We start from the raw sequence: 115,343 nt of genomic DNA on the forward strand, positions 1-115,343 counted from the left end.
GATATCTGCAACCAGATCCCAGGCTGCGTCGGGGAGTTCATACCGCTTTGCCATCTTGGCCTCCTGGCTTTAATGGCGGTGTATTTTACAGAAAATCGTATTTCTTGAGTTTACGTACAGAGCCTAGCTTGCCGCAGTAAACGTAGCAGAGAAAAAACCAGCCATGAGACTCAAATGACATGCTTTTGACATGACTCAGGTTCTCGTTCGCTCTGGCACAGGGGTAGAATGCCCAAAACCAGGAAGAGCCAATGAGCGAAACACGCCTCACCGAAGCCCAATACGATGCCATCACCGAGGCCGCTGCTCAGTGGTGCATGCGCCTGCATGAGCCCGATTGTACGGATCGGGAGCGTGAGGCGTTTACGGTGTGGCTGAACGCCGACCCCCTGCACGCGTTTGAATATCAAGCGATGCAAGATATCTGGGAAGTCAGCGAACACCTGCCCAAGCCCGAGCCTGTTACCCTGCAAGTGATTGCACGGCCTCAACGCTCCCGCCAGCCAGCCTGGCGAAAGCTGGCTATCGCTGCGGCCATCACCTTGCTGGCAGTTCCGGTCGCGGCTTACAGCGGTTGGGAGTTGGGTTGGGTGCCCAATGCCTACGAGCGGGTGCAGGCGCACGCCCACCTGCAGACCGTGACCCTGCCGGACGGCAGTGAAGTCGAGCTCAACCTGGGCACGGAACTCACCTACGCCAACTACAAAGACCAGCGCCGGGTCACCCTGAGCAAAGGTGAAGCTTTCTTTAAGGTGAGTCACGATGTCACGCACCCGTTTGTGGTGCAGGCGGCGGAAGGCCGTGTGCGCGTCACCGGTACCCAGTTCAACGTCTGGATGTATCAAGATCAGGTCAAAGTGACATTGCTGGAAGGCTCGGTGCTGGTGACCAGCAATAAAAAGCTCAGCGGTGACGGGCTGCGCCTGGAGCCGGGCATGCAGGCACGCTACAAAGCGGGCGACTATGCCCCGCAAATCAGCCAGACCTACGCCAACTCGCCGGATCTGGCGTGGCGCAACGGCAAGTTGGTGCTGGACAACCTGACCCTGGCCGAAGCGCTGCCCCTGATCAACCGCTACCTGAGTACGCCGCTGGAACTGGCGGACAGTGCCACCGGCGCCCTGCGCGTGGGTGGCGTGTTCAACACCACAGAAATCAACAGCCTCGTGACTTCCCTTCCCAAAGTGTTACCGGTCTACCTGACCCTGAGTCAGGACGGTAAACCGGTGCTCAACGCCCTGCCGCGCGGTTAACGGCGCTGCCGGATCTCAACCCGCTGGTAGTTCGGATCGGCATTGATCTGCGCGTCGGTAAACGGCAAGGTTTGCCACTGTTTTTTCGAGAACGCTCGGGTCTGATCCGACGCGTGCCGGGACGCCGGGTCGCTTGAGAGCGAAAACGCCAGCATGCCTTGGGCCTGTGGGCCGTGTTCGTCAAACGTGACGGTTTGCACATAACTGGTGCCGCTGACGACCTCTTGCTTGCCACCCTCTCCCGGCACGCTCTGCATGGCGTTGTAAACGCCGAGTACCGCCGGGCCACCATGAATCGGCGTGCGCTGGCCACCCACGCTGACACCTTGAATCTCGCCCCACGTCACGTCCGCGCTCAACCCTGCTTGCGCCACCTGCGCGGCCGAGGCCGCGAGCGCCTCGTGCACCGCCTGGCGCACCGTCGGCTGCTCGATATTCAACCCGCGCGGCGTGTGCTGCGGGTCCGCCGGACTGAACGGCACCCGCCACACGTCAGGCACCGCGAACAACTGCGCCATGAGGTTCTGGAAATGCACCAGGCCGATACCGCTGTCCAGATTCGCTTGCTGATCCCATGCCTTGAGGCTCGCGCACACGGCAACCAGCGGCGCCTGCTGTTCTGCTTGGCAGACGTGAAGCAGATCGGGCATCACCTGCCCGGCCAGGTACACCCGGTTGTCCATCACCATCCCTTGCAGGTCCGAGACTCCGAGCGTTCCGGGCTGACTCAGGCGCTGCAAGGCAAAGCGCGCACGCGGCCCCAAGGGCTGACCGTCCTGACTGATCAGCGGCGAATAGCCCCGCAGAGGCGCCTGCGGGTTGGCCATCCAGGCTGAGTCGTTGGAATGCTGCACGTAATCCGTGCGCCGCAATTGCGGTAATTGGCGGGCCGGGTAAATCCCGGCCTGGGCCGCATGGGGGTCGACGGTCCATGCACACGTGCTGCGACTGCCATCGAGCAGGATCATCTCCAGCCCTGCCGCAGGGTCGCTACACGCCGCCAGTTTGGCCTGATCGACATACGGCACCACTGACAGGTTCATGTAGAGCGTCTGGCCCTGGTCATCCACCGCCAGCGTGTTGACCCACGGGATGCCTTGAAGGCGATTGACCGACGCTTGCAGGGCGTCGAGGCTGTGCGCCTGATTGATCGCGTACCACTGCTGCAACACGCGATCGTTATCAAGATTGGCGTCCCGCAGGCTGAACGCCACGTGATCGTCCCAGTCCAGCTTGCCCGGCCACTGCACGACCGGCCCGAATGCCGAACTGTAAATGACCCGTGATTGCGGCTTGACGCTGCCATCGGCCTGCTTGACCTCAACGCTGACGGTTTGCTCATGCAGCGGCAACGACTGGCCATCCAGCAGGTAACGCTTGGGGTCCTGCGGATCGAGGGCCAGCCGGTACAAGGTGAAGTGTTTAGAGGTGTCGACCGTATGGGTCCAGGCCATGTGCCGGTTGAAGCCGATATTGATCAATGGCAGGCCGGGCAAGGCAGCGCCCATTACATCGAGTTTGCCGGGGATGGTCAGGTGCATTTCATAAAAGCGCATGCCGCCGACCCATGGAAAATGCGGGTTGGCCAGCAACATCGCGCGGCCGGTATTTGAGCGTTCGCGGCCGATGGCCACGGCATTGCTGCCCCGGTCCAGGGCAAACCGCTGCATGCGCTCGGCAGCCAACGCGAAGGGCTGCGGGCGACTGGCCAGCCGGGCGCTGGCTTGAGGCGGCGTAGCCCCCACCAGCGCTTCGGCAAACTGCCCCACCCCGCCTTCCACCAACAGACGGCGGGTCAGCTTGACCAGATCCTGTGGCGTGAGCGGGCGCACCGAGGGGTTGTCGCACGCTGCCGGCAAAGGGTTGCGCTCGCTGAGCTGGCGGTTGTAACCGGCGACGTAGCCTTCAATCAGCGCTTGGACCTGCGGGGTTTGCGCCTGCCAGAACGCGTCCACGGCGTGCGGCGTGTTCAACCATTTGAAAAACACATCGCTGGACAAGTTGTCACGCTGCTCCAGGGTCTGCCCCTCAGGACCAAAGAATTTCGAGCGCTCGCCATTTACCGTGGTGACTTCATTGGCCAGCAAACACAGGTTGTCTTGCGCGTAGGCATACCCGATGCCGTAACCCAGGCCGCGCTCATCGGCGGCCTTGATGTGCGGCACGCCGAACGTGGTGCGCCGGATTTCGGCACTCACGTCCATTGAGGGTGTCTGAGCCTGGGCTGAAACACTTAGCCCCAGACACAGTCCTGCAAGACACGCTTTGCTTAATGGCCTGGAAATAATCACGCGGACTCCTGCTTTGTCTTAGAAATGCCCGGCGGCGCGCGCGATCACACGCGACTGCCCGGCCGATGCCTGCCCCACGTGGGGTTTCGTCGCGACTGCAATGAAACGGGGACAGACCCTAAAGACGAAGCCGGTGAAAAAAAATTAATCCGCCGCTGCAACCTCGTCTGCACGGGGGCTTTGACGCGCCTGCACTGGCGTGACGACAAAATTTCTACAACCCACTGTTCATGATTTTGGCTGCTCATTCGTCTAGTTACTAAAGAGCACTTTTTTGTTTTCCTGATCAGGCTCTGAAAAGGAGTTTTTTGCATGCACAACTCGCAACTGCCAACGGACGGTCATCAACAACGCAAATCAGCTTTTCAACCCGACAACGGGTTGCTGGAGGCCCCGGTGCAACTGCACGGCAATGAACGTATTCGACACTTACTGAAATTTTTCGGGCTGCGCACCAGCCTGGTGCGGCTCAAGGTGATCGACGCGCTGTTGACGGCCGCTGGCAATGATCGTCGGCTGGGGGTGCGCGGTATGCACAGCCACTTGCAGGCGCTGGATATTCCGCTGTCTTTTCTGAGTGTTCGCGAGGTGCTCAAGCGCCTGTGCAGCGAGGGGGTGGTGGTGCTTAACAGTGACAAGAGCTACAGCCTGCATCCACAGGCTGAAGCGGTGCTGACCGGTCAGATCGAGGCTTAAAGCTTGGTCTTGCGGCGCATGACGCCATTGATGACCACGACCACCACGGCCACGCCGATGGCGATGTACTGGAACATCTTCTCGGTGATCATGCCGGCGTTTTGCATGTACGAAAGACCAAACATGATCCCCAGCACAACCAGAGAGATCAGAATCGAGTATTTCAAGCGCTGCGAAGGAGTCATTACCTGTTCCTGAAAGTAAGGCGGAAAACACAGGCCGGAATTTAACAAATATGTCCGGCTCATGGAGATGAATTGAAACAATCCTGGTCTCATCTTACAGCCGGAGAAGCGTTTTCGCTTGAGCCGGCTTTCACCCTGAGGATTGATCCATGCTCCGTCGTACTGCACGCCCGCTTGCACTCTTGCTCATGTTGACCCTGAGCGGGTGCGTCTTTTATCCAGACCATGGAAGGCATCACGATCATCGGCACGACTCGCGATACGATCAGCGCTATGACCAGCAGCGCTATGACCACCGTTACGACGATGGCCGGCCGGGTTATAACCGCCGCTGAACCGCATTCCGGTTAACGCCTGAAACCACTGGTGGGCCTGGCGCACAGGTCCACCAACCAGTCGACAAACACCCGCACCCGTGGCGACAGTTGCCGATGCGGCGGGTACAACGCCGTCAGCGCCATCCGCGGCGGTGGGCAATCCGTCAAGACGGCCTGCAAGCGCCCTTCGCGCACCAGCTGTGTCACGTGGTAGTGCGGCGCCTGCACCAGCCCATAGCCCGCCACACACGCCGCCAAATACCCTTCTGCACTGTTGACCGATACCTGCTTGGGCAAATTGATCAACTGCACGTCCTCGCCATGCTGAAATTCGAGCCCGTAGCGCTTGCCTGACGCACCGGAGAAATACTCCACCATCTGATGCCCGCTCAACTGCGCGAGGGTCAGCGGCACCCCATGGGTCAGCAGATAGGCAGGGCTGGCGCAGGTCACCTGATCCATCTGCACCAGCGGCCGGGCCACCAGTGAGTCGTCCAGGGTGAGGCCACCGCGAATCACGCAGTCCACCCCCTCGCGAATCAAATCCACCGGGCGGTCATTCAGGCCGATTTCCAGGTCGATTTGCGGGTAGCGCCCGGTGAACTCCGGCAACGCCGGGAACACCACCAATCGCCCGACCGCCGCGGGCATCTCGACCCGCAGCGTGCCTTTGGGCTGACGGGTGCTGAACAGCCCCTCCGCTTCTTCCAGGTCAGCCAGCAGGCTGACGCAACGCTGGTAATAGGCCGCACCATCGAGGGTCGGGCTGACCTGACGGGTGGTGCGGTGCAGCAATTGCACGCCCAGATGGGCTTCAAGTTGTTTGATCAGCACCGTCACTGACGCACGGGGCATATGCAGGCTGTCAGCCGCCTTGGCAAAACCACCCAGCTCGACGATGCGGGTAAACACCCGCATCGCATTGAATCGGTCCATATCCGCTCCCGTCCCGGCCTGGATTATTCGGATTATCCGAACAGTGATAGTGTTTTTACCCGGTTTATCTTGCATGTGTCGAGGTTAAGAATAGGCCACCCACTCAGGAGGACTTCACATGCACACCCGCCCACTCGGAAAAAACGGCCCGCAAGTCAGCGCCATTGGCCTTGGCTGCATGGGCATGACTGACTTTTACACCACCGGCAGCGATACCCGCGAAGCCGTGGCCACCTTGCACCGCGCGCTGGAGTTGGGGGTCAATTTTCTCGACACCGCCGACATGTACGGCCCACACACCAACGAAACCCTGATCGGCCAAGCCCTTCGTGGCAAACGTGACCAAGTGTTTCTGGCCAGCAAGTTCGGCATCGTGCGCGACCCGGCCAACCCCAAGGGGCGGGCAGTGAACGGCCGTCCGGAGTACGTTCGTCAGTCCATCGACGGCAGCCTGAAACGCTTGGGCGTCGACACCCTCGACCTGTATTACCAACACCGCATGGACCCCGAGGTGCCGATTGAAGAGACCGTCGGCGCCATGGCCGATCTGGTCAAGGCGGGCAAAGTCCGCTACCTGGGCCTCAGCGAAGCATCTGTGGCCACGCTCGAACGTGCGCATCACGTGCACCCCATCAGCGCCCTGCAAAGCGAATACTCACTGTGGAGTCGCGATCAGGAAGACAACGGCTGCCTTGCGGCTTGCCAGCGTCTGGGCATTGCCTTTGTGCCCTACAGCCCCTTGGGGCGCGGTTTTCTGACCGGCGCACTGAAAAGCCCCGAGGACTTCGCGGCGGACGACTATCGCCGCTCCAATCCGCGGTTTCAGGACGATAACTTTGCGAAAAACCTGCAACTGGTGGATCAGGTTAAGCAACTCGCGGCCGACAAAGGCGTCACGGCCGGGCAACTGGCGCTGGCCTGGGTATTGGCGCAAGGGGATCACCTGATCCCGATTCCGGGGACCAAGCAACGTCATTACCTGGAAGAAAACATCGCGGCGCTAGACATCAGTTTGAGCGCTAACGAGTTGGACGCCCTGCAAGCCATCTTCCCTCCAGATGCCGTGGCCGGTTTGCGCTATGCCGAAGAAAACATGAAGCAGCTTAATCGGTGATTGCAGATCACCGCCTCACGCTGCCGGGCAGCGTGAGGCGGCGAAGGCTGACACACGGGCTAAAAGTCGCGCTTGTAGAAGATGTCCAGCGAGCTGGCAAAGCCGCTGGCCACTTCCACGTACACCCGTTTGCTCAACTTGTAACGCAAGGCAATGGTGCTCGCCGGCTCAAACACCCCGACGCCATACCCCACACTCAACCGCTCATTGATCTTGCCGCTGGCAACCACCGACGTGCTGTCACCGCTGCCTTCGGTGTCGAGTTCGAAGTCCTTGATGCCCAAGTGATTGGCCAGCCCCGAGGTAATCCCTGAGCTGCCCATCAAGCCAAGGCCCAGCGCAGCCTCCGCCAGCATGTTGTTGTCTTCGCCGGTGCCCGACAGCGGACGCCCCAGAATCAGGTAGGAAAGCGCCTGCTCCTGGCTCATGGCCGGTTCAGAGAAGATCTGCGTGGTCGGTTGTTCTGCGCTGCCGGTCAGGCGAATGCCCGCAATCACGTCATCCGTCTGGCGAATCGCCTCGATGTCGAGATACGGCTGCGCAATCGGCCCGGCGAACAGCAGGCGCGCCCGGCGTATGGTCAGGCGCTGGCCATAGGCACGGTAGCGGCCGTTGTTGAGGCGCAACTCGCCGCGGGTGTCCAGGTTGTTGCCAATGTGCACCTGGCCCACCAGATCGGCGTTCAAACCGAACCCCGAGAACGTCAGCAGCTCTTGCCCGACGATGACGTCGATGTCCATGTCGACCACCATCGGGGCGTCTGCATCGGAGGTTTGCTGGCCAACGATCACCGTGTCATCAGACACCTTGACCGTCGACGGCGGCAGTTCGCGCACGGTGATTTCGCCCTTGGGCACGTTCACGTTGCCCGCGATCAGCAAGGTGTTATCGGGGTTGAGCGAAATTCTCAGGTCCGGGGCCACATCCAGTTTGGCATAGGGCTCAACCGTCACGGGCAGGTGGCTGCCCTTGACCAGCACGTTGACGGCCATGGTGTTGCCCCACGCCACATTCCCGCTGATACTGCCCAGCCCCAACTGGCCGCTGGTCCAGCCGCCGTTGAGCAAAGCCGTTTCGCCCACAATGTTGGCGGTCAGTTGCAGGTTCTCGATAGTGGTTGGCAGTTGCGGCCCGGAAATCTGCCCGCCGGTCAGGGCCACTGTGCCGTTGATGCGCGGCGCCAGTAACCCGCCCGTGAACGTGCCCGTGCCATTCAATTGACCGGCGAGTGTTTCGACCATGGGCACAAACGGACGAATCACCGACACATCCAGCCCGCTCAAGCGAAAATCGCCAGTCACCGGCTTGCTCTTGGGCAGAGGGTTGATGCGCGCATTGAGCATCAGTTGCCCGAGTTTGCCGCCGTTGAAATCAAAGCGGGTGTCGACCCGGCTCGGCGTCAGTTGACTGGTCAAGCGCAACGTCTGGTACGGGAAGTCCAGCCACTGGCCTTTGTCCTTGATGCGCAACGTGCCGCCGCTGGCGTCCACCACCACTTGTCCTTTAGGCCCGCTGGCTGGCAAGTCGAGGGATAAGTCGGCATTGAGCTGACCTTGCCACCGGAAGTCGTCGGGCAGCCACTTGGCCAGGCTGTCGAGCGGGAACTGCTTGAGATGGAAACGCAGTTTGGGGTCCGGCATCAGCCGTTGTTCTTCGCTGCACAGACTGGCAGGCCCCGACATCCAGCACTGAGCCCCCAGGTTGATCCGGCCATCGGCCAGGCGCTCCAGACGCGCCGGTTTTTGCAAGGCCCAGTCCTGACCACCGGCCTTGACGTCCCCGCTGAGCAAACGCCCGCGCCACTGGTCTTTGTCCAGACCGCCATCGAGTGCCAGGGCGAGTTGCAGCATCGGCCCTTGCAGCGCAAGTTTCAGTTGCTGTCGCTTCAGATCCCCACTGCCGTTGACGGTCAGCACACCCAACTGCGTATCGCCACTCGTGATCCCGCTGCCCTTGAGGTCAATCCGCCCGTGCTGATTGCGATCGAGCGCGGCATCCAGGCTGAGGTGTTGCAAGCGGTTGTCGGCGAAAGCCAGTTGCTGGCCATTGAGTACCAGCTTGCCCTGCGGCGCCTTGAGGGTACCGCCGACATCGACCCGGCCTTTGAGCTGACCGCGCAGGTCTGGCCACAACTGCCCCAAGCGCGGCAGATTGAGGTCCAGTTGCGCCTTGAGTTGTTGCTGCACACGGGCCGTGCCATTGATGCGGTTGTCCCCCAGGCGAATGTCCAGCGCGCTGAGGTTCCAGTCCTCGCCCGCCCCTTGGGCCTTGGCCTGCAACACGGCGGGCAAGCCGCGCAAACGGCCTTTGAGGTCGAGGTTAGCGTTCAGCTCCAGACGTTCATCCTTGAATGAACCTGTGCTGCGCAGCGGCCCCCCGAGATTGCCCGGCAACTCGGCCACCCAATACGCCGGGTCGATTGCGCTGAGGTCCAGTGCGGTATCCCAGGCCACGCCGTCGGCAAACTGCACCTTGACGTGGCCTTGGGCCTTGCCCTGCCCCGCCACCAGTTCCAGTTGCGGCAGGTAGAGGTTGCCCAGATCACCGCTGAACGGGCTGGCCAGGCTAAACGCCCCGGCCGGGCCATCCAGGTTGGCCTTGAAGTTGCCCAGGTAGTTGCCATCGGTGTAAGACACTTCGCCGTTGAAAGTGCGCAGGTCCACCTCCGGCTTGGCGATGACCGGGTACAAGCGGTGCCAGGGAAACGCCAGCCAGTCGATCTTCGCGTCGGCCTTCACGCCTTCCTGCCAGTCCACTCGCCCGGACAGGTTCAGGTGCTGCTCGGGGCTGACGGTCAAATTCAGTGCCGACACCTGCGCGCCCGTGGCGTCTACCCGCCCCTTGAGCAGTACACGGACGGGGGCTTTTTCGGCGGGCAGGCTGGCGCTACCGTCCAGCACATAGCCGTCCTTGAGGTCGCCCTTGGCCGTCAGCACAAGCTGATTGACTTGCAGGGTGTCCGGCAGCTCGGGGCTGGCCTTGAACGCGTCAGCGGTGATAATGACCTGTGCTGGCAAGTGCTCGGCCAGCGGCTGCAATTGGCCTTTTAGCTGTGCGTTGAGGTAGCCGGTACTGTCAGCGATCAGATTCAGGGAAGTGCGTAAATGGCCGTCGACCTTGAGCGCCAGCGCCCAGGGTGTTTGATCAGACGAGGGCAGCCGGATAGTGCCTTGCAGGGTCAACGGCCAGTCACCATTGGGCTGCAACAGACCGGACAACTCGACGTTCACGTCCTCGCGATCCACGTGCACCGAATCGATCTGCAACCCTTTGGAGGTCCATTGAGCCGCCATCTGCATGCCCTTGAGCTGCTCGATACCGTTAAACAGCACATTGCCGACTTTGATCACACCCACTTCGATGGCCACCGGCAACGTCAATTCAGGCAGGCTGACCGGCCCGCTGCTGCTGTCTTCACTGGGCGGGAATTGCAGGCTGACACGCTCGGCCTGCAACTGATCGATGCACAGGGTCATGCGTGTCAGGCAGGACGGCGACCAGGCAAAAATCGGTTTATCCACTTCCACACGGCTGGTGCCCTGCTCCCACAGCAGATGGTCAGCACTCCATTGGCCGCCCAGGCGCCCGGCAAAATTGTCGATCTGCAAACCTGGCACCTGGCCCAACACCCAGCGACTGCCCGCTTGCGTACCCAGCACGATCCCCAGCGCCAATGCCACCAACACCACCAGGGCCAGCAACACCAGACCCGCTATTTTCAACCCACGAATCACAGTTCTGGCCCCATGGAAAAGTGCAAACGAACGCCGCCGTCATCATCCAGCGCGTGGGCCAGGTCGAGACGGATCGGACCGACCGGCGAGACCCAGCGGATCCCCACCCCGACCCCGGTTTTCAGGCTTGGAAAATCAAGGTTGTTGAAGGCGTTGCCTTTGTCGACAAAGGTTGCCCAGCGCCACTTATCCGCGAACTGGTATTGATACTCGACGCTGCCCGCAACCATGTAGCGGCCGCCGATCCGGTCACCGTCGGAGTTTTTCGGTGACAGGCTCTGGTAGTCATAGCCGCGTACGCTTTGATCACCACCGGCGAAGAAACGCAGCGACGGTGGCACTGATTTGTAGCCGTTGGTGGCACTGCCGCCGAACTGTATGCGGCCGAGGAAACGGTGTTTTTCCCACAGAGTTGTCAACGCCTTGAATTGCGCGTTGCCGTGCAACAGGTTGGTGTCCGACATCAGCCCTTCCTTGGCCACCTGCGCATCCAGCGACACGCTGTAACCATGGGACGGGTCGATGCGGTTGTCGCTGCGCAACACGGCATAGCTGACGCCCGGCATCAACAGGGTGCTGAGCCCCGAGTCGTCGCCCAACCGGTACTCTTCGTGCTGCCAGCGCAACGAGACAATCCGCGTCCAGCCGTTATCCAGCTTGCTGTGCCACTCGGGGCCGACGGTCAGCAATTTGCTCAAGGTGTCGGTGTTGGCGATTTCTTCGTACTGATACCCGGCCGCAAAACGCAGTTTGTCGGTCAGCGGCGGGTCGAGCGGAATGTCGTACCAGGCGCCAACGTTTTGCTTGGGTTGTGAAATTTCAGACTCAAAACCGTAACTGTCCCCACGGGCATTGTCCCAGTGACGCATCCAGCTGGCCTTGCCTCGCGGCCCGGTATCGGTCGAGTAGCCCAGGCCCAACGTCATGGTGCGCGGTTTGCGCGTATGCAGGTCGACATCCACCGGGATGACCTGCCCGACAGCCGTACTGGGCGCGGCATCGACCCGCACCACTTCAAAATAGCCGCTCGATTGCAGGTTCTGGTTCAGTTCGTTGACCAGTTCCGAATCGTAGGGCGTGTCCGGTTTGAACGGCACCATGCGCTGCAACAGCACGTCATCGAACGGCGTGTCACCCGTAAAGCTGACCTTGCCCAGCACGTAACGCGGCCCGCTTTCGTAGACAAGATTGATGTCTGCGTAGCCCCCCTTGGGGTCGACCAGCAGCTCGTGACGGGTGAATTTACCGTCAAAGAAACCGTAGCGCAGCGCCCGGTTCTGGATCATTTGCTTGGCGCTTTCGTAATTGCCCTGGTTAAGCACGGCCCCCGGCTTGAGGTCGTCAGCGGGCGGAATTTGAAACGCCTTGAGCGAAGCCGCCGGGCCTTCGACACGCACGTTGACGTTGCGCAGATGCACCGGCTCGCCGGGATCGATGCTCAACACCAGACGCGGCGGCGTGCCGGGCTGGACTTCACTTTCAATGATGGGGTTGTAGTACCCCAAGGCTTGCGACGCTTTGAGGGCCTGCTCGTGTGCGCCGCGTTTGAAGCGCAGCAAAGCCGCCTCGTCGCGGTCGCCGAGGCTGCCTATATAGCCTTCCACATTGGCCTTGAGGGCGTTATTGGCGGGCTTGACCCTGACCACCAGCTCGCTTTGCGCACAGACTGCAAAGCTGCTGAGCAGCAGGACCACACCGCTGGTAAATCTTCCTGGAAACGTCATAGGCGCGGATGCTAACACGGGCAAGGAGCGTCATAGAGCACACCTGGGGGAAGAAGTTCGTCCTCAACCCGTTGCTGTATGTAACACCTGAGGATTGGCGTGAAAGAAAACGTGCTCACGCACCGGCCCGATGGCGACTTCGCCAATTTCGACGTAACCCTGCTTCTTATAAAACTCCAGGTAACGCGGGTTGCCCGTATCCAGCACCACCCCTTCGGAGTGTTCGTCTTCGGCGCACCAGTTGTGCACGGCTTCGAGCAACTGCTCGCCATAATGCTGGCCCTGAAATTCAGGGTGAATGCCCAGCAGCGGCAGCATGTGCACGGCATCGCCCGGCACGCAGGCCAGCACCGCCTGATGGTACTCAAGGTAACGGCGAGTACAACGCAAACCGGTACTGAGCACCATGCGCAACTGCCAGGCCCAGCTTTCAGTGATGTCCAGACGCCGCATCGGCGGCGCGATCAGGGCCACCCCCACCAGCCGGTCATTGACCAGCAACCCCAGCCCCGGACGGTCCTGCAAAAAATGCTGTTTGACCAGTTCCCGCACCGTCGCCCTGACCCGCTGTTCGTAACCCCGGCGGTCAGCATCGAACAGAAAGCGGAACGTCGGTTCATGCCGATAAGCCTGATACAGCAACGACCGCGCCTCGCGTGAGTACCCCCCATCGAGCAACTGGATCTGGGCGGTGGCATTCGACGTTTGCGTCATGACGTTCAATCTCCGTGGCGGCGCTTGGATGGCGGCGCTTCTAGTGAGTACGAGCCCCCGAGTGCCACAACAGTTCCATCGTGGCGCATGCAACCTACGTTAGCAGTGCATTTGCCCTACCGCACGCTGGCCGCTGAGGCGTCAGTCCGCTAGCATCGCTGTTTTTGCTCAGGACTGCCCGCCCATGAAAATTGTGTCATTCAACATCAACGGCCTGCGCGCTCGGCCTCATCAGCTGGCAGCGCTGATCGAAAAACATCAGCCGGACGTGATCGGCCTGCAAGAAACCAAAGTCAGTGACGAACAGTTCCCTTTCGCTGACATTGAAGCGCTGGGGTATCACGTGCAGTTCCATGGCCAGAAAGGCCATTACGGCGTCGCGCTGCTGTCCCGTCAGGCGCCGCTGAGCATTAATAAAGGCTTTGCCACCGATGAAGAGGACGCCCAGCGCCGCTTCATCTGGGGCGAATTCGCGGACGAAAACGGTCAGCCGGTGACCATCATGAACGGGTATTTCCCACAAGGTGAAAGCCGCGATCACCCCACCAAGTTCCCTGCCAAGCAACGTTTCTACAGCGATTTGCAGCAGTTGCTTGAAAGCCGGTTCAGCAACGAACAGCCTTTGGTGGTCATGGGCGACATCAATATCTCGCCCCAGGATTGCGACATCGGTATCGGCGAGGTCAACGCCAAGCGCTGGCTGAAAACCGGCAAATGCAGCTTCTTGCCCGAAGAGCGCGAGTGGATGGAGCGCCTCAAGGGGTGGGGCCTGGTGGACAGCTTTCGCTACCTGCACCCGGACGTCACCGACCGCTTCAGTTGGTTCGACTACCGTAGCCGCGGCTTCGAAGACGAACCCAAGCGCGGCCTGCGCATCGACGTGATTCTGACCTCCCAAGGGTTGGTGCCGCGCATCAAGGACGCAGGCGTCGACTACGACCTGCGCGCCATGGAAAAACCATCAGACCATGCGCCGATCTGGCTGGAACTGAGCTGACAGCGCGCCTGTGCGCCGCTGCCGGGCCACGCCATCGCGCGGAGCACGTCAGCGGCACGCCGCACGATCCGGCTGTCATCGGCTTGCAACGTTTCTGACTTAAATTGCTGGCACTTTTATGGCCCCAGGAAGGTGCCGGATCATGCTGCGTTTAACGTCTTTCATCCTGCTGTGGGCCATGACGGCGTTGGCCTGGGCCGCACCGGTGGCTGACCTGAGGATTCAGGGTTCCAACACGATTGGCGCCAACCTTGGCCCGGCGCTGGTTGCCGCCATGCTTGCCGGGCAAGGCTTGCGCGACATCCACAGCGTGGCCGCGCCGCCTCCCAACGAACAGACCATCATCGGCACTGACGCCCACGGCCGACAGGTGCGGGTGGACGTCGCGGCCCACGGCTCAGGCACCGGATTCGCCGCCCTGAATGCCGGTCAGGCCGATGTGGTGGCGTCTTCACGCCCGATCAAGGACCGCGAGCTGGTGGACCTCGAACGCCTGGGCGACCTCAAAAGCCCGGACGCCGAACAGGTGATTGCCATTGACGGGCTGGCGATCATCCTCCACCCGCGCAACCCGCTCACAACGTTGAACACCGAGCAACTGGCACAGGTCTTCAGCGGCCAGATCCAGACGTGGGAAGCATTAGGCGGCATCGGTGGGGCGATTCATCTTTATGCGCGGGACGATCAGTCCGGCACCTGGGAAACCTTCAAGGAGTTGGTGCTTAATCGCAGCCCGCGGGGGTTGAGCCCGGACGCCAAGCGTTTCGAGTCCAGCGAGCAATTGTCCGATGCGGTCAGCCGGGACCCGCAAGCCATCGGGTTTATTGGCCTGGCCTATGTACGTCAGGCCAAGGCCGTGGCCATCGTTGACGGTGCCTCCCAACCGATGCTGCCGCTGGAGAGCCTGATTGCCAGCGAAGATTACCCGTTGTCGCGGCGCCTGTTCTTTTACCTGCCGCCCAACGCGAATAATCCTTGGGCCAAAGCCCTGATTACCTTCACCCAAAGCACCCAAGGCCAGGCCATCGTCGCGCGCAACGGCTTTGTGGCCCAAAGCATCGTGGCAGGCCACGTGACGCCCGGGCCGCACATGCCGGCCGAATACCGGACGCTCACGCAACAGGCGCAGCGCTTGTCGGTGAATTTTCGTTTTGAAGAAGGCAGCGCCTCGCTGGACAACAAGGCCCGGCAGGATGTGTTGCGTGTCGTGGACTATTTGCGGGCCCACGACAAACTCGGCAAACAGGCGACGCTGGTGGGCTTTGGCGATGTGAAGGACGACCCCGAGCGAGCGCAACTGTTGTCAAAACTGCGGGCAATGGCCGTGCGCCGGGAATTGGCGAAAAGCGGTGTCATCCTGCGCGAAATCCGCGGCTACGGCGCGCAAATGCCGGTGGCGGCCAACACCGAAGACGAAGGCCGCGTGAAGAATCGCCGGGTTGAGGTGTGGGTGTATTGAGACGGCTACCCGTTGCAGACGCGCAAAGCCGCTTCCCACGGCAACGGGTACACGCTCCGATTCAGCTCTACGACTTGGCGTACTTGTCCAGTTCACACTTGCCCACAGCGGCGCGGTGCACCTCATCCGGCCCGTCGGCCAGGCGCAAGGTGCGCTGCATGGCGTACATGTAGGCCAGCGGAAAATCCCCTGAAACCCCTGCACCGCCATGCATCTGGATGGCCCGGTCGATGACCCGCAGGGCCACATTCGGCGCGATCACCTTGATCTGCGCGATCTCGCTTTTCGCCACCTTGTTGCCCACGGTGTCCATCATGTACGCCGCTTTGAGGATCAGCAGGCGGGCCATGTCGATCTCCATTCGCGACTCGGCAATCGTGTCGAGATTGCCGCCCAGGCGTGCCAGCGGTTTGCCGAAAGCCGTGCGCTCCAACGAGCGCTTGCACATCAATTCCAGCGCCCGTTCGGCCATGCCGATGGACCGCATGCAGTGGTGAATCCGCCCCGGCCCCAGTCGCCCCTGAGCGATTTCAAAGCCCCGGCCTTCACCCAGCAACACGTTGTCATAGGGCACGCGGACGTTGTCGAACAGCACTTCAGCGTGGCCGTGGGGCGCATCGTCGTAACCAAACACCGGCAACGGCCGCACGATGTGAACCCCGGGCGTGTCCACGGGCACCAGGATCATCGAATGCTGCTGATGGCGCGGGTTCTGCGGGTTGCTCAGCCCCATGAAGATCATGATTTTGCAGCGCGGATCACACGCGCCCGAGGTCCACCACTTGCGTCCGTTGATCACCCACTCATCGCCTTGGCGTTCGGCGCGGGCCTGCATGTTGGTGGCATCCGACGAGGCCACGTCCGGCTCGGTCATGGCGAACGCCGAACGGATGTCCCCGCGCAGCAAAGGGGCCAACCATTGTGCTTTTTGGGCCTCGCTGGCGTACCGCACCAGCACCTCCATGTTGCCGGTGTCTGGCGCCGAACAGTTGAACGGCTCGGGCCCGAGCATCGAGCGCCCCATGATTTCGGCCAGCGGCGCGTACTCAAGGTTGGTCAGGCCCGCCCCCAGTTCAGACTCGGGCAAAAACAGATTCCACAACCCTTCGGCTTTGGCCTTGAGTTTGAGGGTTTCCATAATGGCCGTGGGTTGCCAGCGATCGCCTTGCGCCACCTGCTGATCAAAAATCGCTTCGGCCGGGTACACATGGGCGTCCATAAAAGCCGTGACCCGCTCGCGCAGCGCCTGAACGTTGGGGGAATAAGCGAAATCCATGGGTGGCTACCTTCTACCGGGAATGTGGGAACGTGTGACCGATGCTAGTTGAGCGCCCCATCATTTACCTTGTCTATTTACCGCGTGTATCACCATTCATAAGCAATATATGATTCACCACCAACCTCCCCTTCGCTAACACGAGTGGCGTGCCATGAACCTGAACAAGGTCGATCTCAATTTGTTTGTGGTGTTCGATGCGATCTACACCGAAGCCAACCTGACCCGCGCCGGGCAAATCATCGGCATCACTCAGCCTGCGGTGTCCAATGCGCTGGCCCGGCTGCGCGAAAGTTTCAACGACCCGCTGTTTGTGCGCACCGCCCAAGGCATGGTGCCGACTCCCATGGCGCAAAACATCATCAACCCGGTGCGCAGTGCGCTGGCTTTGTTGCGGGTCTCGGTACAAGAGAGCCGCACCTTCAACCCCTTGCAGGCCAACAAGACCTTTCGCATCAGCATGACCGACCTGACAGAAGCCGTGGTCTTGCCCCCGCTGTTTCAGCGTTTACGCAAGCAGGCTCCTTCTGTGGTGGTGGAAAGCTTGTTGTCCCATCGACGTGAGACCACCAGCGATCTGGCTGCGGGACGTCTGGACTTCGCCATTGATGCGCCACTGAACACCGACCCGCAAGTTCGCCACGTCAAGCTGATGGAAGACCGCTACGTGTGCGCGATGCGCCCCGCCCATCCGCTGGCGGGTCAGCCGTCGATTTCACTCGATGAGTATTTGGGGCTGACGCACATCCACATTTCGACGCGGCGTAACGGGCTGGGCCAGGTCGACCTGGCCCTGGGCAAAATGGGCCTGCAACGCAAAATCACTCTACGTTCGCAGCATTACCTGATGGCCTCCAACGTGTTGCAACACACCGACATGGTGATGACCGTGCCCGAGCGGTTTGCCCGGCGTCATGCGCTGCACTTTGTGGCGCTGCCGCTCAACGAGCTGCCCAACGTGGAAACCCATTTGTATTGGCACGAGAGTACCGAGCAAGACCCGGCCAACCGCTGGATGCGCGAACTGTTGATCGAGCTGTGCGAACAACAAGTGGCCCTTGAAACCAGGCAGCGGGCGCAGCCCTTGCTTGACGTAAACGTCAACCAGCCATTAGCTTAACCCCACGAACCTTCCAGAGCCCGCCCATGAGCAGCCAGACGTACAGTATTTCCGACCTTGCCCGCGAGCTGGACATCACCACCCGTGCGATCCGTTTTTATGAAGAACAAGGGTTGCTGGCCCCTGAACGGCGAGGCCAGGAGCGGGTGTATTCAGGCCGGGACAAGGTCAGCCTGAAGCTGATCCTGCGTGGCAAGCGCATCGGTTTTTCTCTGGCCGAGTGCCGCGAGCTGATCGAGTTGTACGACCCCACCAGCGGCAATCAGAAGCAACTGACCAGCATGCTGGCCAAAATCGCAGAACGCCGTCAGCAACTGGAGCAGCAACTGCTCGACATTCAGCAGATGCAACTGGAGCTGGACACCGCCGAAGAGCGTTGCACCCAAGCGCTGGAACACACCATCAAAAACCAGACGGCCTGAACCCGCCGCCCCCACTCAAACCGGTGACCCCATGACATTACCCACCCACGTGCGCCTGATCGAAGTCGGCCCCCGCGACGGCCTGCAAAACGAAGCCCGGCCGATCAGCGTGGCTGACAAGGTGCAATTGGTTGACGCCTTGACCGATGCCGGACTCGGGTACATCGAAGCGGGCAGTTTCGTTTCACCCAAATGGGTGCCGCAAATGGCGGGTTCGGCTGAGGTCTTCGCCCGCATCCAGCGTAAACCGGGCGTGGTGTACGGTGCGCTGGCGCCCAACCTGCGCGGGTTTGAAGACGCGGTGGCCGCCGGGGTCAAGGAAGTCGCGGTGTTTGCAGCCGCGTCTGAAGCCTTCTCGCAACGCAATATCAACTGCTCGATCAGCGAAAGCCTGGCGCGGTTCGTGCCACTGATTGAAGCCGCCCGGCAGCACGGCATTAGCGTGCGCGGTTATGTGTCCTGCGTGCTTGGCTGCCCGTATGAAGGCGATGTAGCGCCGCAGCAGGTGGCGGCCGTGGCCAGCGAGCTGTATGCCATGGGCTGTTATGAAGTGTCGCTGGGCGACACCATCGGCACCGGCACCCCCAGCGCCACTCGCACGCTGATTGAGACCGTGAGTGCTGCCGTGCCCAGGGAGAAACTGGCCGGGCATTTCCATGACACCTACGGTCAGGCGCTGGTGAATATTTACGCCAGCTTGCAAGAAGGCCTCGCCGTGTTCGACAGCTCCATTGCGGGGCTGGGTGGCTGCCCCTATGCCAAGGGCGCCAGCGGCAATGTCGCCACCGAGGATGTGCTGTACATGCTCAATGGCATGGGCATCGAAACCGGTGTCGACATGGACAAATTGTTGCTCGCCGGTGAACACATCAGTCGGGTATTGGGCCGGGTCACCGGTTCACGTGTTGCCCGCGCCCGACAGGGCTGAAAAGTGTGCCGCAGTGTTACCGCACGGTAACCCACACGAGTAACAAGGAAACAAACCGGCCCGTTCCAAGGCCGGTTTTTTAATACCTAAAAAAACAAACCGTTGATTTATAAGGGTTTTTAAAAGTTGGCACGGGTTCTGCTATCTCTATGGCATAACAAGAATAAAAACTGCAGCAACATAATAAAAACAATACGAAACGACTCTGACATAACAAAAACAACACGGCAGAGACGCAGCTAACAGATTTTTTTGGAGAAGGTTTACTTTTCCGGGGAGCCAAAAGCCACCTCGCAACCGGGCAGAGAACAATAAAACTACCTTCAGGTAGCACCCGTTCAGGTTGGATCGCAGGTTTCAAACCCTGTGATGAAAGTGGATCAGCGCTCAAAAAAATACGTTTGCTCTTGATCCCGGATGGGGATCGCCAAAAACAGCAGTAAAGGGCCACGGTCACAAAAACAACAACAGACCGCCCCTCAATAATAAAAAGAGCAGGCAACAACACATTAAAGGGGAGCTCAGGCTCCCCTTTGTGTTGCTCAGGATTTGCCCTGCCCTGACTGACCAAGCTCCTGAATGCTGACTTCGCGCATTTTGAATTTCTGGATTTTGCCGGTCACGGTCATCGGGAACGTGTCGACGAACTTGAAGTAGCGCGGGGTTTTGAAGTGCGCAATGCGGGCCTTGCACCAAGTCTGCAACTCCAGCTCGTTGGCAGTGTGGCCGGGGTGAAACTTGATCCAGGCGACAATTTCCTCACCGTACTTCTCGTCCGGAATGCCCACGATCTGCACGTCCGCCACGGCCGGGTGGGTGAAGAAAAACTCTTCCAGCTCACGCGGGTAAATGTTTTCGCCGCCACGAATAATCATGTCTTTGTTGCGCCCCACGATACGCACATACCCCTGCTCGTCCATTTGCGCCAGATCGCCGGTGTGCATCCAGCCTTCGCTGTCGATAGCCTCCAGCGTGGCGTGCGGGTTATTCCAGTAGCCCAGCATCACGCTGTAGCCGCGCGTGCACAGCTCACCGATCTCACCTCGCGCTACGATCTGCCCTTCAGCGTCGATCAGCTTGTTCTCCAGGTGCGGCTGAGTGCGCCCGACCGTGGTCACACGTAATTCCAGCTCGTCCGCAGGGCCCGTCTGAATGGACACGGGGCTGGTTTCGGTCATGCCATAAGCAATTTGTACCTCGCTCATGTGCATCTCGCTGATGACACGGCGCATCACTTCAATCGGGCACGTGGCGCCCGCCATAATCCCGGTGCGCAAGCTCGACAGGTCAAACCCGGCCCGCTGCGGGTGATCGAGCAGGGCAATAAACATGGTGGGCACACCGTAGAGCCCGGTGGCGCGTTCTTGTGCGATGGCTTGCAGGGTCAGGCCGGGATCGAAGGCTTCACTGGGGTAAATCATTGTGGTGCCGTGGGTGACGCACCCCAGGTTGCCCATGACCATGCCAAAGCAGTGGTACAACGGCACCGGAATCACCAGACGATCATTGGCCGTCAGCCCGAGGCTTTCGCCCACCATGAAACCGTTGTTGAGGATGTTGCGATGGCTCAGGGTCGCGCCCTTGGGAAAACCTGTGGTGCCTGAGGTGTACTGGATATTCACCGGGTGCTCGGGCATCACGGCCGCCTTGCGCGCCTGCAATTGCTCAACCTCGACCCCTGCCCCCAGCGTGGCCAGTTGCGCCCAGGGCAAAAAGCCGGGCGCCGGTGCCGCCGCGAGGCTGATTACGCCACGCAAATCCGGCAGGTGCGCACTGCACAGGTGGCCAGGCGAGTGAGCACTCAATTGCGGGACCAATTGCTCAACCATCGCGTGGTAGTCCGATGTTTTGAACGCCCCGGCGCACACCAGCCACTGACAGGCCGACTGCTTGAGCACGTAGTCCAGTTCAGAAAGCCGGTACGCCGGGTTGATGTTGACCAGAATCACGCCGATCTGGGCGCTGGCAAATTGGCAGATAAACCATTCAAGGCAATTGGGCGCCCAGATGCCCAGCCGGTCGCCGGCTTGCAGCCCCAGCGCCATGAAGCCACGGGCATGCAGGTCGACAGCACGGCTCAATTGCGACCAGCTCAGGCGCTGGTGTTGATGGCGCACAATCAGCGCCTCGTTCTCGGGGTAACGCGCGGCCGTACGCTCAAACGCCTGGCCGATGGTCAATGTCAGCAGGGCCTTGTCCTGCGCACCCTGGCTGTAACTGGGGGCTGATTGCGACGTCATGACAACTCCTCTTGTGATTATTGTTGGGAGTATGGGAAAGCGCGCACAAGCGCCCTCTCAATCAGAAGAATAGCAATCACTCTGGCTTAAGTTGACGTTAACGTAAAGGTCATTGACAGGCCCAGGTGCCAAGTTTACGTTTACGTAAAGCTTCCCCTGGCGACGCAGTAACCGCCTCATACAAGAACAATGAACAAGGTGCCCCATGAGCTACCCGACTTTGAACTTCGCCCTGGGCGAAACCATCGACATGCTGCGCGAACAGGTCCAGTCATTCGTCGCCGCTGAACTGGCGCCCCGCGCAGCGCAAATCGACAAGGACAACCTGTTCCCGGCAGACATGTGGCGCAAGTTTGGCGACATGGGCTTGCTGGGCATCACCGTTCCGGAAGCCTACGGCGGCACCGGCCTCAGCTATTTGGCCCATGTGGTGGCCATGGAAGAAATCAGCCGTGGTTCGGCGTCGGTTGCGCTGTCCTACGGTGCGCATTCGAACCTGTGCGTGAACCAGATCAACCGCAACGGCAGCGATGCTCAAAAACGTCACTACCTGCCCAAACTGATCAGCGGCGAACACATCGGCGCGCTCGCCATGAGCGAGCCCAACGCCGGCTCTGACGTGGTGTCCATGAAATTGCGCGCTGACAAGCGCGGCGACCATTTTGTGCTCAACGGCAGCAAAACCTGGATCACCAACGGCCCCGACGCCGACACCTATGTGATCTACGCCAAGACCGACATCGAAAAAAAGGCCCATGGCATCAGCGCCTTTATTGTCGAGCGCGACTGGAAAGGCTTCAGCCGCAGCAAGCATTTCGACAAGCTGGGCATGCGCGGCTCCAACACCGGCGAGCTGTTTTTCGACAACGTTGAGGTGCCTGAAGAAAACCTGCTGGGCCCCCTCAACGCCGGGGTCAAGGTGCTGATGAGCGGCCTCGATTACGAGCGCGTCGTACTGTCGGGCGGCCCGACCGGCATCATGCAAGCCTGCATGGACCTGGTGGTGCCCTACATCCATGACCGCAAACAGTTCGGCCAAAGCATCGGGGAGTTTCAGCTGATTCAGGGCAAAGTGGCCGATATGTACACCCAACTCAATGCCAGCCGTGCCTACCTGTATGCGGTCGCGGCCGCCTGTGAGCGGGGCGAAACCACCCGCAAGGACGCCGCTGGGGTGATCCTCTACAGCGCCGAACGCGCCACGCAAATGGCCCTCGACGCCATCCAGATCCTCGGCGGTAATGGCTACATCAATGAATTCCCGGCCGGACGTCTGCTGCGCGACGCGAAACTGTACGAAATCGGTGCGGGCACCAGCGAGATCCGCCGGATGCTGATTGGCCGCGAACTCTTTAACGAAACCCGCTAAGGAGTGGCCCATGTCTATCTTGCACAGCACCGTCAACCCGCGCTCCCCCGAGTTCGCCGCCAATCGCGACGCCATGCTCAAACAGGTGGACGCCCTGCACAGCGTACTCGCCCATGTGCAACAGGGCGGCGGCGCCCGCGCCCAGGAGCGCCACACCGCCCGGGGCAAGCTGCTGCCGCGTGAACGCATCGACCGGCTGCTGGACATTGGCTCGCCCTTCCTCGAACTGAGTCAGCTGGCGGCTTACGAGGTGTACGGCGAGGACGTCCCGGCTGCCGGCATCATTGCCGGGATCGGTCGGGTTGAAGGCGTGGAATGCATGATTGTGGCCAACGACGCCACAGTCAAAGGCGGCTCGTACTACCCGCTGACGGTCAAAAAGCACCTGCGGGCGCAGACCATTGCCGAGCAAAACCGGCTGCCTTGCATTTACCTGGTGGATTCGGGCGGCGCCAACTTGCCGCGTCAGGACGAAGTCTTCCCGGACCGCGAGCACTTTGGGCGCATCTTCTTCAATCAGGCCAACATGAGCGCCGCCGGGATTCCCCAAATCGCCGTGGTCATGGGCTCGTGCACCGCGGGCGGCGCATATGTGCCCGCGATGGCGGACGAAGCGATCATGGTGCGCCAGCAAGCCACCATTTTTCTCGCCGGGCCGCCGCTGGTCAAAGCCGCGACCGGAGAGGTGGTCAGCGCCGAAGACTTGGGCGGTGCCGATGTGCACTGCAAGATCTCCGGGGTGGCCGACCATTACGCCGAGAACGACGCGCATGCGCTGGCGCTGGCGCGGCGCAGTGTTGCCAACCTCAATTGGCAAAAGCTGGGGCAATTGACCCGACGCACACCGTTGGCGCCGCTGTATGCCAGCGACGAGCTGTACGGCATCGTCCCGGCCGAGGCCAAGCAGCCGTTTGATGTGCGTGAGGTGATCGCCCGGTTGGTGGACGGCTCGGTGTTCGATGAGTTCAAAGCGCTGTTCGGCACCACGCTGGTGTGCGGTTTTGCCCATTTGCACGGGTATCCGGTGGCGATTCTGGCCAACAACGGCATTTTGTTTGCTGAGGCGGCGCAAAAAGGCGCGCATTTCATTGAGCTGGCCTGTCAGCGCGCCATTCCGCTGGTGTTCCTGCAAAACATCACCGGTTTTATGGTGGGGCAGAAATACGAAGCCGGCGGCATTGCCAAGCATGGTGCCAAACTGGTGACCGCCGTGGCGTGCGCCAAGGTGCCGAAATTCACGGTGATCATCGGTGGCAGTTTTGGCGCGGGCAACTACGGGATGTGCGGGCGTGCCTATGACCCGCGCTTTTTGTGGATGTGGCCCAACGCCCGCATCGGCGTGATGGGGGCGGAACAGGCGGCGGGCGTGTTGGTGCAGGTCAAGCGTGAACAGGCGCAACGTACCGGCGAGGCCTTTACCCCTCAGGACGAAGCCGACATCAAGCAGCCGATCCTCGACCAGTACGAACATCAGGGCCACCCCTACTACTCCAGCGCCCGGCTGTGGGATGACGGCGTGATCGACCCGGCGCAAACCCGTGACGTGCTGGCGTTGGGCTTGTCCGCTGCCTTGAGCGCGCCGATCGACACCACGCGCTTTGGCGTGTTCCGCATGTAAACCCGTACCGGGGCGGGCATGGGCGGGCGCAACACCTACCCGCCGCGCCACTGCCGCCCCCCCCCCCTGCGCACTCATCTACACGTACAGCCATCCAAGGACTGACGGACATGATCGATTTCAACACCCTTGAACTCCAGACCGACCCCCGGGGTTTCGCCACCCTGTGGTTGAGTCGCGAAGAAAAAAACAATGCTTTCAATGCCGAGATGATCCGCGAACTGATCCTCGCGCTGGACGCTGTGCAAAGCGACGCCAGCCTGCGGTTTCTGGTCCTGCGCGGGCGCGGCAAGCACTTTAGCGCTGGCGCCGACCTGGCCTGGATGCAGCAATCGGCTGAACTGGATTACAACACCAACCTCGACGACGCCCGGCACTTGGCCGAGCTGATGTACAACTTGGCCAAGCTGAAAATGCCGACGCTGGCCGTGGTGCAAGGCGCGGCCTACGGCGGCGCGCTGGGCCTGATCAGCGCCTGCGACATGGCCATCGGCACGGACGACGCGCAGTTCTGCCTCTCTGAAGTACGCATTGGCATCGCGCCTGCGGTCATCAGCCCGTTTGTGGTGCAAGCGATTGGCGAACGTGCCGCGCGCCGCTACGCGCTGACCGCCGAACGTTTCAGTGGCGAACGGGCGCGTGAGCTGGGGCTGTTGTCCGAAAGTTACCCGGCCGCCGAACTCGATCAGCAGGTCGCACGCTGGATCGACACGTTGCTGCTCAACAGCCCCTTCGCCATGCGCGCCTGCAAAGACCTGCTGCGCGAAGTCAGCCATGGCGCACCGACGCCAGCCATTCGCCGCTACTGTGAAAACGCTATTGCGCGCATTCGCGTCAGCCCCGAAGGCCAGGAGGGCCTGCGCGCATTTCTGCAAAAGCGCGCGCCCAGTTGGCAGATCGACTCAACGCAACAGGAGCCGCGCCCATGAACGCCCCGACCCTTACCACCGTGTTGGTGGCCAACCGTGGTGAAATTGCCTGCCGGGTGATGCGCACTGCCAAGGCCCTGGGCCTGACCAGCGTCGCCGTGCACAGCGACACCGACCGCGACGCACGCCACTGCCGAGAAGCCGACCAGTGCGTGAACCTGGGGGGCAGCAAGGCGGCCGACAGCTACCTGCAAATCGACAAGATCATTGCTGCGGCCAAGGCCAGCGGCGCGCAGGCGATCCACCCCGGCTATGGCTTTTTGTCTGAAAACGCCGGGTTTGCCAGGGCGATTGAACAGGCAGGCCTGATCTTCCTAGGCCCGCCCGCCTCGGCCATTGATGCCATGGGCAGTAAATCCGCCGCCAAGGCCTTGATGGAAGTGGCCGGGGTGCCTCTGGTGCCGGGTTATCACGGCGAGGCGCAAGATCTGCAAACCTTTCGCGCCGCGGCTGAGAACATCGGCTACCCGGTCTTGCTTAAAGCCACCGCCGGGGGTGGCGGCAAGGGCATGAAAGTGGTGGACGACGAAAGCCAACTGGCCGAAGCACTGGCTTCGGCTCAGCGTGAAGCGCTGTCGTCGTTTGGCGATGCACGCATGCTGGTTGAAAAATACGTGCTCAAGCCCAGGCATGTGGAGATTCAGGTGTTTGCCGATCAGCACGGCCATTGCCTTTACCTCAACGAACGGGACTGCTCCATTCAGCGCCGTCACCAAAAAGTGGTCGAAGAAGCCCCTGCGCCGGGGCTCAGCCCCGAGCTGCGGCGCGCCATGGGCGAATCGGCCGTGCGGGCGGCCCAGGCCATTGGTTACGTGGGCGCCGGTACGGTGGAATTTTTGCTGGATGCGCGGGGGGATTTCTTCTTTATGGAGATGAACACCCGGCTGCAGGTGGAACACCCGGTGACGGAAGCCATCACCGGGCTGGATCTGGTGGCCTGGCAGATCCGCGTTGCGCGCGGCGAAGCGTTGCCCATCACCCAGGCGGATGTACCACTGCGCGGGCATGCCATCGAAGTGCGCCTGTACGCCGAAGACCCGAGCCATGATTTCTTGCCCCAGACCGGCCGTCTGGCCGTGTACCGCGAGTCGGCCGAGGGTGCAGGACGCCGGGTCGACAGCGGGGTCAGCGAAGGCGATGAGGTGTCGCCGTTTTATGACCCGATGCTGGGCAAGCTGATCGCGTGGGGCGAAGACCGCGAGCAGGCGCGTTTGCGCTTGTTGGCCATGCTCGATGAGTTCGCTATCGGCGGCCTGAAAACCAACCTGAGTTTCTTGCGCCGAATCATCGCTCACCCTGCGTTTGCCGCGGCCGAGCTGGACACGGGGTTTATCCCGCGCCATGAGGCGCAATTACTGCCAAAGGCGCAACCTTTGCCTGACGCGTTTTGGTCAGTGGCAGCACCCGCATTCGTGCAGACCCTGCCACTTGATCGTCGCGACGACGAGGCCACTTCACCGTGGTCGCAGCGCAACGGATGGCGCATCGGTTTGCCCGCGCAAACCCTGTTGGCCCTGAGCTGTAAGGGTGAGCACAAGGTCATTGCCCTGACCGGGCAGCAGCCCACGGTGCAGGATCAGCATCTGGTGATCGAACGACACGGCGTGCGCACCCGGCATCTGGCTGTGCGGCGCGGCGACACGCTGTATGTGCAGTGGGACGGCGAGCTGCAGGCCGTGAGCGCTTGTGATCCGTTGGCCGCGGCCGGTGCCCGGCAGGCACACGAAGGCGGACTGAGTGCGCCCATGAACGGCAGCATCGTGCGCGTCATGGTGGCGGTCGGACAGAACGTGGCGGCAGGGGCGCAACTGGTCGTGCTTGAGGCCATGAAGATGGAACACAGCCTGCGTGCGCCACGCGACGGGGTGGTCAAAGCCGTATTCGGCCAGGAAGGTGACATGGTGGGAGAAGGCGCGGTACTGGTCGAACTCGAATAAAGCAACGGGCATGAAAAAGGCGGCTACCGGTTTCGGTAGCCGCCTTTTTAGTGGATGTCTGGAAACTGCGCCTCAGAACTTGGTCGTCGCCTGCACCACGACGCCAAGAACGCGGCAGCCTTCATCAAACAGGACTTTGGGATAGGTCGGGTTGAGCGGCTTGAGATAACGCTGGCCACTGTCCTCGATCAACTGACGGAACATGGCGCTTTCGGCGCCCGGTGTGCGCACGACCACCATTTTGCCGGGCTCCACCTCGATATCGGGGTCCACCAGGATCAGCATGCCCTGGGGAATGCTGAGGCCCATGGGCGCCGTCATCGCATCACCGGTCACTTGCAGCCAGAAAGCATCGCCCTTGGCGTAGTGATCACTCATTTCAAAGGCTGTGGCCGCGGGATAGCCGTCGAGCGTGGCCTCGTTGATCTCGCCCACCTTCTCCCAATCCCGCACGGGGTATCGGAAGGCTGAGGTAATGACGTACGTGTTTTCTTCAGGGTTGAGGTCGTCGTTACTGGCCTTGCGTTCACGCACCACCAACGCTACCTCAAGGTGCCCAAGCCCGAGGGCATGCAGCACTTTGTTCATGGTTTCGAGGTCGGGTTGACGACGTTTATTAAGCCAATGACCAACGCCGCCCTGGGAAGCCCCCACGCGTTCGGCGAGTTTTTCTTGCGTGAGTTTGAGCTCGCGCAATTTCGTTCTGACTAAAGCGATCCATTTATCCATTTGCCGAACAATACGGATTGCCCGTCACGCAACAATACACATATTGTATTATTTATTTTGTTAATCATAAATACCTTACGTACTAATCTGACCTCTGCTGATTCGATTAACCTCACAAACGCAGGCAGATCATGACTCCAATAACAAAAATCCCTCTCAAGATTGAGGCCGATGCCGAGCTTGAAGCCCTCAAAGACAGCGCCGCAACCCAACGCGCGCTCGACTATTATTTGAAACCATCTGTAACTCAGCGCTGCAACGAGCAAAAAGTGTTCAACGTCAGCGACGATGTCGGCTACGAAGAAGCCTTGTTGCACGCGTCGGAGTTAATGCGTTTTGCATTGACTTACGCTCATGGAGGCGCGGCGAGTGTGCAAGGCCCTCATCTGGACCTCATCAGGGGCATGGCGCACTTCGTTGAAATGGCCAAAGACCTGGTCGACAAGACCATCGATAAGCAAAAAGCACCTGCACGCTGAGGTGGGTCGTCGCTCCAAGGCAATGAAGCTGCATGCGAGGGCATAACGTCACACCGCGGGCGATGGCTGCTCCCTTGCGCAGCCTCGCCCCCGGCGGCAACCCCATTGGCTGCCTGCGGTGTTGCGTTACATCAGGCGTTGAGGCGTTCGTGGGCAAGGCTGTCGGCAATCAGCGTGGTGTTACGATCTTCAGCCTTCGCTCGCTCAAAAATCTGACGCAATGTTTCGCCAATGCCTTCAACGTGCTGACGCACTTGCTCAGGCGTCCCGCCGTTGTACTCGTAGGACACATCGATAATGCCCCCGGCATTGATCGCGTAATCGGGTGCATGCAGGCAGCCCCGGCGCCACAACACGTCGCCGTGCTCGGGACGGGCCAGTTGATTGTTGGCTGCACCGGCAATCACCGGGGCACGCAGCAATTGCAGGGTTTCGTCGTTGATGACCGCCCCCATGGCGCAGGGTGAGAACACATCCACGTCCAAGCCGTAGATGTCCTGCCCACTGACCGCATGGGCGCCCAACTCGTCCACGGCGCGGCGAACGTTGGCTTCCTGAATATCATGCACCCATAACTGGGCACCGGCCGCGCTGAGCTGTTGGGCCAGGTTGAAGCCGACTTGCCCCAGGCCTTGAATGGCCACGCGCAGCCCGCTCAGGTCGGATCGCCCCAGACGCTGGCGAACGGCCTCGCGGAGGCCGATGTACACCCCCAGTGCCGTGGCAGGCGACGGATCGCCGCTGCGCGTACCGCCACCCAACTGCTCACGTGTACCGGCCCCCACGACGTGACGGGTGCGTTGGCCCATTTGCGCCATCTCCGTCACCCCGGTGCCCGAGTCAGCGGCGGTGATGTAGCGACCGCCCAGGCTTTCGACAAAGTCGCCCATGGCCTGGAACAGCGCCTCGGTTTTGTCCTTGCGCGGATCGCCAATGATCACGGCCTTGCCACCGCCCAACGGCAACCCGGCCAGGGCCGATTTGTAGGTCATGCCCCGTGACAGGCGCAACACATCATTGACCGCCTGTTGCTCATCGGCGTATGGCCACATCCGGCAACCGCCCAGTGCAGGGCCCAGACGCGTGTTGTGCACCGCGATAATGGCGTTGAGGCCGCTGGCCTTGTCGTGGCAGAACATGACCTGTTCGTGTTGATCAAACTCGGGATGAGCAAATATCGGCATTTCAGTTCTCTCTTGTTGTTAGCGCACAGGGACGTAAGACCAAAAGGTCAGTTTTCGACCCGTTCAGGGGCTGCGAAGGCCGCCTTAAGAGCGTGAAGGGTTACAAGAGGATTTTTCTTTCTAATTCTTAGGAAATGCAGTGCTACGCTGCATGAATCATTCAACAAAAATAAGAAATCTGATCAATTCATGCCGATTAAATTAAGCCCCATCGACCGTAAGATATTGCGCCTGCTGCAACATGACGCCGACCTGTCCGCCGCCGAGGTGGCCGAGCGCGTGGAATTATCCCAATCCCCCTGTTGGCGACGGATTCATCGCTTGCAGGAAGAAGGCTTGATAGAGCGCAAAGTTGCCCTGCTCAGCCCGAAGAAACTGGGACTCAACGTCGTGGTATTCGTCAATGTGCGGTTATCGGGGCACGGACGTCGTCACCTGACCGAATTCGAAGAAGCCATCACTCATTATCCGGAAGTCATCGAGTGCTACACCATGGCGGGCGATATGGATTACCTGCTGAAAGTGGTCACGCACGACATCGACAGTTACGAGCGTTTTTTACGCGACCATCTTTTGCAGAAGCCACACGTGCAGGAAGCTCACTCCAACATCGCCATGAGCGAAGTCAAACGCACCACTGAGTTGTTGCTGGATTAGCGAGATAGAGCCTTGGGGCGGGGGAAGGGGAAAAAATTTCCGAGAAGCACAGAAAAAACGCTTGCTTTGCAAATGATAATGATTACTATTGCATACAGCTGGTCGCGAGATCAGCCGATCATTCAAGGGACCTTAGGTCGGTGCTTTGAATAATCTCCTCATCAGGCTAATCACGGTTATTTGACCCGGCTTATGGCCGGGTCTTTTTTTTGTGGCCAGTTATCTGGCTCAGCTTGCTTCAGGCTAATGAAGTCGGGTGTGCGACCGGTTTTTTTCGGTGGCCGCTACAATGCCGGCGATGATAGCAAAAGAACATCGACCGAAGAAAGCCTGAAGTCTAGGACTATAGGCGTAATGGCAATTTAGCACTTGAGAATCACTCGCAAAAACACTAGAATTGCGCCGCATCACGGATGACGCCCCCCCGACGTTTTTCTCCCCCATTCTCTCTGTAAATGCCTGCATTTTCGTATTGGCCCCACGCCATGGCGAGGTACAGTAACGCCCACAATTCTCAGACTCAGGGATCTGGACGATGACTGTGGCGCCCTCTTCACTTCACATCAGCAGTGACTTCGACAGCGGCAATATTCAAGTGCTGGATGCCAGCGATCCGTTGGACGTGAAACTGGCGATCAAACCCGACACCAAAAGCCCGCACTTCCAGTGGTTTCATTTCAAGGCCAGCGGCCTCACGCCCGGGCAGCACCATCACTTTCATCTGACCAACGCCAGCCAGTCGTCCTACAACAAAGCGTGGGACGGCTACCGTGCGGTGGCGTCTTACGATCAGGAACACTGGTTCCGCGTGCCTACCGACTTTGATGGGACTTCGCTCAACTTCAGTCTTGAACCTCAACACAGCAGCGTCTGGTTTGCCTACTTCGAACCCTACAGCCGCGCACGCCACGAGGTGTTGATCAGCGACGCGCAGCAATGGTCCGGTTGCCAAGTGCTGGCGGTGGGCAAAAGTGCCGAAGGGCGTGACATTCACTTGTTGCGCAAAGGAAATGGCGCACCCCGCAAACACAAAATCTGGATCATTGCGCAGCAGCACCCCGGCGAACACATGGCCGAGTGGTTCATGGAGGGCATTTTCAAGCGCCTGGAACAAGGCAGCGACCCGCAACTGCGCAAATTGCTCGATTACGCCGAGCTGTACCTGATCCCCAACATGAACCCCGACGGCGCCTTTCACGGGCATCTGCGCACCAATGCCAACGGCCAGGACTTGAACCGCGCCTGGCAAAACACCAGCCCTGAGGTCAGCCCTGAGGTGTTCTTGGCACTGGAACAGATGCACACCTACGGCGTCGACCTGTTTCTGGACATTCACGGCGACGAAGAAATCCCCTACGTCTTCACCGCAGGCTGCGAGGGCAACCCGGGCTATAACGAGCGGATTGCCACGCTCGAAGAACGTTTTCGTTCGCACCTGAGCCAGCAGACGAAAGACTTCCAGACAACCCACGGTTACACCCGTGACGAACCCGGCCAGGCCAATATGACCCTGGCCTGCAACAGCGTGGGCCAACGCTTCGACTGCTTGTCCCTGACACTGGAAATGCCGTTCAAGGACAACAACGACGCACCCGACCCGGTCACCGGCTGGGATGGTAAACGCTCGATGCAACTGGGCCATACGGTGCTGACCACCCTTTCGGATATGGTCAACACGCTGCGTTAACCCCCACGCCTTAATTGCCTGAAACCCGCGCACGATTAATCGTTATCATGCGCGGCACTTTCACTGATCGATACGAGTGCACATCGCCTGCTTATGGATACCCTCGCTAAACTGCGCGCCGGTCAACTGACGGGGCTCAAACGTCTGGATTTGTCCTGTGGGCTGACCGAGTTCCCTGAGGAAATCTTTCAACTGGCGGATTCGCTGGAAATCCTCAATTTGAGCGGCAACGCCCTGTGCTCCCTGCCCCACGACCTGCATCGCCTGACGCATTTACGGGTACTGTTCTGCTCGGACAACCTGTTCACCACCCTGCCCGAATGCCTGGGTCAGTGCGCCCAACTGAGCATGGTTGGCTTCAAGGCCAACCGGATCACCGACGTGCCGGGCGCCGCGTTGCCGCCGCAACTGCGCTGGTTGATCCTCACTGACAACTACATCAGTCAGTTGCCGGATGAGTTGGGCCGCCGCCCCTTGCTACAAAAATTGATGCTGGCCGGTAACCGTCTTCAGGCGTTGCCGCGCAGCCTGGCCGGTTGCGAGCGTCTGGAGCTGATTCGCCTGGCCTCCAACCAACTGCGCGAACTGCCGGACTGGTTACTGGCGATGCCCGGCCTGAGCTGGCTGGCGTACTCGGGCAATCCGTTGGCGGACGAACTGAATGCCGAGCACGCGCCTGACTGCACGCCAAACATCGACTGGACAGAACTGGAACTGGCGCAGCCGCTGGGCGAAGGCGCATCCGGGGTGATTTACCAGGCCATCTGGCGGGCACCGGGTCAGGCGCAACGTGCGGTGGCAGTCAAACTGTACAAAGGCGCGATCACCAGTGATGGCTCACCGCTTGACGAGATGCACGCCTGCATTGCTGCGGGCCAGCACCCGAACCTGATCAACGTGTTAGGGCGCGTGGTAGGCCATCCGCAGCACCAGGCGGCATTGGTGATGGAGCTGGTTGCGCCCTCTTTCCGCAATCTGGCCGGGCTGCCGAGCCTTGAGAGCTGCAGCCGCGACGTCTATGCCAATAGCACGCGTTTCAATGCCGACAGCGCGTTGCGCCTGGCACGTGGCATCGCGTCAGCCGCAGCGCATCTGCACGCGCAGGGCATCTGCCACGGTGACCTGTATGGGCACAATATTTTGTTCAATGATCAAGGCGAGTGTTTGCTGGGCGACTTCGGGGCCGCGTGCTTGCACGCCACCGATGACACCCCGCACACCCGCGCCTTGCAGCGTATCGAGGTGCGTGCGTTCGGCATTCTGCTGGGGGAGTTGCTGCAGCGAATCGATTCAGGATTGAGCGATCAACAGTGCGCAGCGTTGCAACACTTACAAACGCGCTGCATGCAGCCTGAGGTACTCGCCCGGCCGGACTTCGTTGAAATCTGCCGCGCCCTGGGCTGAGGGCTGCCCGACCACCGCCCCGCGCCTGGTCAGCGACATACAGAGCGGCAGTCGTTGACGAGGCGACGAAGCAAGGCCCGGCGACACACTCGTCGTGAACGGGCCTCTTAAGGGACGGGCTCGTCTTCAGGCGCAAGCGCTACAAACATGTCCTGCACATCGTCCTGCTCTTCCAGCTTCGCCAGAAATTCCTCGACTTCGGCCATTTGCTCGTCAGTCAGGCCCGTTACCGGGTTTTTAGCCATGTAGCCCAACTTGGCCGACAACACGGTAAAGCCTTGTTCAGGCAACGCCTTTTGCACGGCATCCAGGTCCGTGGTCTCGGTGATGAACAAGGTCGTGCCTTCTTCTTCGCCCTTTTCGAGATCCTGAGCGCCTGCTTCAATTGCTGCCATTTCTGGATCAGCATCCGGGGTGTCAGGCTTGGCTTCGATCAGGCCAACATGGTTAAAGTCCCAGGCCACGGAGCCCGACGCACCCAACTGCCCCTTGCGGAACGCCACGCGGATTTCAGCCACGGTGCGGTTGACGTTATCGGTCAGGCACTCAACGATCAGCGGCACCTGATGCGGGGCGAAACCTTCGTAGGTCACGCGGGTGTATTGCACCGCTTCAGTGCCGATACCGGCACCCTTGTTGATCGCCCGCTTGATGGTGTCAGCCGGCATGGACGCCTTTTTGGCCTGTTCGTACACCAGGCGCAGGTGCGAGTTCATGTCCGGGTCGGCGCCGTTACGGGCTGCAACGGTCAGCTCTTTGGCCAGCTTGCCGAAAATCTTGCCGCGGCTATTGGCGGCTTCCGCTTTGTGTTTAACCTTCCACTGTGCGCCCATTTCTCACTCTCTCAATCGTGTGTGTCGCGGCACGCTGGCCGTCGAATGGGCGCAAGTTTATACGCCCAGAACGCCTCAATCGACCAAAAAATCCAATCACGCCCAGCTCAACCTTTATCCACACCGCCCCTCACCGACGGCACGCGGCGGCTGACCGAGGCGATAACCCTCACGCTGGGTACGATGGCGCCAGTTCCATGAACGCCTTGATCAGTCGCAGTTGGGCGCGACGTTCCATGCAGCCGAGCAGGTGCCGGTTGGTCAGGCCCTGCCCGTTAATGGGTACAGCGTGTACCCGTGGGTCCTGACTAACCTCCGCCGACGAGACAATGCCCACCCCAAGCTGGGCCGCCACCGCTTCGGTCACCGCCTCGCGGCTGTCCAGCTCCAGCAACACACGCGGGCTGACCCCTGCCTGCTCGCAGGCCAGGTCAAACGTGCGGCGGGTCGTGGACGCGGGTTCGCGCAAGACCATGATGACCTGATCCAACTGCGCCATCTCAACCCCGCCCGAGAGCGCCTGCCAAGGGTGACCGGACGGCACCAACGCGCAGATACGCGATGCCTTGAGAGGCCGCAGCATCAAGCCTTTACGCGGCTCGACCTCTGTCAGCACGGCCACGTCTGCATGTTCTGAGAGCAAAGCGGCCAGGGTGTCCTGCGCATTGCCCAAGCGTAAATTCACGGTGATGCCGGGATAGCGCTCACGCAGGCTCGCCAGCATGGGCATTACCAGGTGCGGGCCGTCCGCCGCCACTTCGAGGCGCCCGGTGAGCAGTTGGCGATTGGCTTCGAGCATGACTTGCGCCTCATCCACCAAACCAAACATGGCGCGGGTGATGGCCGCCAGTTTGATGCCCTCTTCGGTCAACTCCACACGCCGGGCCGTGCGGCGCAATAAGGTGATTTGGTAATGCTCTTCAAGGGTTTTGATATGCCCGGTGACCGCCGGCTGGCTGATAAACAAGCGTGCGGCCGCCCGGGTGAAGCTGCCTTCGCGTGCCACCGCGTCGAAGGCCCGGAGCTGGAACAGATTCATAAATAATCCTCGCTGATGGCTGTCATCACAACAAACAATTTGAATGATGGTAACTCAAACTGCAATTTAGCCGGTGTATCCAGTCGCTATCCCATTGCTTGCGAGGAACCCCCGAATGCACACTGCCGCGCCAATCCTGCTGACTCCCGGCCCCCTGACCACCTCGGCGCGAACCCGTCAGGCCATGATGGTCGACTGGGGCTCATGGGATGAACGCTTCAACCAATTGACGGCCAGCCTGTGCGAACAACTGCTGGCCATCATCAACGGCGCCAGCAGCCACCATTGTGTACCGTTGCAAGGCAGCGGCACCTTCGCTGTAGAGGCCGCTATCGGCACCCTGGTCCCGCGTGACGGCAAAGTGCTGGTGTTGATCAACGGCGCCTACGGCAAGCGTGTGGCGAAAATCTGTGAGGTGCTGGGGCGCCGCTTCAGCACGTTTGAAACCGCCGAAGATCAACCCACCACAGCCGCTGACGTAGAACGCCTGCTCAAGGCTGATCCCGGTATCACCCACGTGGCGTTGATCCATTGCGAAACCAGTACCGGGATACTCAATCCGCTGCCAGAAATTGCCGAGGTCATTGCCCGACAGGGCAAGCGTCTGATCATCGATGCCATGAGTTCTTTCGGCGCACTGCCGGTGGACGCACAAAAAGTACCGTTCGATGCGCTGATCGCCGCCTCCGGCAAATGCCTCGAAGGGGTGCCGGGCATGGGCTTCGTGTTCGCCCATAAAGCCTCCCTGGCCCAGGCAGCGGGCAATGCCCACTCACTGGCGATGGACTTGCAGGATCAGCACGCCTACATGGCAAAAACCGGCCAGTGGCGCTTCACCCCACCCACCCATGTGGTCGCCGCCCTGCACGAAGCGTTACTGCAATACCACGAAGAAGGCGGCCTGCCCGCTCGCCATCAGCGCTACGCCAACAACTGCCAGACACTGCTCGCCGGCATGGCCACGCTGGGGATTCGCAGTTTCCTGCCCGAAGCCATTCAGGCACCGATCATCGTCACCTTCCACGCCCCGAATGACCCGCGTTATCAGTTCAAGGAATTCTACGAACGGGTCAAGGCCAAGGGTTTCATTCTCTACCCAGGCAAATTGACCCAAGTTGAAACATTCCGCGTGGGCTGCATTGGCCACGTCACCCACGTCGATATGCAGGCGGCGGTCGATGCCGTGGCGCAGGTGCTGCAAGACATGAAAGTGCTGGACATCTGACGGCACAAACGCTGGTTGAACGTAAATTTCTCCGTGCGGTTACGACCGCTCACACAGGATCCAACGACATGAACTACACCAACCCCCACACGCTTCAAGCCGCCATCTTCGACTGGGCGGGCACCGTGGTCGACTTCGGTTCATTCGCCCCTACGCAGATTTTTGTCGAAGCGTTTGGCGAGTTCGATGTACACGTTTCCATCGAGGAAGCACGCGGCCCCATGGGTATGGGCAAGTGGGACCACATTCGCACCCTGTGCAATCAGCCGCAGATTGCCGAGCGCTACAAAAAGGTCTTTGGCCGCACCCCGACCGATGATGACGTGACGGCCCTTTATGAGCGCTTCATGCCGCTGCAAATCGAGAAAATCGCCGCGCACTCGGCGTTGATCCCCGGTGCGCTTGAGACCATTGCCCAATTGCGCGCCCAAGGCTTAAAAATCGGCTCTTGCTCGGGCTACCCCGCACAGGTCATGGCCAAAGTCGTCGAACTGGCGGCCTCCAACGGTTACGTCGCCGACCATGTGGTGGCAACCGACGACGTACCCAACGGGCGTCCATGGCCTGCTCAGGCGCTGGCCAACGTGATCGCGCTGGGCATTGAGGACGTGGGCGCTTGCGTGAAGATTGACGACACCATGCCGGGCATTCTTGAAGGTCGCCGCGCGGGCATGTGGACAGTGGCGTTGGTGTGTTCGGGCAACGCCCTGGGCCTGACATGGGAGCAATTCAACGCGCTGGACGCGCAGACACTGGCCAGCGAGCGCACGCGCATTCACGCGCTGTTCGAGGGCTCACGCCCGCACTACATGATCGACACCATCATGGACTTGCCGCCCGTGATTGCAGACATCAATACGCGTCTGAAAAACGGCGAAATGCCACAAAGTAGCTGACCCGATTCAACGGAGGACAGCGGCCAATGGCGCCGCTGTCTTCACCGCATTCAGGCTGGCGTGTTCAGCTCAACCCACTGCACATACGCATCAATAAAGGCTTGCAGGAAGGGACGGGTTTTTTCCGAGAGTGCGCCGGACTCATCAAAAGCCGCGCCCGCTCCGCCCAGATAGGCTTCTGGCTGCTGCATGCACGGAACATTCAGGAACACCAGCGACTGGCGAAGGTGGTGGTTAGCCCCAAAGCCGCCAATGGCGCCAGGGGAAACGCTGATCACAGCGCCCGGTTTGCCGCTGAAGACACTTTGACCGTACGGGCGCGATCCCACATCGATGGCGTTTTTCAGCGCACCCGGCACTGAACGGTTGTATTCGGGGGTCACAAACAGCACCGCATCGGCCTGGCGAACCTGATCGCGAAATGCCGTGTACGGCGCAGGCGCCAGGGTGACATCAATGTCTTCGTTATAAAGCGCCAGCTCGCCAATTTCGACAATGCTCAGCTTCACGTGGGGTGGCGCCAGGTGCGCCAGGGCGTGTGCCACTTTTCGATTGAGCGAGTCCTTTCTCAAACTCCCGACCAGTACTGCAACGTTGTAGACCTTGCTCATGGAAACCCCCGAAGCTGCTGTAGGAAAGCTGTAAGAACGTTAGTTATAGATGATCGGACGCCTTTCTTGCACCCCGGTTCACCCTATCGACCGGCAAGCCTGTAAAGTAGCCGGACTATTTTTTCCACAGCGTTAAACTTCCCCGGCTGATCAACGGTCTACAAGAACCGCAAATTGGGTGTTTATCTCCAGAGGTTCTCTACAAATGGCAGCAGTGCTCGTTGGGCAGTTTCATGCAAGAGACGCGGAAGGCCGTGTTTATTCCGTGCATGAGTTTCAAGACTCCACTCTTGGAACAGACGGTCAGCCGGTCATCACGTACAAGTTGGCGATTGGCGACCGCGTCAAGAAAATAAGTGATACCGAATTCGAACTGGTGCAATCAGGCATTGCCCTGCTTCGCGAGCCTGAACCCGCTCACTCTTAACACGTCATTTTTGTGGGAGGCGCGCCTGTCGGGTGGTGCACGATCATGCGCCTTGGCTGAGAAGTCGCTGCGCGCAGCGGGTATCACACGACACGTTCAACCCTGCGTTGACTGACGGCTCATGCCTGCTTTTCAAATAGCAAATACCAGAAGATCGCCACCTCGGCTGTCTGCGGATCAATCCCGCGATAGCGCAAATGATCGACCCCGCCTACCTGATCCCCACAACGCTCGTACAAACGGCACGCACCGATGTTGTTGTTCTGGGTTTCCAGCATGATGCCCGGCAGCTTTTTCTTGTGGCTCCAGAACCTCACCACTTCCAGCAATGATCGGGCGACCCCATGGCGACGGGCGCCAGCAATCACGGCCAATTCGTCAACGTGGGCAAAACCGTTCCAGTTGGTACTGACCACTACGTGGCCTACGGCCTGGCCATCGAGATAAGCCATGAACACGGCGCTGTCTGGCGCGCCCCGATAACTGGCGAACTCGTCGGGATCGATTCCGTAACACTTGCGGTAGGGTGTGATCCGGTGCAGGGGCCATTCATCGACGCGCGTGTGCAGGTCTACCTGGGCGTAAGCGCGTACTTCAAAACTGAAATCGTTGCACCACACATAGGGCGCGAACCCTTCATCCGCCAGGCGCACAGACACTTCAGGATTTTGCGGGTTTATGACCAGATGCATGGGTGAGCCGATCCTTGTGTGCGGGCACCTCTCACCCAGGTGCCGCCGATGGCGACAAGGGCTGCCAGCCCTTGCCGAGACCTCAAAGGGGGTCGTTTATTGCAGCGTCTGCTGCTTGGCTTCAAGCAGTTGCGCCCATAACGAAGGGGCGCCCGCAGACTTGGCAATCGCTTCGAGCCGCGCTGCGTGCTCAGCCATATCGCTTTCACTTGCACGAATAATCCGACCCGGCTGACGATCTGCGGGCAAACGGCGGATTTCAGTGGCCTGGTTGCCGGAGCCTTCGCCCGAGCCATTGCCGTCAGAGGCATTCCCGGCCAACGACAGACTGGTCTGCCCACCCGTCATGGTCAGGTAAACGTCTGCCAGGATCTCGGAGTCGAGCAAGGCGCCGTGCAGCTCACGGCCCGAGTTATCGACGCCATAGCGTTTGCACAAGGCATCGAGGCTATTGCGCTGACCAGGGTGTCGGGCACGCGCCATCATCAAGGTATCGAGGATGGTGCAGTGCTGCGTGAGATCGGCGCGGTCGGTTTGCCCGATCAGGGCAAATTCGTTGTTCAGGAAGCCGATGTCGAACGCGGCGTTATGGATGATGAGCTGAGCGCCCTTGATGAACTCGAAGAATTCATCGGCCACTTCGGCAAAACGCGGCTTGCCCACCAGAAACTCGTTGGTGATCCCGTGGACGCCAATCGCGCCCTCGTCGCTTTCACGGTCAGGTTGCAGGTACACGTGAAAATGCCGCCCGGTCAGGCGGCGACCCATTAACTCGACACAGCCGATTTCGATGACCCGGTGGCCATCGGTCACCGGCATACCGGTGGTTTCGGTATCGAGGACAACACTACGCATGCTTGAGGCCCCTCATTTCATCCACACCCCGATTGGCCAACTGGTCGGCACGTTCATTGCCCGGATGGCCGATGTGACCACGCACCCATTGCCACTTCACGGTGTGACGGCTGACTTGTTCATCGAGCAACTTCCACAGGTCGGCGTTTTTCACCGGCTCTTTGGACGCGGTTTTCCACCCGCGTTTTTTCCAGTTGACCATCCACTCGGTGATGCCTTTCATCACGTACTGGGAGTCCGTTACCAGCACGACTTCGCACGGACGCTTGAGTTCTTCAAGGCCACGAATGGCCGCCATCAGTTCCATGCGGTTGTTGGTGGTATTGGGTTCGCCGCCCCAGAGTTCTTTCTCGACACCCTGACACACCAGCAAGGCACCCCAGCCGCCGGGGCCGGGATTGCCCTTGCAGGCACCATCGGTGAACATTTCAACGCTATTGCTCATTACAACCTATCCAGAAAAGGGTGTTGTGGCCTGCCCATCATGGATCGGCAGCACCTGAGGCCGGATCGCTCCGGCCCTTCGTTTATTCAAGCGCAACTACGGTTGGCTGTGACGCCGGTTGACCTTGGCCATCGGCAAGGGAATCAGCTTGCCCATGGGCTCGCGTCGTAACGGATTGACCGGCCGCAAGCCAACCACCATCTTGCGTGCCACCAATATATAGAAGCCGCCACCGGCCAATTGCCAGTTGCCCGCCTTGTGTTCCCAACCTGATAAACGACGCTGCCAGGCCGGGGACGCGAGCGGCGGACGATAGCACCCGAAGCGGCGTTTCTCCAGCGCAAAGCCCAGCAGATTCAGCCAATCGGCCACGCGGGAGGGGGAAATACAACGCGCCTTGCTCAGCGCATCCTTGGCGAACACGTGGCGCAGGCCCCAGGTGCTCCAGGGGTTGATGCCCACGATCAGCAAATGCCCACCGGGCCGTACGCTGCTGGCGGCTTCGCGCAACAAGCCATGGGGCGACAGGCAGAAATCCAGACCGTGTTGCAGCACCACCACGTCGGCCGCGTGCTCGCACAGCGGCCAGGCCTGCTCTTCACAAAAAATCTCAACACCCGGTAATGGCGCCCCCAGGCGCACCGTGCGCTGGACTTGAGCCGCGTTGGGCGGGGTATCCGCGCCCGGCCCGTAATGCACCAGATAACCGCCAAAAAACCGGCCGAGTTCGTCTTCCAGTACACGTTGTTCATCTTCCAGCAATAACTGCCCGTGGGGACCGGACAACCATTCGCGCGCCGAACGGATCAGCGCCAGCCACTCAGGGTCAGCCTGAGCCAATGCTTTATCGGTCATTGCTCCTCCAACTCGCCATGTACCCATCACAAGCCCTAAGATGCGCCATTGTTTCGCACTTGGGAATTGCGCCATGCTACAGATCGATGCACTGCCTGCCTTCAATGACAACTACATCTGGTTGTTACAGGACACTGCCAGCAAACGCTGCGCGGTCGTGGATCCGGGCGACGCTGCGCCGGTCGAAGCCTGGCTGGCCCAACACCCGGACTGGACCTTGAGCGACATCCTGATCACCCATCACCACTTCGACCATGTTGGTGGGGTTGAACAGTTGCACCAACAGACTAACGCCAAGGTCTGGGGCCCGGCCCAGGAAACCATCCCCGCACGACAAGCGGCCCTTAACGACAACGATCGCATCGAGGTGCTGGGGTGTACGTTCGAGGTCTTCCTACTGCCCGGCCATACCCTTGGGCACATCGCCTACTATCACGCGCATCCGGCAACCCCGCTGCTGTTCTGTGGCGACACCCTGTTTGCGGCGGGTTGCGGCAGGCTGTTTGAAGGCACCCCCGAACAAATGCATCGCTCCTTGGGCCGACTGGCGGCGCTGCCCTGTAACACCGCCGTGTATTGCGCCCATGAATACACGTTGAGCAATTTGCGCTTTGCTCAGGCGGTGGAGCCGGACAACGCGGATATCAAGGCGCGCATCGAACAAGTCACGCAATGGCGAGCCAAGGATCAGATCAGTCTGCCGTCCGATATCGCACTGGAATTACGTACCAACCCTTTTTTACGGGTTAACGAAACATCCGTTAAAGAAAAAGCTGACGAATGGAGCGGGCAGGACAATGCCTCGCCGGGCGCGGTGTTTGCCAGCTTGCGCCGCTGGAAAGATAAGTTCTAATCAGGGTCGCGGTTGGCACAAAAATTCTGAACAGTTGACCGCGTCCCACCTGCTTTCTAGAATCGCCCGACATTTTTGCCCGGAACTTACTTCCAGCCAATGTCGTCATCTATACGTAACTCCCTCAAAACAGACGCATTGACGCGCCTTGCGCAAGCCATCGCGCTGGCCGTGTCCGCTGTACTGGCGGGTTGTCAAAGCATGGATCATTCGGCTCAAACGTCCGAAAGACCCTCGCTCAAACTGACCAAACGCATTCCTCAAGAGCCGATCTGGCTCAACGAAAAACCCAGCCCTGCCGCCCCGCAAGATGTGTGGGAGCGGATGCGCCAGGGGTTCAAGTTGCAGGAAGGCGCGGACGTTAACCCGCGAATAGAACAGCAGCGCCTCTGGTTCGCCAGCAACCCGTCGTTTCTCGAAAACGCGGGCGAGCGCGGCAGCCTTTATATCCACTACATCGTGGAGCGCCTCGAAGAGCGCAACATGCCCCTTGAACTGGCCCTGCTGCCAGTGATTGAAAGTGCCTACAACCCAATGGCGTATTCCCACGCCAATGCCGTAGGTCTCTGGCAGTTCATCCCCTCGACCGGTCGCTACTTCAACCTGCGCCAGACCCGCGCTTACGATGGTCGCAAAGACATTACCGCTTCGACCCTGGCGGCCATGAATTACCTGACCCGCCTGCATGACATGTTTAATGGCGACTGGTTGCTGGCACTCGCGGCTTACAACGCGGGCGAAGGCACGGTGAGCCGTGCGATCGAACGCAACGAAAAGCTGGGCCTGCCTACCGATTACTGGAACCTGCCCCTGCCCCAGGAAACCAAGGACTACGTCCCTAAGCTCCTGGCATTGTCCCAAGTGGTGATGGCCCCTGAAGCCTATGGCATCAACCTGAACCCTATCGCCAACGAACCGTACTTCGAGATGGTCGAAATCAAGCAGTCCATGGACTTGTCCCGTGTGGCAGCGCTGGCTGAAATCGACGAAGACGAAATGTTCCAGTTGAACCCGGCCTACAAGCAACGCGCCACCACCGATGGCCCGCAGCACTTGCTCGTACCGACCTCCAAGGCTCAATTGCTGACGGCCAGCCTGTCCAACCTCAAACCTGAAGAATTGGTCAGCCTGCGCCCTAAAAAGGCTGTCTTCGATACCGTCGCCAGCACCACGCCACGCCTCAAGCGCACGTACAAAGTCAAAAGCGGCGACAACCTGACCACCATTGCCAAAGCCAACAGGGTCAATGTTCGCGACTTGCAGCGCTGGAACAAGCTCACCGGCAAAAACCTCAAGGCCGGTCAGATGCTGGTCATGCAGGACACACGCAAACCCGCGACCCGCCAGAAACCCACGCAATACAAGGTAAAAAAGGGCGACTCGCTGTACATCGTCGCCAAGCGGTTCAACGTTGAGATGCAACACCTCAAGCGCTGGAATCCCAACAGTGCCAAGGCACTCAAGCCAGGGCAGATGCTGACCATTTCAAAGCCTCGGTAAGCGTCACGCCGTCAACGCAGCGGGCAATCCAGCTCCTACATAAATGTGGGAAGCAGATTGCCCGTTTTGCTTTCCGGTGCAGTCTTTTTCCTACAGATACAAGCTGTTACTGTACGGAAACCCAAGCCCAATGCCGGATCGGATCTCTGACTTGAAGCGTCCCCTCCTCCCGTTACTGCTCTGCCTGGCCTTGAGCGCCCCCGCCTGCGCAACCCTCAGCGAAAGCCACGGTTATGCGCAGTTCGGCACACTCAAATACCCGGCCACATTTACCCATTTCGACTGGGTCAACCCTGACGCGCCCAAAGGCGGGACGCTCAAGGTCATGGCGTTTGGCACGTTCGATACGCTAAACCCCTATACCTTCAAAGGCACCAGCCCGGTTTCAACCCCCAATTTCTTGCAATACGGGGTCAATGAGCTCAATGAAACCCTGATGGCGGGCACCGGCCAATATGCTCCCTCCGGCGACGAGCCGACCGCCAGTTATGGCTTGATTGCCCAATCGGTTGAATACAACGAAGACCGCAGCTGGGTCGTGTTCAACCTCAGGCCCGAAGCGCGCTTTCATGATGGCGCCCCCATCACAGCCTACGATGTGGCGTTTTCATACAACCTGCTGCTCAAAGAAGGCCATCCGCAGTACCGCACCAACCTGCAAGAAGTGCAGCGCGTGGACATTCTGGGGCCCAAGCGGATCCGGTTTGTGTTCAAGCGTTCGGGCAACCCGCTGCTGATTTTGCGCCTGGGAGAGCTGCCGGTGTTGCCCCAGCATTACTGGGCCACGCGCGACTTCAAGGCCACGACGTTCGAACCGCCGCTGGGCAGCGGTCCCTACCGGATCACTAAAGTGACGCCGGGACGGCAACTGATGTTTGAACACGTCAAGAACTGGTGGGGCGCCAACCTGCCAGTCAACCGTGGCAAATACAATTTTGACCGGGTGGACGTTGAGTTTTACCGCGACAGCGATGTGGCGTTCGAAGCCTTCAAGGCCGGTGAATTCGATATGTATATCGAACATCAGGCCAAAAATTGGGCCAATGGCTACAACTTCCCGGCCGTGCGCCGGGGCGAAGTGATCCAGGCGCAAATCCCTCATCACATCCCGACTCAAACCCAGGGGCTGTTCATGAACAGCCGCCGCAGCACGTTCAATTCAACCGGCGTGCGTGAAGCCATGGGCTTGATGTTCGATTTTGAATGGACCAACCGCACCCTGTTCAACGGCGCCTACCAGCGCGCGACGAGCTTTTATCCCAACAGCGATTTCTCGGCCAGCGGCATTCCACAGGGTCATGAATGGCTACTGCTTTCGCCTTGGCGCACGCAATTGCCGCCCGAACTGTTCAAACAGGCTTTTAGCCTGCCGCAAACACAAGGGCGCGGCATCCCCCGCGACACCCTGCGTCGCGCGCTGGCCTTACTGGCCGACAATGGCTGGAAACTCTCCGGGCAACGCTTGATCAATAGCGAAGGAAAACCGCTGAGCTTTGAGATATTGCTGGTAAATCCAAACCTTGAGCGCATTCTGCAACCGTACGTGGAGAACTTGGCGAGCATCGGCATTGCAGCGCGGCTGCGTACGGTGGACCGGGCCCAGTACAAACAGCGTCTGGATCAGTTCGATTTCGACATGATCCTCATGACCCTTGACCAGACCCTGAGCCCCGGCCTTGAGCAGTGGCAGTACTTTCACTCGAGCCAGGCCAACGTCAAGGGCAGTAAAAACTATGCAGGCGTGGCCAATACGATTGTCGACCAACTGCTCGAAAAGCTGCTGGCCGCGCAAACCCGTGAAGAGCAATTGGCCGCAGGCCGGGCACTGGATCGTGTCCTGTTGTGGCAGTACTACAGCATCCCAAACTGGTATCTGAATTATCACCGCCTGGCGTACCGCAACCGGTTCGCCTTCGTGACTACGCCGCCCTACACATTGGGCTTGAGTGCGTGGTGGCTAAAGCCTACGGAGAAATCCCAATGATGCCTTTGCGTACCCTGCTAAAGCCCCTTGGCGGCCTGCTATTGGCCGGTGTCAGCTGCCTCGTGCTGGCCGCCCCGCAACATGCCCTGACCCTGTACGACGAACCGCCAAAATACCCGGCCAATTTCAAGCACCTCGATTACGTGAACCCGAATGCGCCCAAAGGCGGCACCTTCCGCAAATCCGCCCTCGGCACGTTCGACAGCCTGAACCCGTTTATCAATAAGGGCGTTACGGCCGATGACATCGATCTGACCTACGACACCCTGGCCCGTCAGAGCCTCGACGAACCGTTTACCGCCTACGGACTGATCGCAGAAAAAATCGAAAAAGCCCCTGACAACAGTTGGGTGCGTTTTTATCTGCGTCCGCAGGCCAAATTCAATGACGGCCACCCGATCCGCGCAGAAGACGTGGTGTTCAGCTTCGACACCTTGATGAAAAGCGCCTCGCCGCTGTTCAAGAGCTATTACAGTGACGTAGAAAAAGCGGTCGAAGAAAACCCGTTGCAGGTGAAATTCATCTTCAAACACACCAAAAACCGCGAATTGCCGCTGATTCTCGGACAACTGCCGATTTTGCCCAAACACTGGTGGGAATCTCGCGACTTCAACAAGGGTAATCTCGAAATACCCGTCGGCAGTGGCCCTTACACCATTACCGAGATCAAGCCGGGCCGTTCGATACGCTACGAACGCAACAAGGACTACTGGGGCAAAGACTTGCCCATCAATAAAGGCCTGTACAACTTCGACGCCATCACCATCGATTATTTCCGCGATAACAGCGTCGCGTTTGAAGCACTCAAGGCCGGCCAATTCGATTACTGGCTGGAAATCAGCGCCAAAAACTGGGCAGGTGCTTACAACGTGCCTGCGGTCAAACAGGGTCGCCTGATTAAAGAAGAAATCCGCAACGCCAACCCCACCGGTATGCAAGGCTTTATTTTCAACCTGCGCAGGCCGAGGTTTCAGGATGTGCGCGTGCGTGAAGCCCTGAACCTGCTGTTCGACTTTGAATGGGCCAACAAACAGCTGTTCAACGGTTCATATGCGCGCACCAGCAGCTATTTCGAAAACTCGGACATGGCCGCCAAAACACTGCCGAGCGACGAAGAACTGGCGATTTTGGAACCGTTGCGCGGGCAAATTCCCGACAAGGTCTTCACCGAGGTGTACAAACCGGATGTGACCGACGCCAGCGGCATGATTCGCGAGCAGCAGCGCCGCGCGTACAAGCTGTTACAAGACGCCGGGTGGCGCATCGTTGACGACAAGATGGTCGACACCCAGGGCAACCCGGTAAAGATTGAATTCCTTCTGGCGCAAACCGAATTCGAACGCATCTTGCTGCCGTTCAAGCGCAACCTCAGTGACTTGGGCATCGACTTGCAAATTCGTCGCGTCGACACCTCCCAATACCTGAACCGTCTGCGCTCAAGGGACTTCGACATGATCATCGGCAGCTTCCCGCAATCCAGCTCGCCGGGCAGTGAGCAACGCGAGTACTGGGCCTCTGAAAGCGCCGAAAAACCGGGCAGTCGCAACTTCATGGGCCTCAAGGACCCAGCCATCGATCAACTCACCGAAGGGCTGATCAATGCCGACTCCCGCCAGAACCTGATCACCCATGCCCGCGCGCTGGATCGCGTGTTGCAGTGGGGGTTCTATGTCATTCCCAACTGGCACATCAAAACCTGGCGCGTGGCCTATTCCAACCACATCGGTCACCCGGCCGTCACACCGCTGTATGACATCGGCACCTCCACATGGTGGGTCAAACCTGATGTCGAGCCGGTCACTGCTACCCAACCCACAAGCGAAAGCCTGGAGCCTTAGATGCTGGCCTATATATTCAGGCGACTGCTGCTGATTATTCCGACACTCTTCGGGATTCTGCTGATCAACTTCGTCATCATCCAGGCCGCTCCCGGCGGCCCGGTGGAGCAGATGATTGCCAAGCTCGAAGGTTTTGACGGCGCGACCAGCCGGATCGCCGGGGGCGGCTCCGAAGTGTCGGTCGCAGGCTCCAACTACCGTGGTGCGCAGGGGCTGGACCCTGCGCTGATTCAGGAAATCGAAAAAATGTACGGGTTCGACAAGTCTGCCCCGGAGCGCTTGTGGATCATGATCAAGAATTACGCCCACCTGGACTTCGGGGAGAGTTTTTTCCGCGACGCCAAGGTCATTGATCTGATCAAAGAAAAAATGCCCGTCTCGATCTCGCTCGGCCTGTGGAGCACGCTGATCATGTACCTGGTGTCGATCCCGCTGGGGATCGCCAAGGCCACGCGGCACGGCAGTCATTTCGACGTATGGACCAGCTCGGCCATCATTGTCGGGTATGCGATACCCGCCTTCCTGTTCGCCATTTTGCTGATTGTGGTGTTTGCCGGCGGCAGCTACCTGGACTGGTTTCCCTTGCGCGGCCTGACCTCCAACAACTTCGATGAACTGAGCCTGGGCGGCAAGATCCTCGATTACTTCTGGCACCTGGCCTTGCCGGTCACGGCGCTGGTGATCGGCAACTTCGCGACCATGACCCTGCTGACCAAAAACAGCTTTCTGGACGAAATCAACAAACAGTACGTGGTAACGGCCAAGGCCAAGGGGCTGACCCGTCATCGCGTGCTGTATGGCCACGTGTTTCGCAACGCGATGTTGCTGGTGATTGCCGGTTTCCCGTCTGCTTTTATCGGCATCTTCTTTACCGGTTCCTTGCTGGTCGAAGTGATTTTCTCGCTGGACGGGCTGGGTTTGATGAGCTTTGAAGCGGCGATAAACCGTGACTACCCCGTGGTTTTCGGCACGTTGTTCATCTTCACGCTGGTCGGCTTGCTGGTAAAACTGATCGGTGACCTCTCATACACCCTGGTTGATCCGCGCATCGACTTTGAAAGCAGGGAGCATTGAGATGACGTTATCGCCCCTTAACAAGCGACGATTCGCACGGTTCAAAGCGAATAAACGCGGCTGGTGGTCACTGTGGATTTTTTTGGTGCTGTTCACGCTCAGCCTCGGCGCCGAGTTGATCGCCAACGACAAACCGCTGGTCATCCGCTACGACGGCGAGCTGTACTTTCCTGCCCTCAAACGCTACCCCGAGACCGACTTTGGCGGTGAGTTCCCGCTGGAGGCCAATTACAAGAGCCCTTACATCCGCGAACTATTGGCCAAAAAAGATGCCTGGGTGCTGTGGCCACCCATTCCGTATAGCTATCAGAGCATCAACTACGACCTGAAAGTCCCGGCTCCCGCACCGCCTTCAGCCGAAAACTGGCTCGGCACCGATGACCAGGGGCGCGACGTGCTGGCGCGGGTGATTTACGGCTTCCGGATTTCGGTGCTGTTCGCCCTGACCCTGACGATCTTGAGTTCCATCATCGGTGTGATTGCCGGTGCGCTGCAGGGCTTCTACGGAGGCTGGGTCGACCTGGCAGGTCAGCGCTTTCTGGAGATCTGGTCCGGATTGCCAGTGCTGTACCTGCTGATCATCCTCGCCAGTTTTGTGCAGCCCAACTTCTGGTGGCTGCTGGGCATCATGTTGCTGTTTTCGTGGATGAGCCTGGTGGATGTCGTGCGGGCCGAATTCCTGCGGGGTCGCAACCTGGAGTACGTTCGGGCCGCCCGTGCCCTGGGCATGCAGGATATGGCCATCATGTACCGGCACATTTTGCCTAACGCCATGGTGTCGACCATGACGTTCATGCCGTTCATTCTGACCGGTGCGATCGGCACCCTGACTGCGCTGGACTTTCTGGGCTTCGGCCTGCCGCCGGGAGCGCCCTCTCTGGGCGAGCTGGTCGCCCAGGGTAAATCCAACCTGCAAGCGCCGTGGCTGGGCATGAGCGCGTTCGCCGTGCTGGCAATCATGCTCAGCTTGCTGGTGTTCATCGGTGAGTCCGCTCGCGATGCCTTCGACCCGAGGAAATGAAATGACGCAGGACAATCTGATCGAAGTGCGCGATCTCTGCGTCGAATTCGTGGCCGGGGAGCAACCGCAGCGTGTGGTGCAAGGCGTGAGCTTTGACATCAAACGTGGCGAAACCCTGGCACTGGTGGGCGAAAGCGGCTCAGGCAAATCTGTCACGGCCCACTCGATCCTGAGGCTGCTGCCCTACCCCATCGCCCGCCACCCCGGCGGCAGCATCACCTATGCGGGGCAGGATTTACTGACGCTGGACGAGAAAAAACTGCGGCACATCCGCGGCAACCGCATCGCCATGATTTTTCAAGAGCCGATGACGTCACTCAACCCCTTGCACAGCATTGAAAAGCAGATCAATGAAGTGCTGGGGCTGCACAAAGGGTTAACGGGCAAGGCAGCCACTGAGCGGACGCTGGAGCTGCTGGACCTCGTAGGCATCCCAGAGCCCCGCAAACGGCTAAAGGCCTTGCCACACGAGCTCTCCGGCGGCCAGAGACAGCGTGTCATGATTGCCATGGCCCTGGCCAATGAGCCTGAGTTGTTGATTGCCGACGAACCCACGACGGCGCTGGACGTCACGGTACAGCTCAAAATCCTCGATTTGCTCAAAGATTTGCAGGCCCGGCTGGGCATGTCGCTGTTACTGATCAGTCACGATTTGAACCTGGTTCGACGAATTGCTCACAGAGTATGTGTCATGCAGCGCGGTTGCATCGTCGAACAAACATCGTGCGAACAGCTGTTCCGTTCGCCGCAACATCCTTACACCCGGGAACTGCTCGGTGCAGAACCCAGCGGAGGCCCAGCGGATACCGTCGCAGGCCCGCCGCTGCTGAAGGTCGAGGACCTGAGAGTCTGGTTTGCGATCAAAAAAGGGCTGTTGCGCAAAACCGTTGATTACGTAAAAGCAGTCGATGGCATTAACTTCAGCCTGCCCCGTGGTCAAACGCTGGGCATTGTGGGGGAAAGCGGATCGGGCAAATCGACGTTGGGGCTGGCGATTTTGCGGCTGATTGCCAGTCGCGGCGCGATTCATTTTGGGGACAAGCAGCTAGACTGCCTGTCGCAGAAAGACGTCAGACCGTTGCGACGCCAGATGCAGGTGGTGTTTCAGGACCCGTATGGCAGCCTCAGCCCGCGCATGAGCGTCAGCGAAATTGTCGGTGAAGGTTTACGCATTCACGGCATGGGCACCGCTCAAGAGCAAGAAGCCGCCATTATTGAGGCGTTGCGTGAAGTAGGTCTGGATCCTGAAACCCGGCACCGTTACCCTCACGAGTTTTCAGGTGGACAGCGGCAGAGAATCGCCATTGCCCGCGCGTTAGTGTTGAAGCCAGCGTTGATTTTGCTGGACGAGCCAACCTCTGCGTTGGACAGAACGGTACAACGCCAGGTCGTCGAGCTCTTGCGTGCTCTGCAAGCCAAGTACAACCTGACGTATTTGTTTATCAGCCATGATTTGGCGGTAGTCAAAGCGCTGAGCCACCAATTGATGGTGGTCAAGCAAGGCCAAGTGGTCGAACAAGGTGAGGCGTATTCCATTTTTGCCTCGCCGCAACATCCATATACACAGCAGTTGCTGGAAGCCGCCTTTTTGGCACCAGTGGCTGTCGATTAATCTGATAGAGGAACAACACATGGGTTTTCTCGCCGGTAAGCGCGTCCTGATCGTCGGTGTCGCTAGCAAATTGTCCATCGCTTCTGGCATTGCTGCCGCCATGCACCGTGAAGGCGCTGAACTTGCTTTCACTTATCAGAACGAAAAGCTGAAAGGCCGCGTTGAAGAGTTCGCCGCAGGTTGGGGCTCCAGCCCTGAACTGTGCTTCCCTTGCGACGTTGCCAGCGATGAAGAAATTGCCAAGGTCTTCGAAGACCTGAGCAAGAAGTGGGACGGTCTGGACTGCATCGTTCACTCCGTGGGCTTCGCTCCGGGCGACCAACTGGATGGCGACTTCACCGACGCCACCACCCGTGAAGGTTTCCGCATTGCCCACGACATCAGCGCCTACAGCTTCGTGGCCCTGGCCAAGGCTGGCCGCCCGATGATGAAAGGCCGTAATGGCAGCCTGCTGACCCTGTCGTACCTGGGCGCAGAGCGCACCATGCCCAACTACAACGTGATGGGCATGGCAAAAGCCAGCCTGGAAGCGGGCGTACGCTATCTTGCTGGCAGCCTGGGCCCGGAAGGTACGCGCGTTAACTGTGTATCGGCAGGCCCGATCCGCACGTTGGCCGCGTCGGGCATCAAGAATTTCCGTAAAATGCTGGCAGCCAACGAAGCGCAAACGCCTCTGCGTCGCAACGTGACCATTGATGAAGTCGGTAATGCCGGCGCCTTCCTGTGCTCTGACCTGGCGTCGGGCATCAGCGGTGAAATCATGTACGTTGACGGCGGCTTCAACACCACCGCAATGGGCAACATCGAAGAGTAACTCTTCGCTGTCGCTGCCTTGAAAACGCCCGGTGCAGCCACTGCATCGGGCGTTTTGCGTTTAAGGTCGGCGCTCCTCCTGCTCTTCCCTCGTCGCATGCGCCGCTACACGGCCAGCCCCCTGATCACGCGAGGACCGCATTCCCTCTGCGTACCCTAATCGCGAGGGAGCTACTGGCCCGTTTCCCAAGCAAAAAAAATGGCCGCTCCATGAGCGGCCATTTTGGTTGAGGCTAAACGCTTGATCTCACGGCTTAGTAGCGTTCGACCTTGGCCTCGTTTTCCAACTGCTTGCGGAAAGCAGAGAAGTCCTGCTGACCGGCACGCGAGGCGAGAACGCGACGATACGTAGCTTTCTCTTCTGCTGTCGGCTGGGCACCGTCATTGACGGCATTCAACCGCAGCACAACAACACTGCCATCCGCCAGGGTAACGCTGCTGAACGTCGGCTTGTCCTTGGAGGCTGGCTTGGGCATGCGGAATACGGCTTGCAAGACAGCCGGATCGATACCGTCCTGACCTCGTGCCACCCCTTGCTCAACCTTCCAGGCATGACCATCAACCGGCTGATTCAACGGCAACTTGCCATCGCGCAGACCTTTAATGATGTCCTCAGCCCGGGTTTTAGCCGCAGCACTGGCGTGCTCTTTAACCAATTGCGCACGAATGCTTGGCGCGACCGCTTCCAGCGGCAATTGCTCCGGCTTGCGGTGCTCCTTGACGCGCAATACGACCACGGTCTCAGGATCAAGCTCAATGGCAGAGCTGTTCGCCCCCTCATCCATCACTTCAGTGCTGAATGCGGCCTGAACCACAGCGCGGTTGGCGGCAACCCCTTCTCCACCTTCACGACCAAACGGTGCAGAGGTGTGAACGGTCAACTTCAGCTCCTGGGCTGGCTGCGCCAGATCAGAGGCTTCAAATGCCGAATCTTCAAGCTGCTTGCTAGCATCGACAAAGCGCTGCTCGACCTGTTGTGTTTTCAGGTCACGCGTCAGTTTGTCTTTGAGGCTGGCAAAGGTCGGCACCTCAGGCGCTTCCACACCCAACAGTTTGATCAAGTGGTAGCCAAAGCTCGTGCGAACCGGCTCGGACACCTGGTCTTTGTTCAGCGCATACAGGGCTGTCTCAAACACCGGGTCGTAAACACCCGGGCCTGCGAAACCAAGATCACCGCCGTTAGCCGCCGAACCTGGATCCTGAGAGAACTCCTTGGCCAATGCCTCGAAACTTTCGCCCTTGGCCAGACGTTGTTGAATCTCGGCGATTTTGGCCTTGGCTTGCTCGTCGCTGACTTTGTCGTTCACTTCAATCAGGATGTGCGCGCCACGACGCTGTTCAGCCAAATTGGCGATTTCTTTCTGATAAAGCGCCTGAAGCTCGTCATCCTTGACCGCCACCTGATCAAAGAAAGAAGACTTCTTCAATTCGATGTAATCGATCACAACCTGATCAGGGGTCATGAACTCTTTGGCGTGCTCGTCGTAGTAGGCCTTGATCTCGTCATCGCTCAATTTCACCGCAGCAGGATCGGCCTTGATGTTCAGCGAGTCGAAATCGCGGGTCTGTTTTTCAAGACGGGCGAAGGCGTTGACTTGCTCATCGGTAACGAAACCACTGCCTGCCAAACCGGCGCGCAGCTGACCAATCAGCATTTCTTCAGCCAACATGTCACGAAATTGCAGACGGCCGTAGCCCAACTGGCGGATGACCTGATCGAAACGCTCGGGACTGAACTTGCCATCCACCTGGAACTCTGGCGTTTGCAGAATCACTTGGTCCAGCGCGGCCTCAGAGAAAGAGAACTTGGACTGGTTGGCACCTTGCAGCAACAGCTTGCGGTCGATCAACCCTTTGAGGGCCGACTCACGCAGCATTTTCTCGTCCAGAAGCGAGGCATCGAAATCCTTGCCCAGTTGCTGCATCAGCTGACGACGTTGCATGTCGACGGCCTGGCTCAACTCGGTTTGAGTGATTTCTTCACCGTTTACCTTGGCTGCATCCTTGCTGGTCGAAGTGGCTTGAAAAATGGCATCGAAACCGGTCAACGCCATTAACGCGACGATGACACCGATGATGGTCTTGGCAATCCAGCCTTGTGAATTGTCCCTGATATTTTGCAGCATGCTTCCCCCAGAAACGGTCTTGCTTAATGAACAACCGTGGAGCGTGGGTAGAGTCCGGATAGAAGAAAGGCGCATCCGAGGATGCGCCTTCTCGTAACTGGCGGAGCGGACCGGGCTCGAACCCGCGACCCCCGGCGTAACAGATCGATATAGCCATCGACCGCACTACCGCTCCGCTGCCAAGCCTGGCGTGCGCCTGACCCGGTTGGGTAAAAGGTGTAGCAGAAACTCAGTTAACGGCTTCTTTCAGCGCTTTACCGGCTTTGAAACCTGGCTTTTTAGCAGCAGGAATTTCCAGCGTTTTACCGGTCTGTGGGTTACGACCAGTACGAGCAGGACGATCGGTTACAGAAAAAGTACCAAAGCCAACCAGTACCACAGAGTCGCCAGCCTTAAGAGCGCCAGTGACGGATTCGATTACTGCGTCCAGCGCACGGCCGGCGGCAGCTTTCGGGATATCAGCAGATGCAGCGATAGCATCAATCAGTTCCGACTTGTTCACTCTAAGTCCCCTTATATCTATCTGAGTATGTTTCTAAAGTTTTTTGGTCAAAGCAAAACGACTGCTGAAGCACTTACGGACACTTATAGAGCCGCTTTATAACAAGGGCTCTAAAAAGCGTCAAGAAAGCCCCTCAGGCGAATCCGTATTAATGCGTGCTAATTCTTTCCTTAGAGTCAGACTCTCGTTTGTCTTCCTTGGCGACAATCTCGGGAGCCTCGTCCGGCAAGGGCTCCGGCGCGTATTGCAGCGCAATTTGCAGGACTTCGTCAATCCATTTAACCGGTTTGATTTGAAGATCCTGTTTGATGTTGTCAGGGATTTCCTTCAGATCACGGACATTTTCTTCAGGAATAATTACTGTCTTGATCCCACCACGGTGAGCAGCCAATAGTTTTTCCTTCAAGCCCCCGATGGCCAATACCTGACCACGCAGTGTAATTTCGCCGGTCATCGCAACATCGGCCCGCACGGGAATCAACGTCAGCGCGGAGACCAAAGCGGTGCACATTCCGACACCCGCGCTCGGGCCGTCCTTGGGCGTAGCGCCTTCAGGCATGTGGATGTGAATATCGCGTTTCTCGTGAAAATCCAACGGGATACCCAGACTTTTAGCGCGACTGCGCACAACCGTCAGGGCTGCCGTGATCGACTCGACCATGACATCGCCCAGCGAGCCGGTCTTGATCAGTTGACCTTTGCCAGGCACGACTGCGGCTTCAATCGTCAACAGCTCGCCGCCCACCTGAGTCCAGGCCAGACCGGTTACCTGACCAATCTGATCTTGCTGTTCAGCCAAGCCATAACTGAATTTTCTTACACCTAAAAAGTGCTCGAGCAAATCAGACGTCACCACCACAGAGAAGCGTTTTTCCAACGCATGCTCTTTGACGGCTTTACGGCAGATCTTGGCAATTTGACGCTCAAGCCCTCGTACACCGGCTTCACGGGTGTAGTAACGAATGATGTCGCGAATGGCTTCGTTGTCGAATGCCAATTCGCCTTTTTTAAGGCCATTCGCCTCGATTTGCTTGGGTGCCAGGTATTTGACAGCAATGTTGATTTTTTCGTCTTCGGTGTAACCCGGCAGACGAATCACCTCCATCCGGTCCAGCAACGCTGGCGGAATGCTCATGGAGTTAGAGGTGCACAGGAACATCACATCGGACAGGTCGTAATCAACCTCGAGGTAATGATCGTTGAAGTTATGGTTTTGCTCAGGATCGAGCACTTCGAGCAACGCTGACGCGGGATCACCACGCATGTCGCTGCCCATTTTGTCGATTTCATCGAGCAGAAACAGCGGGTTACGTACGCCCACCTTGGTCATTTTTTGAATCAATCGGCCTGGCATCGAACCGATATAAGTCCGGCGATGACCCCGAATTTCAGCCTCGTCACGGACACCGCCCAACGCCATTCGCACGAATTTACGATTGGTTGCATGGGCGATCGACTCGGCAAGCGAGGTTTTACCGACCCCCGGAGGCCCGACCAGGCACAGCACCGGTCCACGGATTTTCTTCACCCGCTTTTGCACAGCGAGATATTCAAGAATCCGCTCTTTAACTTCCTCCAGACCGTAATGGTCGGCATCAAGGATGTCTTCAGCGCGCTTGAGGTCCAGACGCACCTTGCTCTGTGCTTTCCAGGGCACCTGGACCAGCCAGTCGATATAGGAGCGTACGACCGTCGCTTCGGCCGACATGGGCGACATCTGCTTGAGCTTGTTAAGCTCAGCCTGCGCTTTGGCCATGGCATCTTTTGGAAGGCCGGCTGCATCGATGCGCTTTTTCAGTTCTTCAATTTCGTTGTGACCTTCGTCACCATCACCCAGCTCTTTCTGAATGGCCTTCATCTGCTCATTCAGGTAGTACTCGCGCTGACTGCGTTCCATCTGCTTTTTGACGCGGCCGCGAATGCGCTTTTCAACTTGCAGTAGATCGATTTCGGCGTCCAGCAGCGCGAGCACGTGCTCCACCCGGGTTTGCAGATCGATGATTTCGAGTATTTCCTGCTTCTGTTCGATCTTGAGTGCCATATGGGCAGCCATGGTATCGACCAGTCGGCTTGGCTCATCAATGCTGTTAAGCGAAGACAACACCTCAGCCGGTACTTTTTTGCCCAACTGCACATACTGCTCAAACTGCGAGAGCAGGCTGCGTACAAATACTTCGGACTCGCGCTCAGGCGCAGCCGCTTCTTCGATCAAGGAAACTTCGGCGCTCAGGTAGCCATCCGCCTGGCCAAATTTTTCAACAGCGCCACGCTGCTCACCCTCGACCAGCACCTTGACGGTACCGTCTGGCAGTTTCAGCAACTGCAAAACAGTGGCGATAGTGCCCACGCCATAAAGTGCGTCGGCAGTGGGATCATCGTCAGCAGGATTTTTTTGAGCCAACAGCAGGATTTGCTTGTCGCCCGTCATCGCAGCCTCGAGGGCCTCGATCGACTTCTCGCGTCCCACGAACAGTGGGATCACCATGTGCGGATACACAACGACATCACGCAACGGCAGGAGAGGCAATTCGATGGTTGTCTTCATGATTTCGCCTCTACGGCGGCCATACGGCCGTAATCAGATGGAAGTAAGCTTGAAGCCAAGATGGGGGCTGTCTCTAAAAAAAACAAGCGTTGATAGGCAGTAAAAACAAAGGGGCCCGAAGGCCCCTTTGTTAAACACGCACCATGTAACAAAGAGCTACACATTTACGCGTCTGGCGCAGCCTTGGCAGTCGCATCGTTGTTTTCGTAAATCAACAATGGCTTGGACTTGCCTTCGATAACGCTTTCATCGATCACCACTTTACTCACCTCGGACTGCGAGGGGATTTCATACATGGTGTCGAGCAGCACGCCTTCGAGAATGGAACGCAGGCCGCGAGCACCTGTTTTACGTTCCAGAGCACGCTTGGCCACAGCTTTCAGCGCATCCGCACGAAACTCAAGGTCTACACCTTCCATTTCGAACAGCTTGCCGTACTGCTTGGTCAGCGCATTTTTAGGCTCGGTGAGAATCTGCATCAATGCAGCCTCATCCAGCTCATCCAATGTCGCCAGTACAGGGAGACGGCCTACGAATTCCGGAATCAGACCAAACTTGACCAAATCGTCAGGTTCGACCTCACGCAGGGATTCACCTACCTTCTTGCCCTCTTCCTTGCTGCGAACCTCAGCACTGAAGCCAATACCGCCACGGGTTGAGCGAGCCTGAACGACCTTTTCGAGGCCGGAGAAAGCACCACCGCAAATGAAGAGAATATTACGGGTATCAACCTGTAAAAACTCTTGCTGAGGATGCTTGCGCCCACCTTGAGGCGGAACGGAAGCCACGGTGCCTTCAATCAGCTTCAACAGAGCTTGCTGCACACCTTCACCGGAAACATCCCGGGTGATGGACGGGTTGTCAGATTTGCGTGAAATCTTGTCGATCTCATCAATGTAGACGATGCCCATCTGAGCTTTCTCTACATCGTAGTCGCACTTCTGCAACAGCTTCTGAATGATATTTTCAACATCTTCACCCACGTAACCCGCCTCAGTCAGCGTGGTTGCGTCGGCAATTGTGAATGGCACATTCAGCAAACGAGCCAAGGTCTCTGCCAGCAGGGTTTTACCCGAGCCAGTAGGACCGATAAGCAGGATATTACTCTTGCCCAGTTCGACGTCGTCGTTCTTTTTGTCACGCTGGTTAAGGCGCTTGTAGTGGTTATAAACCGCTACAGCCAAAACCTTTTTGGCACGTTCCTGACCAATTACATACTGATCAAGGATGCCGCTGATTTCTTTTGGCGATGGTAATTTATGCGCACTGCTCTCGGCCTGGGCTTCCTGCACCTCCTCACGGATGATGTCATTGCACAGGTCGACGCATTCGTCGCAGATAAAGACCGAGGGGCCGGCAATCAATTTGCGCACTTCATGCTGGCTTTTGCCACAGAAGGAGCAATAGAGCAATTTGCCGTTGTCCTCGCCGTTGCGGGTGTCAGTCATTCGATCGATCCAAATCCGATAGGCTTGCAACACAAGATGAAGGCAACTGCAGGCTTTTTCAAGCCCACAGGTGGCCGGATAAACCAACCACCTACATTTGAGCTGCTTAAGCGGGCATTTGACGCTTGCTGAACACAGAGTCGATCAAGCCATATTCGGCTGCACGCTCGGCACTCATGAAGTTGTCACGCTCCGTGTCACGCTCGATGGTTTCGAGGGTTTGACCGGTGTGATGCGCCAACAGCGAGTTCAAACGATGACGGATGTTGAGGATTTCCTTGGCGTGAATATCGATATCCGACGCCTGCCCCTGGAAACCGCCCAGTGGCTGGTGAATCATCATCCGCGAGTTTGGCAGGCAATGACGCTTGCCCGGCGCACCGCCAGCCAACAGGAATGCACCCATGCTGCAGGCCTGACCAATACAGATGGTCGAGACGTCCGGCTTGATGAACTGCATGGTGTCGTAGATCGACATGCCTGCCGTTACTGAGCCACCAGGGGAGTTAATGTAAAGATGGATGTCCTTGTCCGGGTTTTCGGCTTCAAGGAAGAGCAACTGCGCCGCGACCAGGTTAGCCATGTAGTCTTCTACAGGGCCCACCAGGAAGATGATCCGTTCCTTCAACAGGCGCGAATAGATGTCATAGGCGCGCTCGCCACGGGCGGACTGCTCAACAACCATCGGGACCAAGCCGCCAGCGGCTTGAATGTCAGAGTTCTGCTGCATATAAGAATTGCGGGACATGTCCTGCAGTCACTCCCAAATAGTTCTGTCTTGAATACGCATAAGCCAGCACGAGGCTGGCTTATGGTTGTGTTTTCAAACGAATCTGAAATCAGTCGGCTTGTGGAGCTTCCACCGGCTTGACAGCTTCTTCGTAAGAGACCGACTTATCGGTCACCTTAGCCTTCTGCAGAACAGTATCCACAACTTGTTCTTCCAGCACAACCGAACGGACTTCGTTCAATTGCTGGTCATTTTTGTAGTACCAGGCTACAACCTGCTCCGGCTCTTGGTAAGCAGAAGCCATTTCCTGAATCATTTCACGAACGCGATCTTCGTCTGGCTTCAGGTCGAACTGCTTGACCACCTCAGCCACGATCAGACCCAGCACAACGCGACGCTTGGCTTGCTCTTCAAACAGCTCGGCTGGCAGTTGATCCGGCTTGATGTTGCCGCCGAACTGCTGAACAGCCTGAACGCGCAGACGGTCAACTTCGCTCGACAACAGCGCCTTAGGCACTTCAATCGGGTTGGCAGCCAGCAGGCCTTCCATCACCTGATTTTTAACCTTGGACTTGATCGCCTGACGCAATTCACGCTCCATGTTCTTACGAACTTCGGCGCGGAAACCTTCAAGGCCAGTCTCTTTGATACCGAACTGAGCGAAGAATTCTTCGTTCAATTCAGGCAGCTTTGGCTCAGAAACGGTATTAACCGTCACGGTGAACTCGGCAGTTTTGCCTGCCAGATCAAGATTCTGATAATCCTCAGGGAATGTCAGGGTCAGAACGCGCTCTTCGCCCGCCTTGGCGCCTACCAGACCTTCTTCAAAACCAGGAATCATGCGGCCCGAACCCAGAACCAACTGAGTACCTTGCGCCGACCCGCCCGCAAACACTTCACCGTCAACCTTGCCAACGAAGTCGATATTCAGCTGATCTTCGTTCTGAGCAGCACGCTCAGTGACTTCAAAACGAGTGTTCTGCTTGCGCAGTACTTCCAGCATCTTGTCCAGGTCAGCATCAGCCACTTCAGCGCTCAGACGCTCAACGGCAATAGTGTCCAGACCCGTCACTTCGAATTCAGGGAACACTTCGAAAGTGGCGATGTATTCCAGATCTTTGCCTTTTTCGAACACTTTAGGTTCTACAGATGGCTGACCTGCCGGGTTGAGTTTTTGCTCAACCACTGCTTCGTAGAAGGAAGCCTGAATGATGTTGCCCAGCGCTTCTTGACGCGCATCAGCTTCGTAACGCTGGCGGATCACGCTCATTGGCACTTTGCCTGGACGGAAGCCCGGGATCTTGGCCTTTTGGGCAGTCTGTTGCAGACGCTTGTTGACTTCAGCCTCAATACGCTCAGCTGGCACGCCAATGGTCATGCGACGCTCAAGAGCGGAAGTATTTTCAACAGAAACTTGCATGGATATTCCTCGTTGCACAGACGTTAGCCGGCCGTTTCCGACCCCATAATCAAGGGCATGCATTCTAGTAGGTCAAACTCAAGAAGTCACCCTACCGCATTCGTACCCGGAAACAGCACACGCATTAATAAGGAGCAGCATTCATTCGCTCACTCCCGGAGACACAACCTATAACCATAAAGACCGAATCAGAACCTTCCTATATAGAAGGCGACTCTCGGCCATAAACGCCCACCAAAAAGGCCCAGCTAAAGAGGAAAAGCAGAAATGCCTGACTCGACAACCCGCCTCTTTTGCACGATCAATGGCGCTTGAACATTTAAAAACGCCAAAACGAAAAAGGCGCAGCCCTTTTCAGGTGCTGCGCCTTTTTCAGCAAGTGGACGAGCCACTAATTTGGTGCGGACGGAGAGACTCGAACTCTCACACCTTGCGGCGCTGGAACCTAAATCCAGTGTGTCTACCAATTCCACCACATCCGCTTTTCAAACTTTTGAAGCAAAGACGCCAGATTATTAATCTGGCGTCTTTCTAAATATGGGGTGGACGAAGGGAATCGAACCCTCGACAACGGGAGTCACAATCCCGTGCTCTACCAACTGAGCTACGCCCACCATATTGCCTGTACTGCCTACTTGTGCCAAAGCTGCCTAATGGCGCACCCGGCAGGACTCGAACCTGCGACCATCCGCTTAGAAGGCGGATGCTCTATCCAGCTGAGCTACGGGCGCCTTATTAATCTGTACTCTGTGACGACTACAAACTAAGTGCTTTCAGTATCACCAAGCTAGACATCAACTTCGCTCTACCTTCTTAACCAGTGCTAGGCTGTGCCCGACAAGTGCGACGAATGTTATAGGTGAATCGGTAGGTCGTCAACTCTTTTTTAAAAAAAGTTCAGAAATATAAAGGGGTTAGGGGATTAAGCAGACCAAGCGCCTTTGCCCTCACGCCATGGCATGCGAGAATGCACGCCCTTTTTCCACCCTTTTCGATGGTTAATCACGCGTAATGACTGCACAACTAATCGACGGCAAAGCGATCGCCGCCAGCCTGCGCCAGCAGATTGCCAAACGTGTTGCCGAGCGTCACGAGCAAGGCCTGCGCACTCCTGGTCTGGCAGTGATTCTGGTCGGCAGCGATCCTGCCTCCCAGGTTTATGTTTCGCACAAGCGTAAAGACTGCGAAGAGGTAGGCTTTCTTTCACAAGCCTATGACTTGCCTTCCGATACCAAACAGCAAGACCTGACCGACTTGATCGACCGCCTCAATGACGATGCGAACATCGACGGCATTCTGCTGCAATTACCGCTGCCAGAGCATTTGGACGCCTCCAAACTGTTGGAGCGCATCCGCCCTGACAAAGACGTAGACGGTTTCCACCCCTACAACGTCGGGCGCTTGGCACAACGGATCCCGCTCCTGCGCCCTTGCACCCCCAAAGGCATCATGACCCTGCTGGAAAGCACAGGCCAAAACCTGTACGGAATGGATGCCGTCGTCGTAGGCGCCTCCAACATTGTGGGGCGTCCAATGGCCATGGAGTTGCTGCTGGCAGGCTGCACCGTGACCGTCACCCACCGTTTCACTAAAGATCTGGCTGGCCATGTCGGCCGCGCCGACCTCGTGGTGGTGGCCGCTGGCAAACCGGGCCTGGTCAAAGGTGAGTGGATCAAGGAAGGCGCCATCGTGATTGACGTCGGGATTAACCGTCAGGCGGATGGCAAGCTAGTGGGTGACGTGGTTTACGAGACCGCCCTGCCCCGCGCAGGCTGGATCACCCCCGTTCCGGGCGGCGTAGGTCCGATGACACGTGCCTGCCTGCTTGAGAACACGCTGTATGCCGCCGAGACGTTGCACGGCTAAGCGCTCAATCCATTGAGGCCAACGGCACCTTCGGGTGCCGTTTTTGTTGGCGATAACTCTCCAGACAAACAAAAGCCCGCACGAAGCGGGCTTGTGATGGTACGGCGATTAATTAGTCAGCCAGACGCCAAGTGGTTGCGCCCTTCCCGTCTTCGAGCACAATCCCCATTTCGGTCAATTGATCACGAATACGATCGGATTCGGCCCAGTCTTTTGCCGCACGTGCCGCCAAACGCGCCGCGATCAGAGCTTCTACCTGCGCAGCGTCGACCTTGCCTTCAGCGCCTGCCTGCAAGAAATCGTCTGCCTCAAGCTGCAAAACGCCCAGCACATCCGCCAACTGCTTGAGACGAGCAGCCAAGCCAGCCGCCGCCTGAAGATCAGTTTCACGCAGGCGATTGATTTCACGGACCATCTCAAACAAGACCGCACACGCTTCCGGCGTACCGAAATCGTCATTCATCACCTGAGTAAAACGCTCTACAAACGCTTCACCACCCGCTGGCTCAGCCTTTGGCAAGCCTTTAAGCGCATGGTAGAAACGTTCAAGCGCTGCTTTTGCGTCCTTCAGGTTGTCTTCCGAATAGTTGATCGAGCTGCGGTAATGGCTGGACACCAACAAATAGCGCACCACTTCCGGATGATATTTCTCCAGCACGTCGCGAATGGTGAAGAAGTTGTTCAAGGATTTGGACATCTTCTCGCCATTGATGCGAATCATCCCGCAGTGCATCCAGGCATTGGCGTAGGTCTTGCCCGTCGCCGCCTCACTCTGGGCGATTTCGTTTTCATGGTGCGGAAACTCAAGATCACTGCCGCCACCGTGAATATCGAACGTCTCGCCCAGGCAGCAGGTAGACATGACCGAACATTCAATATGCCACCCCGGGCGACCCGGCCCCCACGGCGACTCCCAGCTAGGCTCGCCGGGCTTGACGCCTTTCCACAGCACGAAATCCAGCGGATCGTCCTTGGCTTCGTCAACTTCGATGCGCGCACCGATACGCAGGTCTTCAATTTTTTTACGCGACAACTTGCCGTAGCCCATAAATTTGGCCACGCGGTAGTACACGTCACCATTGCCCGGCGCGTAAGCAAACCCCTTGTCTATCAAGGTCTGGATCATCGCGTGCATGCCAGCAATGTGGTCCGTGGCACGCGGCTCCATGTCCGGTTTGCGGATATTGAGCCGCGCTTCATCTTCATGCATCGCGGCGATCATGCGCTCGGTCAACGCAGTGAAGGACTCATTATTTTGGACCGCGCGATTGATGATCTTGTCGTCGATATCCGTAATGTTGCGTACATAGGTCAAGTCATACCCACTGAAGCGCAACCAGCGGGTAATCAGGTCGAAAGCAACCATGCTGCGACCATGACCCAGATGGCAATAGTCATAGACCGTCATGCCGCACACGTACATGCGCACGTTGTTACCGTCCAGCGGCTTGAAGACTTCTTTGCTCTTGGTGAGCGTGTTGTAGATCGTTAGCACGACGACTTCCTTAAAACTGACTCACTGACCCCAAGAATCGCGCAGGGTCACGGTGCGGTTGAATACCGGACGACCCGGTTTCGAGTCCTTGATATCCGCGCAGAAGTAACCTTCGCGCTCGAACTGGAAACGGTCTTCAGGCTGTGCATTCCCCAAAGATGGTTCAGCACGACAACCGGTCAGGACCTGCAGCGAGCCAGGGTTTATGTTTTCGAGGAAACCCGCACCGTCTTCAGCCTTTTCAGGATTCGGCGAACGGAACAGACGATCATAAAGACGCACTTCACATTCAACGCTGGCTGCAGCCGGCACCCAGTGCACAACACCTTTGACCTTGCGACCTTCCGGGTTTTTACCCAAGGTTTCCGGATCGTAGGAACAACGCAACTCGACGATATTGCCCTCGGCATCCTTGATTGCTTCATCCGCGCGAATGACATAACTGCCACGCAGCCGCACTTCGCCCGCAGGCTCAAGCCGCTTGTAACCTTTTGGCGGCTCTTCCATGAAGTCATCCCGGTCGATATAGATTTCGCGCGCGAACGGCAGTACGCGCACACCCATGTCTTCTTTTGGATGGCAAGGCAGCTCAAGGTTTTCAACCTGACCTTCCGGGTAGTTGGTGATCACAACCTTCAACGGACGCAAGACGCACATGGCACGCGGCGCGCTTCGATCCAGATCGTCGCGGATGCTGAACTCCAGCATGCCGAAATCGACTACACCGTCGGAACGGTTGGTGCCGACCATGTCGCAGAAGTTACGGATCGACTTGGGGGTATAACCACGACGGCGGAATCCCGACAGCGTGGACATGCGCGGGTCGTCCCAACCGTTGACGTGCTTCTCATCAACCAACTGCTTGAGCTTGCGCTTGCTGGTGATGGTGTAGTTCAGATTCAGGCGCGAGAACTCGTACTGACGAGGCTTGCTCGGCACCGGCAGATTGTCGAGGAACCACTCATACAGAGGACGGTGACCTTCAAATTCGAGGGTGCAGATCGAATGAGTAATCCCTTCGATGGCGTCAGACTGCCCATGGGTGAAGTCATAGTTGGGGTAGATGCACCACTTATCGCCCGTCTGATGGTGATGAGCATGGCGAATGCGATACAGAATCGGGTCGCGCAGGTTCATGTTCGGCGAGGCCATGTCAATTTTGGCACGCAACACACGCTTGCCATCTTCGAACTCACCCGCCTTCATGCGCGCAAACAGGTCGAGGTTTTCCTCTACGCCGCGGTCACGAAACGGGCTGTTTTTGCCAGGCTCGGTCAGGCTGCCGCGGTACTCTTTGGCCTGTTCAGGCGTCAAGTCGCAGACGTAGGCCTTGCCCTCTTTAATGAGGTAAACCGCCCACTCGTGCAACTGGTCGAAATACTGAGAGGCATAGCGCACTTCGCCGGACCATTGAAAGCCCAGCCATTTGACATCGCTTTCAATGGCGTCAATGTATTCCTGGTCTTCCTTGGCCGGGTTGGTGTCGTCAAAACGCAAATGCGTGACACCACCAAACTCTTCAGCCAGCCCGAAGTTCACGCAAATCGATTTGGCGTGACCAATGTGCAGGTAACCGTTGGGCTCGGGCGGGAAACGGGTCACGATCTGTTTGCATTTACCCGAGTCAAGGTCAGCCTGAACGATTGGACGCAGGAAATTGGCCGGGACAGCTGGGCCAGCCTTTGGATTCAGAGTGGGGTCGACAGTGGGCTTGCTCATAGGATCCTTGAACATAACGAGTGCGCGGCCTGGTCGGCCGACTAAATCAAAGCGTCTATCATAGCCGATGCTGTCAAGCCACTGACAGAGCAGGCGCTCAATCAAAGCATTTGAAATCGCCGCTTTTAGTACCCATATCGTAAAAACCGCATCGAAATGCCGCGCGAGCACGCTAAACTCCGCCCCGCGGCTGTTTCTACCCAGCCAGCTCAGGGGTTGGGGCGACCCATACCGCCTCCGGGCCCGACGAATTCTCTGATAGAGCGATAACACCATGTCAAAAGTAAAACTGACCACCAACCACGGCGACATCGTGCTCCAACTGAACGCTGAAAAAGCGCCGATCACGGTTGCCAACTTCATCGAATACGTAAAAGCCGGCCACTACGAAAACACCGTTTTTCACCGTGTCATCGGCAACTTCATGATCCAGGGCGGCGGTTTTGAGCCGGGCATGAAAGAAAAGAAAGACAAGCGTCCAAGCATCCAGAACGAAGCCGACAACGGCCTGCCGAACAAGAAGTATTCGGTAGCCATGGCCCGCACCATGGAGCCGCATTCTGCTTCTGCTCAATTCTTCATCAACGTGGCTGACAACAGCTTCCTGAACCACAGCGGCAAGACCGTTCAGGGCTGGGGCTACGCAGTGTTTGGCGAAGTCGTTGAAGGTCAGGACATTGTCGACAAGATCAAAGCTGTCGCAACCACTTCCAAAGCTGGCCACCAGGATGTACCTGCAGACGACGTGATCATCGAGAAAGCCGAGATCGTTGAGTGATACTGCTGATTTCAGATTTGCATCTGGAAAAGGAGCGCCCGGACATTACCCGGGCGTTTCTGAATTTCCTGACCGGGCGCGCGCGCTCGGCTCAGGCGCTGTACATCTTGGGCGACTTTTTTGAAGCCTGGATCGGCGACGATGCAATGACGCCCTACCAGCGCTCGATCTGTGACGCACTGCGCGCCCTGAGCGATGGCGGTACTGATGTGTTTCTCATGCACGGCAACCGTGACTTTTTATTGGGCCGGGCCTTTTGTAAAGCGGCCGGCTGCACCCTGCTGAAAGACCCAAGCGTCGTGGACTTTTACGGCGAACCCGTGCTCCTGATGCACGGCGACAGTCTGTGTACCCGCGACGAAGCCTACATGCGCTTACGACGCTACCTGCGCAACCCGGTAACACTGTGGGTGTTGCGTCACTTGCCAGTAAGCACCCGCCACACACTCGCGCGTAAATTGCGCAGCGAAAGCCGCGCCCAGACCCGCATGAAAGCCAACGACATTGTCGACGTGACCCCTGAAGAGGTTCCGCGGATCATGACGCAGTTCGGCGTCCACACCTTGATCCACGGCCACACACATCGACCGGCTATTCATAAATTGCAGATTGGTGAGCAGGCCGCCAAGCGGATTGTGCTCGGCGACTGGGACCGTCAAGGCTGGGTGTTGCAAGTGGATGAGCAAGGCATGCAACTGACGCCGTTCGATTTTCAGCTGACACTGCCAGCTGCCACGCACCCCTGAACCGCCCGAGCCACGCCGACAGAGCACTGACCGGCGTCGCCAAAGGCCAAGACCCAGTACGTCGCGGCCTTCGGCTATCCCCGCCTCATCCCTGCTAAAAGTGTCTCAATGCCCGCTGGCCGCTGGCCCCGCCTTGGCAGCAAAGGGTGGTTTGGCCAGCCATACGATCAAAATCAAGCCCATGAACATCCAGCCCATCATCGTGAAGTAATCCACGGTCGACAGCATGTACGCCTGGCTGGTCAGGATTTGATCCATCTGAGCGTAGGCCTTGGTACTGGCACCCCCCAGATTTTCGAGGGTATGCCGGGTAATTGGATCGTACGTACTGATGCTTTCACTCATGTAGGCATGATGCTGATCCGCCCGGCGAATCCAGATCCACGTGGTCAATGAGGCCGCGAAACTGCCGCCCAATGTACGCAAGAATGTAGCCAGCCCGGCCCCGTCGGCAATTTGATGTGGGGGCAAATCCGACATCAAAATGCTCAACGTCGGCATAAAGAACAGCGCCACGCCAATCCCCATAAACAGTTGCACCATTGCGATGTGCTGGAAATCCACTTCATTGGTGAATTCGGCGCGCATAAAGCAGCTCAGGCCAATCGCCAGGAAGGCCAGCCCCGCCAACAGTCGCAGGTCAAATTTATGCGCGTACTTGCCCACGAACGGAGACATCACCACCGGCAAGATGCCGATAGGTGCAACGGCCAGACCGGCCCAAGTGGCCGTGTAACCCATTTGGGTTTGCAGCCATTGCGGCAGAATCAAGTTGATACCGAAGAAGCCGGCATACCCCAATACCAGTACCAGCGTTCCGATACGGAAGTTGCGATGGGCGAACAGGCGCAGGTTGACGATCGGGTGTTTGTCAGTCATTTCCCAAATGACGAAGGCCGCCAGTGCAACCACTGACAGCGCGGTACCCATCAGGATGAAGCTGGATTCGAACCAGTCCAGATCATTGCCTTTATCGAGCACAATTTGCAGGGCGCCCACCCCGATGATCAGCGTGATCAACCCCACATAGTCCATGGGCTGGCGGGTGATAACCACGGGGCGCGCTTTCAACTGCTGGCGCACGACCATGACCGCGAATATTCCGATCGGAATATTAATGAAGAAAATCCATGGCCAACTGTAACTGTCCGTAATCCAGCCACCCAAAATCGGCCCGGCAATGGGCGCCACCACCGTGACCATCGCCAGCAATGCCAATGCCATCCCCCGTTTTGCGGGTGGATACACAGCAATCAACAGGGTCTGAGTCATCGGGTACAAAGGCCCCGCGACCAAGCCCTGCAGGACCCGAAAGCCCACCAGTTCAGGCATCGACGTGGAAATTCCGCACAAAAATGAAGCCAGCACGAACAAAATCGTCGCCCATAAAAACAGCTTCACTTCACCGAAGCGGCGGCTCAGCCAGCCGGTCAATGGCAATGCAATCGCGTTGCTGACAGCAAAAGAAGTGATGACCCACGTCCCCTGCTCCGAACTGACCCCCAAGTTGCCGGAAATGGTGGGCAGCGCGACGTTGGCAATGGTGGTATCGAGCACTTGCATAAAAGTGGCCAACGACAGGCCAATGGTGGCAAGCAGCAGGCTGGGCGGCGTAAAAGACGCGTTTGTACTCATCGCAAATCCTTTAAAACAGAGAGCGCAACCCCGCCGTAGCGACGGGGTCAGTGGATTGGCGAATCAACGCGCAGCGGCGGCATTGCTCAAGGCGGCACTGTTACGGTCAATCAGGCGCGCGATCAAGGCTTCAGCATCGGCCAATTGTTTTTCATACACATTGGTCGTGAAGGTGGCTTTTTGCGGTGGCTGTTGCGCCAGCACCGGGCCACTCTGGTCATGCAAGTTCACCTCCACCACGGTCGACAAACCCACCCGCAACGGGTGCTGCGCCAATTGGTCGGCATTGATATGAATACGAACCGGTACCCGCTGGACAATTTTGATCCAGTTGCCAGTCGCGTTTTGCGCTGGCAACAACGCAAACGCGCTGCCTGTACCGGCGCCGATACTGTCGATGGAGCCGCTGTATTTCACATCGCTGCCGTAAATGTCCGATTCGATCTCAACCGGCTGGCCGATACGCATGTTATGCAGCTGGGTTTCCTTGAAGTTGGCATCAATCCATAACTGATTCAGCGGGATAACGGCCATCAGCGCCGTGCCCGGCTGGACACGCTGACCCAGCTGAACCGTGCGTTTCGCCACATAACCGGTCACTGGGGCAATCAGGGTGGTGCGCGCATGCTCCAGGTACGCCTGACGCAATTGCGCGGCGGCCGCGAGTACATCGGGATGGCTAGCGACGGCGGTGTTATCCACCAATGCCGTGGTGGTATTTAACTGTTGTTCGGCATTGCGCAAGGCACTTTGTGCCGATGCCAGATCGTCCCGCGCATGGGACAGCTCCTCCTGCGAAATGGCGCCGCCCGCTGCCAGACTCTTACGACGGCTGTAGTTGTCCTGAGCCTTTTGCACCTCGGATTTTTGCGCAACCACTTGAGCCTTCATGCCGTTCACATTGCTGAACAAACCACGCACCTGACGCACCGTACGCGCCAGATTGGCTTCAGCACTTTGCAGCCCGACTTGCGCATCGCTCGGGTCAAAATTGAGCAATACCTGACCTTCGTGAACCAGATCGCCATCATCGGCGCCAATGCTCACCACCGTACCTGTCACCAGTGGCGTGATTTCAACCACGTTGCCATTGACGTAAGCGTCGTCAGTGCTTTCACTCCAGCGGCCGTACAGTTCGTGCCAGGCCCAAACGCCTACGATACCGAGCACGACCAGCAGCGCGAGGGCACCCAGCCAGAGTTTGCGTTTACGCGAGCCACCCGCGTTTTCGTTGTGTTGCGTTTCATTCGGTGTTTGCACAGAGGCCATGACCATTACCTGAAATTATTCTGCCAGCGAGGCTTGGGAGGGAACGGCCAACGCCGTGTGAGCGGGCTCGAAGCCGCCGCCCAAGGCCTGCATCAATTGAATCGAGAGATCGATCTGTTGCGCGTTCAAATCAGCCAATTGGCGCTGAGCCTGAAGCAGTTGCTGTTCAATGCTGAGCACGTCCAGGTAGTTACCGACCCCCGAACCATAACGCTGCAACACCGTGTCGTAGGAGTCCTGCGCGATATCGGCGGCACGCTGTTGAGCCGTAATCTGACGGCCCGTGGCCCCCAATTGCCCGAGGGTATCGCTGACTTCGCCAAGGGCGCCCACGACTGTTTTGTTGTATTGCGCCACCGCCAGATCGTAATTGGCGTCCTCCGCATCCAGCCCGGCGCGCAAACGCCCGCCATCAAAAATCGGCAGCGTCAACGCTGGCGCAATATTGAAGAAGCGGCTTGCCGACCCGAACAACGCATCCCCTAGCAACGACTGAGTACCCGCTGCGGCCGTTAAATTCAGGTTGGGGTAGAAGCGGGTCTTGGCCGCAGCAATGTTTTTACTCGCCGCTTCCACGCGCCAGCGCGCCGCGACCACGTCCGGCCGACGCCCCAGCAAGTCCGCAGGCAATGTACTGGGCAATGCCACGGCGCCCGGAGCCAACCTATCGGGCCGGGTGATTTCCTGACCCCGATCCGGCCCCTTGCCAAGCAATACCGCGAGCGCTATACGCGCCGAATTGAGCTGTTTCTCGGCGTCAATCAGTTGCTCTTGAGCGCTGGCCTCAAGGCTTTCGGTTTGTTGAAACTGATAATGGCTGTCGATGCCTGAAGCCAAACGACGTTTGCTCAGGTCCAGCATTTTTCGCGTGCGTTGCAGATCCTCTTGCGACAGATCTCGCACTTGGAAGGCATGTCCCAAATTGCTGTAGGCACGCGCCACATCGCCCGCCAGCGTAAGACGCGCGGCCTGGCCGTCCACTTCAGCTGCACGGGCTTCGCCCAATGCGGCTTCCCACGCAGCGCGCTGACCGCCCCACAAGTCAAAGGTGTAATTGAAGGTCAGATTAAGGTCACGCTCGGTGCTGTAACGTCCACCCTGCCCGCTTGGATCGTGTGATCGAGACAGGCGCGAGCGCGTGACATCCCCGTTCGCATCCAGCGTGGGCATCCGCGCCGCGTTCGCTGAACGGGCAGCAGCCGTGGCTTGATGGGTGCGGGCGCTGGCCACTTGCATGTCCGGGCTGTCACGCAAGGCCTGCGCAACCAGGCTGTTAAGTTGCTGATCGCCCAACCGCGTCCACCATTCCTTTTCGGGCCAGGCGGCGGGGGTGACGCTGACGTTTTTGAAGGAGTGACCGGCCTTCAAGTGTTGGGCATCAAGGCTGATGCCCTGGGGGTTCAGCCCGTGGTAATTGGCACAGCCAGCCAACACCATTGACGCAAATACCAGGCTCAAGCCCGTACGCAAGGTTTTGTCGCTCATTTTCCACCCAGGCGCTGCACCGTGATCGTGTCACCGGCGGCGAGCAGTATTTTTTTCAGGATATGTTCAAGACTTAGCAGTTCTTGCGGGGTTATCGCGCCAGCCAACTGGTTCATGGCAGCGGCACCGATGGTCGGGAGTTGATCGGCCAGCCCTTGCCCCTCCTCTGTAAGCACTAACCGCACCTGACGCCTGTCGGCCTCGGAGCGCTGACGCACCAACAGATTTTTTTGCTCAAGACGGTCGAGCATGCGGGTCATCGAACCGCTGTCGATGCACAAGTGTCGACACAGCTCGGCCGGGGTGTCCACCTCGAACTGCGCCATGATGATCAGCACTTTGAACTGCGCAGCCGTGATGCCATACGGCTCCATGTGCGTATCAATAATGCGGTCCTTGAGCAACGCCGCACGACCCAAGAGCAAACCCAGGGTGCAATTTTGGAAGTTATCGGGGGAAAAGTGCTTCATCGGCCACCAGGAAGCTGCTTAAGCAGTAATGTTTCAAAATATTACTGTCTAGGCAGCTAATGTCAAGGCGATAAATAGCCAGCTATCTATTCATGCCAATGGCGTCTGACCGACGGGGGTGGGTCCGCCACTCGTAGCAATGAGCTGTTTGATAAAAAAACAGGGGCTGACGCAAGGGATGCCTGCGCCAGCTGAAGGCTACGCCTGAGCAGGCACGCCGCTGTGGAAGCGAAACTCAACGTCAGGGCTTTCGATGAGTGCTTGCTCGGCGTCGCGAACGCGCTCAATGACCTGAGCAATGTCCTTGGCGTCGCCGTATTGATAGGCCAATTTCAAATAGCCCTGGAAATGCCGCGCTTCGCTTTTCAGCAAACCGAAATAAAACGTGCCCAGCTCTTCGTCCAGGTGCGGCACCAGCGCCTCGAAACGCTCACAACTGCGCGCCTCGATAAACGCCCCTACCACCAGCGTGTCTACCAGCTTCACGGGCTCGTGGTTGCGTACTACTTTGCGCAAGCCTGAGGCGTAGCGGCCTGCAGACAACTGGCGAAGTTCGATCTTGCGCTTTTTCATCAAACGCATGACCTGCTCGTGGTGCACCAACTCTTCGCGGGCCAGACGCGACATCATGTTGATCAGGTCAACATGGGAGTGATATTTGGCGATCAGGCTCAGCGCCGTGCTGGCAGCCTTGAACTCGCAGTTTTTATGATCGATGAGCAGGGTTTCCTGATCGGCCAGCGCTGCCGCGATCCAGCCATCGGGCGTTCGGCAACCAAGAAACTCGTGAATTTCAGGAAGAATCACGCGAACGCTCCCGAAATAAGAAGGGTGCGCGACGAGTCGGCAGTAGGCAGAGAAGTGACAGGCATGAGGCTCACACAGACTGGAGTGACAAAGCCGCCGATTATACGGGGCCCACGGCACAGCACCAGCCTGGCGGGTTGATATGCATCAACGCGCGGGCAACCCGCGAGCAACTATAGTGGTTGCACTTAATCCTCCATGGAGCCTCGACCATGCAAAAGATCAACAAGCTGCTGGTGGTGATCGAACCCGAGTTAATGGAAAGCCTTGCCCTCAAGCGCGCCAAACAAATCGCCGAAAAGACCAAGGCCGCCCTGCACCTCTTGATTTGCGACAAAGAGGACAAACACGCCGCATTGCTCAGCGTCCTTGAGAACGCGTTAAGGGCCGAAGGCGTTACTGCCAGCAGCGAACGGTCCTGGCATGAGAGCAAGCACCAGACCATTATCCGGGCGCAGCAGGCTGAGAATTGCGGCCTGGTGATCAAGCAGCACATTCCTGACAACCCCCTGAAAAAACTCTTGCTCACGCCCGAAGACTGGAAACTGTTGCGCTACTGCCCGGCTCCGGTGTTGCTGGCTAAACATGCAGCGGACTGGGACAACGGTGTCGTGCTGACCGCGGTGGACGTGGGTAATGACGATGCCGACCACATGGAACTGCACAAGAGCATTGTTGACGCCGGTTTTGAAATCGCCAGCCTGGTTAAAGGCAAGCTGCATGTGGTCAGCGCCTACCCGGCTCCCATGCTGGCCGCCGTTGAAGCCGCCTACCCGATTGAAACGGAATACGAGGCGATTTATCGCAAGGCGTGCGAAGGGTTCCAGAAACAGTACGACATTGACGGCAGCCGCCTGCATGTCGAGGAAGGCCCGGCCGATGTGATTATTCCGCGGGTTGCCGACGAGCTACACGCTGCCGTGACCGTCATGGGCACAGTGGCGCGCACCGGGTTTTCGGGGGCGCTGATCGGTAACACCGCAGAAGTTGTCATCGACAAACTCAAAAGTGACATCTTGGTGCTCAAGCCAGAAGAAATGACCCGTCACCTGGAAAAACTGGCATCCAAACATTGACCTGCTAATCAGTTGCCCAGTGCATCTTTCAAGAAACTGGGGGCGATGTAGCGCTGATAGTGGGCTTCGGACAGCAGGAAAAATTCCCGATCAATGGCGTCTCGCAGCTCGGGCAAATTCCAGTCGCGAAACTCAGGCAACAGCACCATTCCGTACGCTTCCAGCTGATTGATCACCCGCGCCCCGCGGGCAATCAGCTGGTAGGCCCAGCAATATTCGGACTGATGGGGGACAAACCGGATTTGCCGCGCCAGCAACTGGCCACGCAGCTTTTGAGGGTCAAACACTTCAACCTTGCCCGCCATCACCTGCACGAGCAACTGCTCCAGACGCATCCACACTGCGCGCTTCTCGTCGTCGTTGTAACCGTTCCAGTGGATCACTTCATGATGGAAACGCTTGCATCCACGGCACACCAGGTCGCCGTAAACCGTCGAACACAGGCCGATACATGGAGTCTTGATGGTTTGGTTGGGCATGGCGAAATAGAGCACTGCAGAGCGAAACAGGCGGGCATGTTAGCCCTTTGTCTAACGCAGATCACCCCTCAACCTTCAGGGGTTAACTTACCTTTACCAAGTTTTTCCCGTAGAATCGGCCTGCCTTTTAAGGCGCCAATGTCCGTTAGAAGCTGTTTTCAAAGCGTCACGAGCACAGTTGATCCTGAAGAACGGTGTTGGTGATGGGTACTTGCCAGGCAACTGCCCGCACCAACGTGCACCACCCCTCCGTTCCCAAGGCGTAAAACTTTGAAAACAGCTTCTGTTGGGAATCTCTGCAACTCTGGCTAAGCGGCTCATAAAGCCCCGCAGCGCATGAGTGCCTTGCATTCCTGGATGAGCGTCCCGGACACCCATTTGGGACCAATGATGAGGGTAATAACTGTGCTTGAAGCCTACCGCAAACATATCGAAGAGCGCGCAGCACTGGGTATCGTTCCCCAGCCGCTTAACGCCGAACAAACTGCAGGCCTGGTTGAGCTGCTGAAAAACCCGCCTGCTGGCGAAGAAGAATTCCTCGTTGACCTGATCACCAACCGCATTCCACCGGGTGTTGATGAAGCGGCCTACGTAAAAGCCGGCTTCCTCGCTGCCCTCGCGAAAGGTGAAGCCATCTCCCCCCTGATCAGCAAAAAGCGCGCTGTTGAACTGCTTGGCACCATGCAAGGCGGCTACAACATCGTCACGCTGGTTGACCTGCTGGACGACGCAGAGCTGGCTCCGGTGGCTGCCGAGCAGCTCAAGCACACCCTGTTGATGTTTGACGCCTTCCACGACGTTGCTGAAAAAGCCAAGAACGGTAATGCCCACGCCAAAGCGGTGGTGCAATCCTGGGCGGACGGCGAGTGGTTCAAAAACCGCCCTACCCTGGCAGACAAAATCAGCCTGCGCGTATTCAAGGTGACCGGCGAAACCAACACCGACGACCTGTCGCCTGCCCCAGATGCCTGGTCACGTCCTGACATCCCGCTGCACGCGCTGGCCATGTTGAAAATGGCCCGCGACGGCATCGTGCCAGACGTCCAGGGCTCCATCGGCCCGATGAAGCAAATCGAAGAAATGCGCGGCCAGGGCTTCCCTATCGCCTACGTCGGTGACGTTGTCGGTACGGGTTCATCACGTAAATCGGCTACCAACTCGGTACTGTGGTTCTTCGGCGACGACGTGCCTTACGTGCCGAACAAGCGCGCCGGTGGTTTCTGCTTCGGCAGCAAAATTGCTCCGATCTTCTACAACACCATGGAAGACGCGGGCGCACTGCCTATCGAGTTTGACGTCAGCAACATCAACATGGGCGACGTGATCGACCTGTACCCGCACGCTGGCAAAGTCTGCAAGCACGGTACCGACGAAGTCATCACCACCTTTGAACTGAAAACCCCGGTTCTGCTGGATGAAGTCCGCGCTGGCGGCCGTATTCCGCTGATCATCGGTCGCGGCCTGACTGAAAAGGCACGCGCCGAACTGGGCATGGGTCCGTCTGACCTGTTCAAAAAGCCTGAAGCGCCTATTGAAAGCACCAAGGGTTTCACCCTGGCGCAGAAAATGGTCGGTAAAGCCTGCGGCGTAACCGGTGTTCGTCCGGGCACTTACTGCGAGCCGAAAATGACCACCGTGGGTTCTCAGGACACCACCGGTCCAATGACCCGTGACGAACTGAAAGACCTGGCGTGCCTGGGCTTCTCGGCGGATCTGGTGATGCAGTCGTTCTGCCACACCGCGGCGTATCCAAAGCCGATCGACGTGACCACCCACCACACCCTGCCTGACTTCATCATGACCCGTGGCGGCGTTTCCCTGCGTCCGGGCGACGGCATCATCCACAGCTGGTTGAACCGCATGCTGCTGCCTGACACCGTCGGCACCGGTGGCGACTCCCACACCCGCTTCCCAATGGGCATTTCGTTCCCGGCCGGTTCGGGTCTGGTGGCATTTGCTGCCGCGACTGGCGTCATGCCACTGGACATGCCGGAATCGGTTCTGGTTCGCTTCAAAGGCAAAATGCAACCTGGCATTACCTTGCGCGACCTGGTTCACGCCATTCCTTACGTGGCAATCCAACAAGGCCTGCTGACCGTAGAGAAAAAGGGCAAGATCAACGAGTTCTCGGGTCGTATCCTGGAAATCGAAGGCCTGGACAACTTGAGCATCGAGCAAGCGTTCGAACTGTCCGACGCGTCGGCAGAACGTTCGGCTGCTGGCTGCACGATCAAACTATCCAAAGAGTCGATCACCGAATACCTGAAATCCAACATCACCCTGCTGCGCTGGATGATCGGTGAAGGTTACGGCGATGCACGCACCCTTGAGCGTCGCGCTCAAGCGATGGAAGCCTGGATTGCCAACCCGCAATTGATGGAAGCCGATGCTGACGCCGAATACGCGCACATCATCGAAATCGACCTGGCTGACATCAACGAGCCAGTGCTGTGCGCCCCGAACGACCCGGATGACGCCCGTCTGCTGTCCAGCGTTGCCGGCGAGAAAATCGACGAAGTATTCATCGGTTCGTGCATGACCAACATCGGCCACTTCCGCGCAGCGGGCAAGTTGCTCGACAAGGTCAAAGGTCAGTTGCCAACCCGTCTGTGGCTGTCGCCGCCGACCAAAATGGACGCTCACCAGCTGACTGAAGAAGGCTACTACGGCATCTACGGCAAAGCCGGCGCGCGCATGGAAATGCCAGGTTGCTCGCTGTGCATGGGTAACCAGGCACGTGTTGAGCCGAACGCCACCGTGGTGTCGACTTCAACCCGTAACTTCCCGAACCGTCTGGGTGACGGCGCCAACGTATACCTGGCTTCGGCCGAGCTGGCGTCGGTGGCCTCTATCCTGGGCCGCCTGCCTTCCGTTGAGGAATACATGGCGTACGCAGCTGAGATCAACACCATGGCGGCGGACGTTTACCGCTACCTGAGCTTTGATCAGATCGCTGAATTCCGTGAAGCGGCAGCCAATGCCAACATCCCGGTTATTCAAGCGTAAGCTGACGCTGTAACGAAAAAGCCCCGACTCGCAAGAGCCGGGGCTTTTTCATGCCCGCCGCAATGACAGGCTATAGGAGTGGCGCCACAACCTGCTGCTTGCGCGGCCAGGCATCCAGCACCGCCTTGAACAGCGTGGCCAGCGGGATGGCGAAAAACACACCCCAGAAGCCCCACAAGCCACCGAACAACAGCACCGCGCAAATGATCGCCACCGGGTGCAAACTCACCGCTTCTGAAAACAGCAACGGCACCAGTACGTTGCCATCCAGTGTCTGAATGATTCCATAGACCGCCATCAGGTAAATAAACTGGTCGCTCCAGCCCCACTGGAACAAGGCAATCAGGCACACCGGCACAGTCACGACCACCGCTCCTACGTAGGGCACCACCACCGACACACCCACCAATAAGGCCAGCAATGCCGCGTAATTGAGATCCATGACGACAAACGCAATGTAGGTGACGCCTCCGCAGATGATGATCTCGATGACTTTGCCACGAATGTAGTTGGCAATCTGACGGTTCATGTCATGCGCCACGCGGGTAATCAGCGCACGCTGGCGAGGCAAGTAGCTGCGCACCCAGCGGCCGATCATGGCCCGGTCCTTGAGAAAGAAGAACACCAGAATCGGCACCAGTACCAAATAGATCATGATGTTGACCAACAGCGGCAGACTGGACAGCGAGAGGGTCAACGCCAATTGCCCCACTTTGCCAATCTCCCCCCGCGCCACCTCGATGGCCTGCAACACTTGCTCATCCGAGACCAGATGCGGGTAGCGTTCAGGCAGCAACAACAGCAACGACTGCCACTTGACGAGCATGCCCGGCAGCTCATTGAACAGCGTGATCAATTGGTGCCACAGCAGCGGCACCACTACCACGATAAACAGCAATAACAGGCCCATGAACAGCGCAAACACCAGCCCTACAGCCACCGCTCCAGGCAAGCGCAAGCGCTCCAGCGCCACCACCAGCCCCTGCATGAGGTACGCCAGGACCATGCCCGCCAGCACAGGCGCCAGCATGCCGCCCAAGGTCAAGACCACTGTGAACGCCAGCACCAGCAACACGGCCAGCACCACCGCTTCCTCATCGGAAAAGTAGCGTTGTATCCAGTTACGCAACACGTTGAACATCAAGATTCCTTTTAAAAGGTGTCGCCCGGGCGTCAGGCCTTGCGCAACCAATAACGATAGACGCCCGAATCCTCTTGCTCGCCGAGCAGTTCATGCCCCGCCAGGCGCGCGAATGTGCGGAAGTCGCGCTGGGAGCCCGCATCAGTCGCAATCACCTTCAGCACGGCACCCGAGCTCATCTGATTGAGTACCATCTTCGCCTTGAGCAACGGCAACGGGCAATTCAGACCGCTGGCGTCCAGCAGCGAATCATGTTCCAACACATCAGTCATTTACCCGTCCTCAGGCATTTTGTAGCGCACTAGAATACCCCAGGCTGACCCGCCTCTGGTCGCCAGCCCACTGTGCAGCTACAGTAAGCCCTTTATCGACTAGAGCTTCGTGCATGAATTTTCTGCGCCCAACCCTGTTGACGCTCGCTTGCCTGCTCGCATCACCGCTTTTCGCCGACGATTTGCCGTCGTTGGGTGATGCCAGCTCCTCCATTGTTTCGCCTCAACAAGAGTACAAACTGGGTCGCGCCTGGCTAAGCATGTTGCGCGGCCAGGTCTCGCAGCTTAACGATCCGCAGCTCAAGGACTACGTTGAAACCAGCGTCTATAAATTGGTCGAAACCAGCCAGGTTCAGGACCGGCGCCTTGAATTCATATTAATCAACAGCCCCCAGCTCAACGCCTTTGCCGCGCCCGGGGGAATCATCGGCGTGAACGGTGGCCTGTTTCTCAACGCGCAGACCGAAGGTGAGTATGCCTCGGTGCTGGCGCACGAATTGGCCCACTTGTCGCAGCGGCACTTCGCACGCGGGGTCGAAGCGCAACAACGCATGCAATTGCCCATGATGGCCGCCTTGCTGGCGGGCATCGTCATCGCCGCCTCGGGGGCGGGTGATGCCGGGATTGCCGCTATTGCGGGCACTCAGGCCGCAGCATTTCAGGAGCAGCGACGCTTCTCCCGGCAAAACGAGCAGGAAGCAGACCGCATTGGCATCCTTAATCTGGAGAAAGCCGGTTACGACCCGCGCTCCATGCCGACGATGTTCGAGCGCCTGATGCGCCAATACCGGTTCGATGCCAAACCACCGGAATTTTTACTGACTCACCCGGTGACCGAATCGCGTATTGCAGACACCCGCAACCGTGCTGAACAAGCCCGCCCCGGCGGCGCCGAGGACAGCCTGCGCTATCAATTGATTCGTGCAAGGGTGCAACTCAACTACGAAGAAACACCCGGACTTGCCGCCAAGCGTTTCCGGGTCCAACTCGATGAAAATCCGAACAACGACGTGGCCCGCTACGGTTTGGCCATCGCGCAGATCAAGGGCAGTCAATTCAAGGACGCTCGGGACAACCTGAAACGGCTGCTCGACAAATCGCCCAACGACATCACGTACAACCTGGCGCAGATCGAACTCGACATGGCCAGCAATCAACTGGACGATGCGCAAAAGCGGGTCGAACGGATGCGTACGCTGTATCCGGGCAATTACCCGCTCAATCAGGCGCGTGTCGATCTGTTGCTTAAACAGAACAGAGCAGGCGAAGCAGATAAAGCACTGGAAGCCTTGCTCAAGAGTCGACCGAACGACCCGGATGTCTGGTACTCGGTGGCTGAAACCCGCGGCCTTTCGGGCAATATCATCGGCTTGCATCAGGCGCGGGCGGAGTACTTTGCACTGGTGGGTGATTACCGTCAGGCCCTGCAACAGCTGGACCTGGCGAAAAAACTGACCAATAACTTCCAGCTGCTATCGCGCATTGATGCTCGGCAACGTGATTTGCTGGATGAAGAGCGGTCTATCAAAGACATGATGAATTGAGAGCACACCTGAAGGCGGCAGCTTCACGAGAATGAGCTACCGCCTTCAGTGCCTACGCCCAAGAGCGACACTCAGGCGTTGCCCGCCAGCTTCAAACGGGCCGCTTGAGTGAAGTCCAACATGCGTTTGAGCGGGCGAACCGCTTGCGGCACCAGCGCCGGATCGACAAAGATCTCGTTCGATCCCTTCTGTAGACATTCCAGCGTACGTTCCAGCGTATTCATTGCCATCCACGGGCAATGGGCGCAGCTGCGGCACGCCGCGCCATTGCCTGCCGTTGGCGCTTCAATAAAGACTTTGTCAGGACACAGCTGCTGCATTTTGTAAAAAATGCCGCGGTCGGTGGCCACGATGAAGGTCTTGTTGGGCAGGTTCTGCGCGGCGGCAATCAGTTGACTGGTGGAGCCTACTGCGTCGGCCAGATCAATCACCGACTCGGGCGATTCAGGGTGAACCAGAATCGCCGCATCCGGGTACAGCGCCTTCATGTCTTCGAGCTGCTTGGACTTGAACTCTTCATGGACAATGCACGCCCCATCCCAGAGCAACATGTCGGCCCCGGTCTGGCGCTGGATATAGCGCCCAAGATGCTTGTCAGGCCCCCAGATGATCGTTTCGCCGTTATCCATCAGGCTTTCGACGATTTCCAGCGCACAGCTTGATGTCACCACCCAGTCTGCACGGGCTTTAACCGCAGCTGACGTGTTGGCGTAAACCACCACAGTGCGCTCAGGGTGTTTGTCACAGAACGCAGAAAACGCTTCGACCGGGCAACCCAGGTCCAGCGAGCAGGTGGCTTCCAGCGTCGGCATCAGCACACGCTTTTCAGGGGTGAGGATTTTGGCCGTTTCACCCATGAAACGAACACCGGCGACCAGTACCGTTTTTGCGGGATGCGCGGCACCGAAACGGGCCATTTCCAGCGAGTCGGAAACGCAACCGCCTGTTTCTTCGGCGAGCGCCTGAATCACGGGATCGCAATAAAAATGAGCCACCAGAACCGCATCCTGTGCCTTGAGCTCGGCAGCAATGGCGGCACGCAATGCAGCCTCTTCTTCCAGGGTCAGGGCTTTAGGCTGCTTGGCATCAAGGTGGGCTTGAACCAGAAGTCGTTCGGAAATATGCGTCATGTTCGCAAGACCTGCAGGCGCTACTGCGCGAAAGTCGAGTGTACCTCCGGCTCCGGACCGTCGAGTCCCGCCGGGAGAGTGTGTGTTATCAGGCACGGACCATCTATTCAGCTCGCCAAGGCTACAGAATATGCTTGCGATTCAAAAGTTTAATGTTTCAGGGGAGGTCTTGCAGGGGATGTGTTGCAGGGCCACAAGGGCAAATCTGCCGATGACTGGCAGGCCACCAGGCATCGGCCGCAGAACTTAACTCACTGGCTCAACGCTTTAAGCACAAGCTCAGCCACAGCGCCACCTGACGCAGGGTTCTGGCCCGTAATCAAACGCCCATCTGCAACGGCATAAGCCGCCCACGGCTGGCTCGCCTTCTCATACTTGGCCCCACGCTTGACCAGCTCGGTCTCGGTCAAATACGGCACGACTTCGGCCAAACCGGCCAATTGCTCTTCTTCATTGGAGAAACCCGTGAGTTTTTTCCCCTCAATCAGCAGTTTGCCGTCGCTGAGCATGATATTCAGCAGCCCGACCGCCCCGTGACATACCGAGGACACGACTCCACCCGACTCATAAATCTCGCGGCTGATGGTTTGCAGCTCAACGTTGTCCGGGAAATCCCAGATGACCCCGTGGCCCCCTGCAAAGTAAATAGCGCAGTAGTCTTCAGGCTTGATATCGCTTGGCTTGAGCGTTGCGCCAAGGCGATTCATGAACGACTTATCGTGATACCACTGCCAGTCAATATCAGCTGCCATGTCCTTGGCCAAACTGTGAGGGTCGATCGGTGTGTAACCACCTTGAGGGCTGACGAAGTCTACTGTGTAGCCTGCAGCCTCAACCTTCTGTACGAAATGCACCGCCTCCCCCAGCCATAAACCCGTGGCACGCGGCAGGTTCGGGTATTTTTCGACACTGGTCAAAACCACCAACATTTTCTTGCTCATCGTAAGCCTCCTGTAAATAGCGGGTATGCACGGAACTTGGGCTGTACATCACTGCAAATGGTTCAGCCGAGGAACGAAGCGTGAGCATAGACCATTGGGTTTGCCGACTCAGAGTGAGCGGCTATGCTGAGTTTTCCCAGCACTTGAAATAGCGTGCCAGCATCCAACCCAACAGGAGTTGAAGCCATGACCACAGTCACGAATGCGCAGGAAGCCGTCGGTGTCGCGGCATCGGAGTCAGTCAACGCGGCGTATCAAAAAACCTTTGCTGTCGGCGGAGCCATCATTGATAACGCCACAAAAAAAATCATCGCAGCCATGCATAACAACGTATTGATGCCCTACCCGCCAGCCTCTGGCACAACCCGGTTTCTACCGCACGACCCTACCGCCCATGGCGAACGGCAACTGGTGGACTGGTATTACGAAAACGCCGCCGCACTCAAACTGCCACCTGCGCAGCAGCTCACGATCGTTACAACGCTCGACCCGTGCGCCATGTGCGCAGGCTCTTTACTCACCGCGGGGTTCAATGTTGCCGTCAGCGCAATCGACACCTATGCGGGCATTAATTACAACAGCGCGTTTGATTTCCCCACTCTGCCCCTCCCCATACGCGAACAAGCGCAAAAAAGCTGGGCTTATTACGCTGTCGCACCACCCTTCAGCCGTGCTTTTACAGGCAGCACCACGCCAGTCTTTGCCGGGCAGACGATTGATTCGTTGTTGTATTGCCTGACGTCATCCATTTTTGAAGCCAGCGTGAACACCGTCAGAGAGTCCAGCAATAACAGCGGCATCGAGCCGGCACACTTGAAAAACCCCGTCGACCTCCCTGCCAACAGCCCCGTACGACAAGCGCTAACAGCATTGAGCGACCAAGCACTCACAACGGTCTCACCCAGCCCGCGCAACCCTGGCGCCGAGCTGAGCGCCCCATTGATTGCCGTTGCACAACAGGCCCAGCTCAACGGCGGCGCCTTCAACGCGGTTGCGCTGCTTGATCCATTTGGTAATTTGCTGACCTGCTTGGGCGGGAGTGAAAAACAATCCCCCATCCGCACGACATTTATGGAGACCACGCGCGGTTACGCCGTTCTGCGCTGGAAACTCATGAATGACCCGTCACCGGAAGTGCGCGCCGAAGCCGAGCAATATCTGACGCACCCCAAATACGGAACATTCGTCTTTCTTTACGCCCCAGATCCCGCAACACCACAGGCCGTGATGACACTGGGGGCGTACGGATCAACGATGGAAGGCCCCGTACCGCAGAGCTACCCCTCGAACTTTCAATACGTACTGTTGCCCGCCTCAACCACCGCACAGGCCGTTTCGGAATTGGCGCAAACGCTGCCGCCTTTTTATACCCAAAGCGTGCAAGTGGCGCCCGCCCAAGTGCTCAGCGAAGCGTTGATTGCCAGCGCCCAGCAAGGCGGATGCAGCACTAGCTAAATTCGCCGTCAAGCGCCAACGGGACGACGCGACTGGATGGCGTCGACCCGTTGCAGGTATGTCCATTCCAGGCAAATTAAAGACACAAAAAAGCCGGTAGACCCTAAGGTACTGACCGGCTGTTTTGGTGTAGCGATATGGTGGGTCGTGTGGGATTCGAACCTACGACCAATTGGTTAAAAGCCAACTGCTCTACCAACTGAGCTAACGACCCGCTTCGTTGTGGGACGTATAATACTGATTTTTAACGAGAATTCAACACCCGATTAAAAATAAATATGAAATAAATCAAAAATAACGGGTTGGGTCTTTGATTCCGGCGGCTGCAAAGCCATCTGCACGCAAGCGACAGCTGTCGCACTTACCGCATGCACGGCCCTGGTCATCGGCCTGATAGCACGAAACAGTCAGCGAATAGTCGACGCCTAACTGTATGCCCGCCTGAACAATCTGTGCCTTGCTCAAGTTTTGCAAAGGTGCCTTGATGCTGAAAGGCTTACCTTCGACACCCGCCTTGGTGGCAAGGTTGGCCATGACTTCAAAAGCCTCGACAAACTCGGGACGGCAATCCGGATAGCCTGAATAGTCCACAGCGTTCACGCCGATAAAAATATCTTGGGCGTCCAGTACCTCGGCCCAGCCCAATGCCAACGACAGGAACACCGTATTGCGCGCAGGGACATAGGTGACGGGAATGCCCTCACTTGGCGCCTCAGGCACGTCAATCGAGCTGTCGGTCAGCGCCGACCCTCCGATGCCGTCCAGGTTCAGGCCAATGACCTTGTGGTCAATGCCCCCCAGATCACGGGCAACACGCGCTGCGGCATCAAGTTCCGCACGATGGCGCTGGCCATAATCAAAGCTCATCGTGTAGCAGCTGTAGCCCTCGGCGCGAGCCATGGCGACAACGGTCGCCGAATCCAGGCCACCCGACAACAGAATGACCGCTCTTTTCTCTCTTACAACCGATTGTTCCGTCATTTCAGCGCCCCGGCTCATCATTCCATAAGTATTTGTGCAACTGCATTTGCAAACGCACAGGCAAGTTGTCCGCTACGATCCAGTCGGCCAGGTCACGGGCCGACAAATCATGATGGCTTGGCGAAAACAGCACCTCGCCCGCTCGCCGCTCCAATCCATACTCGATCAACTTCGAAACAGCCCAGTCGTAGTCATCACGCGAACAGATCACAAACTTGACCTGATCATTGGATGTCAGCAACGCGATATTTTCGTAGAGGTTACGATGGGATTCTTTAGAGCCAGGGGTTTTCAAATCAAGCACGCGACTGACGCGTGGATCAACTGCCGAAATATCCAAGGCGCCACTGGTCTCGATGGAGACTTCATACCCGGCATCACAGAGCTGCGTCAGTAAAGGAATTGCGTTGGGCTGCGCCAGCGGCTCCCCCCCCGTAACACAGACGTAACGCGGACGATAACTTGCCACCTGCTCGAGTATGTCCTCAAGAGGTCTCACAGTGCCGCCACTGAATGCGTAAGCGCTGTCGCAATAACCACAGCGCAACGGGCAACCGGTAAGGCGAACAAAAACGGTCGGCAAGCCAGCCGTTCGCGTTTCACCCTGCAACGAGTAAAAAACTTCGGTAATTCTCAATGTGTCTTGCATATCCGCCACGGGCGTAACAGCTAAACAGGCTGTCCGCCTCCGTCAGGCACTCCAAAGAATCTGCCAACGCAGTATTCAGAAGAGCGTATTTCATAAAAGGGCGTGGATTCTAACGAAAAAACCCGCGACAGGCGCGGGTTTCTCGATGAAAGCGTTTGAGAGCTTACATGCGCTGCAAATCGCGCTGCGCCAATTGCGCTGCCGACGTGCCCGGATATTGAGACACCACTTGCTGCAGGATGCCTTTAACCTTATCGGCATGGCCAAGACGGCGCTCTACATCAGCCAACTTGTACAAAGAGTCAGGCACCTTCCCATGCTTGGGATAAAGCTGGCTGACTTTGGCAAATGCCTGGCCTGCAGCCTGCAAATCCCCTTTCGCCAAATTCACCTCACCCAGCCAGTACTGCGCGTTACCGGCGTACTGACTGTTAGGGTATTTGCGCAAAAAGGCAGTGAAAGCCTGACTGGCCTTGTCGAAATCTTTGGCCTTGATCAAGTCGAAAGCAGCATCGTAATAGAGCTTTTCTTTCGCAGGATCACCCGGCTCGGAACTGGCGGCGGCCTGAGGTGCAGGCGCGGCCGTATTACTGGCGGCGGTATTGCTGCCACCCGATGACGAATTATCAGGCGTGGCAGCAGGAGCAATGCCAGCACCAATACGCCGATCAAGATCCTGGTATCGCTCCAGGCTTTCTTGCTTCATGCGCGAGATATCATTTTGCAGAACTTCAATCACACCCTGTTGGCGTGCAATCTGTTCCTGCATTTGTTGCAACTGGTTGAACAGCTCGCCCTGTGCCGAGACAGGGGCCGAAACCCCTCCCCCGGCATAGGCGCCGCTCGCACCGTAACCCGTTGACGGATAACTCCCCCCGCTATTGTTATAGCCAGAGTTGTCATCGACCACAGGAACCGCAGCCCAAACCGCAAGCGGCATGAGGCTGAGAGTCAGAATAGTTACAGCACGGCGGCACGTTCGCATGACGAATTACTTACGCAGTTCGACGCGACGGTTCTGAGCCCACGACTGTTCGTCGTTGCCAGTAGCGATCGGACGCTCTTCACCGTAGGACACCAGCTCCAGCTGTGCTGGAGAAACACCTTGCAGTACCAGGTAGCGTTGAACGGCTTTCGCACGACGCTCGCCCAGTGCCATGTTGTACTCACGAGTACCACGGGCGTCAGTGTTACCTTCCAGAACAACGCGAGCGCCGTTAGCTTTCAGGTCTTTTGCGTGAACGTCCAGAGCGCGCATAGCTTCTGGTTTCAGGTCCGAACTGTCGTATTCGAAGTAGAAAACAGTGATAGCACGCAGAGCAGCTTCTTCGCTCAGGGAGCCATCAACAGCGCCTGTGTTTGCGCCGTAACCAGCGTTTGGATCAACAGCAGCGCCTTCACCGGCATTGTCGCCGCCTTTGGACGAGCAACCTACAGCTACAGCCATGGCCAGTGCCAGCGCAGCAAATTTACCAAACTTCAGCATTTCCATCGTAAAACTCCTAATGAACCCCAAGTGTTAAGTGCAACGTAAAGCTATCACCACGTCAGTTCAGGTAAGGGGACCAGGAAGGTTCTCTGACTTCGCCTTGAGCGGTAGGAAGAGGGAGCCTTACGCGTCCGTTAATGGACACGAGCATCAAGACTCCCCGGCCCTGCTGGCGGGTGGCGTAGATTACCATGGTGCCGTTGGGCGCAACAGTAGCTGACTCATCAAGGTTGGTATCTGTGAGTATTTTCACGCTTCCACGCTGCAAATCTTGCGCTGCGACACGGAAGTTTGTGAAACCGTCCTGACGATGAATCATTACCAGGGTCTTTTCGTCTGCCGAAAGCTTCGGACTGGCGTTGTAGTTCCCGATAAATGTCACGCGTTCTGCATTACCGCTACCGACTGTGGTTTTGTAGATTTGTGGTTTACCGCCACGGTCAGAGGTGAAGTAGATGGTGGACCCATCTTTACCCCAGAACGGTTCGGTATCGATAGCCGGGCTGTTGGTCACGCGCGTCAACTGACGAGAAGCCAGGTTCATCACGTAAATTTCAGCGTTGCCATCTTTGGACAACACAAATGCCAGCTTCGAACCGTCCGGGGACCACGCAGGAGCACCGTTGAGGCCTTCGAAGTTGGTGATTTGCTCGCGACGGCCGGTATCAATGTTCTGCATGAAGATACGCGGACGTTTTTGTTCGAACGACACATAAGCAATGCGTTTGCCATCTGGCGCAAAACGCGGCGACAGAATCGGTTCACGCGATTGCAGCAGTGTGACTGCACGCGCACCGTCGTAATCCGAGCGCTGCAAGGTGTAGCGCGTGTTGTTGGCACTTGCGCGCTCAGCCGTCACGTACAACAGACGGGTTGAGAATGCACCTTTAATACCGGTCAGCTTTTCAAACGACTGATCGGAGATGTAATGCGCCATGTCCCGCAGCTGCTCAGCAGTACCAGAAACACTGCCGGTAAGAACCGGTTGCTCGGTGGCCACGTTGAACAGGGCATATTGCACCTGCAAACGACCGCCAGCCGGAACAATATTACCGACCATAACGTATTGGGCACCCAGCGCTTTCCAGTCACGGAAAATGACTTCACTCGCCTGGGTCGGCAAGCTGATCATGTTCTGCTTTGGAATCGGCGCGTAGTAACCCGAGTTGCGCAGGTCATTACCAATGATCTCCGCCATGTCGTCCGGCAGAACGGAACCACCCTGCCAGCCGAATGGAACCACGGCAATCGGTGTGGCCCGGTCGCTACCGCTGGTGACCAGAATGTTCTTTTCTTCCGCCATTGCCATCCCTGCAAAGCAGCAGACGACGACTAGCAGTCCTCGAAAAAAGTTAATCACAAGGCTAGATCCTCAGGTGTGAATGTCATCTTGAATGATCGATAAGGATTGAATTCGCTGGGCTTCAAACCCTGCATCTCCGTTAAACGGCCAATATTCTTGACCGCCGCCACAGCCGAACTGTCAAAAGGTCCGTCACCGCTGGACCTGGCAACCGTAACCGAAGTTACCGTGCCATCCGGCAACATGCCGATTTGCAGCACCACTGTCATGTTCTTGCGAGCCGAAGGAGGACGAGCCCACCCTTCTGCTGCCCGGGCACGAATCAGGTCATCAAAACTACCGGCGACCTCATCGCCCTGCTCCTCTGCCAAGGCTTGTTGACGTTGGGGCGTGTCAGAAAGCAAATCTGCCAAGGCCTGGGCCTTTTTCTCTTCGGTCGATTTACGCGCTGCTTCTACTGCCTTCTTCTTGGCAGCATCGGCAGACGCTTTTTTCTTCGCGTCTTCGGCGGCTTTCTTTTTTGCCTCGTCCGCTACGGCCTTTTTCTTGGCATCTTCAGCCGCTTTCTTCTTCGCATCTTCGACAATCTTTTTCTTGGCTTCTTCGGCGGCCTTTTTCTTCGCCTCTTCTTCAGCGGCTTTTTTGGCCTCTTCCTCAGATTTCTTTTTGGCTATGTCAGCCAATTTCTTCTCTTCAGCCTTTTTAGCTTCGGTAGCTTTTTTAGCATCATCAGCCTTCTTGGCTTCGTCCGCTTTTTTAGCTTCTTCGGCCTTTTTGGCTTCGCTGGCCTTGGCTTCGTCAGCCTTCTTGGCCTCTGCGGCTTTCTCGGCAGCCTCTTCTTTCTTTTGCTCTGCCGCTTTCACGGCTTCCTGCTCAACCTTTTTTTGCTCCATCTGCTCAACTTCGGTCTGACGTGCGGCAGATTTCTTTGCCTCACCCGCAATCTTTTGATTGGTTTGGGTCGTCGCCTGACTTTTTGACTTCAGTTGATACAAGGTTGCTTGAACAATCGGCTTGGAGGGTGGCAATTCCGGCGTCATGGCAAAACTGGCGAAGAGCATGCCAAAAATCAGGACGTGCAGCCCCACCGCCCAAACTGTAGGCCAAAAATAATTTTCAGAGGCGGACGGCTCCCGCTGTTCGCGCATCAGGGAGCCTCGGTGATCAAGCCAACGTTACCGACGCCGGCTTTCTGCAAGCCGCCCATGGCACCCATTACCGCGCCGTAATCCACCGACTTGTCACCGCGAATAAAGACTTGGGTGTGCTTGCCACCCTCATTGCCGGCACGAATGATTTTGGTCACGGCATCGGTCATCTGCGGCAAGGTCATGGCCTTGTCCATCTGCTTTTCAGTGTCGACTTCGCTGCCAAGGTTCCAGAAGTAGGTCTTGTCAGCCTTGATCGAAATAGTCAGAACCTGAGTGTTGTTGTCTTGCGGCAAAGCCTCGCTGGAGACTTTGGGCAAATCCACTTTCACACCCTGGTTGAGCATGGGCGCCGTCACCATGAAAATGACCAGTAGTACCAACATCACGTCGATGTAAGGCACTACGTTCATCTCGGCGACCGGCTTGCGCTTCTTGCGAGCTCGAGCGATTAAAGCCATTGGAAAATACCTGCTTATTCTTCGCTGGTGTGCACTTTGCGGTGCAGGATCGCCTGGAATTCATCGGCGAAGGTGTAGTAGCGACTGATCAAGGTTTCGCTACGCGCAGCAAAGCGGTTGTAAGCGATAACAGCCGGGATTGCAGCAAACAGACCGATTGCGGTAGCCACCAGTGCTTCAGCGATACCGGGTGCTACGGTTGCCAGCGTGGCCTGCTGCGCAGTCGCCAGCCCGCGAAAGGAGTTCATGATGCCCCACACCGTACCGAACAGACCGATGTACGGGCTAACGGAACCGACCGTTGCGAGGAACGGCAAGCTTTGCTCCAGCTTTTCTTCTTCACGGGAAATGGCCACGCGCATGGCACGGGCCACGCCCTCCATGACAGCCTCAGGATCTACGCCTGGCTGCTGACGCAGACGGGAAAACTCCTTGAAACCCGCACGAAAGATCTGTTCAACGCCCGAATCCGGGTCAGGGTTACTGCCCGCCTGGCGATACAACTTGGACAGATCGATACCCGACCAGAAGCGCTCTTCAAAGCTTTCCAGGGCACGTCGACCGGCACGCAGCATGGTGCTGCGCTGAAAAATCATGACCCACGAGGTAACCGATGCGGCCAGCAGGGTCAACATTACCAATTGCACAACAATGCTGGCATTGCTGACCAAGCTCCACATGGAGGAATGGTCGACGACGTTAGCTTCCACGCTTTATCTCCTGCTCTAAATGTTTACCCGCGCCGCTCACGTCGGCAAAGGCCGTACGTAAAGCTTCGGGAATGGCCCGGGGTTTGAAACTATCGGCGCGCACACAGGCCACCAAAAACTGCCCTTCACAGAGCAACGTTGAGTCCGCAGCCCGCCAGACCTGCTGTTTGAAACGCAAGCTGGCACGGTTGAGTTCTATTACTTGCGCAGTTACCAACAGTTCGTCGTCCAGTCGCGCCGGTGCGTGATAACGCGCCTCGCTGGAATGCACGACAAATAACAGGTTCTCGCCTGCCAGCTCGGACTGGGCAAACCCCAGCTCCCGCAGCCTTTCGGTTCGAGCCCGCTCCATAAACTTTAGATAATTTACGTAATACACGACGCCACCCGCATCGGTGTCTTCGTAATAAACGCGACAGCGATGTGCGAACGGCTCAAGCCTGTTTTGCGCGCGCATACTCTAGTGCTTACTCCTCAGGTTGCCAATCCGCCAGACCACTGTTTTTCACTCTTCTTAGACTTTAAGACCCAGGATTTTCAGCGCCAGCCCTTGTGACATCAAAAACGGCAAAAAAATCGACTCATTACGCCTTAATTAATCATCCAGCGCGTTCGAGAATTCATTAGCGCCCGGCATTTCGCCCAAACGCGACGGAATATTCAGACCGAAGTGCAAATACGCATGCCGGGTCACGACCCGCCCTCGCGGCGTACGCATGATATAGCCCTGCTGAATCAAATACGGCTCCAGCACATCCTCGATGGTATGGCGCTCTTCACTGATCGCCGCTGCAAGACTGTCGACCCCAACCGGCCCACCATCGAACTTCTCGATCATGGTTAACAGCAATCGCCGGTCCTGATGATCAAAACCGTGCTCATCCACATCCAGTAGGTTGAGTGCCAGATCCGCCACCGATTTGGTGATGTGCCCCTTGGCCCGCACTTCGGCAAAGTCACGCACCCGACGCAGTAATCGATTGGCGATACGCGGCGTACCGCGGGCACGCCGTGCAATTTCGTACGCACCTTCAGGATCCAGCGGCAAACCGAAAATTCCCGCGGAACGACTGACGATCGTCGCCAGATCATCCGTGCCGTAGAACTCAAGCCGCTGAACGATACCGAAGCGGTCGCGCAGTGGGTTGGTCAGCATCCCGGCACGGGTTGTGGCCCCAACCAGCGTAAACGGCGGCAAGTCCAGCTTGATCGAACGGGCAGCAGGCCCCTCACCGATCATGATGTCCAGCTGAAAATCTTCCATGGCCGGGTACAAAACTTCCTCGACAATGGGCGACAGACGATGGATCTCGTCAATGAACAGCACATCATGGGGCTCCAGATTGGTCAGCAAGGCCGCCAGATCTCCCGGCCGCTCAAGTACCGGGCCCGACGTACTTTTGATGGAAACCCCCATTTCCTGCGCGATGATGTTCGCCAAGGTGGTTTTACCCAAGCCCGGCGGACCGAAAATCAACGTGTGGTCCAACGACTCAGCACGCCCCCGCGCCGCCTGAATGAACAACTCCATCTGCTCACGCACTGCCGGCTGGCCAATATAGTCAGCCAGACTCAGTGGACGGATCGCACGATCCTGAACGTCTTCGCGGTCACGTCCACTGGAAGCGGTTATCAAACGATCAGCTTCAATCACTTAAATCATTCCCTTCAGGGCCCGGCGAATCATATCTTCACTGCTCAACGTTTTGTCCTTAATGGCTGACACGGCTTTACTCGCCTCTTGAGGCTTATAGCCCAAAGAAATCAAAGCGCTGACCGCATCGCTTTCAGCGCTGGCGACTTGCACCGGCGCATCCGGCTGATTGGGCACCAGCGCAAACATGCTCGGCACCTGCTCCCAGGCCTTGAACCGATCCTTCAACTCGACCAACAGGCGCTCGGCAGTTTTCTTGCCAACCCCCGGCACCTTGGTCAGCGCCGACGTGTCCTGTGCCTGCACGCAACGCACCAGTTCATCGACTTCCAGGCTGGACATCAATGCCAGCGCCAGTTTCGGGCCCACGCCATTGAGTCGAATCAGCTCGCGAAAAAAATCGCGCTCTCGCTTGCCACTGAAACCATAGAGCAACTGCGCATCTTCGCGAACCACCAGATGGGTATGCAGGGTCAAGGGCTCGCCGATTGAAGGCAGGCGATAGAGCGTAGTCATCGGGACCTCGACCTCATAACCCAGGCCATTTACATCCAGAATCAGGTGAGGGGGCTGTTTTTCAGCGAGAGTACCGCGCAAGCGTCCAATCACGTTTCAGATCCTTTTTCAGGCCAGATCAATGGCTAACTAATGAAACCGGGGCGCTGCACAATTGCACAGGCAATCATTCGCAGCGCTCACACACGGCATACATGCCCTTAAAGACGCAGACGACCGCCCCGACTGCGCGCTGCGCCCAACCCGTGCGGCAGCAGACTGGAGCGCGTGTGCGCGTGGCACAACGCAATTGCCAGGGCATCGGAAGCATCGATTTGCGGCTTTGTGGTCAGCTTGAGCAAATGCATGACCATCATCATGACCTGCTCTTTATTCGCCCCCCCCGTGCCTGCAACGGCCTGCTTGATTTGAGTCGCCGTGTACTCGGCAATTTCCAGGCTCTCTTCACCGCCAGCCACGATCGCCGCGCCGCGGGCCTGACCCAGCTTTAATGCAGAGTCCGCATTACGCCCCATAAACACTTTTTCAATGCCCATCGTAACCGGACCGTACGTCTGGATCACTTCGCGCACGCCGCGATAAACGATCTGCAGCCGCTCATGCATTTCGCCGGTGCCTGTACGAATACACCCCGAAGCCACGTACACACAGCCACGACCGGTATCCTGCACCACGCCATAGCCGGTAATTCGCGAACCGGGATCGATACCAAGAATAAGAGTCATAACGCCTGCAGCTTTAGAAGTGATGCCCTCGGGCATGAACCCGGACAGCTTAAAGGCAGAAGCCGGAGGTGCACAGCCTGCGATCATCGCAGCGTTGCACCTCCGGCTTCCAGGATTACAGCGAGGTATCAGGCAAGCTGTTCCAGCACAGCCTCGGGAATCTCGGCGTTGGAGTAAACGTTTTGCACGTCATCCAGATCCTCAAGCATATCGATCAGCTTGAGGATCTTTTCAGCCCCCTCCAGATCCAGCTCGGCACTCGTGGTGGGTAACATCACGATTTCGGCATCAGCCGGCTTAAAACCTGCAGCCTCCAATGCGTTGCGAACCGCGTAGAAGCTCGAGAACGATGTAAACACATCGATCGACCCGTCTTCATTGGTCACAACGTCATCCGCATCAGCCTCCATCGCCGCTTCAATCAACGCATCTTCATCAACGTCAGCGGTATACGAAATCTGGCCTTTACGCTCGAACAAGTAGGCCACAGAGCCATCGGTACCCAGATTGCCACCGCACTTGCTGAAAGCATGACGCACAGCCGCTGCAGTCCGATTGCGGTTGTCGGTCATGCACTCAACCATCACCGCCACGCCACCGGGACCGTAACCTTCGTAACTCAGCTCCACCATGTCATCGGTATCAGCCGCACCGGCACCGCGGGCGACCGCACGATCAATGACATCGCGACTCATGTTTGCCCCGAGCGCCTTGTCCAGCGCCAGACGCAACCGTGGGTTGGACGCCGGATCACCACCACCCTGACGCGCCGCGACGGTCAGCTCACGAATCCACTTGGTGAAAATCTTGCCTTTTTTGGCATCCTGACGCTCTTTGCGGTGCTTGATGTTCGCCCACTTAGAATGACCTGCCATAACCTACTCCGAATCCTTGTCTGTGAAACCTTGCCAATTGGCACCGAAGTGCCAGTCAGCAATAAAATTTCCGGTCCAACGAGAAAGGCGCATCCGGGGATGCGCCTTCGCTGTTCCGTCTTACTCAGCCTTAGGCTGTTCACGCAAACGAATATGCAGCTCTCGCAGCGCCTTCGCATCCACCATGCCAGGGGCCTGAGTCATGACGCAGGCAGCACTCTGGGTTTTCGGGAACGCAATGACTTCACGAATCGACTGAGCGCCGGTCATCAGCATGACAAGACGATCCAGACCGAACGCCAGACCACCGTGCGGCGGCGCACCGTACTTCAGTGCGTCCAGCAGGAAGCCGAACTTCTCTTCCTGTTCCGCTTCGTCGATGCCCAACAGGCGGAAGACCGCTTGTTGCATTTCTTTACGGTGGATACGGATGGAACCGCCACCCAACTCAGTACCGTTCAACACCATGTCGTAAGCACGGGACAGCGCGGTTGCAGGGTTGGCTTCCAGCTCCTCAGGCGAACACTTGGGCGCCGTGAACGGGTGATGCAAGGCGCTGAAGCTACCGTCTTCGCTCTCTTCGAACATCGGGAAGTCAACGACCCACATCGGGGCCCACTCGCAGGTCAGCAGGTTCAGATCGTTACCCACCTTGATACGCAGCGCACCCAGCGCCTCGCTCACGATCTTGGCTTTATCGGCGCCAAAGAACACGATGTCGCCATCCACGGCACCTACGCGATCAAGGATGACATTGAGGTTAGCTTCCGGAATGTTTTTAACGATCGGCGACTGCAGACCCTCAACACCCTTGGCGCGCTCGTTGACCTTGATGTAGGCCAGGCCGCGAGCACCATAAATGCCCACGAATTTGGTGTAATCATCGATCTTGCTGCGCGGCATGCTCGCCCCGCCCGGAACGCGCAACGCTGCAACGCGGCTTTTAGGGTCGTTGGCCGGGCCACTGAAGACCTTGAATTCAACATCCTTGAGTTGATCGGCAACATCTACCAGCTCAAGCGGGTTACGCAAATCTGGCTTGTCGGAGCCATAACGGCGCATGGCCTCTTCAAACGTCATGTGCGGGAATTCGCCGAATTCCAGATCCAGCACTTCCTTGAACAGGGTGCGAATCATGCCTTCAGTCAGGCCCATGATGTCTTTTTCATCAAGGAAGCTGGTCTCGATGTCAATCTGAGTGAACTCAGGCTGACGATCGGCACGCAAGTCTTCGTCGCGGAAGCACTTGGCGATCTGGTAGTAGCGATCAAAACCGGCAACCATCAGCAGCTGCTTGAACAGCTGTGGCGATTGAGGCAAGGCAAAGAAACTGCCTGCATGAGTACGGCTCGGCACCAGATAGTCACGCGCACCTTCTGGCGTGGCACGGGTCAGAATCGGCGTTTCGACATCCAGGAAGCCGTTTTCATCCAGATAACGACGAATGCTGGTGGTCATGCGCGAACGCAGGCGCAGCTTCTCGAGCATTTCTGGGCGACGCAGGTCAATAAAGCGATAACGCAGACGGGTTTCCTCGCCTACGTCAGAAAATTCGTTCAGCGGGAACGGCGGGGTCTCTGCTTCGTTCAGCACCTCCAGCTCGTAGCCCAGCACTTCGATCATGCCAGACGCCATGTTGGCGTTACCGGCACCTGCCGGACGCAGACGGACTTTACCGGTCACCTTTACGACGTACTCGCTACGCACGCGATCTGCGGCAGCGAAGGTTTCAGCACGGTCCGGATCGAAAACCACTTGGGCCAGACCGTCACGATCACGGATATCGAGGAAAATAACCCCACCGTGGTCACGGCGACGGTGTACCCATCCGCAAAGGGTAATTTCCTGGCCTTCCAGGCTTTCGTTCAGTTGGCCGCAATAATGGCTGCGCATCATGGTCGTGTTTTCACTTCTCGTAATTCGAAATTCGGTGGAGGCCTTGCGCACCCTTACTACTGGAGAGTGATGCGCAAGACCCCGCTCATATTCAGACTGTTTTCGCTCAATCTCAGTCGGATTTGTCGCCGCTTGCCAGATTCTTTTTCGAGCCTGTCTTGAAATCTGTTTCATACCAGCCCGTGCCACTCAGGCGAAAGCCCGGCATGGACAGCAGTTTCTTCAATTCAGGCGCCTGGCAGGCAGGACAATCGATCAGTGGCGTGTCACTGATTTTTTGAATGGCTTCCAACTGATGACCGCAGGAAGCACATTGATAATCGTACATGGGCATTGGCGTATCTCGACTATCTGTTAGCGGCGCCCTCTTCAGAGGGCCACAAAGCGCGAGATTATATCTGGTAAATCGAGCCTTTGCAGCCGCGCGAGCGGCCATATCAAGCTAAAGGCACCATAAAGATTGAGCGATTACAAGTCTCTGAACACCGACACTCGATTTGCCAATGGGTGACTTACCCCCAAAAGAACTGCTTTTGTGGCGCTTCAGTCGTTCCGCGCACAGCATTGGAGAGGTGCATGACGCACACAACACGAATCAGTCCACTGAAGTTTTTTACCCCGCCGTGCCGCAGGTGGACCTCTCTGTCGACGTAAGACAACAAAGCATTTATTGAGCAATCATTATTGCGCGCTATCTCGGATAACACCTCCCAATACACCTCCTCCAGACGAAGACATGTTGCAAACCCGTTTAATCTGACCGATCGCGATAACGGTCGAGCCAAAGACATCCCAAAATCAAGAATGGCAGGATCAATTTTGACCCGTTGAACTACTCTGCCACCCGCCCCTTCATGCCTGATTAATCGCCCCATATTTAGAGCACTCCATCGCAACACCATTTAAGTTAATTAATATTTCCTGAAACACCCTTACATAAAACATTATGTAAAAGTTCTAATCCAGCGGATCTCACCCGCAAATACGTAGGAGCTCTCCCGCTGCACCGATTGAATTCTTGAACGCCCAAGCCCGAGCCCTCAAGCGCCCACCCCCTAGGCAGGCCGTCATTCAAACTCCACCAACCGGGCGACCGACCTTTCCTATCCATTGAGTAACATCCATAGACTTCACACCCACTTTTCCTTCACCTCATATATGCGCAACACCGCCCCCCACTCACACCAACTAAAAAAACAGCGCACCTCCCATACGACTGAATAAATATATATAGGCTTTATTTAAAAACCGCCAAACTTCAAAGCGAAACAAAATCCATCCATTACCAAAAAACCTCAACACCTTTCAGCTTTAGAAATAAATCCACAGCGCTACAACATCAAATCATGCACCCGCCGAGTCATAGCCAAAGCAAGAAAAGGATGCATCCTACGCACTCGAAGGAAACACCTTTATTTACCGTTCAGGCCCCATAATTTGAGAAGCACCCCGCTTTACTGTTAAATAGGCAGCGTGTCGCTTCCACCAAGGCTTGGTGAAGGTGCATAGGCTGATAAACGTACGTGTCCAACGCCTCCATTTTTTTTCAGAAGCGAACCGTACCCACTCAGCTCTTCCTTGCGATCCATCTTAATGTGAGTCAATCGAAATGTTGAAAATCGTCCACTTGGTGACGGGAACAGCGGCCTTGCTGCTGTCCTTCGTACCCAGCCTACAGTCCGAAGCGGTCCCTTACCTGCAACACGCCGATGCCCTTTACCTGGCATTTCTCGGCTTACTCAACCTCACACTGGCACCTGTCATTCCATTCTGGAATAAAGGAGCACGCCACCAACTGCAAAACCTTGTCAGCGCCTTGCTTGTCCTTTCGGTGGTTCTGCAAACACTCACCCTGTTTGGCCTTCTGTTGCCGATCGGCGATCAGCCTGCCGTCCTGCTCAGCCTTGTACCGACTGTACTGGCAGTGCTTCTGCATCTGGCAGTGAGCTTTTACAAATCCTCACCTTCGTCAGCTTCGCAAAACTACGACATGACCAACCGCGATACAGGGACCGTGAAGTGGTTTAACACCTCTAAAGGCTTCGGTTTTATTTCCCGCGACTCCGGTGATGATATTTTCGTGCACTTTCGTGCCATTCGCGGCGAAGGCCACCGCGTTCTGGTAGAAGGCCAACGCGTCGAGTTTTCGGTCATGAACCGCGACAAAGGCTTGCAAGCTGAAGACGTCATTGCAGCATTGCCACGCCGCTGATTTCCCGCGCCACATAAAAAACCGCGAACAGCTTGGCTGGTCGCGGTTTTTTTTATTCTCTGCCGGCAGAATCAGTAATGAGGCGGAGGCGCCTCATCCTCAAAAGATTCGAACTGCCCACCCATTTCTTCCTGACGTTTGAGCAATGCCGCGATCTGCATTTGCAACCGATCAACCGCATTTTGTTGAGCCACCAGCACGTCATTCAATGCCTGGATGGTGTCATCCTGAAAAGCCAAACGGGTTTCAAGATCCGTCACACGAGCTTCAAGCGTCACAACGCGCCCTCCGAAATAGTTAACACGTCACCCATGATCGCTTTGAGCTTGTCACGCAAGCCCAGTACCGCATCACGCGTGTAGGGCTTGGCCGGATGCTTGCCCCAGACCGGGCCAGGCCAGGCAGGATCCGTGGTGTAACGGGCGATGACATGCATGTGCATCTGCTTGACCACATTGCCCAACGTGGCCACATTCATTTTGTCCGCACACAACAGTTCCTTCAGTACACGCGCCACTGCAGTGGTTTCACGCCACATCAATTGCTGATCATCGTCATCCAATTGAAACAACTCACTTATACCCTCGCGACGCGGTACCAAAATGAACCAGGGGTAATTTGAGTCGTTGGACAGCAAAAGGCTGCACAAAGGGAGCTCCCCTATCAGCCACGTATCCTGTTTGAGACGAGAATCCAAAGCGAACACTGAATGTTCTCCTGTACGACGGGGAATTTTACCAGTGACCAGACGCATCAACCGCCAGCCAGCGCAGTGCAGGATACCTGTGATTCAGGCTTGCATCACGTCACACGGCACCAGTGCTCAGACAAAGCCGCACCAAAACGAAACAGCTGACTGGTTTTGGTGCACACAACTGTCACCGCCACCAAGGTTAGGTGTGAACCGGTAACATCTTGGTCGCCCCAACGCCCGGAAATTTTACAATCGGGTAACACACGTTGCGCCAAGCCTGATCCAAGGCGCGCAGCCTCATCGCTCAAGGCCGCACCAATACCCGCAATCCCCGATTTATAATTTTTTTCAAAACTTTTCAAGATTTGAGCATGCTTGTTGCATAGAGCCTATCTATATCGAGGGCACGCCCTTGGGAAGGGAACGGGCCTGCGATTAACAACCCTAGATCAGAATCTGGGAAGTGGCGCTTCTAACCCGTGGTTTCACGACAGAACGCACCGCTCCCAAACAGTAAAAGCAGTTTCGACAACATGTACAAACACTCATGACCGCCGCACATTTACGACATCAAAAACGTGTTTTGCGACACAGCTGTAAAGAAGCTGAAAGCTTATGAGGGTAAGTATCGCCAATAGGGCCGGCGTGATATAAGTTTGCGCCGACACAAAAAGAAAGAGCCGCCCAGATAAAAATTCAGGTGGGACGGCAGTACTCTTCCGAAAACCAAAGGAGCAAATCACGATGCGCGTGATGAAGTGGAGCATGATCGCACTGGCTGTATCAGCCGGGACTACGCAGTTCGCAATGGCATCGTCTCAGGACGAAGCCAAGGGTTTCATTGAAGACAGCACCCTGACGTCCAAAACCCGCATGTTGTACATGAACCGTGACTACCGTAATGGCGCTGGCAACATCGCTAAAGAGGGCGGCGGATTCAAAAGCGGTTATCGCGAAGATTGGGGCCTGAGCGAACTGCTCAACTACGAGTCCGGCTTCACTCAAGGCACCGTGGGCGTAGGTGTCGATGCTTTTGCAATGGGCACCGTACGCCTGGATGGCGGTGCAGGTCGCCAGGGCAACGGCCTGTTCGCCACGCGAGGCAATGGCGATCCTGAAGACACACAATCGAAGATCGGTGGCGCAGTCAAATTCCGCATCTCCGACACCGTTCTGAAATACGGCAACCAGTTTGTCGCCAGCCCGGTCTTCTCTACCGATGACAGCCGCTTGCTGCCTGAAGTCGCGACCGGCACCTTGCTCACCAGCAAGGAAATCAAAGGGCTTGAACTGAGCGCAGGTCGCTTCACCAGCCTGAGCTCCCAGACCGGCATGGGTCGCGACAGCATCAACGGCCCGGGCGAGCCCGGCCTGACGGCAGCCAACATCGCCGGCGCGACCTACCAGTTCACCGATAACTTCGTCGGTGGCGTAGCCGCATCGGACGTTGACGATTACTTCAAGAAGCAATACGTCAACCTGAACTACACCCTACCGATCGCCGAGTCCCAGGCCCTGAACTTCGACTTCAACGGCTACCGCACCTCTAGCCAGGGCAAAGAGCTGGCGGGCGACGTCGACAACAAAATCTGGAGCTTGGCAGCAGCCTACAGCTTGGGCGCACACAAATTCACCCTGGCCTACCAGCGCTCCACCGGTGACAGCGGCTACTACTACCGCGTAGACGGCGGCGGCTCTATCTTCCTCGCCAACTCCGTGCAGTACTCCGACTTTAACGGCAAGGACGAACGCTCCTGGCAGGGTCGTTACGACCTGAACATGGCCAGCTACGGCGTACCCGGCCTGAGCTTCATGGCCCGTTATGTCAACGGTGACAACATCTCCACCTCCGAAGGCGAAGGCAAAGAACACGAATTCAACTTCGAGAGCAAATACGTGATGCAAGAAGGCCCGGCCAAAGACTTGTCTTTCCGCCTGCGTAGCTCGGTTTACCGCACCACCAGCAACTACGACGTTGATACCAACGACGTTCGCGTGATCGTTGAGTACCCGCTGAACATCTTGTAATTAAGTGCGTTAATGCCTTAACCGCACCGTATTCAAACAAAGCCATGCCCTTCAAAGAGGGCATGGCTTTTTAATGTCCGGACTCAGCCATATAGCAAGCTAACTAACTTCTTTAGTGCTTGTCGATACCGTCCCGACCACTAAAGGCTCCCGCCAAAAACAATTAAAGAGGCTCTCGCCCCTTCAATTGTTCAATCACACAGACATCCAGGCCGGGATATTCGCAAGCAATTATTCTGCTGCCGACTCTTGCACCACGCGGATCACGCGCTGCGGGAACGGAATATCAATATTGGCTGCTTTTAGTCGATCACGGGACTGTTCGTTGAACATGAACAGCACGTCCCAATAGTTCGGCGTATCAACCCACACGCGTAACGACATGGTGATAGCACTGTCACCCAACGTGGTCACCACTACTACCGGAGCAGGATCTTTGAGTACGCGCGGGTCATCCGCCAACGCCAGCAACACCTCGCGCGCCTTCTGCAGATCGGCCTCGTAATCAACGCCCACATCAAACACCACCTTGCGCGTCGGTTGGCGGTTGTAGTTGGTGATGATGCCGTTGGACAAATTGCCATTGGGCACGATGACCGTCTTGTTATCGCCTGTGCGCAGCACGGTATGGAAAATCTGAATGCTGTCGACGGTGCCGCTCACGCCCTGCGCTTCAATCCAGTCACCGATCTTGAACGGACGGAACAACAGAATCAGCACCCCGCCGGCAAAGTTCGCCAGGCTGCCTTGCAACGCCAAACCGATTGCCAGACCCGCAGCACCGATCGCCGCCACAAATGAGGTGGTCTGAATGCCGATCATTGAGGCGACACTCACCACCAGCAGCACTTTGAGAATGATGTTGGCCAAACTGCTGATAAAGCCTTGCAGTGCCAGATCAGCCTTGCGCAACGCCAGCAGATTACCCAGCTTGGCGGTCAGGCGGTTGATCAACCACCAGCCCACAGCCAGTGTAATCAGGGCCAGCAGCACGCGGCTGCCGTACTCCATGATCATCGGAATCCAGGCTTGCGAAGCCTTGATCAAGTGATCCACTTCAGCGTTCAAGTCCATTTATCTCTCCTTGTACCGATACCCGGCGACGTCATTTATTCAGTGAAACGACTGAACCCGACAGGCTCAATCGCTTCTGCAGTGCCCGAAAAAATCGGACGCCGATGATCGCCAGAGGTTCCCCCATGGCCAATGATCATTGATCATTGATCAATCGCGGAAATTATTGAACTGCAAAGGCAGGTCGAACGTCTTGGCGCGCAGGGCTGCGATGGCTTCTTGCAGGTCGTCGCGTTTTTTACCCGTAATACGCACTTGCTCACCCTGAATGGCGGCCTGAACTTTGAGCTTGGCCTCTTTGACGTGGGCGACGATTTTCTTCGCCATCTCTTTGTCGATACCTTCCTTGAGCACCGCTTCCTGCTTCATCAGCTTGCCCGATGCATAAGCGTCCTTGACCTCAAGGCACTGCACATCGATCTTGCGCTTGACCAGAGCTAGCTTGAGAATTTCGATCATTGCTTCCAGTTGAAAATCAGCTTCGGCAGTCAGGTTGACCGTCAGGTCCTTTTCCTTGAACTCAAAAGAGCCCTTGCCCTTCAAGTCGTAACGGCGGTCCAGTTCCTTGACAGCGTTCTCGACTGCGTTGGTGACTTCGTGCTTGTCCAGTTCGGATACCACGTCGAACGACGGCATGTGTTTTCTCCAATAATAAAGGGCGCGCTCAACACTGATGGAGCACGCCTGACCTGACAGTTAAAATGCGCGGGCATTATAGCGGTTCTTCGACTTCATTCACGGGCGAGCATTCATGTCTGTACATACCTTCTGCGGCACCTCGCGACAGCCTTCTGCGCCCTGGCACATTCTGGGTGCAGGCAGCATGGGGTCGTTATGGGCCACCCGCCTGGCACGGGCCGGGTATGACGTGCGGCTGATATTGCGCGATCAAGCGCGATTACAGGCTTACCACGCCGCGCAAGGTTTGACCCTCGTAGAGGGAAGCAACGCCATTTTGCTGCCCATTGCTGCGCAGACGCCTGACGCTGCAGACCCCATCACTCGCGTGCTGGTGGCGTGCAAAGCCTATGACGCTGAATATGCCGTCGCCCAAATCGCACACCGCTTATGCCCTGAGGCGCACCTGATCCTGCTGCAAAACGGACTGGGCAGCCAGCAGGCCGTGGCCGCGCAAGTTCCACACGCGCGCTGCGTGTTTGCCTCCAGCACCGAGGGGGCGTTTCGTGATGGCGACTGGCGTGTGGTTTTTGCCGGGCAAGGCCACAACTGGCTGGGCGATCCTGAGCAGGGCGCCGCACCCACCTGGCTTGACGATTTACAGCACAGTGGCATCCGTCACGAATGGAGCCCGACTATCATGAGCCGGTTGTGGCGCAAACTGGCGCTCAACTGCGCAATCAACCCGTTGACCGTGCTGCATCAATGCACAAACGGAGGACTGAAGGCCCATACGCAAACAGTGGATGCGCTGTGCATCGAACTCAGCGCGCTGCTGGTAGGCTGCGCGCAGCCAGAAGCCGCTGTAAACCTGAGCGCTGAAGTGCACCGGGTGATTGATGCCACTGCCCAGAATTATTCCTCGATGTATCAGGATGTGGCACAGCGTAGGCGCACAGAGATCAGCTATTTGTCCGGTTATGCCTGCCAGGCAGCGCAACGCATTGGCCTGGACACACCTCACTTGCACGCCATCCATCAGCAATTGATAGCCCACCTGACGCACCTCGGTTTGCCCTCTCACTGAGCGCCGCGCTAACCTGCCCGCTCACCCACTCCATACGGCCCCGTCATGCCCTTGCGTCAGCGTCTCGAAAACCTGCCGGTCGGCCAAAAGCTGCTGGCCGCCCTGCTTGTTTTATTGGCAACCGTGTTGCTGGTGGCCAACCTGACCTTCATCAGCGTGGCTTACTGGATATCCCACGAGAGCACCGCCCCGCAGGCATTGCAGACTCTGGGCAGCCTGGCAGCCAATCCCGGCTTGATGGAGCATGCGCTGGATTCGCCCGAAAGCGCCAAGGCGCTGCTCACAGAAATGGGCAGCTACGCGCCCCTTCGGGCCGGTGCCATTTATGACGCGTCCGGGCAATTGTTGGCACAGGTGCAGCACGGCGATCATCTGGCGTTGCCCGAACAGATTGGCCAGGTTCAAGCCTGGGGCCGGACTGAACTGCGCAGCCATCACACCTCCCGCCTTCCGAAGGGCGGGCACCTGCTGCTCGTGGCCAGCAGTGAACTGCCCATGGCGTTTTATACCGGCACATTCACCGCCAGCCTCGGAATTCTGGTGTTCAGTGTATTGCTGTGGCTGTTGATCGCGCGCCAGATCAAGCGCCTGATCACCCAACCCATCTATCAACTCGAAGAGCTGTCCCGACAGGTCACACGCGAAGAGAACTATTCGTTACGGGCTAAACCGGGCAATAACGATGAAATCGGCAGCCTCGCGGAGGCGTTCAATACCATGCTCACGCGCATCGAGGCGCGTGAGCAGGAACTCAAACGCGCCCGGGATGAAGCGCAGGCAGCCTACGATCAAGCCCAAGCGCTGGCAGAAGAAACCCGCCACACCAATCGCAAGCTGGAACTTGAAGTACAGGTGAGAAGCAAGATCGAGAAAAAACTCACCGGTTTTCAGATCTATCTCAACAGCATCATCGATTCGATGCCTTCTGCCCTGATCGCACTGGACGAACAGCTCTACGTCACCCAATGGAACCAGGAGGCCAGCGCCCTCTCCGGCACCCCTCTGGATGAAGCCTTGAATCAACCGGTGTACCTGGCGTTTGAACCCCTCAAACCCTTTTTGCCACAAATCAAAGACACCATCGCCCATCACCGCGTGGTCAAGATCGAGCGCGTGACCTGGACCCAAGGTGAGGACACCAGGCAATACGCGCTGACCTTCTATCCACTGATGGGCGGCGGCGGGCGCGGTGCTGTGATCCGCATCGATGACATCACCCAGCGTCTTTCCATGGAAGACATGATGGTTCAATCCGAGAAGATGCTCTCTGTGGGCGGTCTCGCCGCGGGGATGGCCCATGAGATCAATAATCCACTGGGTGCCATTTTGCATAACGTGCAGAACATCCGGCGGCGCCTGTCCAACGACCTGCCCAAGAACATTGAGCACGCCGCATTGACAGGCGTAGACCTCGATGCGATCAACCGCTACTTGCAGGCCCGCGAAATCCCGAAACTGCTGGATGGCATTCAACAGGCGGGGGCGCGTGCGGCCAAAATCGTGACCCACATGCTCAGCTTCAGTCGCCGCAGCAATCGCCAAATGAGCCCTTGCGACCTGTCAGCGCTGATCGATCAGGCGATCGATATCGCGAGCAATGACTTCGACCTCGCCATCGGTTTCGACTTCAAGGGCCAGGCCATCACTCGTCAGTTCGACCCTCAACTTGGCCCGGTGCCCGGCATTCCCAACGAATTGGAACAGGTGCTGCTCAACTTGCTGAAAAACGCTGCACAGGCGATTCATCAGCGCCAGGACACCACCGAACCCGGCCGCATCGTCCTGCGCACGAAGCTCAATCCTCCCTGGGCAGAGATCCAGGTGGAGGACAACGGCGCAGGCATGCCTGAGAACGTGCGCAAACGTATTTTTGAACCCTTCTTCACCACCAAGGAAGTTGGCCAGGGCACGGGGCTGGGTCTTTCCGTGTCCTATTTCATCATTACCAATAACCACAAAGGACAAATGGAAGTGCATTCAACCCCGGGCCAAGGCACGTGCTTTACGCTGCGTTTGCCATTGGCGCCCGTCCACGACTCTACCAAGCTGGAACTGTAACCATGGGCTTTCGCTTATCGAAGATTTACACCCGCACCGGCGACAAGGGCGAAACAGGTCTGGGGGATGGCCGTCGCGTGCCCAAAGATCATCCTCGGGTCGAGGCCATTGGAGAAGTGGACTCGCTAAACAGCCAACTGGGCCTGTTGCTGGCCGGTTTGCATGAGCAAAGGGTCCAGACACCGGGCCTTGAGGAACTGATCGAGGTACTGACGCCCTGCCAACACCGCCTGTTTGACCTGGGAGGCGAGCTGGCAATGCCTGCTTATCAGGCGCTCAAACTGAGCGAAGTCGAACGGCTTGAGGCGGCAATTGACCACTGGAACGAGACGCTTGGGCCATTGGAAAACTTCATATTGCCAGCAGGCTCTACCCTGATCGCCCAAGCCCATGTGTGCCGCTGCCTCGCGCGCAGTGCCGAGCGCCGCTGCCAGCACCTCAATGCCGTCGAGCCACTGAACGGCCCGGGGCTGGCCTACATCAACAGGTTGTCAGACCTGCTGTTTGTGGCGGCACGCTTGATTGCCAAGCGACAAGGGGTGGCAGAAATCCTGTGGCAGGCCGCCGATAAACCCGCTGACTGATGCGCAGGCTGCCGTCACTGGCGCTTGCGCGACAACATCGCAGGTACGCCAGGGACTGCAGTTGTGCGTTGATGCGCGGTGGCTTCAGCTCATGCCTGGGGCCAGAATGCGCGAATACCCGATACACCTTGTGCGCCGACGCCCCATGCCTGCTGACGGTCATCAGGCCCCAGCCCGCCCAGCAGAAACACTGGCTTGTTAAAACCGGCGATCAATTGCTGCGCCTGCTCCCACCCCAAAGGCTCCATACCGGGATGGGTCTCGGTGGGCAACACAGGCGACAAGGTCACGAAGTCCACGTCCATCTGTTCTGCCAACGCCAATTCCTCAGCGTTATGACACGACGCTGCCAGCCAGCGATCTTTAGGGAACGGTCGGCCTTTGGCGGCGTATTTACGTAATTGCGCTGCCGTCAAATGCCAGCCGGCTGACGGAAAATCACCCAACCACTCCAGAGGCCCTTTGAGCATCAGTTGCGCCTTGCCCGCGCACAGCCCCGTGGCGTCCACGGCCAGATCCCGATACTTGGGGTCATAGCCTTTGGGGGCACGCAGGGAAATCAGTTTGATGCCGCCCGCTATGGCCTTTTGCACCCCCTTTAACAGTTCAGGAGGCTCCAGGCCGTCGGGGGTGATCAAGTACTGATCAGGCAAGCGCGCTGCCGCAACGATAGGCTGATTGGCGGGCGGAAATGCGTAATTCGCCAAGTCCCGCGGGGCCACCCACGCCAAAGGCTGACCTTCTATGCCGTGGGCCACACCGGTAAACGACGACACTTCCCACACGTCCAGCAGCACATGCTTGTCGGGATAATCGTGCTTCACGGTGATCAATGGGCGAGCCGAGGTCACGTCGATCCCCAGCTCTTCTTTGAGCTCACGGCCCAAAGCAGCGCTGACAGACTCGCCAGCTTCAACCTTGCCGCCGGGAAACTCCCACAGGCCGCCCTGATGCTGTGTATCAGCACGACGGGCAATCAGGATTCTGCCGTCGCTGCCTCGAATGACGGCCGCAGCCACATGAACGCGTTTCACCCTTGAACTTCCTCTACTCCGGCCTGTTGCCAGGCCTTGAACGTGGACTGCTCAATCAGCAGTCTTGACTTGCGCCGGTCGGTCATTCGCACGCCAGCCAAGCGCACTATGCTTGCCTGACTGACACGCGGTGTCGAGACGACTTAGGTCCGGTACTCGGCGTTGATTTTCACGTACTCGTGGGACAGGTCGGTGGTCCAGATGGTTTCGCTGCACACACCGCGACCCAGCTCGATGCGGATGGTGATCTCTTCGCGCGCCATCACCGCAGAACCTTGCTCTTCGGTGTAGGTCGCCGCACGTGCGCCACCACTGGCGATACACACTTCGCCGAGGAACACGTCGATCTTGCTGACATCCAGATCCGGCACACCGGCACGCCCCACAGCGGCCAATATCCGGCCCCAGTTGGGATCAGAGGCGAACAGCGCGGTTTTGATCAACGGTGAATGGGCCACGGTATAGCCGACGTCCAGACACTCCTGATGGTTGGCGCCGCCATTGACTTCAACGGTGACGAACTTGGTTGCACCTTCGCCATCGCGCACGATGGCCTGCGCCACCTCCATGCACACGTCCAGCACCGCCTGCTTGAGCGCGTCGAACAAAGGCCCGCGGGCTTCGGTGATTTCAGGCAGGTTGGCCTTGCCTGTGGCAATCAACATGCAGCAATCGTTGGTAGACGTGTCGCCATCGATGGTGATGCGGTTGAACGATTTGTTAGCGCCGTCGAGCAACAGATCCTGCAGCACCTCGCGCGACACCTTGGCGTCCGTCGCGATGTAACCGAGCATGGTGGCCATGTTCGGGCGAATCATGCCTGCGCCTTTGCTGATCCCGGTGACGGTGACGGTCACGCCATCATGCTGAAACTGGCGGCTCGCCCCTTTGGGCAAAGTGTCAGTGGTCATGATGCCAGTAGCCGCTTCAGCCCAGTGATCCTCAGCGAGATCGTCCAGGGCTGCTTGCAGTGCGCCTTCAATTTTCTCGACCGGCAGAGGCTCGCCAATCACCCCCGTGGAGTACGGCAGCACAGCACTGGCGTCCACTCCCGTCAACTCGGCCAGCTTGGCACAGGTACGTGTGGCAGCTGCCAGACCCGGCGCGCCGGTGCCCGCATTGGCATTGCCGGTGTTGGTCAACAAATACCGCACAGCGCCTTGCACACGCTGCTTGGCCAGAATCACCGGCGCTGCGCAAAACGCATTCAGGGTGAACACACCCGCCACGCTGGAGCCCTCGGCGCAGCGCATCACCACCACATCCTTACGCCCTGGGCGCTTGATACCGGCTGAAGCAATCCCCAGCTCAAAACCCGCAACCGGGTGCAAAGTGGGCAAAGGACCAAGACCAACTGCCATGATGCGCTCCTCAATAAGCTGTCTGCGCCGCCCTTGAAAGGCGGGAATTCAATGGTAAAACGCCGCGACGGCTAATGCCGGTCGCGGCGCAGGTGTTTCAGCAGATGAAACGGATTATCAGTTGATTTGCCCGTGACAGTGCTTGAATTTTTTGCCCGAACCGCAGTAGCACAGTTCGTTGCGACCGAGCTTCTGCTCGTTACGAACAGGGTCGGTTGCAGGCGAGACGTCTGAAACGTCTGCACCGTCCAGCACTTCGGTCAATGCATCCGGCTGATCAAGACCCGGGGCTTCTGCATGTTGGAACTGCATGCGCGACGCCAGATCTTCAGCTTCCTGACGCAGACGCGCCTCTTCTTCAACAGGGTCTTCGCGACGTACCTGAACGTGCGAGAGCACGCGGATCGAATCGCGCTTGATCGAGTCAAGCAGCTCGGAGAACAGGTTGAAAGACTCGCGCTTGTACTCCTGCTTCGGGTTCTTTTGCGCATAACCGCGCAAGTGAATGCCGTGACGCAGGTGATCCATGGTCGACAGGTGGTCTTTCCACAGGTCGTCCAGTACACGCAGAACGATCTGCTTCTCGAACGTGCGCAGCGCTTCAGCGCCCGCCTGCTCTTCTTTCTCGTTATACGCCGCAATCAGCTCAGCCAGCAGCTTCTCGCGCAGGGTTTCTTCGTACAGGTGATCGTCTTCATCGAGCCACTGCTGGATAGGCAGTTTCACGCCGAAGCCGCTTTCGATGGCGGACTCAAGACCTGCAACGTCCCACTGCTCCGGCAACGACTGTGGCGGAATGTGAGCGCTGATGGTGCTGTCGAGGACATCCTTACGGAAGTCAGCGATGGTTTCGCCAATATTGTCAGCGGCCAGCAACGTATTACGCATGTGATAAATCACTTTACGCTGCTCGTTGTTGACGTCGTCGAACTCCAGCAATTGCTTACGGATATCGAAGTTGCGGCCTTCAACCTTGCGCTGGGCCTTTTCGATAGCGTTGGTCACCATGCGGTGTTCAATCGCTTCGCCGGACTGCATGCCCAGGGCTTTCATGAAGTTTTTCACCCGGTCAGAGGCGAAAATGCGCATCAGGCTGTCTTCCAGCGACAGGTAGAAACGGCTGGAACCCGAGTCACCCTGACGGCCCGCACGGCCACGCAGTTGGTTGTCGATACGGCGCGACTCGTGACGCTCGGAAGCGATCACGTGCAGGCCACCCGACTCCAGCACTTGCTGGTGACGTTTCTGCCAATCGGCCTTGATCTGGGCAATCTGCTCAGGGGTCGGGTTTTCCAGGGAAGCCACTTCCACTTCCCAGTTACCGCCCAGCAGGATGTCAGTACCACGGCCCGCCATGTTGGTGGCGATGGTCAGCGCGCCTGGACGGCCCGCCTGTGCAATGATTTCAGCTTCTTTTTCGTGGAACTTGGCGTTCAGAACCTTGTGCTCGATCCCTTCCTGCTTCAACAGGTTGGACATGTGCTCGGAGGTTTCGATGGTCGCCGTACCCACCAGCACCGGACGGCCTTTGGCCATGCAGTCCTTGATGTCCGCCACGATGGCTGCGTACTTCTCGTCCGCCGTCAGGAACACCAGATCGTTGTAGTCTTTACGCGCCAGCGGCTTGTTCGGCGGGATAACCATCACCGACAGACCGTAAATCTGGTGGAACTCGAACGCTTCGGTGTCTGCCGTACCGGTCATGCCGGACAGTTTGTTGTACAGCCGGAAGTAGTTCTGGAAGGTGGTCGAAGCCAGCGTCTGGCTTTCTGCCTGAATGTTCAGGCCTTCCTTCGCTTCGATGGCCTGGTGCAGCCCCTCGGACAAACGACGGCCCGGCATGGTACGCCCGGTGTGTTCGTCAACCAGCAGCACCTGACCGTCTTCAACGATGTATTCAACGTTGCGGTGGAACAGTTTGTGAGCGCGCAGTGCCGCGTACACATGGGTCAGCAGGCCCAGATTGTGCGCCGAATACAGGCTTTCACCTTCAGCGAGCAAACCGATCTGGGTCAGCATTTCTTCAACAAACTGGTGACCGGCTTCGTTCAGCTCGACCTGACGGGTCTTCTCGTCGATGGTGAAGTGACCCGGCTTGGTCACTTCCCCTTCCACTTCTTCGATGTGCTGCTCGAGGCGCGGAATGAGCTTGTTGATTTCGGTGTACAGCTTGGAGCTGTCTTCGGCCTGACCAGAGATGATCAGCGGCGTACGGGCTTCGTCGATCAGGATCGAGTCGACTTCGTCGATGACGGCAAAGTTAAGCTCACGCTGGAATTTTTCTTCCATGCTGAAAGCCATGTTGTCACGCAGGTAATCGAAGCCAAACTCGTTGTTGGTGCCGTAGGTGATGTCGGCGGCATAGGCTTCGCGCTTTTCCTGTGGCGGCTGGAACGGCGTCACGACGCCGACCGTCAGGCCCAGGAATTCATAAAGCGGGCGCATCCAGTTGGCATCCCGGCGCGCGAGGTAGTCGTTCACCGTCACAACGTGTACGCCCTTGCCGGACAACGCGTTGAGGTAAACGCCCAAGGTCGCTACCAAGGTCTTACCTTCACCGGTACGCATTTCTGCGATCATGCCTTCGTGCAGGGTCATGCCACCGATCAGCTGGACGTCAAAGTGGCGCATGCCCATGACGCGCTTGCCCGCCTCACGGCAGACCGCGAAGGCTTCAGGCAGGAGTTGATCGAGGGTCTCACCTTTTGCTATGCGGGCCTTGAACTCTTCGGTCTTGGCACGCAATTGCTCATCGGTCAGAGCAACCATCTGCTCTTCGAGGGCATTGATGACCTGAACCTTCTTGAGCATGCGTTTAACTTCGCGCTCGTTCTTGCTTCCAAAAAGTTTCTTTAACAAAGGCGCAAACATATCGGCAGGATCTTCCACACATAGGGATGGAGGGCGGCCCCGAGAGTCGCCCGAGCAGCCCTGATGGCCGCATGCGAGCGAGCATTCTACCCGGAAACGGCGGTGAGGAAAGTGGCGTTATTCCACGATACTGGTACAGCGTTGTGACGGGGCTTCACTAAAATAAGGGCTTTTTACTGAACTTCAACCCATAAGACCAAGAAGTTACTCATTGATTTTGCTGCCAAAGTGGCAAGCCTGCGGATCAAGCGCAGTCAGGCGGGCGGTTTCTGCTAAGATTGCGCCTCAGTTTTCTCAGGTGTTTGAACATGGCATTTCGCCCACATCCAGCGCGGGCACCCTCTGTCCTGCTGCGCGAGGCCAAACCCTTAAAAGCCATTTTCGGCCACGCCAAGCGCTTGGCCCACCTGCAACGCCTGCTTGAGAGCCAACTCCAGCCCGCGGCCCGCGAACACTGCCATGTGGCCTCGTGGCGCGAAGGCAGCCTGCTACTGATTGTCACAGACGGCCATTGGGCAACACGTTTGCGCTACCAGCAAAAACGCCTGCAACGTCAATTGCAGGCGTTCGACGAATTTGCCAGCCTGACCCGCATTCTATTTAAAGTGCAGCCGCCCACCGTGCTGGCCAAAGTCGCCGGCCACACGCTGGACTTGTCAGAAAACGCCGCGCAGACCATTCAAGCCACCGCCGAGGGCATCACTGACCCGGCACTGCGGGCGGCCCTTGAACGGCTGGCCAGCCATGCGAAGCCCAAGCCCGATCCGGCCTAGACCCGCCTCGCTATCATTTACGCTTGTTGCCACCCAGCAACGACCCGAGCAAGCCCCGCACCAACTGGCGCCCCATCTGATTTACGGCCTGACGCGCCATCGACTGCAAAGCTTTGCCCGTCGACGTCCCGAGGAACTCCCCGGCCTGATCCAGAAACCCGGGCTCTTTGGCCTGCCCCGGCGCCGGCTCTTCGCTGCTACCGCCTTTGCGCGCCATGAGCACTTCGTAAGCAGACTCTCGATCAATCGGCTTGTCGTAACGCCCCTGCAATGGGGAGGTGGCAATCAGGCCGTTACGCTCGGCCTCGCTCAAAGGTCCGATTCGCGACTGCGGCGGCGCAATCAACACCCGCTGCACCATTGCCGGTGTGCCTTTGTCCTCCAACATACCGACCAGGGCTTCGCCCGTGCCCAGTTCCGTCAGCACTGCGAGCGCATCGAACGCCGGATTGGGTCGGAACCCGTCAGCCACGGCCCTGAGGGATTTCTGCTCCTTGGCAGTGAATGCACGTAAACCATGCTGAATGCGCAACCCCAATTGCGCCAGAACCGTGTCAGGCAAGTCCGCCGGTGATTGCGTGACGAAGTACACCCCTACGCCTTTGGAGCGGATCAAGCGCACCACTTGCTCCAGTCGATCCTGTAGCGCTTTCGGCGTACCGGCAAACAGCAAGTGCGCCTCGTCAAAAAATAGAGCCAGCAACGGTTTGTCCGCATCACCGCGCTCGGGCAACTGCTCAAACAATTCGGCCAGCAGCCACAGCAAAAAGGTGGCATAGACCTTGGGCGCCTCATGCACCAAACGGCTGGCATCGAGCAAATGAATGCGCCCTCGCCCGTCACGGTCTGGCTGCAAAATGTCTTCCAGTTGCAATGCCGGTTCACCAAACAGCGCCTCAGCACCCTGCTGCTCCAGCGTCGCCAATCGACGCAGCAGCGCCTGGCTCGAACCGGTGGTCATCAACGCCGCGTCATCACCCAGCACCTCGGGGTGGTCACGCAGGTGATTGAGCAACGCCTTGAGGTCTTTGAGATCCAGCAGCAACAGGCCTTCGCGATCGGCCACTTTAAAGGCTGCGTACAACGCTGATTGCTGGCTGTCCGTCAGCTCGAGCAGACTGCCCAGCAAGAGCGGCCCCATTTCACTCAAGGTTGTGCGTAATGGATGACCGGTCTTGCCTTGAATATCCCATAGCGTCACCGGATAAGCCTTGGGCTGGAAGTTAAGCCACGGCATGCCCGCGATGCGCTCCGCGATTTTGCCCTGAGGGTTACCGGCAGCCCCCAGACCGCACAAGTCCCCTTTGATGTCGGCAGCAAACACCGCCACACCGGCGTCACTGAACTGCTCTGCCAAGCGTTGCAGCGTGACGGTTTTACCTGTCCCCGTGGCGCCCGCGATCAAGCCGTGACGATTGGCCAGACGCAATGACTGGGCGACGGGCTGACCCGCAAGGTCGGCGCCGAGAACTAAAGCTGAGGAATCAGGCATTTTTCCACCTTAAATTAATCTTTCGCGGTAACACGTCGATACAACGTTAATGCTAGACCAGAAAAATCCGAAATTAACGTCGGAAAGAGCGCAAATAAATATAGAAATTGCTCGGGTTCAGTCAGTGCTTTCTATGTTGTGCGTATTTCATGTCGGCAGGCATCACACTTTTAGACCTAAGCGGACCCTTCAAGCCATGAACAAAAACCTGCGTTTCAGTCATAAAATCCTGCTTGCCGCGTCCCTGATCGTAATAGCCGCTTTTTCGCTATTTACGCTGTACAACGATTACCTGCAGCGCAATGCCATTCGCGACGATCTGGACAGCTATCTGCGTGAAATGGGCAGTACGACGGCCAACAACATTCAGACTTGGCTCGGCGGGCGCATCCTGCTCACTGAAAACCTGGGTGAAACCCTCGCCCTTAACCCTGAACCCGAGTATGTCTCCCGCTTGCTGGAGCAAAAAGCGCTGACCAGCTCGTTCCTCGCGGTGTACTTCGGTGACACCCAGGGCGCTTTCACCATCCGCCCCGACAGCAAAATGCCGGACGGCTTCGATCCGCGCAGCCGCCCCTGGTACAAAGACGCGCTGAACAGCAACGGCGCCAGCCTGACCGAACCGTACATTGATGCGGTCACCGGGCAGATGATCATTTCCATTGGCACGGCAGTGAAAAAAGCCGGGCAAACCCTCGGCGTCGTCGGCACCGACCTGACACTCAAGACGGTCACCGACAGCATCAACGCACTTGATTTCAGCGGCATGGGCTATGCCTTCCTGATCAGCGGGGACGGCAAAATTCTGGTGCACCCCGATAACACGCTGGTGATGAAAAACCTGAAGGATATCTACCCGCACGATACCCCGCCGATCAGCTCCGACATCAGCGAAGTCACACTCGATGGCAAAGAACGCATCGTGACGTTTGCCCCGGTCAAAGGCCTGGGGTCCGTCAATTGGTACGTCGGGCTGTCGATCGATAAAGCGCA

The 115,343-nt window shown here is 57.7% G+C and carries 101 protein-coding genes, 4 tRNA genes and 1 pseudogene (1 of these 106 running past the window's edge); 42 read left to right on the forward strand and 64 right to left on the reverse strand.

The genetic code is table 11. From position 1 onward, the window contains the following. Positions 1 to 251 precede the first annotated feature (251 nt). Positions 252 to 1,253: a FecR family protein gene (locus TU74_RS09330; RefSeq protein ID WP_048376203.1), complete on the forward strand. Its 1,002-nt coding sequence runs from the start codon at positions 252 to 254 to the stop codon at positions 1,251 to 1,253. On the opposite strand, the gene pvdQ is transcribed toward TU74_RS09330, so the two are convergent. Continuing rightward, positions 1,250 to 3,544, reverse strand: coding sequence for a bifunctional acylase PvdQ (pvdQ, locus tag TU74_RS09335; protein WP_048376205.1), 2,295 nt, complete (start codon positions 3,542 to 3,544; stop codon positions 1,250 to 1,252). The genes TU74_RS09330 and pvdQ overlap by 4 nt on opposite strands. A 312-nt stretch (positions 3,545 to 3,856) precedes the next feature. Here pvdQ and TU74_RS09340 point away from each other — a divergent pair, with 312 nt between their 5' ends. Then, positions 3,857 to 4,240, forward strand: coding sequence for a hypothetical protein (locus TU74_RS09340; protein WP_048376207.1), 384 nt, complete (start codon positions 3,857 to 3,859; stop codon positions 4,238 to 4,240). Here the strand turns inward: TU74_RS09340 and TU74_RS09345 are convergent. Further along, positions 4,237 to 4,425, reverse strand: coding sequence for a hypothetical protein (locus TU74_RS09345; RefSeq protein WP_047276524.1), 189 nt, complete (start codon positions 4,423 to 4,425; stop codon positions 4,237 to 4,239). The genes TU74_RS09340 and TU74_RS09345 overlap by 4 nt on opposite strands. A gap of 149 nt (positions 4,426 to 4,574) precedes the next feature. Here TU74_RS09345 and TU74_RS23410 point away from each other — a divergent pair, with 149 nt between their 5' ends. Next, positions 4,575 to 4,760 carry a hypothetical protein gene (locus tag TU74_RS23410; protein ID WP_080960359.1) on the forward strand — a complete coding sequence of 62 codons (186 nt, stop codon included), beginning with the start codon at positions 4,575 to 4,577 and terminating at the stop codon, positions 4,758 to 4,760. A gap of 12 nt (positions 4,761 to 4,772) precedes the next feature. Here the strand turns inward: TU74_RS23410 and TU74_RS09350 are convergent, their stop codons facing one another. Further along, positions 4,773 to 5,678, reverse strand: a complete 906-nt coding sequence (locus TU74_RS09350; RefSeq protein WP_048376209.1) for a LysR family transcriptional regulator — start codon at positions 5,676 to 5,678, stop codon at positions 4,773 to 4,775. Between the two features lie 118 nt (positions 5,679 to 5,796). Between TU74_RS09350 and TU74_RS09355 the strand changes: the two genes are divergently transcribed. Next, a complete protein-coding gene (locus TU74_RS09355; RefSeq protein WP_048376212.1) occupies positions 5,797 to 6,792 on the forward strand; it encodes an aldo/keto reductase in 996 nt (331 codons plus the stop codon). A 59-nt stretch (positions 6,793 to 6,851) separates the two neighbouring features. Here TU74_RS09355 and TU74_RS09360 read toward each other — a convergent pair whose 3' ends face one another. From TU74_RS09360 to TU74_RS09370, 3 genes are all read right to left on the reverse strand, one after another. Continuing rightward, positions 6,852 to 10,526, reverse strand: a complete 3,675-nt coding sequence (locus tag TU74_RS09360) for a translocation/assembly module TamB domain-containing protein (protein ID WP_048376214.1) — start codon at positions 10,524 to 10,526, stop codon at positions 6,852 to 6,854. Further along, complete coding sequence (locus TU74_RS09365; protein WP_047276530.1) at positions 10,523 to 12,250, reverse strand: autotransporter assembly complex protein TamA; 1,728 nt, start codon at positions 12,248 to 12,250, stop codon at positions 10,523 to 10,525. The genes TU74_RS09360 and TU74_RS09365 overlap by 4 nt, the downstream gene beginning before the upstream one ends. Before the next feature lie 63 nt (positions 12,251 to 12,313). Beyond that, positions 12,314 to 12,964 carry a GNAT family N-acetyltransferase gene (locus TU74_RS09370; protein WP_047276532.1) on the reverse strand — a complete coding sequence of 217 codons (651 nt, stop codon included), beginning with the start codon at positions 12,962 to 12,964 and terminating at the stop codon, positions 12,314 to 12,316. A gap of 184 nt (positions 12,965 to 13,148) precedes the next feature. Here TU74_RS09370 and xthA point away from each other — a divergent pair, with 184 nt between their 5' ends. Beyond that, positions 13,149 to 13,961: an exodeoxyribonuclease III gene (xthA, locus tag TU74_RS09375; RefSeq protein ID WP_047277916.1), complete on the forward strand. Its 813-nt coding sequence runs from the start codon at positions 13,149 to 13,151 to the stop codon at positions 13,959 to 13,961. Between the two features lie 142 nt (positions 13,962 to 14,103). Beyond that, positions 14,104 to 15,420 (forward strand): substrate-binding domain-containing protein, encoded by a 1,317-nt coding sequence (locus TU74_RS09380; RefSeq protein WP_048376216.1) that lies wholly within the window; start codon positions 14,104 to 14,106, stop codon positions 15,418 to 15,420. Positions 15,421 to 15,487: 67 nt separating this feature from the next. Here the strand turns inward: TU74_RS09380 and TU74_RS09385 are convergent, their stop codons facing one another. Beyond that, positions 15,488 to 16,696 carry an acyl-CoA dehydrogenase gene (locus TU74_RS09385; protein ID WP_048376218.1) on the reverse strand — a complete coding sequence of 403 codons (1,209 nt, stop codon included), beginning with the start codon at positions 16,694 to 16,696 and terminating at the stop codon, positions 15,488 to 15,490. A gap of 154 nt (positions 16,697 to 16,850) precedes the next feature. On the opposite strand from TU74_RS09385, the gene TU74_RS09390 reads away from it, so the two are divergent. From TU74_RS09390 to TU74_RS09400, 3 genes are read left to right on the forward strand one after another with little or no spacing between them, the layout of a single operon-like run. Beyond that, on the forward strand, positions 16,851 to 17,816 hold the full coding sequence (locus TU74_RS09390) for a LysR family transcriptional regulator (RefSeq protein WP_047277920.1): 966 nt from the start codon (positions 16,851 to 16,853) through the stop codon (positions 17,814 to 17,816). Positions 17,817 to 17,842: 26 nt separating this feature from the next. Further along, positions 17,843 to 18,238 carry a MerR family transcriptional regulator gene (locus TU74_RS09395; RefSeq protein WP_047276537.1) on the forward strand — a complete coding sequence of 132 codons (396 nt, stop codon included), beginning with the start codon at positions 17,843 to 17,845 and terminating at the stop codon, positions 18,236 to 18,238. A 31-nt stretch (positions 18,239 to 18,269) separates the two neighbouring features. Then, positions 18,270 to 19,166 carry a hydroxymethylglutaryl-CoA lyase gene (locus TU74_RS09400; protein WP_048376220.1) on the forward strand — a complete coding sequence of 299 codons (897 nt, stop codon included), beginning with the start codon at positions 18,270 to 18,272 and terminating at the stop codon, positions 19,164 to 19,166. 542 nt (positions 19,167 to 19,708) lie between these two features. Here TU74_RS09400 and TU74_RS09405 read toward each other — a convergent pair. Further along, positions 19,709 to 21,406: an AMP-binding protein gene (locus tag TU74_RS09405; protein ID WP_048376222.1), complete on the reverse strand. Its 1,698-nt coding sequence runs from the start codon at positions 21,404 to 21,406 to the stop codon at positions 19,709 to 19,711. Positions 21,407 to 21,611: 205 nt separating this feature from the next. Between TU74_RS09405 and TU74_RS09410 the strand changes: the two genes are divergently transcribed. The 4 genes from TU74_RS09410 to TU74_RS09425 all read left to right on the forward strand — a co-directional run bounded on the left by TU74_RS09410 (position 21,612) and on the right by TU74_RS09425 (position 27,259). Continuing rightward, on the forward strand, positions 21,612 to 22,775 hold the full coding sequence (locus TU74_RS09410) for an isovaleryl-CoA dehydrogenase (protein ID WP_047277923.1): 1,164 nt from the start codon (positions 21,612 to 21,614) through the stop codon (positions 22,773 to 22,775). A gap of 10 nt (positions 22,776 to 22,785) precedes the next feature. Further along, complete coding sequence (locus TU74_RS09415; RefSeq protein ID WP_048376224.1) at positions 22,786 to 24,393, forward strand: carboxyl transferase domain-containing protein; 1,608 nt, start codon at positions 22,786 to 22,788, stop codon at positions 24,391 to 24,393. A gap of 110 nt (positions 24,394 to 24,503) precedes the next feature. Next, the gene (locus TU74_RS09420) at positions 24,504 to 25,322 is read left to right on the forward strand and encodes a gamma-carboxygeranoyl-CoA hydratase (protein WP_047276545.1); all 819 of its coding nucleotides are present in this window, start codon (positions 24,504 to 24,506) and stop codon (positions 25,320 to 25,322) included. Next, positions 25,319 to 27,259, forward strand: coding sequence for an acetyl-CoA carboxylase biotin carboxylase subunit (locus tag TU74_RS09425; RefSeq protein ID WP_048376225.1), 1,941 nt, complete (start codon positions 25,319 to 25,321; stop codon positions 27,257 to 27,259). Before TU74_RS09420 ends, TU74_RS09425 begins: the two co-directional genes overlap by 4 nt. A gap of 72 nt (positions 27,260 to 27,331) precedes the next feature. On the opposite strand, the gene TU74_RS09430 is transcribed toward TU74_RS09425, so the two are convergent. Next, positions 27,332 to 27,988, reverse strand: a complete 657-nt coding sequence (locus TU74_RS09430) for a LexA family protein (RefSeq protein ID WP_048376227.1) — start codon at positions 27,986 to 27,988, stop codon at positions 27,332 to 27,334. Positions 27,989 to 28,119: 131 nt separating this feature from the next. Between TU74_RS09430 and TU74_RS09435 the strand changes: the two genes are divergently transcribed. Further along, a complete protein-coding gene (locus tag TU74_RS09435) occupies positions 28,120 to 28,467 on the forward strand; it encodes a DUF6124 family protein (RefSeq protein ID WP_047276550.1) in 348 nt (115 codons plus the stop codon). Between the two features lie 131 nt (positions 28,468 to 28,598). Here the strand turns inward: TU74_RS09435 and TU74_RS09440 are convergent, their stop codons facing one another. Beyond that, positions 28,599 to 29,651, reverse strand: a complete 1,053-nt coding sequence (locus TU74_RS09440; RefSeq protein ID WP_048376229.1) for a Glu/Leu/Phe/Val dehydrogenase dimerization domain-containing protein — start codon at positions 29,649 to 29,651, stop codon at positions 28,599 to 28,601. Between the two features lie 189 nt (positions 29,652 to 29,840). On the opposite strand from TU74_RS09440, the gene TU74_RS09445 reads away from it, so the two are divergent. The 3 genes from TU74_RS09445 to TU74_RS09455 all read left to right on the forward strand — a co-directional run bounded on the left by TU74_RS09445 (position 29,841) and on the right by TU74_RS09455 (position 33,399). Next, positions 29,841 to 30,308 (forward strand): Lrp/AsnC family transcriptional regulator, encoded by a 468-nt coding sequence (locus tag TU74_RS09445; protein WP_047276552.1) that lies wholly within the window; start codon positions 29,841 to 29,843, stop codon positions 30,306 to 30,308. A gap of 535 nt (positions 30,309 to 30,843) precedes the next feature. Next, on the forward strand, positions 30,844 to 31,995 hold the full coding sequence (locus tag TU74_RS09450; RefSeq protein WP_048376231.1) for a M14 family metallopeptidase: 1,152 nt from the start codon (positions 30,844 to 30,846) through the stop codon (positions 31,993 to 31,995). Between the two features lie 93 nt (positions 31,996 to 32,088). Then, the gene (locus TU74_RS09455) at positions 32,089 to 33,399 is read left to right on the forward strand and encodes a leucine-rich repeat-containing protein kinase family protein (RefSeq protein ID WP_048376233.1); all 1,311 of its coding nucleotides are present in this window, start codon (positions 32,089 to 32,091) and stop codon (positions 33,397 to 33,399) included. Positions 33,400 to 33,506: 107 nt separating this feature from the next. Here TU74_RS09455 and TU74_RS09460 read toward each other — a convergent pair whose 3' ends face one another. After that, a complete protein-coding gene (locus tag TU74_RS09460) occupies positions 33,507 to 34,232 on the reverse strand; it encodes a YebC/PmpR family DNA-binding transcriptional regulator (RefSeq protein ID WP_048376234.1) in 726 nt (241 codons plus the stop codon). A gap of 169 nt (positions 34,233 to 34,401) precedes the next feature. Then, on the reverse strand, positions 34,402 to 35,271 hold the full coding sequence (locus TU74_RS09465; RefSeq protein ID WP_047277937.1) for a LysR substrate-binding domain-containing protein: 870 nt from the start codon (positions 35,269 to 35,271) through the stop codon (positions 34,402 to 34,404). Positions 35,272 to 35,386: 115 nt separating this feature from the next. Here TU74_RS09465 and TU74_RS09470 point away from each other — a divergent pair, with 115 nt between their 5' ends. Beyond that, positions 35,387 to 36,496, forward strand: a complete 1,110-nt coding sequence (locus TU74_RS09470) for a 2-aminoethylphosphonate--pyruvate transaminase (RefSeq protein ID WP_048376235.1) — start codon at positions 35,387 to 35,389, stop codon at positions 36,494 to 36,496. A gap of 68 nt (positions 36,497 to 36,564) precedes the next feature. Next, positions 36,565 to 37,392 carry a phosphonoacetaldehyde hydrolase gene (phnX, locus tag TU74_RS09475; RefSeq protein WP_048376237.1) on the forward strand — a complete coding sequence of 276 codons (828 nt, stop codon included), beginning with the start codon at positions 36,565 to 36,567 and terminating at the stop codon, positions 37,390 to 37,392. Positions 37,393 to 37,442: 50 nt separating this feature from the next. On the opposite strand, the gene TU74_RS09480 is transcribed toward phnX, so the two are convergent. Continuing rightward, on the reverse strand, positions 37,443 to 38,003 hold the full coding sequence (locus TU74_RS09480; protein WP_048376238.1) for an NADPH-dependent FMN reductase: 561 nt from the start codon (positions 38,001 to 38,003) through the stop codon (positions 37,443 to 37,445). Between the two features lie 205 nt (positions 38,004 to 38,208). On the opposite strand from TU74_RS09480, the gene TU74_RS09485 reads away from it, so the two are divergent. Further along, positions 38,209 to 38,430 carry a hypothetical protein gene (locus TU74_RS09485; protein WP_048376240.1) on the forward strand — a complete coding sequence of 74 codons (222 nt, stop codon included), beginning with the start codon at positions 38,209 to 38,211 and terminating at the stop codon, positions 38,428 to 38,430. A gap of 119 nt (positions 38,431 to 38,549) precedes the next feature. Here TU74_RS09485 and TU74_RS09490 read toward each other — a convergent pair whose 3' ends face one another. From TU74_RS09490 to TU74_RS09505, 4 genes are all read right to left on the reverse strand, one after another. Then, positions 38,550 to 39,122, reverse strand: a complete 573-nt coding sequence (locus TU74_RS09490; protein ID WP_048376242.1) for a GNAT family N-acetyltransferase — start codon at positions 39,120 to 39,122, stop codon at positions 38,550 to 38,552. Positions 39,123 to 39,218: 96 nt separating this feature from the next. Next, positions 39,219 to 39,977, reverse strand: a complete 759-nt coding sequence (gene dnaQ, locus TU74_RS09495) for a DNA polymerase III subunit epsilon (RefSeq protein ID WP_047277946.1) — start codon at positions 39,975 to 39,977, stop codon at positions 39,219 to 39,221. Beyond that, entirely contained in the window at positions 39,970 to 40,422 is a 453-nt protein-coding gene (gene rnhA, locus TU74_RS09500; protein WP_047276573.1) for a ribonuclease HI, read from the reverse strand. Before rnhA ends, dnaQ begins: the two co-directional genes overlap by 8 nt. Positions 40,423 to 40,518: 96 nt before the next feature. Next, a complete protein-coding gene (locus TU74_RS09505) occupies positions 40,519 to 41,277 on the reverse strand; it encodes a methyltransferase domain-containing protein (protein WP_047276574.1) in 759 nt (252 codons plus the stop codon). A 73-nt stretch (positions 41,278 to 41,350) separates the two neighbouring features. On the opposite strand from TU74_RS09505, the gene gloB reads away from it, so the two are divergent. The 8 genes from gloB to fabI all read left to right on the forward strand — a co-directional run bounded on the left by gloB (position 41,351) and on the right by fabI (position 51,973). After that, positions 41,351 to 42,130 (forward strand): hydroxyacylglutathione hydrolase, encoded by a 780-nt coding sequence (gene gloB, locus TU74_RS09510; protein ID WP_048376244.1) that lies wholly within the window; start codon positions 41,351 to 41,353, stop codon positions 42,128 to 42,130. A 99-nt stretch (positions 42,131 to 42,229) separates the two neighbouring features. Continuing rightward, positions 42,230 to 43,630, forward strand: a complete 1,401-nt coding sequence (locus TU74_RS09515; protein WP_047276576.1) for a transglycosylase SLT domain-containing protein — start codon at positions 42,230 to 42,232, stop codon at positions 43,628 to 43,630. A gap of 130 nt (positions 43,631 to 43,760) precedes the next feature. Continuing rightward, entirely contained in the window at positions 43,761 to 45,614 is a 1,854-nt protein-coding gene (locus tag TU74_RS09520; RefSeq protein WP_048376246.1) for an extracellular solute-binding protein, read from the forward strand. Then, positions 45,611 to 47,452 (forward strand): extracellular solute-binding protein, encoded by a 1,842-nt coding sequence (locus tag TU74_RS09525; protein ID WP_048376248.1) that lies wholly within the window; start codon positions 45,611 to 45,613, stop codon positions 47,450 to 47,452. Before TU74_RS09520 ends, TU74_RS09525 begins: the two co-directional genes overlap by 4 nt. Then, positions 47,453 to 48,526 (forward strand): microcin C ABC transporter permease YejB, encoded by a 1,074-nt coding sequence (locus TU74_RS09530; RefSeq protein ID WP_047276581.1) that lies wholly within the window; start codon positions 47,453 to 47,455, stop codon positions 48,524 to 48,526. Position 48,527: 1 nt separating this feature from the next. Beyond that, positions 48,528 to 49,547 carry an ABC transporter permease gene (locus TU74_RS09535; protein WP_047276583.1) on the forward strand — a complete coding sequence of 340 codons (1,020 nt, stop codon included), beginning with the start codon at positions 48,528 to 48,530 and terminating at the stop codon, positions 49,545 to 49,547. 1 nt (position 49,548) lies between these two features. Continuing rightward, positions 49,549 to 51,159, forward strand: a complete 1,611-nt coding sequence (locus tag TU74_RS09540) for an ABC transporter ATP-binding protein (protein WP_048376250.1) — start codon at positions 49,549 to 49,551, stop codon at positions 51,157 to 51,159. Positions 51,160 to 51,178: 19 nt separating this feature from the next. Then, entirely contained in the window at positions 51,179 to 51,973 is a 795-nt protein-coding gene (gene fabI / locus TU74_RS09545; protein WP_047276587.1) for an enoyl-ACP reductase FabI, read from the forward strand. A gap of 253 nt (positions 51,974 to 52,226) precedes the next feature. Here fabI and TU74_RS09550 read toward each other — a convergent pair whose 3' ends face one another. The 9 genes from TU74_RS09550 to TU74_RS09590 all read right to left on the reverse strand — a co-directional run bounded on the left by TU74_RS09550 (position 52,227) and on the right by TU74_RS09590 (position 61,474). Then, on the reverse strand, positions 52,227 to 54,098 hold the full coding sequence (locus TU74_RS09550) for a SurA N-terminal domain-containing protein (protein ID WP_047282921.1): 1,872 nt from the start codon (positions 54,096 to 54,098) through the stop codon (positions 52,227 to 52,229). Positions 54,099 to 54,327: 229 nt separating this feature from the next. Next, entirely contained in the window at positions 54,328 to 54,600 is a 273-nt protein-coding gene (locus TU74_RS09555; RefSeq protein ID WP_003183171.1) for an HU family DNA-binding protein, read from the reverse strand. Between the two features lie 148 nt (positions 54,601 to 54,748). Then, positions 54,749 to 57,145 (reverse strand): endopeptidase La, encoded by a 2,397-nt coding sequence (gene lon, locus TU74_RS09560; protein WP_048376251.1) that lies wholly within the window; start codon positions 57,143 to 57,145, stop codon positions 54,749 to 54,751. A gap of 164 nt (positions 57,146 to 57,309) precedes the next feature. Then, positions 57,310 to 58,593, reverse strand: coding sequence for an ATP-dependent Clp protease ATP-binding subunit ClpX (clpX, locus tag TU74_RS09565; protein WP_047276597.1), 1,284 nt, complete (start codon positions 58,591 to 58,593; stop codon positions 57,310 to 57,312). A gap of 106 nt (positions 58,594 to 58,699) precedes the next feature. Next, positions 58,700 to 59,341: an ATP-dependent Clp endopeptidase proteolytic subunit ClpP gene (gene clpP, locus TU74_RS09570; RefSeq protein ID WP_047276599.1), complete on the reverse strand. Its 642-nt coding sequence runs from the start codon at positions 59,339 to 59,341 to the stop codon at positions 58,700 to 58,702. Positions 59,342 to 59,432: 91 nt separating this feature from the next. Beyond that, a complete protein-coding gene (tig, locus tag TU74_RS09575; protein ID WP_047277961.1) occupies positions 59,433 to 60,743 on the reverse strand; it encodes a trigger factor in 1,311 nt (436 codons plus the stop codon). Positions 60,744 to 61,140: 397 nt separating this feature from the next. Further along, positions 61,141 to 61,225: transfer RNA gene (locus tag TU74_RS09580), tRNA-Leu, on the reverse strand. A gap of 56 nt (positions 61,226 to 61,281) precedes the next feature. Then, a tRNA-His gene (locus tag TU74_RS09585) sits at positions 61,282 to 61,357 on the reverse strand. Positions 61,358 to 61,397: 40 nt separating this feature from the next. Continuing rightward, positions 61,398 to 61,474, reverse strand: a tRNA-Arg gene (locus tag TU74_RS09590). A gap of 280 nt (positions 61,475 to 61,754) precedes the next feature. On the opposite strand from TU74_RS09590, the gene folD reads away from it, so the two are divergent. Beyond that, entirely contained in the window at positions 61,755 to 62,609 is an 855-nt protein-coding gene (gene folD / locus TU74_RS09595; protein ID WP_047276671.1) for a bifunctional methylenetetrahydrofolate dehydrogenase/methenyltetrahydrofolate cyclohydrolase FolD, read from the forward strand. Positions 62,610 to 62,721: 112 nt separating this feature from the next. On the opposite strand, the gene cysS is transcribed toward folD, so the two are convergent. Beyond that, positions 62,722 to 64,104, reverse strand: a complete 1,383-nt coding sequence (cysS, locus tag TU74_RS09600; protein WP_047277963.1) for a cysteine--tRNA ligase — start codon at positions 64,102 to 64,104, stop codon at positions 62,722 to 62,724. A gap of 21 nt (positions 64,105 to 64,125) precedes the next feature. Further along, entirely contained in the window at positions 64,126 to 65,823 is a 1,698-nt protein-coding gene (locus TU74_RS09605) for a glutamine--tRNA ligase/YqeY domain fusion protein (RefSeq protein WP_047276674.1), read from the reverse strand. 274 nt (positions 65,824 to 66,097) lie between these two features. Between TU74_RS09605 and TU74_RS09610 the strand changes: the two genes are divergently transcribed. Continuing rightward, positions 66,098 to 66,601: a peptidylprolyl isomerase gene (locus tag TU74_RS09610; protein WP_047276676.1), complete on the forward strand. Its 504-nt coding sequence runs from the start codon at positions 66,098 to 66,100 to the stop codon at positions 66,599 to 66,601. After that, entirely contained in the window at positions 66,598 to 67,347 is a 750-nt protein-coding gene (lpxH, locus tag TU74_RS09615; RefSeq protein WP_048376253.1) for a UDP-2,3-diacylglucosamine diphosphatase, read from the forward strand. The genes TU74_RS09610 and lpxH overlap by 4 nt, the downstream gene beginning before the upstream one ends. Positions 67,348 to 67,452: 105 nt before the next feature. Here the strand turns inward: lpxH and TU74_RS09620 are convergent, their stop codons facing one another. The 5 genes from TU74_RS09620 to TU74_RS09640 form a co-directional block, all read right to left on the reverse strand. Then, a complete protein-coding gene (locus tag TU74_RS09620; RefSeq protein WP_047277971.1) occupies positions 67,453 to 68,982 on the reverse strand; it encodes a DHA2 family efflux MFS transporter permease subunit in 1,530 nt (509 codons plus the stop codon). Between the two features lie 63 nt (positions 68,983 to 69,045). Continuing rightward, the gene (locus TU74_RS09625) at positions 69,046 to 70,251 is read right to left on the reverse strand and encodes an HlyD/EmrA/EmrK family protein (protein WP_048376256.1); all 1,206 of its coding nucleotides are present in this window, start codon (positions 70,249 to 70,251) and stop codon (positions 69,046 to 69,048) included. A gap of 15 nt (positions 70,252 to 70,266) precedes the next feature. After that, a complete protein-coding gene (locus TU74_RS09630) occupies positions 70,267 to 71,736 on the reverse strand; it encodes an efflux transporter outer membrane subunit (protein WP_048376258.1) in 1,470 nt (489 codons plus the stop codon). After that, complete coding sequence (locus TU74_RS09635; RefSeq protein ID WP_048376260.1) at positions 71,733 to 72,206, reverse strand: MarR family winged helix-turn-helix transcriptional regulator; 474 nt, start codon at positions 72,204 to 72,206, stop codon at positions 71,733 to 71,735. The genes TU74_RS09630 and TU74_RS09635 overlap by 4 nt, the downstream gene beginning before the upstream one ends. Positions 72,207 to 72,404: 198 nt before the next feature. Further along, positions 72,405 to 73,013 (reverse strand): MiaE family protein, encoded by a 609-nt coding sequence (locus TU74_RS09640; protein WP_047276689.1) that lies wholly within the window; start codon positions 73,011 to 73,013, stop codon positions 72,405 to 72,407. A 212-nt stretch (positions 73,014 to 73,225) separates the two neighbouring features. Between TU74_RS09640 and TU74_RS09645 the strand changes: the two genes are divergently transcribed. After that, a complete protein-coding gene (locus TU74_RS09645) occupies positions 73,226 to 74,089 on the forward strand; it encodes a universal stress protein (RefSeq protein WP_048376262.1) in 864 nt (287 codons plus the stop codon). Positions 74,090 to 74,097: 8 nt separating this feature from the next. Here TU74_RS09645 and TU74_RS09650 read toward each other — a convergent pair whose 3' ends face one another. Next, positions 74,098 to 74,568 (reverse strand): DUF1289 domain-containing protein, encoded by a 471-nt coding sequence (locus TU74_RS09650; RefSeq protein ID WP_047276693.1) that lies wholly within the window; start codon positions 74,566 to 74,568, stop codon positions 74,098 to 74,100. A 405-nt stretch (positions 74,569 to 74,973) separates the two neighbouring features. On the opposite strand from TU74_RS09650, the gene acnB reads away from it, so the two are divergent. After that, positions 74,974 to 77,574 carry a bifunctional aconitate hydratase 2/2-methylisocitrate dehydratase gene (gene acnB, locus TU74_RS09655; protein ID WP_048376264.1) on the forward strand — a complete coding sequence of 867 codons (2,601 nt, stop codon included), beginning with the start codon at positions 74,974 to 74,976 and terminating at the stop codon, positions 77,572 to 77,574. A gap of 70 nt (positions 77,575 to 77,644) precedes the next feature. On the opposite strand, the gene TU74_RS09660 is transcribed toward acnB, so the two are convergent. Together TU74_RS09660 and TU74_RS09665 are read right to left on the reverse strand one after the other, a co-directional pair. Further along, the gene (locus TU74_RS09660; protein ID WP_047277980.1) at positions 77,645 to 78,715 is read right to left on the reverse strand and encodes an AI-2E family transporter; all 1,071 of its coding nucleotides are present in this window, start codon (positions 78,713 to 78,715) and stop codon (positions 77,645 to 77,647) included. A 32-nt stretch (positions 78,716 to 78,747) separates the two neighbouring features. After that, entirely contained in the window at positions 78,748 to 78,987 is a 240-nt protein-coding gene (locus tag TU74_RS09665) for a sulfurtransferase TusA family protein (RefSeq protein WP_047276697.1), read from the reverse strand. 113 nt (positions 78,988 to 79,100) lie between these two features. Here TU74_RS09665 and TU74_RS09670 point away from each other — a divergent pair, with 113 nt between their 5' ends. Further along, positions 79,101 to 80,531, forward strand: coding sequence for a M48 family metalloprotease (locus TU74_RS09670; RefSeq protein WP_047276699.1), 1,431 nt, complete (start codon positions 79,101 to 79,103; stop codon positions 80,529 to 80,531). 71 nt (positions 80,532 to 80,602) lie between these two features. Here the strand turns inward: TU74_RS09670 and nadA are convergent, their stop codons facing one another. Next, a complete protein-coding gene (nadA, locus tag TU74_RS09675) occupies positions 80,603 to 81,661 on the reverse strand; it encodes a quinolinate synthase NadA (protein WP_047277983.1) in 1,059 nt (352 codons plus the stop codon). Between the two features lie 251 nt (positions 81,662 to 81,912). Further along, entirely contained in the window at positions 81,913 to 82,602 is a 690-nt protein-coding gene (locus TU74_RS09680) for a type 1 glutamine amidotransferase domain-containing protein (RefSeq protein ID WP_047276703.1), read from the reverse strand. Positions 82,603 to 82,788: 186 nt separating this feature from the next. On the opposite strand from TU74_RS09680, the gene TU74_RS09685 reads away from it, so the two are divergent. Next, entirely contained in the window at positions 82,789 to 84,057 is a 1,269-nt protein-coding gene (locus TU74_RS09685; RefSeq protein ID WP_048376266.1) for a cytidine/deoxycytidylate deaminase family protein, read from the forward strand. Positions 84,058 to 84,195: 138 nt separating this feature from the next. On the opposite strand, the gene TU74_RS09690 is transcribed toward TU74_RS09685, so the two are convergent. The 17 genes from TU74_RS09690 to TU74_RS23420 form a co-directional block, all read right to left on the reverse strand. Beyond that, positions 84,196 to 84,271, reverse strand: a tRNA-Lys gene (locus TU74_RS09690). Positions 84,272 to 84,345: 74 nt separating this feature from the next. Beyond that, positions 84,346 to 85,038: a 7-cyano-7-deazaguanine synthase QueC gene (gene queC, locus TU74_RS09695; RefSeq protein WP_048376313.1), complete on the reverse strand. Its 693-nt coding sequence runs from the start codon at positions 85,036 to 85,038 to the stop codon at positions 84,346 to 84,348. Between the two features lies 1 nt (position 85,039). Then, positions 85,040 to 85,687, reverse strand: a complete 648-nt coding sequence (queE, locus tag TU74_RS09700) for a 7-carboxy-7-deazaguanine synthase QueE (protein WP_047276706.1) — start codon at positions 85,685 to 85,687, stop codon at positions 85,040 to 85,042. A gap of 163 nt (positions 85,688 to 85,850) precedes the next feature. Next, the gene (gene ybgF / locus TU74_RS09705) at positions 85,851 to 86,672 is read right to left on the reverse strand and encodes a tol-pal system protein YbgF (RefSeq protein ID WP_047281010.1); all 822 of its coding nucleotides are present in this window, start codon (positions 86,670 to 86,672) and stop codon (positions 85,851 to 85,853) included. A gap of 6 nt (positions 86,673 to 86,678) precedes the next feature. Next, the gene (gene pal, locus TU74_RS09710; protein WP_048376268.1) at positions 86,679 to 87,179 is read right to left on the reverse strand and encodes a peptidoglycan-associated lipoprotein Pal; all 501 of its coding nucleotides are present in this window, start codon (positions 87,177 to 87,179) and stop codon (positions 86,679 to 86,681) included. A 55-nt stretch (positions 87,180 to 87,234) separates the two neighbouring features. Further along, positions 87,235 to 88,485 (reverse strand): Tol-Pal system beta propeller repeat protein TolB, encoded by a 1,251-nt coding sequence (gene tolB, locus TU74_RS09715; protein ID WP_213936080.1) that lies wholly within the window; start codon positions 88,483 to 88,485, stop codon positions 87,235 to 87,237. Positions 88,486 to 88,532: 47 nt separating this feature from the next. Continuing rightward, on the reverse strand, positions 88,533 to 89,627 hold the full coding sequence (gene tolA, locus TU74_RS09720; protein ID WP_047276713.1) for a cell envelope integrity protein TolA: 1,095 nt from the start codon (positions 89,625 to 89,627) through the stop codon (positions 88,533 to 88,535). Further along, the gene (gene tolR / locus TU74_RS09725) at positions 89,627 to 90,079 is read right to left on the reverse strand and encodes a protein TolR (RefSeq protein WP_162199712.1); all 453 of its coding nucleotides are present in this window, start codon (positions 90,077 to 90,079) and stop codon (positions 89,627 to 89,629) included. Before tolR ends, tolA begins: the two co-directional genes overlap by 1 nt. Before the next feature lie 23 nt (positions 90,080 to 90,102). After that, positions 90,103 to 90,798: a protein TolQ gene (gene tolQ, locus TU74_RS09730; RefSeq protein WP_047276717.1), complete on the reverse strand. Its 696-nt coding sequence runs from the start codon at positions 90,796 to 90,798 to the stop codon at positions 90,103 to 90,105. Continuing rightward, positions 90,788 to 91,255, reverse strand: coding sequence for a tol-pal system-associated acyl-CoA thioesterase (ybgC, locus tag TU74_RS09735; protein ID WP_047276719.1), 468 nt, complete (start codon positions 91,253 to 91,255; stop codon positions 90,788 to 90,790). Before ybgC ends, tolQ begins: the two co-directional genes overlap by 11 nt. 138 nt (positions 91,256 to 91,393) lie before the next feature. After that, the gene (gene ruvB / locus TU74_RS09740) at positions 91,394 to 92,452 is read right to left on the reverse strand and encodes a Holliday junction branch migration DNA helicase RuvB (RefSeq protein ID WP_047276721.1); all 1,059 of its coding nucleotides are present in this window, start codon (positions 92,450 to 92,452) and stop codon (positions 91,394 to 91,396) included. Next, a complete protein-coding gene (gene ruvA / locus TU74_RS09745) occupies positions 92,453 to 93,061 on the reverse strand; it encodes a Holliday junction branch migration protein RuvA (protein ID WP_047276723.1) in 609 nt (202 codons plus the stop codon). It abuts the gene before it with no gap. 107 nt (positions 93,062 to 93,168) lie between these two features. Continuing rightward, positions 93,169 to 93,693 carry a crossover junction endodeoxyribonuclease RuvC gene (ruvC, locus tag TU74_RS09750; RefSeq protein ID WP_048376315.1) on the reverse strand — a complete coding sequence of 175 codons (525 nt, stop codon included), beginning with the start codon at positions 93,691 to 93,693 and terminating at the stop codon, positions 93,169 to 93,171. A gap of 128 nt (positions 93,694 to 93,821) precedes the next feature. After that, on the reverse strand, positions 93,822 to 94,568 hold the full coding sequence (locus TU74_RS09755) for a YebC/PmpR family DNA-binding transcriptional regulator (protein WP_047276727.1): 747 nt from the start codon (positions 94,566 to 94,568) through the stop codon (positions 93,822 to 93,824). 120 nt (positions 94,569 to 94,688) lie between these two features. Further along, entirely contained in the window at positions 94,689 to 96,464 is a 1,776-nt protein-coding gene (gene aspS / locus TU74_RS09760; protein ID WP_048376269.1) for an aspartate--tRNA ligase, read from the reverse strand. Positions 96,465 to 96,576: 112 nt separating this feature from the next. Continuing rightward, positions 96,577 to 96,798 (reverse strand): FmdB family zinc ribbon protein, encoded by a 222-nt coding sequence (locus TU74_RS09765; RefSeq protein WP_047276733.1) that lies wholly within the window; start codon positions 96,796 to 96,798, stop codon positions 96,577 to 96,579. Between the two features lie 178 nt (positions 96,799 to 96,976). Beyond that, positions 96,977 to 97,339 carry a ribbon-helix-helix domain-containing protein gene (locus TU74_RS23420; RefSeq protein ID WP_047278006.1) on the reverse strand — a complete coding sequence of 121 codons (363 nt, stop codon included), beginning with the start codon at positions 97,337 to 97,339 and terminating at the stop codon, positions 96,977 to 96,979. A gap of 734 nt (positions 97,340 to 98,073) precedes the next feature. On the opposite strand from TU74_RS23420, the gene TU74_RS24900 reads away from it, so the two are divergent. Further along, on the forward strand, positions 98,074 to 98,676 hold the full coding sequence (locus TU74_RS24900) for a cold-shock protein (RefSeq protein WP_048376271.1): 603 nt from the start codon (positions 98,074 to 98,076) through the stop codon (positions 98,674 to 98,676). Between the two features lie 71 nt (positions 98,677 to 98,747). On the opposite strand, the gene TU74_RS09775 is transcribed toward TU74_RS24900, so the two are convergent. The 3 genes from TU74_RS09775 to TU74_RS09785 form a co-directional block, all read right to left on the reverse strand. Next, positions 98,748 to 98,954 (reverse strand): SlyX family protein, encoded by a 207-nt coding sequence (locus TU74_RS09775; RefSeq protein ID WP_047278009.1) that lies wholly within the window; start codon positions 98,952 to 98,954, stop codon positions 98,748 to 98,750. Next, positions 98,951 to 99,382: an HIT family protein gene (locus TU74_RS09780; RefSeq protein ID WP_047281011.1), complete on the reverse strand. Its 432-nt coding sequence runs from the start codon at positions 99,380 to 99,382 to the stop codon at positions 98,951 to 98,953. Before TU74_RS09780 ends, TU74_RS09775 begins: the two co-directional genes overlap by 4 nt. Positions 99,383 to 99,477: 95 nt before the next feature. Then, on the reverse strand, positions 99,478 to 99,732 hold the full coding sequence (locus tag TU74_RS09785; protein WP_048376273.1) for a hypothetical protein: 255 nt from the start codon (positions 99,730 to 99,732) through the stop codon (positions 99,478 to 99,480). 382 nt (positions 99,733 to 100,114) lie between these two features. On the opposite strand from TU74_RS09785, the gene TU74_RS09790 reads away from it, so the two are divergent. Beyond that, positions 100,115 to 101,398 (forward strand): OprD family porin, encoded by a 1,284-nt coding sequence (locus tag TU74_RS09790; RefSeq protein WP_048376274.1) that lies wholly within the window; start codon positions 100,115 to 100,117, stop codon positions 101,396 to 101,398. A 231-nt stretch (positions 101,399 to 101,629) separates the two neighbouring features. On the opposite strand, the gene TU74_RS09795 is transcribed toward TU74_RS09790, so the two are convergent. Continuing rightward, entirely contained in the window at positions 101,630 to 102,472 is an 843-nt protein-coding gene (locus TU74_RS09795) for a mechanosensitive ion channel family protein (RefSeq protein ID WP_048376276.1), read from the reverse strand. A 150-nt stretch (positions 102,473 to 102,622) separates the two neighbouring features. Beyond that, positions 102,623 to 103,108 (reverse strand): YajQ family cyclic di-GMP-binding protein, encoded by a 486-nt coding sequence (locus tag TU74_RS09800; protein WP_047276745.1) that lies wholly within the window; start codon positions 103,106 to 103,108, stop codon positions 102,623 to 102,625. Positions 103,109 to 103,223: 115 nt separating this feature from the next. Here TU74_RS09800 and TU74_RS09805 point away from each other — a divergent pair, with 115 nt between their 5' ends. Genes TU74_RS09805 through TU74_RS09815 form a run of 3 tightly spaced genes read left to right on the forward strand, consistent with a single transcriptional unit; the run spans position 103,224 to position 106,819 of the window. Then, a complete protein-coding gene (locus tag TU74_RS09805; protein ID WP_082149860.1) occupies positions 103,224 to 104,177 on the forward strand; it encodes a putative 2-dehydropantoate 2-reductase in 954 nt (317 codons plus the stop codon). A gap of 45 nt (positions 104,178 to 104,222) precedes the next feature. Next, the gene (locus tag TU74_RS09810; RefSeq protein ID WP_048376281.1) at positions 104,223 to 106,235 is read left to right on the forward strand and encodes a sensor histidine kinase; all 2,013 of its coding nucleotides are present in this window, start codon (positions 104,223 to 104,225) and stop codon (positions 106,233 to 106,235) included. Between the two features lie 2 nt (positions 106,236 to 106,237). Beyond that, complete coding sequence (locus tag TU74_RS09815; protein WP_048376283.1) at positions 106,238 to 106,819, forward strand: cob(I)yrinic acid a,c-diamide adenosyltransferase; 582 nt, start codon at positions 106,238 to 106,240, stop codon at positions 106,817 to 106,819. 89 nt (positions 106,820 to 106,908) lie between these two features. Here TU74_RS09815 and TU74_RS09820 read toward each other — a convergent pair whose 3' ends face one another. The 3 genes from TU74_RS09820 to secA all read right to left on the reverse strand — a co-directional run bounded on the left by TU74_RS09820 (position 106,909) and on the right by secA (position 112,085). Then, on the reverse strand, positions 106,909 to 107,853 hold the full coding sequence (locus TU74_RS09820) for a Nudix family hydrolase (RefSeq protein ID WP_047282929.1): 945 nt from the start codon (positions 107,851 to 107,853) through the stop codon (positions 106,909 to 106,911). Between the two features lie 143 nt (positions 107,854 to 107,996). After that, positions 107,997 to 109,214, reverse strand: coding sequence for a bifunctional glutamate N-acetyltransferase/amino-acid acetyltransferase ArgJ (gene argJ / locus TU74_RS09825; RefSeq protein WP_047281018.1), 1,218 nt, complete (start codon positions 109,212 to 109,214; stop codon positions 107,997 to 107,999). Between the two features lie 117 nt (positions 109,215 to 109,331). Then, positions 109,332 to 112,085 carry a preprotein translocase subunit SecA gene (secA, locus tag TU74_RS09830; RefSeq protein WP_047276757.1) on the reverse strand — a complete coding sequence of 918 codons (2,754 nt, stop codon included), beginning with the start codon at positions 112,083 to 112,085 and terminating at the stop codon, positions 109,332 to 109,334. A 308-nt stretch (positions 112,086 to 112,393) separates the two neighbouring features. On the opposite strand from secA, the gene TU74_RS09835 reads away from it, so the two are divergent. Further along, positions 112,394 to 112,858 carry a DUF721 domain-containing protein gene (locus tag TU74_RS09835; protein WP_047278025.1) on the forward strand — a complete coding sequence of 155 codons (465 nt, stop codon included), beginning with the start codon at positions 112,394 to 112,396 and terminating at the stop codon, positions 112,856 to 112,858. 13 nt (positions 112,859 to 112,871) lie between these two features. Here TU74_RS09835 and TU74_RS09840 read toward each other — a convergent pair whose 3' ends face one another. Continuing rightward, positions 112,872 to 114,350 (reverse strand): helicase HerA-like domain-containing protein, encoded by a 1,479-nt coding sequence (locus tag TU74_RS09840; RefSeq protein WP_047278027.1) that lies wholly within the window; start codon positions 114,348 to 114,350, stop codon positions 112,872 to 112,874. Positions 114,351 to 114,546: 196 nt separating this feature from the next. Between TU74_RS09840 and TU74_RS25190 the strand changes: the two are divergent. After that, a pseudogene (locus TU74_RS25190) lies at positions 114,547 to 115,343 on the forward strand (HAMP domain-containing protein); its annotated part runs 235 nt beyond the window's last position; the annotation flags it as partial.

It is taken from the genome of Pseudomonas lundensis, from assembly GCF_001042985.1.
GTDB classification, from domain to species: Bacteria; Pseudomonadota; Gammaproteobacteria; order Pseudomonadales; family Pseudomonadaceae; genus Aquipseudomonas; species Aquipseudomonas lundensis.

Coding starts and splice junctions, on each gene's coding strand:
- TU74_RS09330 (WP_048376203.1), top strand. CDS start 252: ATGAGCGAAACACGCCTCACCGAAGCCCAATACGATGCCATCACCGAG.
- TU74_RS09340 (WP_048376207.1), top strand. CDS start 3,857: ATGCACAACTCGCAACTGCCAACGGACGGTCATCAACAACGCAAATCA.
- TU74_RS09345 (WP_047276524.1), bottom strand. CDS start 4,425: ATGACTCCTTCGCAGCGCTTGAAATACTCGATTCTGATCTCTCTGGTT.
- TU74_RS23410 (WP_080960359.1), top strand. CDS start 4,575: ATGCTCCGTCGTACTGCACGCCCGCTTGCACTCTTGCTCATGTTGACC.
- TU74_RS09350 (WP_048376209.1), bottom strand. CDS start 5,678: ATGGACCGATTCAATGCGATGCGGGTGTTTACCCGCATCGTCGAGCTG.
- TU74_RS09355 (WP_048376212.1), top strand. CDS start 5,797: ATGCACACCCGCCCACTCGGAAAAAACGGCCCGCAAGTCAGCGCCATT.
- TU74_RS09365 (WP_047276530.1), bottom strand. CDS start 12,250: ATGACGTTTCCAGGAAGATTTACCAGCGGTGTGGTCCTGCTGCTCAGC.
- TU74_RS09370 (WP_047276532.1), bottom strand. CDS start 12,964: ATGACGCAAACGTCGAATGCCACCGCCCAGATCCAGTTGCTCGATGGG.
- xthA (WP_047277916.1), top strand. CDS start 13,149: ATGAAAATTGTGTCATTCAACATCAACGGCCTGCGCGCTCGGCCTCAT.
- TU74_RS09380 (WP_048376216.1), top strand. CDS start 14,104: ATGCTGCGTTTAACGTCTTTCATCCTGCTGTGGGCCATGACGGCGTTG.
- TU74_RS09385 (WP_048376218.1), bottom strand. CDS start 16,696: ATGGATTTCGCTTATTCCCCCAACGTTCAGGCGCTGCGCGAGCGGGTC.
- TU74_RS09390 (WP_047277920.1), top strand. CDS start 16,851: ATGAACCTGAACAAGGTCGATCTCAATTTGTTTGTGGTGTTCGATGCG.
- TU74_RS09395 (WP_047276537.1), top strand. CDS start 17,843: ATGAGCAGCCAGACGTACAGTATTTCCGACCTTGCCCGCGAGCTGGAC.
- TU74_RS09400 (WP_048376220.1), top strand. CDS start 18,270: ATGACATTACCCACCCACGTGCGCCTGATCGAAGTCGGCCCCCGCGAC.
- TU74_RS09405 (WP_048376222.1), bottom strand. CDS start 21,406: ATGACGTCGCAATCAGCCCCCAGTTACAGCCAGGGTGCGCAGGACAAG.
- TU74_RS09410 (WP_047277923.1), top strand. CDS start 21,612: ATGAGCTACCCGACTTTGAACTTCGCCCTGGGCGAAACCATCGACATG.
- TU74_RS09415 (WP_048376224.1), top strand. CDS start 22,786: ATGTCTATCTTGCACAGCACCGTCAACCCGCGCTCCCCCGAGTTCGCC.
- TU74_RS09420 (WP_047276545.1), top strand. CDS start 24,504: ATGATCGATTTCAACACCCTTGAACTCCAGACCGACCCCCGGGGTTTC.
- TU74_RS09425 (WP_048376225.1), top strand. CDS start 25,319: ATGAACGCCCCGACCCTTACCACCGTGTTGGTGGCCAACCGTGGTGAA.
- TU74_RS09430 (WP_048376227.1), bottom strand. CDS start 27,988: ATGGATAAATGGATCGCTTTAGTCAGAACGAAATTGCGCGAGCTCAAA.
- TU74_RS09435 (WP_047276550.1), top strand. CDS start 28,120: ATGACTCCAATAACAAAAATCCCTCTCAAGATTGAGGCCGATGCCGAG.
- TU74_RS09440 (WP_048376229.1), bottom strand. CDS start 29,651: ATGCCGATATTTGCTCATCCCGAGTTTGATCAACACGAACAGGTCATG.
- TU74_RS09445 (WP_047276552.1), top strand. CDS start 29,841: ATGCCGATTAAATTAAGCCCCATCGACCGTAAGATATTGCGCCTGCTG.
- TU74_RS09450 (WP_048376231.1), top strand. CDS start 30,844: ATGACTGTGGCGCCCTCTTCACTTCACATCAGCAGTGACTTCGACAGC.
- TU74_RS09455 (WP_048376233.1), top strand. CDS start 32,089: ATGGATACCCTCGCTAAACTGCGCGCCGGTCAACTGACGGGGCTCAAA.
- TU74_RS09460 (WP_048376234.1), bottom strand. CDS start 34,232: ATGGGCGCACAGTGGAAGGTTAAACACAAAGCGGAAGCCGCCAATAGC.
- TU74_RS09465 (WP_047277937.1), bottom strand. CDS start 35,271: ATGAATCTGTTCCAGCTCCGGGCCTTCGACGCGGTGGCACGCGAAGGC.
- TU74_RS09470 (WP_048376235.1), top strand. CDS start 35,387: ATGCACACTGCCGCGCCAATCCTGCTGACTCCCGGCCCCCTGACCACC.
- phnX (WP_048376237.1), top strand. CDS start 36,565: ATGAACTACACCAACCCCCACACGCTTCAAGCCGCCATCTTCGACTGG.
- TU74_RS09480 (WP_048376238.1), bottom strand. CDS start 38,003: ATGAGCAAGGTCTACAACGTTGCAGTACTGGTCGGGAGTTTGAGAAAG.
- TU74_RS09485 (WP_048376240.1), top strand. CDS start 38,209: ATGGCAGCAGTGCTCGTTGGGCAGTTTCATGCAAGAGACGCGGAAGGC.
- TU74_RS09490 (WP_048376242.1), bottom strand. CDS start 39,122: ATGCATCTGGTCATAAACCCGCAAAATCCTGAAGTGTCTGTGCGCCTG.
- dnaQ (WP_047277946.1), bottom strand. CDS start 39,977: ATGCGTAGTGTTGTCCTCGATACCGAAACCACCGGTATGCCGGTGACC.
- rnhA (WP_047276573.1), bottom strand. CDS start 40,422: ATGAGCAATAGCGTTGAAATGTTCACCGATGGTGCCTGCAAGGGCAAT.
- TU74_RS09505 (WP_047276574.1), bottom strand. CDS start 41,277: ATGACCGATAAAGCATTGGCTCAGGCTGACCCTGAGTGGCTGGCGCTG.
- gloB (WP_048376244.1), top strand. CDS start 41,351: ATGCTACAGATCGATGCACTGCCTGCCTTCAATGACAACTACATCTGG.
- TU74_RS09515 (WP_047276576.1), top strand. CDS start 42,230: ATGTCGTCATCTATACGTAACTCCCTCAAAACAGACGCATTGACGCGC.
- TU74_RS09520 (WP_048376246.1), top strand. CDS start 43,761: ATGCCGGATCGGATCTCTGACTTGAAGCGTCCCCTCCTCCCGTTACTG.
- TU74_RS09525 (WP_048376248.1), top strand. CDS start 45,611: ATGATGCCTTTGCGTACCCTGCTAAAGCCCCTTGGCGGCCTGCTATTG.
- TU74_RS09530 (WP_047276581.1), top strand. CDS start 47,453: ATGCTGGCCTATATATTCAGGCGACTGCTGCTGATTATTCCGACACTC.
- TU74_RS09535 (WP_047276583.1), top strand. CDS start 48,528: ATGACGTTATCGCCCCTTAACAAGCGACGATTCGCACGGTTCAAAGCG.
- TU74_RS09540 (WP_048376250.1), top strand. CDS start 49,549: ATGACGCAGGACAATCTGATCGAAGTGCGCGATCTCTGCGTCGAATTC.
- fabI (WP_047276587.1), top strand. CDS start 51,179: ATGGGTTTTCTCGCCGGTAAGCGCGTCCTGATCGTCGGTGTCGCTAGC.
- TU74_RS09550 (WP_047282921.1), bottom strand. CDS start 54,098: ATGCTGCAAAATATCAGGGACAATTCACAAGGCTGGATTGCCAAGACC.
- lon (WP_048376251.1), bottom strand. CDS start 57,145: ATGAAGACAACCATCGAATTGCCTCTCCTGCCGTTGCGTGATGTCGTT.
- clpX (WP_047276597.1), bottom strand. CDS start 58,593: ATGACTGACACCCGCAACGGCGAGGACAACGGCAAATTGCTCTATTGC.
- clpP (WP_047276599.1), bottom strand. CDS start 59,341: ATGTCCCGCAATTCTTATATGCAGCAGAACTCTGACATTCAAGCCGCT.
- tig (WP_047277961.1), bottom strand. CDS start 60,743: ATGCAAGTTTCTGTTGAAAATACTTCCGCTCTTGAGCGTCGCATGACC.
- folD (WP_047276671.1), top strand. CDS start 61,755: ATGACTGCACAACTAATCGACGGCAAAGCGATCGCCGCCAGCCTGCGC.
- TU74_RS09605 (WP_047276674.1), bottom strand. CDS start 65,823: ATGAGCAAGCCCACTGTCGACCCCACTCTGAATCCAAAGGCTGGCCCA.
- TU74_RS09610 (WP_047276676.1), top strand. CDS start 66,098: ATGTCAAAAGTAAAACTGACCACCAACCACGGCGACATCGTGCTCCAA.
- TU74_RS09620 (WP_047277971.1), bottom strand. CDS start 68,982: ATGAGTACAAACGCGTCTTTTACGCCGCCCAGCCTGCTGCTTGCCACC.
- TU74_RS09625 (WP_048376256.1), bottom strand. CDS start 70,251: ATGGCCTCTGTGCAAACACCGAATGAAACGCAACACAACGAAAACGCG.
- TU74_RS09630 (WP_048376258.1), bottom strand. CDS start 71,736: ATGAGCGACAAAACCTTGCGTACGGGCTTGAGCCTGGTATTTGCGTCA.
- TU74_RS09635 (WP_048376260.1), bottom strand. CDS start 72,206: ATGAAGCACTTTTCCCCCGATAACTTCCAAAATTGCACCCTGGGTTTG.
- TU74_RS09645 (WP_048376262.1), top strand. CDS start 73,226: ATGCAAAAGATCAACAAGCTGCTGGTGGTGATCGAACCCGAGTTAATG.
- TU74_RS09650 (WP_047276693.1), bottom strand. CDS start 74,568: ATGCCCAACCAAACCATCAAGACTCCATGTATCGGCCTGTGTTCGACG.
- TU74_RS09660 (WP_047277980.1), bottom strand. CDS start 78,715: ATGTTCAACGTGTTGCGTAACTGGATACAACGCTACTTTTCCGATGAG.
- TU74_RS09665 (WP_047276697.1), bottom strand. CDS start 78,987: ATGACTGATGTGTTGGAACATGATTCGCTGCTGGACGCCAGCGGTCTG.
- TU74_RS09670 (WP_047276699.1), top strand. CDS start 79,101: ATGAATTTTCTGCGCCCAACCCTGTTGACGCTCGCTTGCCTGCTCGCA.
- nadA (WP_047277983.1), bottom strand. CDS start 81,661: ATGACGCATATTTCCGAACGACTTCTGGTTCAAGCCCACCTTGATGCC.
- TU74_RS09680 (WP_047276703.1), bottom strand. CDS start 82,602: ATGAGCAAGAAAATGTTGGTGGTTTTGACCAGTGTCGAAAAATACCCG.
- TU74_RS09685 (WP_048376266.1), top strand. CDS start 82,789: ATGACCACAGTCACGAATGCGCAGGAAGCCGTCGGTGTCGCGGCATCG.
- queC (WP_048376313.1), bottom strand. CDS start 85,038: ATGACGGAACAATCGGTTGTAAGAGAGAAAAGAGCGGTCATTCTGTTG.
- queE (WP_047276706.1), bottom strand. CDS start 85,687: ATGCAAGACACATTGAGAATTACCGAAGTTTTTTACTCGTTGCAGGGT.
- ybgF (WP_047281010.1), bottom strand. CDS start 86,672: ATGCGAACGTGCCGCCGTGCTGTAACTATTCTGACTCTCAGCCTCATG.
- pal (WP_048376268.1), bottom strand. CDS start 87,179: ATGGAAATGCTGAAGTTTGGTAAATTTGCTGCGCTGGCACTGGCCATG.
- tolB (WP_213936080.1), bottom strand. CDS start 88,485: ATGGCAATGGCGGAAGAAAAGAACATTCTGGTCACCAGCGGTAGCGAC.
- tolA (WP_047276713.1), bottom strand. CDS start 89,627: ATGCGCGAACAGCGGGAGCCGTCCGCCTCTGAAAATTATTTTTGGCCT.
- ybgC (WP_047276719.1), bottom strand. CDS start 91,255: ATGCGCGCGCAAAACAGGCTTGAGCCGTTCGCACATCGCTGTCGCGTT.
- ruvC (WP_048376315.1), bottom strand. CDS start 93,693: ATGACTCTTATTCTTGGTATCGATCCCGGTTCGCGAATTACCGGCTAT.
- TU74_RS09755 (WP_047276727.1), bottom strand. CDS start 94,568: ATGGCAGGTCATTCTAAGTGGGCGAACATCAAGCACCGCAAAGAGCGT.
- aspS (WP_048376269.1), bottom strand. CDS start 96,464: ATGATGCGCAGCCATTATTGCGGCCAACTGAACGAAAGCCTGGAAGGC.
- TU74_RS09765 (WP_047276733.1), bottom strand. CDS start 96,798: ATGCCCATGTACGATTATCAATGTGCTTCCTGCGGTCATCAGTTGGAA.
- TU74_RS23420 (WP_047278006.1), bottom strand. CDS start 97,339: ATGGGGCGATTAATCAGGCATGAAGGGGCGGGTGGCAGAGTAGTTCAA.
- TU74_RS24900 (WP_048376271.1), top strand. CDS start 98,074: ATGTTGAAAATCGTCCACTTGGTGACGGGAACAGCGGCCTTGCTGCTG.
- TU74_RS09790 (WP_048376274.1), top strand. CDS start 100,115: ATGCGCGTGATGAAGTGGAGCATGATCGCACTGGCTGTATCAGCCGGG.
- TU74_RS09795 (WP_048376276.1), bottom strand. CDS start 102,472: ATGGACTTGAACGCTGAAGTGGATCACTTGATCAAGGCTTCGCAAGCC.
- TU74_RS09800 (WP_047276745.1), bottom strand. CDS start 103,108: ATGCCGTCGTTCGACGTGGTATCCGAACTGGACAAGCACGAAGTCACC.
- TU74_RS09805 (WP_082149860.1), top strand. CDS start 103,224: ATGTCTGTACATACCTTCTGCGGCACCTCGCGACAGCCTTCTGCGCCC.
- TU74_RS09810 (WP_048376281.1), top strand. CDS start 104,223: ATGCCCTTGCGTCAGCGTCTCGAAAACCTGCCGGTCGGCCAAAAGCTG.
- TU74_RS09815 (WP_048376283.1), top strand. CDS start 106,238: ATGGGCTTTCGCTTATCGAAGATTTACACCCGCACCGGCGACAAGGGC.
- argJ (WP_047281018.1), bottom strand. CDS start 109,214: ATGGCAGTTGGTCTTGGTCCTTTGCCCACTTTGCACCCGGTTGCGGGT.
- secA (WP_047276757.1), bottom strand. CDS start 112,085: ATGTTTGCGCCTTTGTTAAAGAAACTTTTTGGAAGCAAGAACGAGCGC.
- TU74_RS09835 (WP_047278025.1), top strand. CDS start 112,394: ATGGCATTTCGCCCACATCCAGCGCGGGCACCCTCTGTCCTGCTGCGC.
- TU74_RS09840 (WP_047278027.1), bottom strand. CDS start 114,350: ATGCCTGATTCCTCAGCTTTAGTTCTCGGCGCCGACCTTGCGGGTCAG.